104 protein-coding genes, 1 tRNA gene, 2 pseudogenes and 1 CRISPR repeat array (1 of these 108 running past the window's edge) are annotated in these 115343 nt (G+C 55.5%); of the genes and pseudogenes, 30 read left to right on the forward strand and 77 right to left on the reverse strand.

The genetic code is table 11. From position 1 onward, the window contains the following. The first annotated feature begins 230 nt into the window (after positions 1 to 230). Positions 231 to 569, forward strand: coding sequence for a hypothetical protein (locus KQI26_RS05905; protein ID WP_216503678.1), 339 nt, complete (start codon positions 231 to 233; stop codon positions 567 to 569). Between the two features lie 528 nt (positions 570 to 1097). Further along, complete coding sequence (locus tag KQI26_RS05910; RefSeq protein ID WP_216503679.1) at positions 1098 to 2318, forward strand: amidohydrolase family protein; 1221 nt, start codon at positions 1098 to 1100, stop codon at positions 2316 to 2318. A 507-nt stretch (positions 2319 to 2825) separates the two neighbouring features. Here the strand turns inward: KQI26_RS05910 and KQI26_RS05915 are convergent. Beyond that, entirely contained in the window at positions 2826 to 3413 is a 588-nt protein-coding gene (locus KQI26_RS05915; RefSeq protein WP_371744099.1) for a dipicolinate synthase subunit B, read from the reverse strand. A gap of 301 nt (positions 3414 to 3714) precedes the next feature. Here KQI26_RS05915 and KQI26_RS05920 point away from each other — a divergent pair, with 301 nt between their 5' ends. Further along, entirely contained in the window at positions 3715 to 4752 is a 1038-nt protein-coding gene (locus KQI26_RS05920; RefSeq protein ID WP_216503681.1) for an AbrB family transcriptional regulator, read from the forward strand. Positions 4753 to 5290: 538 nt separating this feature from the next. On the opposite strand, the gene KQI26_RS05925 is transcribed toward KQI26_RS05920, so the two are convergent. The 12 genes from KQI26_RS05925 to KQI26_RS05980 all read right to left on the reverse strand — a co-directional run bounded on the left by KQI26_RS05925 (position 5291) and on the right by KQI26_RS05980 (position 19228). After that, complete coding sequence (locus KQI26_RS05925; RefSeq protein ID WP_216503682.1) at positions 5291 to 6124, reverse strand: hypothetical protein; 834 nt, start codon at positions 6122 to 6124, stop codon at positions 5291 to 5293. A gap of 16 nt (positions 6125 to 6140) precedes the next feature. Then, a complete protein-coding gene (locus tag KQI26_RS05930) occupies positions 6141 to 6404 on the reverse strand; it encodes a hypothetical protein (RefSeq protein ID WP_216503683.1) in 264 nt (87 codons plus the stop codon). Positions 6405 to 6562: 158 nt separating this feature from the next. Beyond that, positions 6563 to 10264: a phosphoribosylformylglycinamidine synthase gene (locus KQI26_RS05935; RefSeq protein ID WP_216503684.1), complete on the reverse strand. Its 3702-nt coding sequence runs from the start codon at positions 10262 to 10264 to the stop codon at positions 6563 to 6565. Between the two features lie 2 nt (positions 10265 to 10266). Next, positions 10267 to 11550, reverse strand: coding sequence for a phosphoribosylamine--glycine ligase (gene purD, locus KQI26_RS05940; protein ID WP_216503685.1), 1284 nt, complete (start codon positions 11548 to 11550; stop codon positions 10267 to 10269). Positions 11551 to 11572: 22 nt separating this feature from the next. Further along, positions 11573 to 12751 carry a phosphoribosylaminoimidazolecarboxamide formyltransferase gene (locus tag KQI26_RS05945; RefSeq protein ID WP_216503686.1) on the reverse strand — a complete coding sequence of 393 codons (1179 nt, stop codon included), beginning with the start codon at positions 12749 to 12751 and terminating at the stop codon, positions 11573 to 11575. A gap of 20 nt (positions 12752 to 12771) precedes the next feature. Next, positions 12772 to 13482, reverse strand: coding sequence for an IMP cyclohydrolase (locus tag KQI26_RS05950; protein ID WP_216503687.1), 711 nt, complete (start codon positions 13480 to 13482; stop codon positions 12772 to 12774). Next, positions 13479 to 14087, reverse strand: a complete 609-nt coding sequence (purN, locus tag KQI26_RS05955; RefSeq protein ID WP_216503688.1) for a phosphoribosylglycinamide formyltransferase — start codon at positions 14085 to 14087, stop codon at positions 13479 to 13481. Before purN ends, KQI26_RS05950 begins: the two co-directional genes overlap by 4 nt. After that, complete coding sequence (purM, locus tag KQI26_RS05960) at positions 14081 to 15112, reverse strand: phosphoribosylformylglycinamidine cyclo-ligase (protein WP_216503689.1); 1032 nt, start codon at positions 15110 to 15112, stop codon at positions 14081 to 14083. The genes purN and purM overlap by 7 nt, the downstream gene beginning before the upstream one ends. 11 nt (positions 15113 to 15123) lie before the next feature. Continuing rightward, complete coding sequence (purF, locus tag KQI26_RS05965; RefSeq protein ID WP_216503690.1) at positions 15124 to 16551, reverse strand: amidophosphoribosyltransferase; 1428 nt, start codon at positions 16549 to 16551, stop codon at positions 15124 to 15126. A 29-nt stretch (positions 16552 to 16580) separates the two neighbouring features. Next, on the reverse strand, positions 16581 to 17291 hold the full coding sequence (purC, locus tag KQI26_RS05970; protein WP_216503691.1) for a phosphoribosylaminoimidazolesuccinocarboxamide synthase: 711 nt from the start codon (positions 17289 to 17291) through the stop codon (positions 16581 to 16583). 38 nt (positions 17292 to 17329) lie between these two features. Further along, positions 17330 to 17830: a 5-(carboxyamino)imidazole ribonucleotide mutase gene (gene purE, locus KQI26_RS05975; RefSeq protein ID WP_216503692.1), complete on the reverse strand. Its 501-nt coding sequence runs from the start codon at positions 17828 to 17830 to the stop codon at positions 17330 to 17332. 270 nt (positions 17831 to 18100) lie between these two features. Beyond that, complete coding sequence (locus KQI26_RS05980; protein WP_216503693.1) at positions 18101 to 19228, reverse strand: recombinase family protein; 1128 nt, start codon at positions 19226 to 19228, stop codon at positions 18101 to 18103. A gap of 399 nt (positions 19229 to 19627) precedes the next feature. Between KQI26_RS05980 and KQI26_RS05985 the strand changes: the two genes are divergently transcribed. Then, positions 19628 to 20062, forward strand: a complete 435-nt coding sequence (locus KQI26_RS05985; protein ID WP_216503694.1) for a hypothetical protein — start codon at positions 19628 to 19630, stop codon at positions 20060 to 20062. Between the two features lie 131 nt (positions 20063 to 20193). Further along, positions 20194 to 21123, forward strand: coding sequence for a hypothetical protein (locus KQI26_RS05990; protein WP_216503695.1), 930 nt, complete (start codon positions 20194 to 20196; stop codon positions 21121 to 21123). Between the two features lie 211 nt (positions 21124 to 21334). On the opposite strand, the gene KQI26_RS05995 is transcribed toward KQI26_RS05990, so the two are convergent. The 9 genes from KQI26_RS05995 to KQI26_RS06035 form a co-directional block, all read right to left on the reverse strand. After that, complete coding sequence (locus KQI26_RS05995) at positions 21335 to 22249, reverse strand: GTP-binding protein (protein ID WP_216503696.1); 915 nt, start codon at positions 22247 to 22249, stop codon at positions 21335 to 21337. A gap of 673 nt (positions 22250 to 22922) precedes the next feature. Beyond that, on the reverse strand, positions 22923 to 23780 hold the full coding sequence (locus tag KQI26_RS06000; RefSeq protein WP_216503697.1) for a DUF4438 domain-containing protein: 858 nt from the start codon (positions 23778 to 23780) through the stop codon (positions 22923 to 22925). A gap of 45 nt (positions 23781 to 23825) precedes the next feature. After that, positions 23826 to 24584: a dipicolinate synthase subunit DpsA gene (locus KQI26_RS06005; protein WP_216503698.1), complete on the reverse strand. Its 759-nt coding sequence runs from the start codon at positions 24582 to 24584 to the stop codon at positions 23826 to 23828. A 274-nt stretch (positions 24585 to 24858) separates the two neighbouring features. Next, positions 24859 to 25416 carry a chromate transporter gene (locus KQI26_RS06010; RefSeq protein WP_216503699.1) on the reverse strand — a complete coding sequence of 186 codons (558 nt, stop codon included), beginning with the start codon at positions 25414 to 25416 and terminating at the stop codon, positions 24859 to 24861. After that, positions 25413 to 25994: a chromate transporter gene (locus tag KQI26_RS06015; protein WP_216503700.1), complete on the reverse strand. Its 582-nt coding sequence runs from the start codon at positions 25992 to 25994 to the stop codon at positions 25413 to 25415. Before KQI26_RS06015 ends, KQI26_RS06010 begins: the two co-directional genes overlap by 4 nt. A gap of 448 nt (positions 25995 to 26442) precedes the next feature. Then, a complete protein-coding gene (locus KQI26_RS06020) occupies positions 26443 to 27123 on the reverse strand; it encodes a cell wall hydrolase (RefSeq protein WP_216503701.1) in 681 nt (226 codons plus the stop codon). Between the two features lie 222 nt (positions 27124 to 27345). Continuing rightward, the gene (locus tag KQI26_RS06025) at positions 27346 to 28692 is read right to left on the reverse strand and encodes a penicillin-binding transpeptidase domain-containing protein (RefSeq protein WP_216503702.1); all 1347 of its coding nucleotides are present in this window, start codon (positions 28690 to 28692) and stop codon (positions 27346 to 27348) included. After that, positions 28679 to 30442 (reverse strand): FtsW/RodA/SpoVE family cell cycle protein, encoded by a 1764-nt coding sequence (locus tag KQI26_RS06030; protein WP_216503703.1) that lies wholly within the window; start codon positions 30440 to 30442, stop codon positions 28679 to 28681. The genes KQI26_RS06025 and KQI26_RS06030 overlap by 14 nt, the downstream gene beginning before the upstream one ends. A 171-nt stretch (positions 30443 to 30613) precedes the next feature. Then, positions 30614 to 31294: a YitT family protein gene (locus KQI26_RS06035; RefSeq protein WP_216503704.1), complete on the reverse strand. Its 681-nt coding sequence runs from the start codon at positions 31292 to 31294 to the stop codon at positions 30614 to 30616. A gap of 773 nt (positions 31295 to 32067) precedes the next feature. Between KQI26_RS06035 and KQI26_RS06040 the strand changes: the two genes are divergently transcribed. After that, a complete protein-coding gene (locus KQI26_RS06040) occupies positions 32068 to 32598 on the forward strand; it encodes a hypothetical protein (RefSeq protein WP_216503705.1) in 531 nt (176 codons plus the stop codon). Between the two features lie 134 nt (positions 32599 to 32732). On the opposite strand, the gene KQI26_RS06045 is transcribed toward KQI26_RS06040, so the two are convergent. The 4 genes from KQI26_RS06045 to KQI26_RS06060 form a co-directional block, all read right to left on the reverse strand. Beyond that, on the reverse strand, positions 32733 to 33677 hold the full coding sequence (locus KQI26_RS06045) for an AEC family transporter (RefSeq protein WP_216503706.1): 945 nt from the start codon (positions 33675 to 33677) through the stop codon (positions 32733 to 32735). Positions 33678 to 34245: 568 nt separating this feature from the next. Continuing rightward, positions 34246 to 35073 (reverse strand): MetQ/NlpA family ABC transporter substrate-binding protein, encoded by an 828-nt coding sequence (locus tag KQI26_RS06050; RefSeq protein WP_216503707.1) that lies wholly within the window; start codon positions 35071 to 35073, stop codon positions 34246 to 34248. 72 nt (positions 35074 to 35145) lie between these two features. Next, on the reverse strand, positions 35146 to 35823 hold the full coding sequence (locus KQI26_RS06055) for a methionine ABC transporter permease (RefSeq protein ID WP_216503708.1): 678 nt from the start codon (positions 35821 to 35823) through the stop codon (positions 35146 to 35148). Beyond that, on the reverse strand, positions 35823 to 36554 hold the full coding sequence (locus KQI26_RS06060; RefSeq protein ID WP_216503709.1) for a methionine ABC transporter ATP-binding protein: 732 nt from the start codon (positions 36552 to 36554) through the stop codon (positions 35823 to 35825). The genes KQI26_RS06055 and KQI26_RS06060 overlap by 1 nt, the downstream gene beginning before the upstream one ends. Before the next feature lie 580 nt (positions 36555 to 37134). On the opposite strand from KQI26_RS06060, the gene rpsF reads away from it, so the two are divergent. Genes rpsF through rpsR form a run of 3 tightly spaced genes read left to right on the forward strand, consistent with a single transcriptional unit; the run spans position 37135 to position 38151 of the window. Then, a complete protein-coding gene (gene rpsF / locus KQI26_RS06065; RefSeq protein ID WP_204751998.1) occupies positions 37135 to 37428 on the forward strand; it encodes a 30S ribosomal protein S6 in 294 nt (97 codons plus the stop codon). 25 nt (positions 37429 to 37453) lie between these two features. Next, positions 37454 to 37873 (forward strand): single-stranded DNA-binding protein, encoded by a 420-nt coding sequence (locus KQI26_RS06070; protein WP_216503710.1) that lies wholly within the window; start codon positions 37454 to 37456, stop codon positions 37871 to 37873. 29 nt (positions 37874 to 37902) lie between these two features. Next, positions 37903 to 38151, forward strand: a complete 249-nt coding sequence (rpsR, locus tag KQI26_RS06075; RefSeq protein ID WP_216503711.1) for a 30S ribosomal protein S18 — start codon at positions 37903 to 37905, stop codon at positions 38149 to 38151. A 579-nt stretch (positions 38152 to 38730) separates the two neighbouring features. Here the strand turns inward: rpsR and KQI26_RS06080 are convergent. After that, positions 38731 to 39636 carry an alpha/beta fold hydrolase gene (locus tag KQI26_RS06080; protein WP_216503712.1) on the reverse strand — a complete coding sequence of 302 codons (906 nt, stop codon included), beginning with the start codon at positions 39634 to 39636 and terminating at the stop codon, positions 38731 to 38733. 313 nt (positions 39637 to 39949) lie between these two features. On the opposite strand from KQI26_RS06080, the gene KQI26_RS06085 reads away from it, so the two are divergent. From KQI26_RS06085 to KQI26_RS06105, 5 genes are all read left to right on the forward strand, one after another. Next, positions 39950 to 40987: an NADH:flavin oxidoreductase gene (locus tag KQI26_RS06085; RefSeq protein WP_216503713.1), complete on the forward strand. Its 1038-nt coding sequence runs from the start codon at positions 39950 to 39952 to the stop codon at positions 40985 to 40987. A gap of 103 nt (positions 40988 to 41090) precedes the next feature. Continuing rightward, complete coding sequence (locus KQI26_RS06090) at positions 41091 to 41996, forward strand: GDSL-type esterase/lipase family protein (RefSeq protein WP_216503714.1); 906 nt, start codon at positions 41091 to 41093, stop codon at positions 41994 to 41996. Positions 41997 to 42000: 4 nt separating this feature from the next. After that, a complete protein-coding gene (locus KQI26_RS06095; RefSeq protein ID WP_216503715.1) occupies positions 42001 to 42489 on the forward strand; it encodes a DUF4358 domain-containing protein in 489 nt (162 codons plus the stop codon). A 28-nt stretch (positions 42490 to 42517) separates the two neighbouring features. Continuing rightward, positions 42518 to 43030, forward strand: coding sequence for an RNA polymerase sigma factor (locus tag KQI26_RS06100; RefSeq protein ID WP_216503716.1), 513 nt, complete (start codon positions 42518 to 42520; stop codon positions 43028 to 43030). After that, positions 43017 to 43883, forward strand: coding sequence for a DUF3298 and DUF4163 domain-containing protein (locus tag KQI26_RS06105; RefSeq protein ID WP_216503717.1), 867 nt, complete (start codon positions 43017 to 43019; stop codon positions 43881 to 43883). Before KQI26_RS06100 ends, KQI26_RS06105 begins: the two co-directional genes overlap by 14 nt. A 557-nt stretch (positions 43884 to 44440) precedes the next feature. Here the strand turns inward: KQI26_RS06105 and KQI26_RS06110 are convergent. The 3 genes from KQI26_RS06110 to KQI26_RS06120 form a co-directional block, all read right to left on the reverse strand. After that, a complete protein-coding gene (locus tag KQI26_RS06110) occupies positions 44441 to 44893 on the reverse strand; it encodes an 8-oxo-dGTP diphosphatase (RefSeq protein WP_216503718.1) in 453 nt (150 codons plus the stop codon). A gap of 63 nt (positions 44894 to 44956) precedes the next feature. After that, entirely contained in the window at positions 44957 to 46084 is a 1128-nt protein-coding gene (alr, locus tag KQI26_RS06115) for an alanine racemase (protein WP_216503719.1), read from the reverse strand. 415 nt (positions 46085 to 46499) lie between these two features. Then, entirely contained in the window at positions 46500 to 47048 is a 549-nt protein-coding gene (locus tag KQI26_RS06120) for a helix-turn-helix domain-containing protein (protein WP_118747401.1), read from the reverse strand. 122 nt (positions 47049 to 47170) lie between these two features. Here KQI26_RS06120 and KQI26_RS06125 point away from each other — a divergent pair, with 122 nt between their 5' ends. Then, entirely contained in the window at positions 47171 to 47536 is a 366-nt protein-coding gene (locus KQI26_RS06125) for a GNAT family N-acetyltransferase (protein WP_371744095.1), read from the forward strand. On the opposite strand, the gene KQI26_RS06130 is transcribed toward KQI26_RS06125, so the two are convergent. The 16 genes from KQI26_RS06130 to miaB form a co-directional block, all read right to left on the reverse strand. Beyond that, complete coding sequence (locus tag KQI26_RS06130) at positions 47533 to 49296, reverse strand: trypsin-like peptidase domain-containing protein (RefSeq protein WP_216503720.1); 1764 nt, start codon at positions 49294 to 49296, stop codon at positions 47533 to 47535. The two genes, KQI26_RS06125 and KQI26_RS06130, sit on opposite strands and share 4 nt — an antisense overlap. Positions 49297 to 49407: 111 nt before the next feature. Beyond that, complete coding sequence (locus KQI26_RS06135; RefSeq protein ID WP_216503721.1) at positions 49408 to 50295, reverse strand: HAD family hydrolase; 888 nt, start codon at positions 50293 to 50295, stop codon at positions 49408 to 49410. Between the two features lie 27 nt (positions 50296 to 50322). Then, a complete protein-coding gene (locus tag KQI26_RS06140) occupies positions 50323 to 51249 on the reverse strand; it encodes an RluA family pseudouridine synthase (RefSeq protein WP_216503779.1) in 927 nt (308 codons plus the stop codon). After that, entirely contained in the window at positions 51249 to 51713 is a 465-nt protein-coding gene (gene lspA, locus KQI26_RS06145; RefSeq protein ID WP_118747405.1) for a signal peptidase II, read from the reverse strand. The genes KQI26_RS06140 and lspA overlap by 1 nt, the downstream gene beginning before the upstream one ends. A gap of 187 nt (positions 51714 to 51900) precedes the next feature. Beyond that, the gene (locus KQI26_RS06150) at positions 51901 to 52608 is read right to left on the reverse strand and encodes a class II aldolase/adducin family protein (protein ID WP_216503722.1); all 708 of its coding nucleotides are present in this window, start codon (positions 52606 to 52608) and stop codon (positions 51901 to 51903) included. Positions 52609 to 53034: 426 nt separating this feature from the next. Continuing rightward, positions 53035 to 55851, reverse strand: coding sequence for an isoleucine--tRNA ligase (ileS, locus tag KQI26_RS06155; protein WP_216503723.1), 2817 nt, complete (start codon positions 55849 to 55851; stop codon positions 53035 to 53037). A gap of 54 nt (positions 55852 to 55905) precedes the next feature. Next, positions 55906 to 56718: a DivIVA domain-containing protein gene (locus tag KQI26_RS06160; protein ID WP_216503724.1), complete on the reverse strand. Its 813-nt coding sequence runs from the start codon at positions 56716 to 56718 to the stop codon at positions 55906 to 55908. A 123-nt stretch (positions 56719 to 56841) separates the two neighbouring features. After that, complete coding sequence (locus KQI26_RS06165) at positions 56842 to 57108, reverse strand: YggT family protein (RefSeq protein WP_118747409.1); 267 nt, start codon at positions 57106 to 57108, stop codon at positions 56842 to 56844. Between the two features lie 13 nt (positions 57109 to 57121). Next, positions 57122 to 57577 (reverse strand): cell division protein SepF, encoded by a 456-nt coding sequence (locus tag KQI26_RS06170; protein ID WP_216503725.1) that lies wholly within the window; start codon positions 57575 to 57577, stop codon positions 57122 to 57124. Then, positions 57574 to 58296 carry a YggS family pyridoxal phosphate-dependent enzyme gene (locus KQI26_RS06175; protein ID WP_216503726.1) on the reverse strand — a complete coding sequence of 241 codons (723 nt, stop codon included), beginning with the start codon at positions 58294 to 58296 and terminating at the stop codon, positions 57574 to 57576. The genes KQI26_RS06170 and KQI26_RS06175 overlap by 4 nt, the downstream gene beginning before the upstream one ends. A gap of 1 nt (position 58297) precedes the next feature. Next, positions 58298 to 59509, reverse strand: coding sequence for an HlyD family efflux transporter periplasmic adaptor subunit (locus KQI26_RS06180; protein ID WP_216503727.1), 1212 nt, complete (start codon positions 59507 to 59509; stop codon positions 58298 to 58300). A gap of 56 nt (positions 59510 to 59565) precedes the next feature. Next, positions 59566 to 59802 (reverse strand): RNA chaperone Hfq, encoded by a 237-nt coding sequence (gene hfq / locus KQI26_RS06185; protein WP_118747412.1) that lies wholly within the window; start codon positions 59800 to 59802, stop codon positions 59566 to 59568. A 58-nt stretch (positions 59803 to 59860) separates the two neighbouring features. Next, positions 59861 to 60790, reverse strand: coding sequence for a tRNA (adenosine(37)-N6)-dimethylallyltransferase MiaA (gene miaA, locus KQI26_RS06190; protein WP_216503728.1), 930 nt, complete (start codon positions 60788 to 60790; stop codon positions 59861 to 59863). Positions 60791 to 60793: 3 nt separating this feature from the next. Next, the gene (mutL, locus tag KQI26_RS06195; RefSeq protein WP_216503729.1) at positions 60794 to 62800 is read right to left on the reverse strand and encodes a DNA mismatch repair endonuclease MutL; all 2007 of its coding nucleotides are present in this window, start codon (positions 62798 to 62800) and stop codon (positions 60794 to 60796) included. Positions 62801 to 62804: 4 nt separating this feature from the next. Beyond that, on the reverse strand, positions 62805 to 65459 hold the full coding sequence (mutS, locus tag KQI26_RS06200) for a DNA mismatch repair protein MutS (RefSeq protein WP_253292707.1): 2655 nt from the start codon (positions 65457 to 65459) through the stop codon (positions 62805 to 62807). A 17-nt stretch (positions 65460 to 65476) separates the two neighbouring features. Then, positions 65477 to 66901: a tRNA (N6-isopentenyl adenosine(37)-C2)-methylthiotransferase MiaB gene (gene miaB / locus KQI26_RS06205; protein WP_216503730.1), complete on the reverse strand. Its 1425-nt coding sequence runs from the start codon at positions 66899 to 66901 to the stop codon at positions 65477 to 65479. A gap of 138 nt (positions 66902 to 67039) precedes the next feature. Between miaB and KQI26_RS06210 the strand changes: the two genes are divergently transcribed. Beyond that, positions 67040 to 67648, forward strand: a complete 609-nt coding sequence (locus tag KQI26_RS06210) for a hypothetical protein (RefSeq protein ID WP_216503731.1) — start codon at positions 67040 to 67042, stop codon at positions 67646 to 67648. 78 nt (positions 67649 to 67726) lie between these two features. On the opposite strand, the gene KQI26_RS06215 is transcribed toward KQI26_RS06210, so the two are convergent. The 4 genes from KQI26_RS06215 to KQI26_RS06230 all read right to left on the reverse strand — a co-directional run bounded on the left by KQI26_RS06215 (position 67727) and on the right by KQI26_RS06230 (position 71116). Beyond that, complete coding sequence (locus KQI26_RS06215; RefSeq protein ID WP_216503732.1) at positions 67727 to 69481, reverse strand: DUF262 domain-containing protein; 1755 nt, start codon at positions 69479 to 69481, stop codon at positions 67727 to 67729. Between the two features lie 156 nt (positions 69482 to 69637). Continuing rightward, positions 69638 to 70042: a cell division protein SepF gene (locus tag KQI26_RS06220; RefSeq protein WP_253292709.1), complete on the reverse strand. Its 405-nt coding sequence runs from the start codon at positions 70040 to 70042 to the stop codon at positions 69638 to 69640. 159 nt (positions 70043 to 70201) lie between these two features. Then, positions 70202 to 70753: a DUF2284 domain-containing protein gene (locus tag KQI26_RS06225; RefSeq protein ID WP_216503734.1), complete on the reverse strand. Its 552-nt coding sequence runs from the start codon at positions 70751 to 70753 to the stop codon at positions 70202 to 70204. Further along, complete coding sequence (locus tag KQI26_RS06230) at positions 70754 to 71116, reverse strand: cysteine-rich small domain-containing protein (protein WP_371744096.1); 363 nt, start codon at positions 71114 to 71116, stop codon at positions 70754 to 70756. A gap of 129 nt (positions 71117 to 71245) precedes the next feature. Between KQI26_RS06230 and KQI26_RS06235 the strand changes: the two genes are divergently transcribed. Continuing rightward, positions 71246 to 72040 (forward strand): protein-ADP-ribose hydrolase, encoded by a 795-nt coding sequence (locus KQI26_RS06235; RefSeq protein ID WP_216503735.1) that lies wholly within the window; start codon positions 71246 to 71248, stop codon positions 72038 to 72040. A 235-nt stretch (positions 72041 to 72275) separates the two neighbouring features. After that, positions 72276 to 72363 (forward strand) — tRNA-Ser (locus KQI26_RS06240). 89 nt (positions 72364 to 72452) lie between these two features. Here the strand turns inward: KQI26_RS06240 and xerC are convergent. The 6 genes from xerC to KQI26_RS06270 form a co-directional block, all read right to left on the reverse strand. Next, positions 72453 to 73664 (reverse strand): tyrosine recombinase XerC, encoded by a 1212-nt coding sequence (xerC, locus tag KQI26_RS06245; protein ID WP_177632249.1) that lies wholly within the window; start codon positions 73662 to 73664, stop codon positions 72453 to 72455. Positions 73665 to 73786: 122 nt separating this feature from the next. Further along, a complete protein-coding gene (locus tag KQI26_RS06250) occupies positions 73787 to 74698 on the reverse strand; it encodes a ParB/RepB/Spo0J family partition protein (RefSeq protein WP_216503736.1) in 912 nt (303 codons plus the stop codon). 200 nt (positions 74699 to 74898) lie between these two features. Beyond that, positions 74899 to 75159, reverse strand: coding sequence for a hypothetical protein (locus KQI26_RS06255; RefSeq protein WP_216503737.1), 261 nt, complete (start codon positions 75157 to 75159; stop codon positions 74899 to 74901). Positions 75160 to 75216: 57 nt separating this feature from the next. Continuing rightward, positions 75217 to 76233, reverse strand: coding sequence for an AAA family ATPase (locus KQI26_RS06260; protein ID WP_216503738.1), 1017 nt, complete (start codon positions 76231 to 76233; stop codon positions 75217 to 75219). 114 nt (positions 76234 to 76347) lie between these two features. Further along, on the reverse strand, positions 76348 to 76707 hold the full coding sequence (locus tag KQI26_RS06265; RefSeq protein WP_216503739.1) for a cysteine-rich VLP domain-containing protein: 360 nt from the start codon (positions 76705 to 76707) through the stop codon (positions 76348 to 76350). Continuing rightward, positions 76700 to 76927 (reverse strand): helix-turn-helix domain-containing protein, encoded by a 228-nt coding sequence (locus KQI26_RS06270; protein ID WP_216503740.1) that lies wholly within the window; start codon positions 76925 to 76927, stop codon positions 76700 to 76702. The genes KQI26_RS06265 and KQI26_RS06270 overlap by 8 nt, the downstream gene beginning before the upstream one ends. 1006 nt (positions 76928 to 77933) lie before the next feature. Here KQI26_RS06270 and KQI26_RS06275 point away from each other — a divergent pair. The 8 genes from KQI26_RS06275 to KQI26_RS06310 all read left to right on the forward strand — a co-directional run bounded on the left by KQI26_RS06275 (position 77934) and on the right by KQI26_RS06310 (position 85292). Beyond that, positions 77934 to 78122: a helix-turn-helix domain-containing protein gene (locus KQI26_RS06275; protein ID WP_177465015.1), complete on the forward strand. Its 189-nt coding sequence runs from the start codon at positions 77934 to 77936 to the stop codon at positions 78120 to 78122. 18 nt (positions 78123 to 78140) lie between these two features. Further along, complete coding sequence (gene fic, locus KQI26_RS06280) at positions 78141 to 78755, forward strand: protein adenylyltransferase Fic (protein ID WP_216503741.1); 615 nt, start codon at positions 78141 to 78143, stop codon at positions 78753 to 78755. A 9-nt stretch (positions 78756 to 78764) separates the two neighbouring features. Further along, a complete protein-coding gene (locus tag KQI26_RS06285; protein WP_216503742.1) occupies positions 78765 to 79847 on the forward strand; it encodes a Fic family protein in 1083 nt (360 codons plus the stop codon). A 93-nt stretch (positions 79848 to 79940) separates the two neighbouring features. After that, positions 79941 to 80963, forward strand: coding sequence for an HAD family hydrolase (locus KQI26_RS06290; RefSeq protein WP_216503743.1), 1023 nt, complete (start codon positions 79941 to 79943; stop codon positions 80961 to 80963). Positions 80964 to 81074: 111 nt separating this feature from the next. Further along, entirely contained in the window at positions 81075 to 82580 is a 1506-nt protein-coding gene (locus tag KQI26_RS06295; protein ID WP_216503744.1) for a class I SAM-dependent DNA methyltransferase, read from the forward strand. Next, positions 82570 to 83652, forward strand: coding sequence for a restriction endonuclease subunit S (locus KQI26_RS06300; RefSeq protein WP_216503745.1), 1083 nt, complete (start codon positions 82570 to 82572; stop codon positions 83650 to 83652). The genes KQI26_RS06295 and KQI26_RS06300 overlap by 11 nt, the downstream gene beginning before the upstream one ends. A gap of 109 nt (positions 83653 to 83761) precedes the next feature. After that, positions 83762 to 84745: a site-specific tyrosine recombinase/integron integrase gene (gene xerA / locus KQI26_RS06305; protein WP_216503746.1), complete on the forward strand. Its 984-nt coding sequence runs from the start codon at positions 83762 to 83764 to the stop codon at positions 84743 to 84745. Between the two features lie 13 nt (positions 84746 to 84758). Next, positions 84759 to 85292, forward strand: coding sequence for a restriction endonuclease subunit S (locus tag KQI26_RS06310; RefSeq protein ID WP_371744097.1), 534 nt, complete (start codon positions 84759 to 84761; stop codon positions 85290 to 85292). Here KQI26_RS06310 and KQI26_RS06315 read toward each other — a convergent pair. After that, entirely contained in the window at positions 85289 to 85855 is a 567-nt protein-coding gene (locus KQI26_RS06315) for a restriction endonuclease subunit S (protein WP_216503782.1), read from the reverse strand. The two genes, KQI26_RS06310 and KQI26_RS06315, sit on opposite strands and share 4 nt — an antisense overlap. Before the next feature lie 167 nt (positions 85856 to 86022). Between KQI26_RS06315 and KQI26_RS06320 the strand changes: the two genes are divergently transcribed. The 3 genes from KQI26_RS06320 to KQI26_RS06330 are packed head-to-tail and all read left to right on the forward strand — an operon-like array spanning position 86023 to position 91441. Further along, positions 86023 to 87294: an FRG domain-containing protein gene (locus KQI26_RS06320; RefSeq protein ID WP_216503748.1), complete on the forward strand. Its 1272-nt coding sequence runs from the start codon at positions 86023 to 86025 to the stop codon at positions 87292 to 87294. Between the two features lie 2 nt (positions 87295 to 87296). Beyond that, a complete protein-coding gene (locus KQI26_RS06325; RefSeq protein ID WP_216503749.1) occupies positions 87297 to 90359 on the forward strand; it encodes a type I restriction endonuclease subunit R in 3063 nt (1020 codons plus the stop codon). 2 nt (positions 90360 to 90361) lie between these two features. After that, positions 90362 to 91441 (forward strand): hypothetical protein, encoded by a 1080-nt coding sequence (locus tag KQI26_RS06330; protein ID WP_216503750.1) that lies wholly within the window; start codon positions 90362 to 90364, stop codon positions 91439 to 91441. A gap of 169 nt (positions 91442 to 91610) precedes the next feature. On the opposite strand, the gene KQI26_RS06335 is transcribed toward KQI26_RS06330, so the two are convergent. The 3 genes and pseudogenes from KQI26_RS06335 to KQI26_RS06345 form a co-directional block, all read right to left on the reverse strand. Next, entirely contained in the window at positions 91611 to 91982 is a 372-nt protein-coding gene (locus KQI26_RS06335) for a TnpV protein (RefSeq protein WP_216503751.1), read from the reverse strand. A gap of 121 nt (positions 91983 to 92103) precedes the next feature. Beyond that, positions 92104 to 92670: a helix-turn-helix domain-containing protein gene (locus KQI26_RS06340; RefSeq protein ID WP_216503752.1), complete on the reverse strand. Its 567-nt coding sequence runs from the start codon at positions 92668 to 92670 to the stop codon at positions 92104 to 92106. 477 nt (positions 92671 to 93147) lie between these two features. Next, positions 93148 to 93333 (reverse strand): annotated as a pseudogene (locus KQI26_RS06345) (tyrosine-type recombinase/integrase); the annotation flags it as partial. Between KQI26_RS06345 and KQI26_RS06350 the strand changes: the two are divergent. Further along, positions 93316 to 93600 (forward strand): annotated as a pseudogene (locus KQI26_RS06350) (hypothetical protein); the annotation flags it as partial. The pseudogenes KQI26_RS06345 and KQI26_RS06350 overlap by 18 nt on opposite strands. Positions 93601 to 93841: 241 nt before the next feature. Here the strand turns inward: KQI26_RS06350 and KQI26_RS06355 are convergent. The 17 genes from KQI26_RS06355 to KQI26_RS15710 form a co-directional block, all read right to left on the reverse strand. Beyond that, positions 93842 to 94339 carry an endonuclease NucS domain-containing protein gene (locus KQI26_RS06355; protein ID WP_216503753.1) on the reverse strand — a complete coding sequence of 166 codons (498 nt, stop codon included), beginning with the start codon at positions 94337 to 94339 and terminating at the stop codon, positions 93842 to 93844. Between the two features lie 22 nt (positions 94340 to 94361). Then, positions 94362 to 96629 (reverse strand): DEAD/DEAH box helicase, encoded by a 2268-nt coding sequence (locus KQI26_RS06360; protein WP_216503754.1) that lies wholly within the window; start codon positions 96627 to 96629, stop codon positions 94362 to 94364. 157 nt (positions 96630 to 96786) lie between these two features. After that, on the reverse strand, positions 96787 to 97074 hold the full coding sequence (locus KQI26_RS06365) for a nucleoside triphosphate pyrophosphohydrolase (RefSeq protein ID WP_216503755.1): 288 nt from the start codon (positions 97072 to 97074) through the stop codon (positions 96787 to 96789). 4 nt (positions 97075 to 97078) lie between these two features. Further along, positions 97079 to 99076 carry a phospholipase D family protein gene (locus KQI26_RS06370; protein WP_216503756.1) on the reverse strand — a complete coding sequence of 666 codons (1998 nt, stop codon included), beginning with the start codon at positions 99074 to 99076 and terminating at the stop codon, positions 97079 to 97081. A 115-nt stretch (positions 99077 to 99191) separates the two neighbouring features. Beyond that, positions 99192 to 101567, reverse strand: coding sequence for a DUF3427 domain-containing protein (locus tag KQI26_RS06375; protein WP_216503784.1), 2376 nt, complete (start codon positions 101565 to 101567; stop codon positions 99192 to 99194). A 701-nt stretch (positions 101568 to 102268) separates the two neighbouring features. Further along, positions 102269 to 103216 carry a hypothetical protein gene (locus KQI26_RS06380; RefSeq protein WP_216503757.1) on the reverse strand — a complete coding sequence of 316 codons (948 nt, stop codon included), beginning with the start codon at positions 103214 to 103216 and terminating at the stop codon, positions 102269 to 102271. Then, entirely contained in the window at positions 103206 to 103937 is a 732-nt protein-coding gene (locus KQI26_RS06385) for a hypothetical protein (RefSeq protein WP_216503758.1), read from the reverse strand. Before KQI26_RS06385 ends, KQI26_RS06380 begins: the two co-directional genes overlap by 11 nt. 143 nt (positions 103938 to 104080) lie before the next feature. After that, a CRISPR array of direct repeats spans positions 104081 to 104926; the repeat unit is 33 nt; unit sequence ATTTCAATCCACGCTCCCCGTGGGGGGAGCGAC. A 163-nt stretch (positions 104927 to 105089) separates the two neighbouring features. Continuing rightward, positions 105090 to 105380, reverse strand: a complete 291-nt coding sequence (gene cas2, locus KQI26_RS06390; RefSeq protein ID WP_216503759.1) for a CRISPR-associated endonuclease Cas2 — start codon at positions 105378 to 105380, stop codon at positions 105090 to 105092. A gap of 7 nt (positions 105381 to 105387) precedes the next feature. Beyond that, positions 105388 to 106419, reverse strand: coding sequence for a type I-C CRISPR-associated endonuclease Cas1c (cas1c, locus tag KQI26_RS06395; RefSeq protein ID WP_216503760.1), 1032 nt, complete (start codon positions 106417 to 106419; stop codon positions 105388 to 105390). Then, a complete protein-coding gene (gene cas4 / locus KQI26_RS06400; protein WP_216503761.1) occupies positions 106416 to 107078 on the reverse strand; it encodes a CRISPR-associated protein Cas4 in 663 nt (220 codons plus the stop codon). Before cas4 ends, cas1c begins: the two co-directional genes overlap by 4 nt. Continuing rightward, a complete protein-coding gene (gene cas7c / locus KQI26_RS06405) occupies positions 107075 to 107971 on the reverse strand; it encodes a type I-C CRISPR-associated protein Cas7/Csd2 (RefSeq protein WP_216503762.1) in 897 nt (298 codons plus the stop codon). Before cas7c ends, cas4 begins: the two co-directional genes overlap by 4 nt. A 1-nt stretch (position 107972) precedes the next feature. Further along, entirely contained in the window at positions 107973 to 109706 is a 1734-nt protein-coding gene (cas8c, locus tag KQI26_RS06410) for a type I-C CRISPR-associated protein Cas8c/Csd1 (RefSeq protein ID WP_216503763.1), read from the reverse strand. Then, complete coding sequence (gene cas5c / locus KQI26_RS06415; protein WP_216503764.1) at positions 109703 to 110365, reverse strand: type I-C CRISPR-associated protein Cas5c; 663 nt, start codon at positions 110363 to 110365, stop codon at positions 109703 to 109705. Before cas5c ends, cas8c begins: the two co-directional genes overlap by 4 nt. A 111-nt stretch (positions 110366 to 110476) precedes the next feature. After that, positions 110477 to 112612: a CRISPR-associated helicase Cas3' gene (gene cas3 / locus KQI26_RS06420; protein WP_216503765.1), complete on the reverse strand. Its 2136-nt coding sequence runs from the start codon at positions 112610 to 112612 to the stop codon at positions 110477 to 110479. Positions 112613 to 113411: 799 nt separating this feature from the next. Then, positions 113412 to 113945 (reverse strand): GNAT family acetyltransferase, encoded by a 534-nt coding sequence (locus KQI26_RS06425; RefSeq protein WP_216503766.1) that lies wholly within the window; start codon positions 113943 to 113945, stop codon positions 113412 to 113414. Next, entirely contained in the window at positions 113942 to 115060 is a 1119-nt protein-coding gene (locus KQI26_RS06430; RefSeq protein WP_216503767.1) for an ATP/GTP-binding protein, read from the reverse strand. Before KQI26_RS06430 ends, KQI26_RS06425 begins: the two co-directional genes overlap by 4 nt. Before the next feature lie 189 nt (positions 115061 to 115249). Next, a protein-coding gene (locus KQI26_RS15710; protein WP_371744098.1) for a PD-(D/E)XK nuclease domain-containing protein crosses the window boundary here: on the reverse strand, positions 115250 to 115343 show its final stretch. Its footprint extends 638 nt past the window's final position; the window shows 94 of its 732 coding nt (coding positions 639-732); its start codon lies beyond the right edge, outside the window — the gene reads right to left on this strand; it ends in the stop codon at positions 115250 to 115252.

Genomic DNA, 115343 nt, shown 5'->3' on the forward strand with positions numbered 1-115343 from the left:
CCCTACCCCTATCAATCCGCAAAAAGCCGCGACCTGTGCGTGGCTTTTTGCACTTCTCAAGGGGCAAGTGTGCGCCAAAGGCGTGCATACAGCCCCTTGCAAAAACTCGAAAAAGTGGCCTAAGCCACTTTTTCGACACGCTCCAGACTGCGCTCTGTTATCCGCACCTCTTGTTGCGTTTTCTCCAGAACCTGGTATACTGTATTCATATAGAGAAAGGAGGTTTTCCCATGAAAGAAAAATTCCAGAACTTCCGGCAAAAACTCAGCGATGCCCCTTGGTTCCGCTTTCTCATGGACAAGATCAACACCCCTATGCTGTACGGCCTCCTCCTTTTCTGCGCACCGGTGGTCCCCTATACCCTTTCGGAATGGACTCTTTCCGACGCCCTTTGGTGGCGGGTGTGGCTTTGGGCCGGGATCGTCGTTTATGTGCTGCTCACTCTTTTCACCGGCCTGCGGGCGTTGGATGTCTATGACCTGGAAAACAATCGGAGCCACGCCCTTTATTTCCTGCTCCTCCTCTGCGTCCCGCCAGTGATCCTCCTCTACCGCATACTCCCCAAATAAGGCGGAGTGCCTCCGCTGTCATACTGCGCTCCCGCGCTGGGCAACAGAACCAGGGCCGGTTGTGTCCCGGGCAGCAAAGAAGGCGCCCTTGTGCAAAGGGAGCTGTCGGCGAACGCCGACTGAGGGATTGACGGCGAGCCTCCGCTCCCAAGCGGTGCTCCCGGTCCGGTGTCCGGACGGCCAAGCGGTGCTCCCGGTCCCGTGTCGGGACGGCCAAGCGGTGCTCCCGGTCCCGTGTCGGGACGGCCAAGCGGTGCTCCCGCACCCGATCACAGCACCCAGCTGAATCATTTGCCTGGCTTTGCAATCCCCCCTGCATGGCCCTGCCATGCTGTCCCCCCTTTGCACAAGGGGGGCTGCGGGGCTCCCGCGCTGGGCAACAGAACCAGGGCCGGTTGTTTCCCGGGCAGCAAAGAGAGTTTTGGCTCCCCAGACACTGGGGTTTTCAAAGCGCGTTCAATATGTTATACTATTTTTCAGTGGGGAAATACCCCGAAAAAAAACTAGATGCATTGGAGGATGAACGCCATGAAACGGGCTATCAAATGCGGCAAGCTCTTTGATTCTCAGAACGGCAAGGTTCTGGAGGACAAAGTAGTCATTATCGAGGACAAGACCATTTATGATGTGATCGACCTGCGGGAGTTTGCCCAGGAGCCGGATATGGAAGTGATCGACCTTTCGGACAAATTCGTCACCCCCGGCCTCACCGACCTCCATGTCCACAGCGGCATGAACGGCGAAGGCAATGACCGGATGGATCTGCTCCATCACACCCCCGCTGAGCTGACCCTCTATTCCCTGAAGAATGTACAGCAGGATCTGTATGCCGGCTTCACCACTCTGCGTGACTGCGGCAGCCAGGCTTTTGTCAGCGTGGCCCTGCGTGACGCCATCAACAAAGGCGATTTTGAAGGCCCCCGGATGTTTGTCTCCGGCTACGCCCTGGGCTCCACCGGCGGCCATGCCGACAGCCACTATGCCCCCGGCGTCACCTGCACCGCCGAAGAGCATCCCATCATCGACGGCCCCGACTCCGCCCGGAAGGCCGCCCGTTTCAACCTGAAGAATGGCGCTGATTTCCTGAAATTCATGTCCACCGGCGGCGTGATGAGCAAGGGCACCACTCTGGGCGCCCAGCAGCTGTGCGACGATGAGATCGCCGCCATCATCGAGATCGCCAATCTGTATGGTGTCCACACCGCCACCCATGCCCACGGCACAAACGGCATCAAGGCCGCTGTCCGGGCCGGCGTCACCACCGTGGAGCACGGCATGATCCTGGATGAGGAAGCCATCGAGCTGATGCTGGAACACGGCACTTACCTTACCCCCACCATCATTGCCGCCGAGCGCATCTGCGTCAAGGGCCCGGAGATGGGTCTGACCCCCTGGATGGTGGAAAAGGCCAACCAGGCCCTGTCCCATCACGAATGGGGCTTCCGTCAGTGCCTGGAAAAGGGCGTGCCCATCACCTTCGGCACCGACTCCGCCACTCCCTATAACTACCACGGCAAGCAGGGCTATGAGTTCGAGCTGCTGCAGCGTTTCGGCATGGACCCCCACAAGGCTCTGGTGGCCGCTACCATGACAAACGCCAAGGTGCTGGGCGTGGACAAGACCCAGGGCAGCGTGGAAAAGGGTAAGGTCGCCGATCTGTGCGCCTGGTCCTGCGATCCCATGGAGGATGTCAAGACCATGCAGAACTGCCTCTTTGTCATGAAGGAAGGCGTCGTCGTCAAACACTAGTCCCGTGTCGGGACGGCCATACTCTCCCAGGCCGTATGCGTTGCTTGCTCCTGTGCTCCGGGTGTGATAAACCATCACCCGGAAAAGACCAAAATGCAATCCTGGCCAAGTGCATAACAAAAAAGCCGCCCTTTCGGGCGGCTTTTTTATATAGGATAGGCCGGTTGAACACATCCAAGGAAACACAACCGGCCCAAAATAATATTTTAGGCTTTTCTGCGGCACTTGGCGCCTATCGAGCCCCGCCGGGAGGCTGGAAAAAGGTCGGGGAAGTCCGGTGTCCGGACGGCCATACTCTCTTTGCCCTTCTTCATACAACCTGCCGGGTGCGGGAGCACAATACGACCGCCCAGGCACTGGGCCCGGACGGCCATACTCTCTTTGCCCTTCTCCATACAACCTGCCGGGTGCGGGAGCACAATACGACCGCCCAGGCACTGGGCCCGAAATAACACGCCGCCAGTGCTGCAAAAATCCCCGGAAACCGGGGATTTTGTGCAGCAGCCTTCACCGCAGTGAAGGCTCTGGCGAAATGATAGGTTGTATCTGCTCCCCTTCCAGGGCCTTTTCCAGGGTATCGGGGATACGCTCCAGCAGGGCCACCATGCTTCGGGGCTTTTTCACCGGATCGTCCTGGGCAAAGGGCACGAAAAACACATCCCGGCGGCAGAGCAGCTCCCCGATGTTCCGGGAAGCGGCCCCCAGAGCATCGTTGGTGGACACCGCCAGCACCAAGGGCCTGCCGCCTCTCAGATGGGCCTTGGCCGCCATGAGCACCGGGGTATCGGTGATGCCCAGGGCCAGTTTGGCCAGGGTGTTGCCGGTGCAGGGGGCGATGACCATGATGTCAAACATCTTTTTGGGCCCGATGGGCTCGGCCTGTACCACCGTGGTGATGCTCCCCCTCTGGCAGATGCCCTCCACCGCCGCCCGGAACTCGGACGCCTTGAAAAACCGGGTATCCCACTCCCGGGCCGCCGGAGACAGCACCGGATAGACCTGATTCTCTTTGGCCAGCTCCTCCATCACCGGCAAAATCCGATGGAAAGTGCAAAAGGAGCCGGTGATCCCAAAGCCGATGTTCTTGTTTTTCATCATCCAATTTCCTCCTCCCAAATGGTGTGCAATGTATCCCGGATGGCCCGGGCGGCGCTGAGGGGTGCGTATTTTCCCGGCAGGCCGGGGGCTTTCCGACAGAGTACCCCCTGTTTCTCCAGGGCGGAAAAATCAGCCCCCCCTGGGTTTTTCGCCCAGGGAAACGCCCTCGTAAAATTTGTGTAAATTGCTATGATTTCCTGCTATTTTGCCAAATTCGCCGGGATGGAGCCCCCTTTCCCCGGCCCTGTGCTATACTGATAACAGAAACGATCTCACCGGGAAAAGAGGAAGATGCCCTATGCCAACCTTTCTGCTCACCGTGGCCGTGGCCGCCCTGGGCGGCTTCATCGGCCGCAAGCTGCGCCTGCCCGCCGGTACCATCATCGGCGCCATGACCGCCGTGCTCATCATGAACATTCTGTGGGACTGCTCCAATGTGCCCGCTCCCTTCCGGCCCTATATCCGCATCATGGCCGGAGTCTATATCGGCACCCGCATGAGCGCCAAGGATGTGCTCAGCCTGCGCTCCATCCTCCCTGCCACCATCATGATGGTGTTCGGATTGATTTTCCTCAATCTGTGCGTGGGCATCGGCATCAGCGCCGTCAGCCAGCTGGACCCCAAAACCGCCCTTCTGTCCGCGGCCCCGGGGGGCATCCAGGAAATGACCCTGGTGGCCGATGATCTGGGGGCCGATGCAGGCCAGGTGGCCATCTTGCAGACGGTGCGGGTGATCTTCGTCATTGCCTTCATGCCGGCCTTGCTCAAGCGGGCGGCCAGCCATGGCTCCCGCCGGGAGGTGACCCCGGCGGACCCTTCTGCCCTGCCCAAGGAGAGCTATTCCAAAAAGCAATACCTGGCTCTGGCGGTGGCCGGGCTCATCGGCGGACTGCTGCTCCATGCTCTGGACATTCCCTCCGGGGCCATGATCGGGGCCATGCTGGGGGCCATGGTGCTCACCTTTTCCGGCCACCGGGTCGTTTTGCCCAAGAATTTCCGCAATGTGACCCAGACTTTCAGCGGAGCCATCATCGGCTCGGGCATGGGTATGGCGGAGGTGCAGGGACTGAAACAGGTGGCCCTGCCTGCGGTCATATTGGTGCTGGCCCTGGCCTGCATCAACCTGATCGTGGGGTTCTCGGTGTCCCGGTTCGGCAAGCTGGGCCTGACCACTTCCCTGTTTGCCTCGGCCCCTGGCGGTGTCAGCGATATGTCCATCATTGCCGCCGAGCTGGGAGCCGATCCGGCCAAGGTGGCCGCCATGCAGACTCTGCGCATGATCGTGGTGGTGGCATTGTTCCCCACCCTCACCGACCTGGTGGCCCAACTCCTCTAGTGGCGAGCCGCCACGGCCATACTCTCCCTAGCTTGATGCGTTGTAACCCTCGGTGCTCCGGGTGCCCGGCGGGGGCCAGAGTGCAATCCTGGCAAAGCACACAACAAAAAGGCTTTCCTTCCGGGAGGTCTTTTTTGCTTTATTCCTGGTTCGATCACCCAGCGCGGAAGCGCAATATGGCCGTCCGGACACCGGACCAGCGGCACGAAAAGCGCTCGCATCTCCCCTGCAAGGGGGATGGAGGGGGTTTCTTGTCCCTTTAGCTTTCTTCATATCCTTCTCCTTGGGAGTATCGGGGGCGTTGGCTTTTTTCATAACCCACTGGGTTTTCTGCTTTATCAAGAGCGCCGTTCCTTTGTTCCCGCCCAAGTGCCCGGTGGCCTCACTTCCCTCAGCCCCTTGAGCGTCCTCCAGGCCCGGCACCCCTGACAGCAAACAGACTTTCCCAGCCCTATCATACCCTACCCCTTCCGTGTTCTTCGTACCTTTCCACCCACGCAAAGCACGCAAAAAAGACCTCCCGAATGGGAGGCCTTTTTCAACGGTTCTTATACCAGATAAAATGGTCGAATTTGCGTTTTCGATTTGGAGTCGTGATCCCCAGTTCATCCAACTTTCTCGTAATATAGTCGTTATATTTCTCATACGCAAAGCCATTCTGCCATTTCTGAATCTGATTTTGGGTGATATCAGCAAAATACCGTGGGAGAGATTTTTTCACAACGGTATCCAAAATGGAGTAATCATCCCTGCCATACTGATAGAAATTGTGATAGCAGCAATATTTCGAAGCAAAGGAAAACAGATTGATTCTCTCATTGCTTCGGGCGATGTCATTGACCACCTGGGGATCGCCTTGGGCGATGCGTGCATCGATGTCCGGGATGGCCGCAATGATGCGGGAAAGCTCATCCATGCTAATCCGGCTTTTATACTGGGATAGATGGGTGGAGTTTGTGATGTCGATCAATCCGATCTTCATGGCCACGATATCCGGGTCCCGATTTTCCGGAAATCGTTGCAGACACCGGCAGACCAACTGATTTTCCGGGCCATAGTTGCCGGTTTCCTCCACCAGCCGGGACACCTCATCAATGGTTTCATTGCAGATAATATCCTTGGAAACATCCCGATACTTCTTCTCTTTTCCTTCCGACTTGCTCAAAACGGTGGGGGCCGGTGCACCGCTGAGAAAATACCTGGCTGGATAACTCCCCGCTCGTCCCACTGCACCGCTCTTTACCAACCCCATCAGCGCTGTGTATATATGATAGCGATGCATTGTATCCCCATACATCGCCTCGGCCAACTCCCCTTGTGTCATGCTCTTCCCATCTCGGAGCAATGACAGGATTTTTTCTTTCTGCCCCATTTGCCCTCGCACCCTTTCATTTCCTGTATTCTTGTTTTTCATTATACAACACATCTACTCCACAAAAAAGACCTCCCTTTCGGGAGGCCTGGCGTTTCGAAAAAGTGCCTGAAGTCACTTTTTCGAGTTTTTGCAAGGGGCGGCGTGCACGCCTCTGGCGCACACTGGCCCCTTGAGTGGTGCAAAAATCCAGGCACAGGTCCTGGCTTTTTGCAAATTCATAGACGGCAAGCTGTCGCAGCCGTATTGCGCTGCCGCACCGGGCAATCAAAGCAAGCATAAAGCAAAAAAGACCTCCCTTTCGGGAGGCCTTTTTATGTTATGCACTGGGCCAGGACTGCACCCTGGCCCCTGCCGGGTGATGGTTTATCACACCCGGAGCAGGAAGGCCAGCAGCGCATGGTGCCGGAGACAGGAACGGCCAGCGGCGGCTCGCCGCTACAAAGAATAATACTTCACAGCGCCTTCGAACAGCTTCTGATACTTGTGGCCGGGCACATTCTTATAGAGATTGTCGCCGAAACGCTCGGTGTGGCCCATCTTGCCCAGCACCCGTCCGTCGGGAGAGGTGATGGCCTCGATGGCGCAGAAGGAACCGTTGGGGTTATAAGCCACATCCATGGTGGGCTTATTGTCCAGATCCACATACTGGGTGGCGATCTGACCGTTTGCGGCCAGAGTATCCAGCAGGCTCTGGGGAGCCACCAGCCGGCCTTCGCCGTGGGAAATGGCGATGGTGTGCACATCCCCCACCTCACTGAGCATCAGCCAGGGGGACAGGTTGGAGCAAACGGCGGTGCGCACCAGACCGGACTGGTGGCGGCCGATCACATTGTAGGTCAGGGTGGCATCCTCGGCTGTGGTGCGGCGGATCTCGCCATAGGGCACCAGCCCCAGCTTGATCAGGGCCTGGAAGCCGTTGCAGATGCCGATCATCAGGCCGTCCCGCTCCTTTAGCAGCTTGTGCACCCCTTCGGTCACCTGGGGATTGCGGAAGAAGGCGGTGATGAACTTGGCGGAGCCTTCCGGCTCGTCGCCGCCGGAGAAGCCGCCGGGAATGGCGATGATCTGGCTCTGCTCCATGGCCTTCACCATCCGCTCCACCGACTGGGTCAGCTGGGAGGCAGTCAGGTTGCGCAGCACCAGGATCTCCGCCTCGGCCCCGGCCTTCTGGAAGGCCCGGGCGGTGTCATATTCGCAGTTGGTGCCGGGGAACACCGGGATGAGCACCCGGGGTTTCGCCGCCTTCACAGCCGGAGCCTTGCGTTTTTCCGTCTCGAAGCGGAAGGCGGGCACACTTCCCTCTTCCTTTGTCTTTTCGGGGAACACCGGCTCCAGAGTGGCCTTCCAGGCCTCTTCCAGAGCGGACAGCGGTGCTTCTTCCCCGGAGGGCAAAGCGATGCTGGCCTTCATCTGGGTGTGGCCCACCAGAGCGCCCACCATGGGGGCCTCTTCGCTGAGCTCCAGCACAAAAGCGCCCCGGCGGGTGTCGAACACGCCCTCAAAGTTTTTGTCAAAGGCAAAGCCCAGGCCGTTGCCGAAGGCCATCACGGCCACAGCAGCGCCCACGCCGCCGAAGGAGGGCACATAGGCACTTTGCACCAGGCCCTTGCGGATCAGGTCTTCCACCTGCTCCAGGGTATGGCGCAGGTCGTTTTCTTCAAACAGCCCCTCCTTGTTCTGAGGAACCCCCAGCAGCACCACACGGCTTCCCGGCTGCTTGAACTCGGGAGAGATCACCCGGTCGGTGCAGGCGGGAGCAATGGCAAAGCTCACCAGGGTGGGGGGCACATCGATCTTATCAAAGGAGCCGGACATACTGTCCTTGCCGCCGATGGCGCCGGCTTCCAGCTGCTTCTGGGCCAGCAGAGCGCCCAGCAAAGCGGCCATGGGCTTGCCCCAGCGGGAGGGGTCCTGGCCCATCTTCTCAAAATACTCCTGGAAAGTCAGGTAGCAATCCTTATAGGAAGCGCCGGCCGCAGACAGCTTGCACACCGATTCCACCACAGCCTGATAAGCGCCGCGATAGGGGCTCTTTTCGCTGAGGAAGGGATCGAAGCCATAGGCCATCACCGAGCAGGTCTTGGTCTCCTTGCCCAGTACCGGCAGCTTGGCCGCCATTACCTGGGTGGGGGTCATCTGCCGTTTGCCGCCAAAGGGCATGAGCACGGTGTTTGCGCCGATGGTGCTGTCAAACCGCTGCACCAGGCCCTTCTGGGAGCACACATTCAGCTGACCCAGCACCTTTTTGTAGTTTTCGGCGGTAGGCTCTGTGGTTTCCTCTTTCCCCTCTTCCGGCGCTTCGATCACCACATTGATGTGCTTTTCGGCGCCATTGGACGAAAGAAACTCCCGGGACAGGTCTACAATGGTCTTGCCCTGCCAGTGCATCCGCAGACGGGGCTCCTGGGTGACCACGGCCACCACAGTGGCTTCCAGGTTTTCCTTCCCGGCCTCTTCCAGGAAGCGGCCCTCGTCCTCCTTGGCGATGACCACCGCCATACGCTCCTGGCTTTCGGAAATGGCAAGCTCGGTGCCGTCCAGGCCCTCGTACTTCTTGGGCACCTTGTCCAGATCCACATCCAGGCCGTCGGCCAGCTCGCCGATGGCTACCGACACGCCGCCTGCGCCAAAGTCATTGCACCGCTTGATCATGGCGGTGACTTCCTTGTTGCGGAACAGACGCTGGATCTTCCGCTCTTCGGGGGCGTTGCCCTTCTGCACCTCGGCCCCGCAGGTTTCCAGGGACTCCGCGGTGTGGGCCTTGGAGGAACCGGTGGCGCCGCCGCAGCCGTCACGGCCGGTGCGGCCGCCCAGCAGGACGATCACATCCCCGGGAGCCGGACGCTCACGCCGGATGTTCTCCGCGGGAGCCGCGCCCACCACAGCGCCGATCTCCATACGCTTTGCCACATAGCCGGGGTGGTAGAATTCATGGACCAGGCCGGTGGCCAGACCGATCTGGTTGCCATAGGAGCTGTAACCGGCCGCCGCCGTCTGGACGATCTTCCGCTGGGGCAGCTTGCCGGGCAGGGTCTCCTCCATGGGCTTGAGGGGATCGGCTGCACCGGTGACACGCATGGCCTGGTACACATAGCTGCGGCCAGACAGGGGGTCACGGATGGCGCCGCCGATGCAGGTAGCGGCCCCGCCGAAAGGCTCGATCTCGGTGGGATGGTTGTGGGTCTCGTTTTTGAACATGAGCACCCAGTCTTCGCTAACCTCCTCCGTCTCCACCTTCACGCGGATGGAGCAGGCGTTGATCTCTTCGGACTCGTCGATCTCCGGCAGCTTGCCCATCTTTTTCAGGTACTTGGCGCCGATGGTGGCAAGGTCCATCAAAGTGACCGGCTTTTTGCTCCGGTTCTGGTAGACGATCTCCCGCAGGCCCTCATACATGCCGTAGCTCTCTTTTGCTCCCGCATCACGGATCTCCACATCGTCGATGATGGTGGAGAAAGTGGTATGACGGCAGTGATCGGACCAATAGGTGTCGATCATGCGGATCTCGGTGATGGTGGGCTCTCTTCCCTCTGTGCGGAAATGATCCCGGCAGAAGCGGATGTCCCCCAGGTCCATGGCCAGGCCGTATTTCTTTATAAACTCTTTCAGCTCTTCGTCTTCCAGCTTGGTGAAGCCTTCCATGGTCTCCACCATCTGGGGGGCCGGGTACTGCACCTGCAAGGTATCAAAGGCATCCAGTGCGGCCTTGCGGCTCTCCACCGGGTTGATGAGGTACTTCTCCACCTTTTCCAGCTCTTCCTGGGAGATCTGCCCTTCCAGAGCATAGAGACGGGCGGTGCGCACGGTGGGCCGTTCGCCCTGGGAGACGAACTGGATGCACTGGGCGCAGGAGTCGGCCCGCTGGTCATACTGACCGGGCAGATATTCTGTTGCCAGCACGGGGCCACAAAGCTCCGGCAGGGCATCGAAAGCGGTGTCCACCTGGGGCTCGGAAAAGACGGTGTCGATGCACTGATCGAACAGCTCTCTCGCGATGCCCTCCACATCGTAGCGGTTGAAGAGCCGCAGGCCCGTGAGGCCCCGGAGGCCTTGCAGCCCTTGCAGCTCCTCCAGCACATGGCGGGCTTCCTGGTCAAAGCCCGGCTTTTTTTCCACATAGATCCGATAAACGGCCATGGTTATTCCCCCCTCATGGAAAGCGCCCGCCGGCCGATATCCCGGCGGTAATGCATGTTGTCAAAATGGATCTTCCCGGCGGCTTCATAGGCCTTCTCCATGGCTCCGGGCAGATCATTTGCCAAAGCGGTGACGCCCAGCACCCGGCCTCCGGCGGTCAGCAGTTTGCCGTCCTCCATTTTGGTGCCGGCGTGATAGACCGACACATCCTCCATCTGCTCTGCATCCCCGATGCCGGAGATGGGCAGGCCGGTGTAATAATTCTTGGGATAGCCCCCGGAAGCCAGAATGACGCAGCAGGCGGCCTTGTCCAGAAATTCCACCTTCTGCTCACTGAGCTTCCCTTCCATCACCGCCTGGAAAATGGTGAGCAGGTCGGTTTTGAGCAGGGGCAGCACCACCTGGGTTTCGGGATCGCCGAAACGGCAGTTGTACTCGATGACCTTGGGGCCGTCCTCCGTGAGCATCAAGCCGAAATACAGGCAGCCCTGGAAGGGTCTCCCCTCCTGCTTCATGGCCCGGATGGTGGGCAGGAAGATTTCCTCCATACATCTTTCGGCCACTTCTTTGGTGTAATAGGGGTTGGGGGCCACGGCGCCCATACCGCCGGTGTTGGGGCCCTCGTCCCCGTCATAGGCCCGCTTGTGGTCCATGGAAGTGACCATGGGCCGGAGAGTTTCCCCGTCGGTGAAGGAGAGGACGGAAACTTCCGGCCCCTGCAAAAATTCCTCCACGATCACATGGTCGCCGCTTTTGCCGAAGATCTTCTCGTTCATGATGGCTTCCACGGCTTCTTTGGCCGCTTGGGGGTTCTGGGCGATGATGACGCCCTTGCCCAGGGCCAGACCGTCGGCCTTGATGACCACCGGGTATTTGTTCTTTTGGGTGATATATTCCATGGCCTTTTCCGCCTGGTCAAACACCTGGTAGTCCGCTGTGGGGATATGGTATTTCTGCATCAGGTTTTTGGCAAAGACCTTGCTGCTTTCGATCTCCGCCGCCTGAGCGGTGGGGCCGAAGGTGGGAATGCCCATCTCCCGCAGCTTGTCCGCCAGTCCCAGGGCCAGAGGATCGTCCGGAATGACCGCCGCAAAGTCCACCTTGTGGCTTTTGGCGAATTCCAGCACGCCCTCCACATCGGTGGCCTTGATGGGGACGCACTGGGCATCCTCACCGATGCCGCCGTTGCCCGGCAGAGCATAGATCTTCTTCACCTGTTTGTTTTCCCGGAGCTTTTTGATGATGGCGTGCTCCCGTCCGCCGCCGCCGATCACCAGAAGGTTCATAGTGTCGCACTCCCCTTTTCTATCAATGATGGAACAGCCGCAGGCCGGTGAAGGCCATGACCATGCCGTATTTGTCCGCCGTTTCGATCACATGATCGTCCCGGATGGAGCCGCCCGGCTCCACGATGTAGGAAACGCCGCTCTTTCTGGCCCGCTCCACATTGTCCCCGAAGGGGAAGAAGGCATCGGAGCCCACGGTGACGCCGGATTGAGTTGCGATCCAGGCTTTCTTTTCCTCTGCTGTCAAGGGCTCGGGCTTACTCTTGAAGGTCTGCTGCCATACGCCCTCCCGGAGGATGTCCTCGTATTCATCGGAGAGATAAATGTCGATGGCGTTGTCCCGGTCGGGGCGGCGGATCTTGTCCACGAACTGCAAGGCCAGAGTCTTGGGATGCTGGCGGAGATACCAGTTGTCGGCCTTCTGCCCGGCCAGGCGGGTGCAGTGGATGCGGCTCTGCTGTCCGGCGCCCACGCCGATGGCCTGGCCGTTCTTCACGAAGCATACAGAGTTGGACTGGGTGTATTTCAGTGTGATCAGAGCCACGATCATATCGATCTTGGCGCTCTCCGGCAGCTCGCGGTTTTTGGTGACGATGTTCCGGAGCATTTCTTCGTTGATGATGAGATCGTTTCTCCCCTGCTCAAAGGTGATGCCGAACACATCCTTGTGCTCGATTTTCTGGGGCACATAGTCGGGGTCGATCTCCACCACATTGTATTTGCCGCCCTTTTTCTGGCTGAGGATCTCCAGGGCCTCGGGGGTATAGCCCGGGGCGATGACGCCGTCGGAGACCTCCTGCTTGATGTAGCGGGCGGTGTCGGCGTCGCAGATATCGCTGAGGGCCGCCCAGTCCCCATAGGAACAGAGCCGGTCGGCGCCCCGGGCCCGGATATAGGCGCAGGCGATGGGGCTGAGCTCTTTTTCCATGGGCACAAAATAGATCTTCCGGTCGGTGCGGCTCAGGGGCAGGCCCACGGCGGCGCCTGCCGGGGACACATGCTTGAAGGAAGCGGCCGAGGGCAGGCCGGTGGCCATTTTCAGCTCCCGCACCAGCTGCCAGGAATTAAAGGCATCCAGGAAATTGATATAGCCCGGCTTTCCGCAAAGCACCTTGATGGGCAGTTCCCCGCCGCCCTGCCGATAAATGCGGGAGGGCTTCTGGTTGGGGTTGCAGCCGTATTTCAGTTCCAGCTCGTTCATAGGGTTCGGACTCCTTTTGTTTATTGGTGTTTGTTGATGATGCGCTCGTTATATTCCCCTGTTTCCAGGCAGGTGTAGCGCACATAGAGGGAGATTTTGTTCTGTTCGTTCAGGCTCTCCCACAGTTTGTCGGTGAAAGCATCCATGTCGTCCAGCATTTCCACCCGCTCCGGCTCACCCTGGAAGGTGGGGATGGGGTTTCCGTCCCGCACATAGGTGTGGAGAAAGAAGCCCAGGCCGGGCACATTGGGATATTCAAAGGTCTGGCGCACGCAGCCCGAGCCATTTTCGTCCACGCTTTTCAGGATGGACATTTTGCAGCTGCCGTCGGGGCTTAAAAGGCCGGAGATCCGGGGGGTCCAGTTGGGGCCGTCCGGCTCAAATTCCCGGGTGCGCAGGGCCTGCTCCATGGGCAGTCCTTTTTCCAGGAATTCCCGAATGGTGTCGGTCTGATCGCCGTTTGTCACAATCAGGCCACGGCCCATCTGACGCACCGGATGATAGATAATCAGGCTGGGGTCTTCCAGCTTGGAAGGGTCGTGAGCCTCTGTGCGGATGCCGTCGGGTTCCTTGCGGAACACCCGGTTGCGGCTGTTTGCGCTGCGGCCCATGATGAAGTAGGCGGCCACCGAGTGCTTCCCGTCGGGGGTGACACCCAGCACAATGCCCCGGCCGGGATAGGTATTGTCTTTCAGCTTGTCAAAGAGGGACTCTTTGGCGTAAATATTCATTGGTGTTTCTCCTTTTCGATTTTCTGGCAGAGCATGGACACGGCCTTGGGCAAAAGCACCCATTCGGCCTGCTCCATCACCCGCTTCTGCAAACTTTCGGGGGTGTCGCTTTCCAGCACCTCCACCGCCTTTTGCAGCAGGATGGGGCCGCCGTCGGTCACTTCGTTCACCAGATGCACCGTGGCCCCGGTGACCTTCACCCCTCTCTCAAGGGCGGCTTCGTGGACATGGAGACCATAAAAGCCGTCGCCGCAGAAGGCCGGGATCAGGGAGGGGTGCACATTGACGATGCGCCCCTCGTAGCCTTTCAGCATCTTCTCCCCCAGCACGCAGAGGAAGCCGGCCAGCACCACCAGCTCCACCCCGGCCTCCTGCAAGGCCGTGAGCAGCGCTGCGTCATAGTCCGCCGGATTTTCATAGTCCCGGCGGGGCAGGGCCAGGGCGGGAACCCCCGCCATTCTGGCCCGTTCCAGAGCATAGGCTTTTTTCCGGCTGGCGATCACCAGAGTGATCTCCCCGTCCGGAATTTCTCCCCGCTTCTGGGCATCCAGCAGGGCCTGCAGATTGGTGCCGCCGCCGGAAACCAGCACACCGATCTTTACCACAGGATCACGCCCTCGCCGCTCTCCACCACTTCGCCCAGCACATAGGCCTCCTGATCGGCGCCCTTCAGCACCCGGATGGCTTCGTCCGCCTTGTCGGAAGGCAGGATGCAGCACATCCCCACGCCCATGTTGTAGGTGTTGAACATATCGTGCTCGGGCACATTCCCTTCTTTTGCGATCAGGTCAAAGATGGGCAGCACACGCACATTCTTCTTTTCGATCTTGGCGCTCAGGCCCTGGGGCAGAGCACGGGGGATATTCTCATAGAAGCCGCCGCCTGTGATGTGGCACACAGAGTGCACCGGCACTTTGTCCATCAGCCGGAGCACCGGTTTCACATACAGGTTTGTGGGGGTGAGCAGGGTCTCAAAGAGGTTCGCTCCCAGCTCGGGGGAATAGAAGTCCCCCTTCCCTTCCAGGTCGAAGACCCGGCGGATCAGGGAAAATCCGTTACTATGGATACCGCTGGAAGGCAGGGCGATGATGGCGTCCCCCGCCTGTACACTGCTTTGGTCCAGGATCTTCTCCTTGTCCACCACGCCCACGGTAAAGCCCGCCAGGTCGTAATCGTCGTCAGGCATAACGCCGGGGTGCTCGGCGGTCTCGCCGCCGATGAGGGCGCAGCCCGAACGGACGCAGCCCTCGGCCACGCCGGAAACGATGGACGCGATCTTCTCCGGCACATTCTTGCCGCAGGCGATGTAATCCAGGAAAAACAGGGGTTTGGCGCCGGCGCAGACGATGTCGTTGACGCACATGGCCACGCAGTCGATGCCGATGGTGTCGTGCCTTCCCATCAGCTGGGCCAGGCGGATCTTGGTGCCCACGCCGTCGGTGCCGGAAACCAGCACCGGCTCTTTCATGCCGCTTACATCCAGGCCGAACAGGCCGCCGAAGCCGCCCAGGCCGGAAAGCACGCCGGGGATCATGGTCCGGCGGGTGTGCTCCTTCATCAGCTCCACTGCTTTGTATCCCGCCGTCACATCCACGCCGGCGGCCTTGTAGCTGTCGCTAAAACTCTTCATGTTCCGTCCTCTCAATCGTTGTTTTCGCTGATCTTCCGGTCAAACTTGGAGACCTTGCCAGCGTTTTCCACATTCAGGGGATATTCACCGCTGAAACAGCCGGTGCAGAACTGGCAGTCGGAATGCTCCGCCACCTTGACGATGTTCTGGAGGCTGAGGAAGCCCAGGGAATCCACCCCGATCTTCCGGCCGATCTCGGGGATGGTCATGTTATTGGCGATCAGCCGCTCCGGCGAGTCGATGTCGGTGCCGAAGTAGCAGGGATAGCGGAAGGGCGGGGAGGAGATCCGCATATGCACCTCTTTGGCCCCGGCCTCCCGCAGCATCCGCACGATGCGGGCGGAGGTAGTGCCCCGGACGATGGAGTCGTCCACCAGCACGAGGCGCTTGCCCCGGACGATGTCGGCGATGGCGTTGAGCTTGATGCGCACGGCGTTTTCCCGCTGCTTCTGGGTGTTGAGGATAAAGGTACGGCCGATGTACTTGTTTTTGATCAGGCCGATGCCATAGGGGATGCCGGAGGCGTTGGCATAACCCAGGGCGGCGTCGTTGCCGCTGTCGGGCACACCCATCACCAGGTCGGCTTCCACCGGATGTTCTTTTGCCAGAAATTCGCCCATCTTCTGCCGGGCCAGATGGACGCTGGTGCCTTCGATCACCGAGTCGGGCCGGGCAAAATAGACAAACTCAAAGACGCACAGATGGCTCTTTTTGCCGCAGTGCTTTTCGATGCTGCGCAGGCCGTTTTCGTCGATGATGACGATCTCGCCGGGCTTCACATCCCGGACGAAATGGGCGCCCATGCTGTCCAGAGCGGCGGTTTCGGAAGCCAGCACATAGCTGTTTTCGCATTTGCCGATGCTCAAAGGCCGCATGCCCAGGGGGTCCCGCACGCCGATGAGCTTTTTGGGGGACATGACCAGCATGGAATAGGTGCCATACAGCTTGTCCATGGCGTTGCAGATGGCCTCTTCGATGGAAGAGGCGGTCAGCCGCTCACGGGTGATCATGTGGGCGATCAGTTCTGCATCGCTGGTGGAATGGAAAATGGCGCCCTGGAGCTCCAGCTTCTGCCGCAGCTCATAGGCGTTGAGAACCACGCCGTTGTTGGCAATGGCCATCTGGCCTTTCACATGGCGGATGGTCATGGGCTGGGCATTTTCCCGCTTGTCGCTTTCGGCGGTGCCATAGAGGCAGTGGCCAATGGCCATTTTACCGCTGCCCAGCTTTTCCAGCACCTGGGGCTTGAACACATCGGTGACCAGACCCAGATCCCGGTAGCTGCGGATGACGCCGTCGTCATTGACGGCGATGCCGCAGCTTTCCTGGCCCCGGTGCTGCAAGGCATACAGGGCCAGATAAGTGGATGTGACCACATCCAGGTTGTCGTTATCGTAAATACCAAAAACGCCACATTCCTCGTGGAGCTTTTCCTGCATAAAACTTTCCTCCTCCGTTCGTTTCCTGCTTATTCGCCCATCAGGCGCTTCATCACTTCCTGGTAGGCGTCTTCCACGCCGCCCAGATCCCGGCGGAAGCGGTCCTTGTCCAGCTTTTCATGGGTCTTTTCGTCCCACAGGCGGCAGGTGTCGGGGCTGATCTCGTCGGCCAGGACGATGGTGCCGTCACTGAGACGGCCGAACTCCAGTTTAAAGTCCACCAGATCGATGCCGATCTCCTTCATGAAGCCCTTCAGCAGGTCGTTGACCTTAAAGGCATACTTCTTGATGGTCTCGATCTCTTCGCGGGTGGCCAGCTTCAGGGCCAGAGCATGGTAGGAGTTGATCAGGGGATCGCCCAGCTCGTCGTTTTTGTAGGAAAACTCGATGGTGGGAGCGTCAAAGACGATGCCCTCGTTGACACCATACCGCTTGGCAAAGGAACCGGCGGAAATGTTGCGGATGATGACTTCCAGGGGCACAATGCTCACCTTTTTCACCACGGTATCGGTGCCGGAGAGCTCTTCCACATAGTGGGTGGGGACCCCTTCCTTTTCCAGGCGGCGCATCAGATGATTGCTCATCCGGTTGTTGATGACGCCTTTGCCGTGGATGGTACCCTTCTTTTCGCCGTTGAAGGCGGTGGCGTCGTCCTTATAAGAGACGATCAGCTTTTCGGGGTCGTCTGTTGCAAAAACCTTCTTGGCCTTTCCTTCGTAGAGCTGCTCGCGCTTTTCCATGATAAACTTCCTCCTCGTATCCTGTGTATCCGATATCATTAGCCCTGGAGCTTTTCCTGGAGCTTTTTGTCTTTTTCGATGACCTTCTGCCGCATCTGCTCCTTCTTTTCCTGGAGTTTTGCGAAAAGGCTTTCATCGGCGATGGCCAGCATCTGAGCGGCCAGCAGTCCGGCGTTTTCCGCCCCATCGATGGCCACGGTGGCCACCGGCACGCCGGAAGGCATCTGCACGGTGGAGAGCAGAGAATCCAGGCCATCCATGGTGGAGCTCTTCATGGGGATGCCGATGACGGGCAGGGGTGTATGCCCGGCCAGCACACCGGCCAGATGGGCGGCCTTGCCGGCGGCGGCGATGATGACGCCGAAGCCCTTGCCGGCGGCTTCCCGGGCGAAGGTGCAGGCCTCTTCCGGGGTACGGTGGGCGCTCATCACATGGGCCTCAAAGGGGATGCCCAGGTCTTTCAGCGTGCGGATGGTTTTTTCCACCACAGGCAGGTCACTGTCGCTGCCCATGATAATTGCTGCTTTATTTTTTTCCATGGGAAAACTTCCTTTCTCCGAAGGTGGATTTTTGAAAAGAAAAAAGCCGCGGCGAAAACTCCACAGCTTTTCATCCCTGCACCCGGGAAAATATGGGCGCACAAGGCCCCTGGATTTCGCCCATCAGAATGGCAAAACACTTTTTCATAGCAGCCTGCACCCTCTCTCCCGATTGCAATAACTACCTCTATTTTACTTTCTTTTTGCCATAAGTTCAACAGGAATTTCGCAAAAGGGGCCTTTTTTGTGGAAAGGGACAATTTCTCGCCCTCAAACGGGCCGATTCCCCCCATAGTCCCCCAAAAGCGCCGCCCCATCTTCCCCGATGATGGCCCCAGGGCATGGGAATGGCCGCTGAAAATCCTCCTGTGCTCCGGCCCGGCGCAAAGCCGCCCGGGTCTCTTCCATGGCCTTGTCCCAGGGGATCAAAGGCAGGGTGCACTCCCCTTTTTTCCGTCCCCGGCAAATGAGATAGCGGCGCTTGCCGTCTCCGGTGATGCCCATGGGGCTGCCGCATCTGGCGCAGCGGAGGAAGGAAGCCAGGGGGTCTTTTTGCCGCCTGCTCCCTTCCATTTTTTCCTGCACCCGGGCAAAGTCCTCCTCCCCCACCAGAGGGGGGCAGGCCCCGGGGCAGATCACCCAGCCCTCCTTGGGCACCGTCCGGCTTTTTTCCACCTTGCAGCTGATCTTCCGGCTGCGGTTCTGGGTCAGGTCGCCCTTGTAGGTGGGGTTTGTGAGGATGCGCCGCACCATGGCGCCGCTCCACTCCCCCTTCCCCGTGGGAGAAGGGCAGCCGGCCTGCCCCAGCTTCCGGGCGATCGTGGGGCAGCTGTCTCCATCCAGACACCAGGCGAAAATTCTTTGCACCCACTCCCCCTGCTGTGGGTCGATGATCAGCCTGCCCTCGTGCTTTTCATAGCCATAGGGGGCCCGGGCGCCGATAAAGACCCCGGCCCGCTTCCGGGCGTCCAGGGCGGCCCGCACCTTCCGGGAGATGTCTCGGGCGTACAGGTCGTTGACCACCGCCCGGAAGGGGGTCAGGTCGTCCTGGCCCGCTCCGGTGTCGATGTTGTCACCCAGGGCGATGTACCGCACTCCTTTTTCCGGGAAGTACCGTTCCAGGTAGTGGCCGGTGAGGATGTAGTCCCGCCCCAGCCGGGACAGGTCTTTGGTGAGAACGGTATCCAGCAGGCCTTTTTCGATGTCCCCCAGCATTTGCTCAAAGCCGGGGCGGTGGAAGGATAGCCCGGAATAGCCGTCATCGATGTATTCCGAAACCACTGTCAGATGATGGGTGCGGCAGTAGTCCCGCAGAAGCAGACGCTGGCTTTCGATGCTCCCGCTCTCCCCTTCTCCGTCCTCCCGGCTCAGCCGCAGATACAGCCCCACACGCTCCATAGATATCCCCTCCTGTCACATATCTATGCACCAGCGTGACGCTGGACCCAAAACTCGCTGAAGGCTTTATGCACTGCTCTGCCTCGGTGCTCCGGGTGTGATAAACCATCACCCGGTAGGGGCTGCTTTGCAATCCTGGCCCAGCGCCGCAGAAAGGGATGGTTGTGCGCAATCCGGCGAAGAGAGGCGGGAAATTGAAAAATATTGCCATTAAAAATATTGACAATATGAATTACCTACAATATAATAGTTTTATCATAGTACATTGATAATGGAAACACATGGGATGTATCCACTTACTATGATGTCAAACATCCGGATTATAATGATTTATCTAAGCTTATGCAAACCGGATTCAATAACTTTGTAGCATCTACACTTCAATAAATAGGTGAACGAATGGACATCCGGATTCTGAATATGATCATGCTATCCGTTTTCCCATTTCTGCTGGGCGCAGCCATGCGATATGGAGTACGGAAACGGGAGAATGTATCCCAGCCGCTGGCTTACATCGTCCTGCTCTTGGTCTTTGTGAGCAATCTAAGAAGCTATGGGCTCGTTCAGACCATTCTGTTCACCATCATCGTGGCCGCCCTCCTGGCCCTGGGCGCAGCGATAGAGTATGCAATATACAACCAGATCAAACCATTGCATATGACGGTTTACTGCATCCTTGTGGTGATCGTTGGGAGTATGGTAAGAGCCTATCCCCTTTTTTCGGGAAACCATCTGTCCTCTCAGGAGTTTACAATCTATATGATCCTGGCTCTCTTCCTGATCCTGGGCGCTTTGGCCATGGACCTGATCCTTCGCATCCGAAAGAAAGACTAGCAGCGGCAGCGTGACGCCGGCGGCGAGCCGCCGCTCCCATACTGCGCTCCCGCGCTAGGCAACAGAACGCAGGCCGGTTGTTTTCAATCCGGCGAAGAGAGGCGGGAAATTGATGAGAAAGCGTGAAAAATATGAAACACAGACAAACCGTTTTTGCTTTACTGGTTACCATGCTGTTCTCCCTTTTCACGACGGTCTATGCACAGGAGCCTGTAATGCAGTTTTACAGCAAAACAATAACGGAAGAGCTGGAAAAGGCAAATCCCGGCGGGGCAAGAGAAATAGAAGAGGAAATAAAAGAACAAATCCAGGCGATTATGGAAATAAACGGCATCCCGGAAACTCCTGCGCTCCGCTCTTTCACCCTGGCCAATACCCAATCCGTCAAAACCGCCGCGGCAGGAAGTGAAAAAGCAGCAAAAGTTCTGGAGCAGTTCGGCAGTGCAGGCGATGTGATGATGAGAAAGATCCATGTCCGCACAGAGGATCTCTTTGCAAGTCGTTTTTTAGAATATAGCTGGAAAGTCCCTGTGATAGAGACAGAGGATGCATACTTGTTTTCGGTTGTGACGATCCATCCCTCCGGTGATACCGTTGTTTCCAGCGGGATAGCGCCGAAAAAAGAAATGAGCGATGTCAGCTATCTCTTTCACAAAGACCTTGTGGCTGATATTTTGGAAAATAGCGGGCTGCATATTGACTACGATACGATCCTCCCTGTGACGATCCCCATGCTATCTACTGATATCATTCTATTTTCAGCAGATGAATTGCGGTATGCAATATCATTTTCGGCCAGGCCCGATTTGTTGGGAATGGAAAATGGGACAGTCTGCCCATACGCTGAGGCGGAAGCCAAAATAAAGGAAGTCATCGAAGAAATGTCCTCCGAGGGAAAAAGTTCTGCAAATCCGACCGGTGGCGGTGTGGGGCAAAGGGCCCGCTCCGAAAACACATCGGATAAAATAAAATTTTCCAGTTATCTTTTTCCTTTCAGTGCAGCGGCTGTTGTCGTTTGCGCAGCATGGTTTTGGGTCGATCATAAAAGACGAGCAGGATAAAGCACCTGATTCTGTGTTGTTTTTCTTTGCCCTGCGGCACACAACCAACCAAACCAGCAAAAAAGCCTCCCTATCCGGGAGGCTTTTTCCATGCTTTTCCGGCAGCGTGACGCTGCACCCATATTTTTCTTTGCTGCCCAACACACAACAGGCCTGAGCGCTATTGCCTAGCGCGGGAGCGCAGTTTGGCTGTGGCGGCTCGCCACCAGCGTCACTCTTCCAAACATTGGACGATGGCTTCCCAATTCAAATCGGTGCCGATAACCACCAGCACACTATCCTGGAGCGGAGCACCAGAGTGAAGATAAACCCGACCGGGGGTATAATCCACCTGATACCAGTTTCCTTCTGCTCCCGGCAGAAAGCCCTTAGCCCGCAGCACATGCCCCATCTCCGGGCCGCTTAGCTTTGCCAGCATATCCTCCCATTCCGCCGCACTCCGGGGCCGATCCGGATGGAGAGTCAGAGATGTAAACAGAGCACCGCTGTGATGGTGGTGATGATGGTCGTGCCCATGTTCCAGGAGCACGGCTCTTTCCCGGGCGGCTTCCAGCAGCATGGTCACATCCAGTTCCTCCCAAGGACACGCAAAAATGGCGGCTTCCGGGTTTTCCTTTGCCAGGGCATCCCCTACGGCCCGGGCCTGCCCCATGGACACCAGATCCAGTTTGCTGCACACCAACACACCAGCATGGCGAATCTGATCCAGGTAAAATTCTCCCATCTGCTCCACATATGCCGTGTGCATCTCGGCGTCTACTACCGTGATAGCTAGGGCCTGAGAAAAGCCCCATTCCTCCGGCAAACGACCGCAGGCACTCAACAGATCGCTCATGCCTGCTACGCCTGAGGGCTCGATCAAAAGACAGTCCGGCTCTTCGCTCTCCACCAATTCCTCTACCGTCTGGCGGAAGGAAGATGCCAGGGAACAGCAAATGCAGCCAGCGGACAAAGTCCGTAGAATCAATCCAGGGCGCCGGAGCAAGAGATCGTCTACGCTGCATTCACCAAATTCATTTTCCAGCAAGGCCAAGCGCTTTCCCGACTCCATAAAGCCCAGGATATGCCGGATCAGGGTGGTCTTTCCGGCCCCTAAAAACCCGGATACCAGAATCATCTCTTTCATATTTCTTCACCAGTCTTTCTTTATATGGCCCCAACGCAAGTATTCTTTGTCGATTTTCCCGTTCCACCAAATCATCAACAGACAATGCAAGGCGTTTTAACCACAACAATTCTTATCGAAAAATAGTATACCGATGCAGAGATCCCCTTGTCCAATTCATTTACATAATAAGAAGCATCTGCATTTATTTAAAATGTTGATAAAATATACCTTCTCATCCTCGTTGGGGTTTTCTTTGTGTCCCCGCACACAACGAACCAAACCAGCAAAAAAGCCTCCCTATTCGGGAGGCTTTTTTTGACTCTGCACCCATATTTTTCTTTGCCCTGCGGTATCGAACCAGCCTTTTCTGTGGCACTTGGCAGCGGCAGGGGCCCCGCCTGGGGCGCGAAAAAGGTCGGGGAAAAAGTCCCGTGTCGGGACAGCCATACTTTCTTTGCCCTGTGGTATCGAACCAGCCTTTTCTGTGGCACTTGGCAGCGGCAGGGGCCCCGCCTGGGGCGCGAAAAAGGTCGGGGAAAAACTTAGTTTTTCCCCGAGCGCTAACGGCGGCGTCACCTACCGATTTGCAAGTTATTTCGGCTTTATGCCGAAATAACACGCCGCCAATGGCGAAAAAAAGCCTCCCTTTTCGGGAGGCTTTTTTTCGGCAATGTTCGCCGCAGCGAACATTTTAGCGCACGAAGTAGTCGTGGAGGTTGGCGTTTTTGTCAATAAACGCTTCGATCAGCGGGGTCTTGCAGGTCATCAAGGTGGTGACGCCAGGGCCGTGACCGGCCAGGATGCAGTCGGAATGCACCACAACGCCGATGGTCATAGCACCGGTCATAAAGTTGCGGCCGAAGCGGGTGTCGGCATCGGTGATGGCCACGATATCGCCGAAACGCAGGTTCTGGAGGCCATATTCCTCGGTGATCTTCTTGTCGTGGAGGGTGATGTCATAGTCACCATAATAGGAAGTGGAAGCGCCCAGGCCGCTGCCCATGATGCAAGCGGGAACGATCTTGGCCACGCCCACTTTCAGCTTGCCGTCCTTCTCTTCAATGTTCATCTTTTCCAGCAGCTCGGGGCTCATGTTCCGCAGCAGGATGTCGGGATAATCGATGAGCTTCATGCCCTGGCCCTGGCTGCGCACATCGATCTTATCGCCGATGGTCATCTTCTCCATGGTCTCCTGGTCGAAGTAGCACAGCAGATGCTCGCAGCCGCCGTGCTTGCCGGTGACAAAGCCACGGGCGCCCTTGGCGTCGCCGCTCATGACAATGGCGGTGTTGCCGATGCAGGACAGGCCCTGGAGAGCGGCGTTATAGTCGTCGTTTTCATTGCGGGCGGTGACGCCGGGCTCCAGATGGTCGGCGGCCCAGCCCACGCACCGGTCGCCGATCTTGGCGTTGAGGGTGATGCCGCCGGTGGCCGGCAGAGTGAACGGCTCGCCGTCGATGGTATGGCGATAGGCCTGGGCCCCCTTGGAGTGGCGCACCTGGCCCTGAACCAGCAGCATGGGCAAATCTTCACGGTTTGTTTTCAGCATGACGAAATTTCCCCTTCCTTGATAATAGTAAGGATCTTCTGTCTTTCACTGTACCACATTCCCCCCTGTTTGAAAAGACCCCTGGGCGAAAAATCCAGCCCCCCCTGGATTTCCGGCCAATTCCAGATACAGGCTGTCTTTTTCCAAAAGCCCGGCCTGGCCCTCCCCGATCAGAAGAGCGGGCACGGTGTTGAAAATCACCCCGGCCCCCTTCAGCCCTTCTGTAAGTGTATCCGGGGCAAGCAGCCCCTCCGCCCGGGCCTGGGCTCTGACCTCTGGCCGCCTGGCCCACACCCTGGGCCGGGTGATGCCGGACAGCGCCCGGCACAGCGCCTTGCCGCACCGGCCATAGCCCAGCACCAGGCACCGGGTATCCCCCAGGCTTTCCTGGTGGTGACCCATGGCCAGCTGTAAGGCCCCTTCGGCGGTGATGGCGGCGTTGCGGCACAGGAAGTCCTCCCGTGCGCCGTAGTCCACCAGGCGCAGGCCCTGTTTTTCCGCCAGCTTTTGCAAGCGGGCGCTCACCTGTCCCCCCAGCACCAGAGTGCCCCGGGGTATGGCCTCCAGTATCTGCTCCATGGGCCATTTGTGCTCGTTGCAGAGCGGGGCGTTGAGCAGTCCCTCCCGCTCCACCGGCAGGGGCAGCAGTGCGCACCCGGCTTCCTCCAGCGCCCCTTCCAGCTGTTTCTCCCCTTCCGGCAGGGCAAAGCGTGTGACCGGAAAGCCCTCTTGTTCCAGAAGGCGGCCCAGGAGGATTTGCCGCCCGTCGCCGCCCACCAGGGCACATTTGAATGGTTTCCCCATCCCCTCACATCCTTTCCCCCCATCCTATGCAGCGGAGTGCCTCCGCGGGCATACTTTCTTTGCCAGCGTGACGCTGGACCCAAAACTCGCTGAAGGCCTCATGCGTTGTTTGCCTTTCTGCTCCGGGTGTGATAAACCATCACCCGGAGGGAGCCAAAGTGCACTCCTGGCCGAAAGCATGGAAAAAGCCTCCCTTCCGGGAGGCTTTTCCTTTTCTTCGTTTGGTTGTCTGTCACAAGGCAACGAAAGTTATGGGTCCAGCGTCACGCTGGCATTATACCAAACCGTAGAACAATGCGCCCGCAACGCCGCAGGCCACCATCACATAGATGGGGTTGGGCTTCCATTTTCGCAGCACCACCAAAGCGGCGGCGAAAAGCACCACGGCGAACCAATCCAGGGCGGCAAAGCTGAAAGCGCCGTCACCCCACAGGGCGTTGGCCATCAGGCCATAGCCGGAAGCGGCGATCAGGGCCACAACGCCGGGGCGCAGGCCCTTGACGATGCCCTGCACCATCCGCAGGTTCCGGTATTTAAAGAAGAAGTAGGACAGCAGCAGCACGATGACCAGGGAGGGCAGGATGCAGCCGAAGGTGGCCACCACAGTGCCCAGGATACCGCCCATCCGGATGCCCACAAAGGAGGCCGAGTTGATGGCGATAGGGCCGGGGGTCATCTGGGAAATGGTGATGATATCGGTAAATTCCTGAGCGGTCAGCCAATGATTGACCTTGACCACCTGTTCTTCGATGAGGGGCAGCGCGGCATAACCGCCGCCGAAGCTGAAGGCCCCGACCTGGACAAAAGCCCAGAGAAGCTGAAGCAGGATCATGCGGCCTTGCCTCCCTTCCCCGTCTTTTTATCCTGGACGATCACATTGATGGCGCCCACAACGCCGCAGGCCAGGATGACGAACACCACATTCAGGCTGGTGAACAGGGCCACGACCAACGCCGCGCACATGACGATGATCCAAAGAGCATCCTTGGTTTTGACAACGCCCTTGGCCATGGTGCAGACCACATCCACGATGACGGCGGCCACGCCGATGCCCATACCCTTGAGCACCAGGGACACCACCACATTATCCCGGAAGGCGGTATAGAACTGGGAGATCACCGACAGGATGACCATGGGGGGCAAAACGGTGCCGAAGGTGGTCACCAATGCCCCGGGGATCCCGGCCAGGCGATAGCCGATGATGATGGAGGAATTGACGGCGATAGGACCGGGGGCCGATTGGGCGATGGCGATCAGGTCCAGCATTTCCTCTTCATCGATCCACCCCAAGGTCTCAACGAACTTCTTGCGCATCAGCGGCACGATCACATAGCCGCCGCCGAAGGTGAAGGCGCTGAGGGTGAAGGTGGAGATAAAGAGCGTCCAGAAAAACTTCAGGTCTTTTTTCAAGCGTTCACACCTCTTTCTTTGTTTCCCTGTCTACTATACGCCCCCCTCGCTCATAAGTAAAATAGTATATTCATATCAAAGGCATAACTTCTCCCTTATACAGCGTGGTCCTGTGTCGGGCAGCGTGACGCTGGCGGGGTGTCCCCGCCGCCACACTCTCCCCGGCTGTATGGGTTGCAGGCCTCGATGCTCCGGCTCCGCCGGAAGGGGCTATTGTGCAATCCTGGCGGCGTGGTCCCGTGACGGGACGGCCAAGCAGCGTGACGCTGGACCCATACTTTCTTTGCCTTGGCAGGTTGTGTTTGCTCGGGCAAAGAGAGTATGACCGCCCAGGCACTGGGCCAAAGAAAAGCCTCCCTTGTGCAAAGGGAGCCGCCAGCCCCTTGCAAAAACTCAAAAAAAGCTCTCCTGAAAAGGAGAGCTTTTTCTTTCAACTTCGTTCTGTTGCTCAGCGCGGCAGCGCAGTATGGCTGTCCCGACACGGGACCGCTGCAAAGAAGCGGTGGCCTTCCATTTCAAAGCAGAAAGTCAGGCTGTTTTCAAACCAGGAAGCGGTTTTGGCTGCCGTGTACTGGGGCGCGTAAAAATACAGGGCCCCGCCGGTGGTATCCGGCTCATAGACGGCGGCATATACCGCGTTGATGGTCTCATCGCTGGGGTGCCACTTGGGGTTGTAATAATTCTGAATGGAAATGGGAAACTGTTTGGGGGCGTGGAGCACCTCGCTTACAGTTCCGGGAAACCGGCTGGCCAGCACCCGGTTGACGATCACATTGGCCACGGCGATCTTGTGGGCATAACTGGCCCCGCGGACTTCCCTCTCCACCACATATTCCATCATGGAAACCTCCTGGGGCGTCAGGCTGATCTTGGGGGTGGGCTTGGCCGCCTCCGCCGCCAGGGTCTCCTGGGCCGGTTCCGTCTGGCTCAGCCCCTCGGGGCTCTCCGGCAAAGGCGCCTCGCACCCCTCTGGCTCTTCCTCCAGCACCTCCTGCCGCACCAGCTGGCACAGGCTATGCAAAATGCCGTACAGCTCCTGTCCCGGCGCCGGACTGTTTTCCGCCGCCTGAACAGGCAGGGCCAGCATCCCCATTGTGCAAAGTGCAGCCACCATTTGTTTTTTTCCCATTTGGGCATCCTCCTTTTTTCCGCCGGCTTTTTTGAAAAATCCGGCCTTTCGTTCCTTATAGAGAAGTATGCCCCATTTTATCCGGTTTCTTCCGTCTTTTTTTGCCGTAAACGGGAAAAAGACGAAAAAAGGCGGACGAGCCTTTGGAAAAAACAGCAAAACCCCCTTGAAGCGGCAAAAACCGCTTCAAGGGGGCTGCAAGTGCCTGCGGGGGCCCCCCGCTTACCGTCCCACAGCGGCGGCCAGCACCTGTTTGGCGATGTTTCCCGCCACCCGGCTGCCGCTTCCCCCGTTTTCCACCAGCACGATGAAGGCCAGGGGATTCTCTTCGCTCTGGAGAAAACCGGTGAACCAGGCGTTGGGTTCCTTGTCCCCGCCCACCTGAGCGGTGCCCGACTTGGCGCACAGGCCCAGGCCTTCCAGTTTTCCCTCACCGTAGTTGTTGAGCACATTGTCCCGCATCATGGAAGAAAGGGCGGCGGCGGTGTCCCCGTCGATCAGCTCCCCGGTCTGCTTATTGCCCAAAGCGTCCAGCAGTCCGCCGCCGTCCAGCACCAGCTGAGGCAGCGCGGCCTTGCCGCCGTTGGCCGCCGCGCCCATAAAGGTCATCATGGCGCAGGGGTTCAGAAGGTCCTCGTCCTGGCCGATGCCCGCCCAGGCCAGGCTCCCCTTGTCTTTGCCGTCAAAATCAAAGGAGCCCTTGGCGGTGTCGATGCCGCTCACTGAAATGGAATCCATCAGCCCGGCCTTTTCGGTGACTTTCTCCATGGCATCGGCCCCCAGCTCGGAAGCCAGCTGACCATAGACGCAGTTGCAGGAGACGGTGAAGGCCTCCCCGATGGTCAGATCGCCGTGGGCCTTGGGGCAGGTGATCTTGGCCCCGCCGATGATGATTTCCCCATCGCAATGGAAGGTGCGGTCCATCAGATCGTCCATATTCTGGATGGCGGCGGCGGTGGTCACCGTTTTGAAAATGGAGCCGGGCACCACGCTGGCCGACAGGAACCGGTTGAGATACACCCCTTCATAGGCCGGATCGTCATCGCTGATCTCCGGGGGGTTCTGAGGGTCATAGGTGGGGGTGGACACCATGCAGAGGATCTCCCCGGTTTTGTAGTTATAGACCCCCACGGTGCCCTTGGCCCCGTTCAGCGCTTCATAGGCCGTGGCGCAAAGCTGGGAATCCAGGGTGAGGGTGATGTCGGTCCCTCCGGTGACGCTGACGCCGGTAACCGGGTTATAGCCGCTGAGCTTGCCCGCCAGACGGGTCTGGACGCCGGTGCCGATGCGCCCCTGAGGATCCCCCACGGCGTGGAGAGTGGCCATGCGCACGCTTTTGTCTTCGCTATACTGCCGTTTGCCGTCCTTGGTTTCGGCCAGCACCACGCCGCTGCGGTCCAGCACCGCCCCACGGCTCAGGCCGCCTCCGGCGTACAGATGCTGGTTTGCCGAAAAGGAGGCCCACTGGCTGCCGTGGACGAAAAACCGCACCGAAAAGATGCACAGTCCCAGCACCAGGGCCCCGGACAGAAGCAGGCAAAGGAGGGCCCGTTTTTCAATCTTCTTCATAATGATCAGACCGTTCCTTTCTTTTGCGCTTGGGCTCCAGCTTGATGGCGAAGCTGGCATTCTGACGGGTATCGGCGGCCTTGAGGAAGGCCAGCAGCCCCCAGGAGCTGACCATGCTGGAACCGCCATAGGAGACGAAAGGCAGGGTGACGCCGGTGAGGGGCAGCAGATCCACCGAGCCGAAGATATTGAGAATGCTCTGGAACACCAGCAGGGATGTGGCGGCGCAGGCGGCGATGGTATAGAAGGTAGACCGCCCGGCCTTGGTGCACCGCACGGCGAAAACCGCCAGCGTGACAATGCACGCCACCGACAAAAGGGCGATGATCAGCCCCCATTCTTCGCACAGCATCCCGAACACCAGGTCGGTATTGGCGGCAAAAACCCCTTCCAGCCAGCCCTTTCCGGCGCCCACGCCCACGAGACCCCCGGAAGCGGCGGCGCACATGGTGCGGGTCTGCTGGAAGCCTTTGCCGCTGGCCTGTTCCCACACATGGCCCCACACGGCAAAGCGTTCGGCGATATAGGGCTTGAACCGCAGCACCATCATGCCCGCAAAGGCGGCGCCGCCGGTGATGAGGGACAATGTGGCGAAATCCCCCGAGCGGAGGAAGGCAATGACCAGAAAGGCAATGAAGAAGATGGCGGCGGTGCCGAAGTCCTTCATAATGGCCAGACACCCCAGGCAGAAGCCGGTGAACAGGATGAAGCCATAGAGGTTCCGCTTGGTAAAGAGCTTATCCAATGTGGCGGCCCCGGCATAGACATAGGCCACTTTGATCAGTTCCGAGGGCTGGAAACGGATACCGAAGACCTCCACCCAGTTGCGGGCGCCGTGGCTCACCCCGGCGATGGCCAGGTTGATGACAAAGAGCACCACGGCCCCGGCCCCCATCAGGTAGCGCAGGCGAGATGCCCGCCGCAGATCCCGCAGATACCAGCCCAGGGCCAGAAAGACCACCAGGCCTGCAAGGATCATGAAGAATTCCTTCAGCATTTTGCCGGGGACCGAGGAGGCCGTCACCGCCAGGTTGAGGGTGCACAGGAAAAAGACGATGATCTCCATTTCAAAGCCCACCCGGCGCATGGCCCGCAAGGCGAACACATAGCACCACATGGTGCAGGTCAAACCGAAGAAGGCCAGAGGGATCTGGGGGTTCCACTCCCTTCCCTCGGCCGCGGCGAACTGGATGACGGTGAGGAGCTGGAAGAGGGTGAGGATCACCAACGAGCCCCAGGGAGGCACCGGGCGGCTTTTCTTCCGCCGCTTGGCGATCTCCCGCTGTTTTTCCTCGTGGGGCACCGGCAGGAAGAGCAGTTCCACGCCGCCCAGTTCCAGGGTATCCCCTGGGTGGATGGGGGTTTTGCCCTCCGCCTCTTCCCCGTTGACCAGGGTACCGCCTTTGCTGCCCAGGTCGGTGATGGTCCACTCCCCTTCATCGTCCCGGATCAGGCCGGCGTGGGTGCGGGACACGCTGGGGTAAGAAAGCACCACATCGGAGGAAGGCGCCCGGCCCAGGGTATTTTCCCAGTGGGCGATGGGCAGCTGTTCCCCTTCGGGGGTCTCCAGGTAGCCCCAGGTCTCCGCCGGGTTTTCCACCCGCAGCAGAGAGCGGAGCACATCGATGAGCACCCCCAGGGCCAGAAAGGGCATGACGAAGCGGATGGTATTGGTATACCACAGCCCCGCCTGGGGGATGCTCTCCAGAAAACGAAACAGTGGCTCAAAAAACAAATTGATCTGATCCATAAATATTATCTCCTACCCGGTGTCGGTCCCGTGTCTCCGCACCCAACCTGCGCTGCCGCACTAAGCAATAGAACCAGGGCTGGTTGTGTCCATCTAGGCAAAGAGAGTTTTGGCCGTCCGGACACCGGACCAAAGAAAGTTACGGCCGTCCGGACACCGGACCAAAGAAAGTTACGGCCGTCCGGGCTCCGGACCCTTTTTCGGGATGCACTGACGCAGGGTATCTTTAAAGGTATCGTGGTGTACCGCCTTCACATCAAAATGCACCAGCCGGAAGACCACCTGCATCACAGGCCCGCCCAACAGGGTGAATACCACCGTACCCAGCCCCACCTGGCCGCCCAAGAGGAAGCCCAGCACCAACGCCACCCCTTCCACGGTGGCCCGGCACAGGCCCACCGGTTTTCCGGTGCGGCGGGTGAGGATGACCATCAGGCTGTCACGGGGCCCGGCGCCCATGGCGGCGCTGATGTAGAGCCAGATACCCAGAGCCATCAGCACCATGCCGCAGAAGCCATACAGGAGCCCCGGCAGGAATGCGCCGCTCATTTTGGGGATCAGTCCCGCTTCCAGCACCAGGTCAATGAGCAGGCCGATGACGAAGATATTCAGCAGCGTACCGAAGCCCAGCCGTTCTTTGCAAAGGAAATCCACCACCACGATCAGAAGGCCCACGGCCATGGAGGCCTGGCCATAGGTGAGGGGCGTCTGACGGGAGATGCCGTCGTGGAGGGCATCCCATGGCCCCAAGCCGATGTTGGCCTGTTTCATAAAGACGCTGGCCAGCGCCAGCAGAAAAAACCCCACGAACAGGATGACAAACCGTTTCCCTAAATCCTTCCATCTTCCCATTGTTTTTCCCCGTTTCTCTGTGGTTTACTCCCCCCAGCATACCATATTCCCCGCCTTCCTGCAAGGCGGAGTGCCTCCGCACCCATACTGCGCTGCCGCGCTGAGCAACAGAACCAGGGCCGGTTGTGTACCATAGGGCAAAGAAAAGCCCCCCTTGTGCAAAGGGGGGACAGACCGCCGCAGGCGGTCAGGGGGGATTGGCGGATTGTCTCCGCACCCATACTGCGCTGCCGCGCTGAGCAATAGAACCAGGGCCGGTTGTGTACCATAGGGCAAAGAAAAGCCCCCCTTGTGCAAAGGGGGGACAGACCGCCATAGGCGGTCAGGGGGGATTGGCGGATTGTCTCCGCACCCATACTACTCTGCCGCGCTAAGCAATAGAACCAGGGCTGGTTGTGTACCATAAGGCAAAGAAAAGCCCCCCTTGTGCAAAGGGGGGACAGACCGCCATAGACGGTCAGGGGGGATTGGCGGAGTGCCTCCGCACCCATACTGCGCTGCCGCGCTGAGCAATAGCACCAGGGCTGGTTGTGTACCATAGGGCAAAGAAAAGCCCCCCTTGTGCAAAGGGGGGACAGACCGCCGCAGGCGGTCAGGGGGGATTGGCGGATTGTCTCCGCACCCATACTGCTCTGCGACGCTGGGCAACAGCACCCAGGCCGGTTGTATGAACCAGGGCAAAGAAAGCATGGCCGTCCGGACACCGGACCGCTGCTTGACGGTTTCACTGGGGTGTAGTATACTAAACTCATAAAAAGAAAGGGGGATTCCCTATGAAACGGATGAAACGGAAACGGATCATTTTCGCCCTGCTCACGGTAGTGGTGCTGGGGGCCGTCACCGCCGTTCAGTACCGCTGGTGGCAGCAGGACAGGAGCGTCCCCACGCCGGAGGACGGAGAGTATTATCTGGTCAATGCCTCCTGTTATGAACGGGATGCAGGCAAAGGCGAGCGGCTGGGCAAGATCCCCCTGGCCCCGGAGGACACAGAGGCTGTCACCCAGTTCCTTCAAAGCCTGAAACCCACCTGGGAGGATGGCGATAACCCGGCCGCTGTTCCCTTTGGCCAGTCCGATGGCATCTGGCTGGAAACCGGGGACGGCCGGTACCTGGTCACCCTGTTTTCCCAGGACACCTCCCCCAATCCCCGCTGCCTGATCACCCAGGGTGAAGGGGAAGATGCCCGCCGGTGGATGTGTCAGGCCCCCGATGCCGATACCTTCCGGCAGATGCGGCAGTTGATTAAGGATTACCCCGGCGCTGTCCAGTGGTATTTCGAGTACGGCGAATACATCGAAGCCTAACGCAAGCACAAAAAAGCCGCCCTTTCGGGCGGCTTTTTCTATGCACGCTGCCAGGATTGCACCGTAGTCCCTTCCAGGGCTGGCTCGCCAGCCCTGGACCACTCAGGCCCACAGCGCATCCCAGCCTGGGAGAGTTATGCCAGCGGGGGCACCCCGCCCCAGAGGAATTCGGCGGCGGTGATGAGCAGGGGCATGGTGATGGCCGAGAGCAGCGTGGTCACGGCCACGATCCGGGTGCTGAACAGGTAATCGGTGTCAAACATCTGAGCCATCATGGCGGAGATCACGCCGCTGGGTGCGGCGATGCCGATCACCAGGGCCATGGCCACGGTGCACTCAGCCCCCAGGAAATAGAGCACCGCCATGGACAACAGCGGCGCCACGATCAGCTTCAGGAAGGAAAGGATGTACACCGTCTTGTCTTTCAGGCAGGAGAGCACCTTGGCCTGGGAGAGATAGACCCCCAGCACCAGCATGGCCAGCGGCGTGTTCAGGCTGCCCAGGTAGTTCACCGCCTGGAAGATAGGCCCGGGGAGCTTCCAGGGGGAGCAGAAGAGCAGAATGCCGCCGAAAAGGGCCAGGGTACCGGGATTCATCAGGATGCGGTAGAAATTCACCTGCCGGCTGCCCCGGAGCATACTCACCCCATAGGTCCAGGCCAGGACGGTGGCGGTGACGATGCTGGCCGAGCCCAAAAACACCCCTTGGGAGCCCAGAAGGGCCTGGAGCAAGGGGATGGCCATAAATCCGTTATTGGAAAAGATGACGCACATCCGTGCATCCCGGGCATAGGGCTGCTTGCTTTTGCCATAGAGAATGGTCATCATCCCGATGACCACCACAAAGGTAACAAAGGCAAACCCAAAGGCCTCCAGCAGATCCAGGGCCTCTTTTTGATCGAAAGGGCGCTGGTAGGAGGCGATGAGCACGGCCGGGGTGACGATATTGAGCAGCAAAGTGGAAAGCTGACGGGTGCCGCCATCGTCCAGGATCTTCTTCCTATATAATAGGTGTCCCACAAACATCAAAAGGAACATCACCACGATCTGATTGATGATGGTTGACGCAGTCCCGCCCATCTTCCTTCCTCCCTTTTCCCTCAAAAGCACTAAATTGCTGCCTTTTCATTCTACCCCTTCCCCTCTCCCCCTGTCAAGCAGCGGCGGAGTGCCTCCGCTGTCATACTGCGGCGGAGTGCCTCCGCTGTCATACTGCGCTCCCGCGCTAGGCAATAGAACCAGGGCCAGTTGTATGAACCAGGGCAAAGAGAGTTTTGGCCGTCCGGACACCGGACCGCTCCCGCGCTGGGCAACAGAACCAGGGCCGGTTGTATGAACCAGCGCAAAGAGAGTTTTGGCCGTCCGGACACCGGACCGCTCCCGCGCTGGGCAACAGAACCAGGGTTGGTTGTATGAACCAAGGCAAAGAAGCCTCCCTTGTGCAAAGGGAGGTGGCGGCGAACGCCGCCGGTGGGATTGGCGGAGTGCCTCCGCTGTCGTTCCTGTCTCCGGGTGGCGAGCCGCCACGGCCGTTCCTGTCTCCGGCATCATACATTATTTGGCCTATTGCTCCGGGTGTGATAAACCATCACCCGGAGCACAGGAGCAAACAGCCCATACAGCCTTCAGCGAGTTTTGGCCGCCCGGACTACCGGGCTGCCGGAAACACGGTTTCATAGTTCTCTTCAATATAGGTGCGGATCTCCTCACCCTGGAGCACCTCGATCAGCTTCTCCAGGGCCGGGTTGTCGTCTCCCTCCCGAATGGCCACAATGTTGGCAAAGGTCTGGGCCGCCTGGCTGTCAGCACTTTCGCTCACCAGCAGCTGATCCACCACATCCCCTTCCAGAGCGTAGTTGCCGTTGATCACACCAATGTCCAGATCGGCAAGGCTCCGGGGCAGAATGGCGGCCTCCAGCTCCACCAGCTGCAATTTCAGCGGGTTCTCCTCAATGTCCTGAGCGGTGGCCGTCAGCCCGGCCCCCTCTTTCAGGGTGATCAATCCTTCCTGCTCCAGAAGCTGCAAGGCCCGGGCCTCGTTGGTGGGGTCGGAGGGCACTCCCACCTTGGCCCCCTCGGGCAGGTTCTTCAGATCGTCACATTTCCCGGCGTAAATGCCCATGGCCTCAAAATGCACCGCTCCCAAAGATTCCAGGTGTGTGCCGTTTTCCTCATTGAAATTGTCCAAATAGGGCTTGTGCTGAAAGAAGTTGGCGTCCAGCTCTCCACTCTCCAGCGCCTGGTTGGGCAGGATGTAGTCGGTGAACTCCTGGATCTCCAGTTTGATGCCCTCCTTCTCCAGAATGGGCGCCGCCTGCTGGAGGATCTCCCCGTGGGGCGAGGGGCTGGCCCCCACCTTCAGCACCACCTGATCTCCCTCTTGCTTGTCTTTTTCTCCCTGCTGGGCACAGCCCCCCAGAGCCAGAACACCTGCCACACACAAAGCGGCAACGCGAATCAAATTCTTCTTTTTCATCGTAATTTCCTCCAAAATAGTGCTTATTTTATGATTATTTCGTAATTTCTTGGAAGCAAAGGGGCGGCATCGCTACCGCACCCGCTCCTCCATCCGCCGGGCCACAAGGACGCACACCCCCTGGAGCAGCTGCACAAAGAGGATGAGCAGCACCAGAGTGGCCATCATCACCCCGTATTCATACCGATGATAGCCATAGCGGATGGCGATATCCCCCAGGCCGCCGGCGCCCACGGCCCCGGCCATGGCGGAATAGGCGGTGAGGGTCACGCCGGTGATGGCCAGCCCCCGCACCAGCGCAGGCGCCGCCTCGGGCAAAAGCACCCGCCAGGCGGTTTGCAGGGGCGTGGCTCCCCAGGCCCGGGCGCTTTCCACCAGATTGGGGTCCACCTGGGCCAGAGCACTTTCCACCAGCCGGGCCACAAAGGGAGCCGCTCCCGCCACCAGAGGCACCAGAGCCGCCCGTGGGCCGATGGTGGTCCCCGCCACCAGCCGGGTGAATGGGATCAGGGCCAGCATCAGGATGAGGAAGGGCACCGACCGGCCCACATCGGTGATGGTGCCCAGCAGAGCATAAAGCCTTTTGCGCCTGTGCATTCCGCCGGGGGCGGTGAGGGTCAGCAGTACCCCCAAGGGCAGGCCCAGGGCATAGGAGCAAAGTAAGGCCCCGAAGGTCATCAGGCAGGTCTCCCCCAGCCCTTGCCGCAGCATGGGGGCATATTCATGGAAAAATTCCGCCAACGCTTCCATTACAAAGCCCCCCTTTCCAGCGGTGCAAAGGGCTGGAAAGCACCCTCCAGCACCTGGGCCGTCTGGCCCATCTGGGTCAGCTTCCCCTCCCGCAGCAGGGCGGTATGGGGACAAAGGGCCCGGGCCGCATTCATGTCGTGGGTGATCACCGCCATGGTCACGCCTCCCTCATTGATCTGGCGCAAAAGCTCCAGGATCTCCCCGGCGCTTTGAGGGTCCAGGGCACTGGTGGGCTCATCACAAAGCAGCAGCCGTGGCTTTTGACAGAGGGCCCGGGCGATGGCCGCCCGCTGCCGCTGTCCGCCGGAAAGCTGGGCGGGATAGGCTCCGGCCTTGTGGGCGATGCCCGCCTGCCAAAGACTCTCCTCCACCCGCTGGGCGATTTCCTGCCGGGGCAGCCTCTGCATCTGAAGGGGCAGAGCGGCATTCTGCGCCACAGTGCGGCGGGAGAGCAAACGGCAATCCTGAAAGACGGTGGCGATCTGCTGTCGGGCCCGGCGCTTTTCCCTGGGGGAGCTTTGGGCAAAGCACACCCCATCCAGCACCACCCGTCCCCGGGTGGGCTCTTCCAGCAAGGCCATCAGCCGCAGCAATGTGCTTTTTCCCGCGCCGCTGGGGCCCACGATGCCCCAGCACTCCCCCTCCCCCAGGGTAAAGGACACCCCGCTGAGGGCCTGCACCGGGCCCTCCCCTGATGCATAGGTTTTTTCCACTTGTTCTAGTGTGATCATATTGGTTCCTCCTTTTCTCCTTCCCCGGCGGGTTCACACAGCCGGGGCCTGGAGGGGGAACAAAAAAAGCTCCCGCCCTCCAGGATGAATCGATCCTGTTAAGGGCGAGAGCTAAAAGCTTCCGCGTTACCACCTTCATTCACGCCGGCCTCACGACCAGGCGCCTCTTCGGGTGCAGGCCCAAAAAGGCCGATACCCTATTGCTGTAACGGGCAAACCCGTCGCCGCCTAAGGGAGCATTTCCCCTCGGGGCGCGACTCCGAGACCATCTTCGCCGCCTGCTCCCTTTGCCCGTTTTCAGCTGCCCGGGCTCTCTGTCAAAAGGTCTCAAAGCGGTTACTCTTCTCTTCGCTGTCTTTGCGCTGCTGTGAACTTGTCACCCAGTATACGCCGGGAAAGCCGGGAAAGTAAAGGGTGTTTTTTCATAAACCGAAGGTGATTTTTGAGGGATGTGTTGTGCAAAAGGCCGGAAAGGAAAAATGTGCTTGACTTTTGAGGGCGCAGAGGATAATATTCTAGTGTTATCCTTGTCCGCAGGGAGTGCTGCGGGCCACAAGTCCAAAAGGAGGTGCGATTTATTATGCCGAAGATCACAGGCAAGTACGAGACCGTATTCATCGTGGATGTCAACCTGGGCGAAGAGAACATTGCCGCTATGGTCGAGAAGTTCAAGACTCTCATCGAAAATAACGGCACTGTGACCAATGTCAACGAGTGGGGCAAGCGCCGTCTGGCCTATCCCATCAACGACATGAACGAAGGCTACTATGTTCTCATCGAGTTTGAGAGCAAGCCCGAATTCCCCCACGAGCTGGACCGTATCTACAACATCACCGACGGCATCATGCGTTCGCTGATCGTCGCCCAGAACTAACCCGGGCGAAAGGAGCGTTGTTATCATGCTGAACAAAGCGATCCTGATGGGTCGGCTCACTGCCGATCCGGAACTGCGTCACACCCAGAACAATATCCCGGTCACATCCTTCACCCTTGCGGTGGACCGCACATTCGGTCAGGATAAGCAGACCGATTTCCTGGATATCGTGGCCTGGCGGAACACAGCGGAGTTTGTGTCCAAATGGTTCCACAAAGGGATGCTGGTGGCCGTTTCCGGCCGGATCCAGACCCGTACCTGGGAGGATAAGCAGGGCAGCAAACGCAAATCGGTGGAAGTAGTAGCGGACGAAGCTTTCTTCGCTGAATCCAAGAAGGACAGCGCCCCCCGTTCGGGGAGCGACGCCCCTGTTCCCTTTGATCTGCCCCCTGCAAGCGGCGACTTTGCGGAGCTGGGCCCGGATGACAGCGAACTTCCCTTCTGACCCAATCTTTGAAAAGGAGGACATCCCAAATGACCAATGAAACCAGAAGCGAGCGGCCCATGAGAGAGCGCCGCCGCAGAAAAGTTTGCCAGTTCTGCGTGGACAAAGTAGAGCATATCGACTACAAGGACACTGCCAAACTGCGCAAGTATATCAGCGATCGGGCAAAGATCCTGCCCCGCCGCATGACCGGCACCTGTGCTATGCATCAGCGTCAGCTGACCGAAGCCATCAAGCGTGCCCGTCACCTGGCTCTGCTGCCCTATACTTCTGACTAAGTGAGCCAGAATGTTCGCTGCGGCGAGCATTCTGCACAAAAACCCCCTGGAGGAAACCTCCAGGGGGTTTTTTGGTCCCGTGCCGGGCAGGTTATTTGCAGCCAGGCAAAGAAAATTTTGCCAGCGGCGGCTCGCCGCTTCCCCGGCCTTTTCGCCCCCAGGCGGAGTCCCCACCGGGGCCAAGTGCCACAGAATAGCCATGGCGGTTGTACTTGCTCAGGCAAAGAGAGTTTTGGCAGCGGGGCCACCCCGCTTGCCCAGCTCGGGAGCGCAGTATGGGAGCGGCGGCTCGCCGCTTCCCCGACCTTTTTCGCCCCCCAGGCGGAGTCCCCACCGGGGCCAAATGCCACAGAATAGCCATGGCGGTTGTGTTTGCTCAGGCAAAGATGGCTCCCTTGTGCAAAGGGAGCTGTCGGCGAACGCCGACTGAAGGATTGGCAGCGTGACGCTTCGCCGCCAGGATTGCAGGGCAGCTTTTCCCGGCGTTGGCTCGCCAGCGCCGGAGCAGAAATGCCAACAAAACATACAGCCTGGGAGAGTTTTGGCCGTCCCGACGCGGGACTCACGCTGGCACGGGACTCACGCCGGCAAAAATCGGAGCACATCCTGATAGACCTGCTCCCGGTTGGTTTCATTCAGTACCTCGTGGCGAGCGCCGGGATAGAGCTTGCACTCCACATGATGCAGCCCGGCCCGGCGGTAGTTTTCCTCCACCTGGCGCACACCCTTTCCGTAAGCCCCCACCGGGTCCTTGTCCCCGCTGATGAGCAGCAAGGGCAGATCGGGGGTCTGCCGGAAGGTTTCCCAGCGGTTCGCCCGTGCGATGGCGGAAAACAGATCCCCGAACCCCTTGGTGGTAAAGGTGAAGCCGCAGAGAGGGTCGGTGATGTAATCGGCCACCCGCTCTTCGTCCCGGCTCAGCCAGTCAAAGGGAGTGCGGGGGTTTTCGATCCCCCGGTTGAAATTGCCAAAGGCCAGCCGTTCCACCAGCCGGTTGGGGCTTCCTCCCCCCTTCCGGCACAGCGCCCCCATCAGTCCCGCCCCGGCCTGCTTGCCGCCGGTGCCGCTGAGAATGGCCCCTTGCAGCTCCTTCCCGTACCGGGTCAGATAAAGCCGCAGGGCAAAGGAACCCATGCTGTGACCCAGAAAGAAGGCGGGCATGCCCGGGTACTTGCCCTGCATATAAATAGTCATCAGATGCAGGTCGGTCACCAGCAGGTCAAACCCCTTTTTCGGGGCAAAATACCCCAGTTCTTCTTTGGTGCGGGCGGTTTTCCCGTGGCCCATGTGGTCGCAGCCAAAGGCGATGTACCCATTTTTCGCCAGGAGATCCATAAACTCCCGATAGCGGCCCATGTGCTCGGCCATGCCGTGGGCGATCTGCACCATCCCCCGGGGCCGGTCGGGCACATAGGCCACGCCATAAACCTGCTGCCGCCCTCCTGCCGAGGGAAACCGGTGTTCCAATATTTTATAATTTTCCATATTCTTTTCCTCTCCTGGTAGTTTCTTCTCCTTTTTTTCCATGGGTCAAAAAAATTTTTCTTGTTTTTGGCCCGGGGGCCCCTTCCCCCTTGCTTTGGGGTGTGATATACTGTATAAAATGGTCGTAAAATGTGGATTTTTCTGCCGGCCCGCCTGATGTATTCCGGCGGGTTTGGCAACATTATACCATAGCTGCAAGTCCATACAGACTTGCACGCCGCCAATGCGGCGTAAAATCAGCTTTGCTGATTTTTGCTATGTTGATATTATAGCATATTCATCCAGGGAAAAAACACCGATTAGGAGGATTTTTGTGACATCGCTCTTCACCCCCTTGCATCTGGGGGGACTTTCTCTGAAAAGCAGAGCCGTCCGCTCGGCCACCCAGGACGATCTGGGTACCGCCCAGGGCCAGATGACCCGGCAGGAATTGGCTCTTTATACCCTTTTGGCCCGGCAGAATGTGGGGCTTATTTTCAGCGCCCATTGTTATGTATCCCCGGAGGGCAAGGCCTCTCCCCTGCAAAACGGCCTGGACAGCGAGAAAAACCTGCCCATGCTCCAGAAAATCGCCCAGAGCGTCCATGCAGAAGGTTCCTGCATGGCCATGCAGATCAGCCACGCCGGAGCCAAGGCCCCCGGCGGCAAAGCCCCCTCGGACTTTTCTGCCCAGGAGCTGGAAAATCTGAAACAGGCTTTTGTCCGCAGCGCCCTGATCACCAAGGAAGCGGGGATGGATGGCGTGCAGCTCCATCTGGCCCATGGCTATCTGCTCTCCCAGTTCCTCTCCCCGCTGATGAACAGCCGGAAAGATGAATACGGCAGCAGCAATGAAAACCGCATCCGCTTCCCTCTGGAAGTGCTGCGCGCCCTGCGTGAGGCCTGCGGCAATGACTTCCCCCTTTTCATCAAGGTCAACTGCAATCTGCCCCAGCCGGAACTGGAAAAAGAATATGAGCAAGAGCTTCTGCTTCTGCTGGAAGAGTGCAAAGAACTGGGCGTTGCGGCCGCCGAAATCAGCGGCTGCGATTTCCGCGCCTTCCCCCCTTCCGCCGAACCTTATTATCTGAAGCAGGCCCGCTCGCTGCAAAAAGCCGGCCTGCCCCTGATCCTGGTGGGCGGCATCCGCTCGGGCAATGACGCCCAGGCCTGCCTGGATGCAGGCTTCCCCCTGGTGTCCTTCTGCCGTCCCTTTGTGTGTGAGCCGGAATTTTTGCAGAATGTGCAGCACTCCCCCTCTCACCGCTCCCCCTGCATTGGCTGCGGCCAATGCTTCCGCCAGCTTTCCACCCATGGCCGCCTCTGTCCTCTCCGGGAGGAAGGCGCCGACCGGGCGCTGCTGGCCCTGTAAAAAAATTTCCCACTTTTTTTGGCCGGGGATAAACTTTTTTTCCCCCTGGCCCCGTCTAATCAATCAGAAAGACACAGCCACAACGGTTTTGGAGATAAACGCTATGAAAAAAACACTACGCGCTCGCCGCCGCCGTCGGCGCCGGGCTTTTCTGGCAGCGGTGACGCTGCTGGTGGGCCTGGGCGGCGTGAGCCTTGTTTCCGCCATCGTCCGCCTGCCCGTCCACTCGGTGCCCGATGCTCCGGACACCACCACCGAACCGGAGGATATGTCCCCGGACGGCGAAGAAAACACCAAAGAAACCTCCCCGGAAGAAGGGGAACAAGACAACACCTCCCTGGAGGAAACGCCCAAAGAGGAAAACTCCTCTCCCCCGCCCCAGGCGGCCGCCTATGATTATTCCCAGCCGTTGCCCGAAAGCGCCCCTGGAGCCGAAGGGGCCTTCCAGAACAGCCTGTTCATTGGCAACTCCATCACCGATGGCATCGCCCGCTACGGCATCATTCCCGGGGCCACGGTCTACGCCAAAAACGGCCTGACGGTGACCGACGCCCTCACAGAACCGGTGGTAACTTCCGGCTCGGGCCGCATCACCGTGGAGCAGGCCCTGCAGACCCGGCAGTTTGACCGGATCTATCTGATGTTCGGCATGAATGAACTGGGCTTTAGCAGCGAAGAGCAGTTTGTCACCCGGTACAGCAATCTCATCGACCGGATCTGGGCCTTACAGCCCTCGGCCACCATCTATGTGCAGAGCATTCTGCCGGTGACCGCCGAGCGCTCCCAGAAGGATTCCACCTTCAACAATCCCAAGCTCCAGCATTTCAACGAGCTGATCCGGCAGATGTGTGCCGAAAAACAGGCCTTGTTCCTGGACGCTCACAGCGCCCTTTGCGATGAAAGCGGCGCTCTGCCTGCGGAGTATTCTTCCGACGGCATCCATATCACCAAAGAAGCCTATGGCGTTTGGTTTTCCTATGTGAACACGCATATCTGGGGAGGTAATTAAATCTATGTTCAAGATAAGATCCCGGGCGATCTTCGCCCTTTGCCTGGTGCCCGCCCTGTACCTGGGGGGCTGCCAGAAGAAAGAAGCAGAAGCCAAGAACCCCGATCCCGGGAAGCTTGCCAGCCAGCTTCTGTCGGACACCACCTTCCAGGATAAGCTGGAGGAGACCGACAAGGACGCCGCTCTCACGGTGCTGGGCCTGGAGAGCTATGAGGACAAGGTATCGGACTGCGCCATCTATCTGGGCACCGGGGCCACCGCAGAGGAAGTGGTGGTGCTGAAAGCCAGCGATGAAAAAGGGGCCCAGGAGATCAAAGCCGTTCTGAAGGAAAACCATCTGCCCCGGCTGAAAGAGGACTTTCAGAACTATGTCCCCACCGAAGTGCCCAAGATCGAAGACGCCGCCCTGTATGCCAAGGGGCAGACGGTAGCGCTGTGCGTTTCTTCGGACAGCGACAAAGCCCTGGAGATCATGGAAGAAGCCATGGGCTAGCCCCCCTTCCACCCGGCGAGGGCACACCATGAGAAAGAAGGATCAAGAGCTGCGGGACGAATTCATCCAATTTGTCACCCAGCGTCAACAGGAGTTTTACCGTCTGGCCTTTCGCTATACCCATGACCAGGACGGAGCGATGGATGTGGTGCAGGAGGCCTTGGAAAAGGCCTTACGAGCCTTGCCCTCCCTGCGCCAGCCGGAATATATGAAGACCTGGTTTTATCGGATCCTGGTCAATGAGAGCCTGACCTATCTGCGGAAAAACAAACGGGTGCTTTTGCCTTTGCAGCAGGCCCTGGAGGAACTGCCCGCCCTTCTGCCCCCGGACACGGCCCAGACCATGGATCTTCACGACGCCATCGACCGGCTGGAACCCCAGCTGAAAACGGTGGTCATGCTGCGCTTTTTTTCCGATATGAAGTTTTCTGAGATCGCTCAGGTCACCGATACCAACATCAACACAGTGAAATCCCGGCTCAAGGCGGCCCTAGGCCGCCTGCGCCTGCATCTGGAGGAGAACCCAAATGACACCCCATGAACTGCGAAAACTCCATGAGAGCATCCCTGTGCCGCCGGAGCTGGAAGAGCGGGTGCAAAAGGCCCTGCGGCCCAAACGGCGGCCCATTCGTTTTGTTGCCCGGACGATGACGGCCTGCGCCGCCTGTGCTGCGCTGTTTGCCCTGTCGGTGAATCTGTCTCCGGCCTGGGCGGCCAGTTTGTATGAAGTGACCCTTCTGGGGGATGTGGCCCAGTTCTTCACCTTCCGGGAAAGCCACGAGGTGAACGAAGCCACCGATATCCAGGTGCGGGTGCCTGCCATCCGCGGCACCGGCGAGAGCCAGCTGGACAAGGAGATCAACCAGCGCATTGCCGACAGGATCGACGAGCTGGAAGCGGAGGCCACCCGCATGGCGGAGGAATATCTGGAGGCCTACAACGCCACCAAGCAGCCGGGAGACCCGGATTTCTGGAAGATGAAGGTGGAGATCGACTATGAGATCCACTACACTACGCCGGATGTGGTGTCCTTTGTGCTCAACTCCACCATTACCGGGGCCAACGCCTACACCCAGCAGTATTTCTATAATATTGATCTGAAGACCGGGGAAGATCTCACCCTGGAAGGGCTTTTGGGGCCGGATTACATCGACCTGTGCAACCAGGCGGTGAAGGAAGGCATGGCCAAGAAGATGGCCGAAGACCCGGATGCCATGTATTATTCCCGGGACGATGAGGACGAATTTGACGATGATTACGCCTTCCAGACCATTGAGCCGGACCAGTCCTTCTATCTCAATGAGCAAGGCCAGGTGGTGATCGTATTCCCCAAATACGCCATTGCCCCCGGTTATATGGGAATCCAGGAATTTGTCGTTCCCCAGGCGGGGTAACCCCGCTGTTGTTCCACTTTGCTGGGTGCCCCAGCGTGACGCTGGACCCAAACTGCGCTCCCGCGCTGGCGGCGAGCCGCCGCTCCCATACTGCGCTCCCGCGCCGGGCCGGTTGTACGCAGAAAAGCAAAGAAAGTATGGCCGTCCGGGCCCAGTGCCTGGGCGGCCATATTGCGCTCCCGCGCCGGGCAACAGAACGAAGGCCGGTTGTGTCCACCCAGGCAAAGAGAGTATGGCCGTCCGGACACCGGACCAAAGAGAGTATGGCCGTCCGGACACCGGACCAGCGGGGCGCCCAGCCCTTGAGAAGTGCAAAAAGCCACGCACAGGTCGCGGCTTTTTGCGGATTGATAGGGGGAGGGCGGACGACCCTTTTCGTTATATAGGTTTTTCGACAGTCTGAAAAGGCCTTCCCAAAGGAAGGCCTTTTGTGTTCGGTTTGGTTCGATTACTGGGTGCGGCAGCACCGCTTGGCCGTGGCGGCTCGCCACCGCGGGAGCGCAGTATGGCTGTCCCGACACGGGACCGGCGTCACGCTGGGGAGAGGATGGCCACCGTCACTCCAATTTGCTGCTCACCAGCTTGTCCCCCTGGTAGACCAGCTTGAGGGAAAAGAAGGGCGCATCCTCCCGGAGCAGCCGGAGAAACTCCCTGTCCCCTTCCCACAGGGGCAGGGAGAGCACCTCGTCCTTTTCCACCCACCGCAGTTCCCCTTCATCGCAGGGAATTCGCTCCCCCTCAAAGCCATGGGCCGTGAACAGATGCATATACTCGGTTTCGTACTGATCCGAGACAAAGGTCACAATGCCCCGGAAGCGGTACTGGGTCAGGCGCAGGCCGGTCTCCTCCTGCACCTCCCGCAGCAGGCAGTCCTGGGGGCTTTCCCCTTCCTCGAACTTCCCCCCTACCCCGATCCACTTCCCGGCATTCTCGTCCTGCTTCTTTTTGTTGCGCAGCAGCATCAGGTATTTTCCGTCCTGTTCCACATAGCAAAGGGTGGTATTTTTCATGGCAATGCCCTCCTTCTTTTCAAAAAAACCGCCCCCGACCCACCGGCCGGAGGCTGTCCTTCCTTATCTGCGGTAGACCCGCAGCACAATATTGGGGTCGATGGAAGCCAGCAGACTGTGTACATTCTGCTCCACATGGTCGGCCAGCTGGAACAGCGAAAGCAGCTCTCCCTCGTCCCAGCCCAGCAGGGTGACTTCGTCATAGAGCCGGCAGGGAATGCCGGTAATGTCCACGAAGCACTGATCCATGCACACGCCCAGGTACCGGGTCCTGTGCCCATGCACCAGCACCGGGCCATAGGTCATGGCCAGATTGCGGTTGAGACCGGCGCTGTACCCCACATCCACCGTGGCCACGGTGGTTTTCTTGTCGGCGATAAAGTGGCGGCTATAGCCCACGCTCTCCCCCGGCTCCAGATCCTTGATGTTGGTGATGAAGGCCCGCCAGGTGGCCGGTTCCTCCACCCCCAGGGGATTTTCGTGGTTCTGGATGTTGCTGTAACCCATGTACAGGCTGCCGCAGCGCACATGGGTGCAGTAGCTCTCTTCAAACCAGATGGCGGCGCCGGTGTTGGCGGTGTGGATGTACTGGGGCTGAATGCCCCGGGCCTGCACCTGCTGGAGGCCCTTCTGGAAGAGGGCAAACTGCTCCTTGGCGTATTGGCTCTCCCGCTCTCCGGCGGTGGCATAGTGGGTAAAGACGCCCACCGCTTCCAGGTTCCCCGCCTGAGCGATATGATCCAGCAGTCGTTCCAGATCGGCGCCGGGTTTGACGCCGATGCGTCCCAGGCCGGTTTCGATCTTGATATGTACCTGGCCGGTATGGCCGGCATCCCGGCAGGCCCGGCTGAACAGGTCCACCCCTTCTTTATTGAACACCGTCATCTGGAGGCCGTATTGGGCGGCATAGGGGACGGCATGGGGAGGCAAGGCCCCCAGGATCATCAGATCCACCGGGATTCCGGCCTCACGGATCTGGATGGATTCGGCAATATGGGCATTGGCCAGAAGGGGCATCCCCATATCGTGCATCAGCCTGGCCACTTCCACGGTGCCCAAACCATAGGCGTTGCCCTTGACCACCGGGATCATGCCACGCCCCGGGCCGATGTGACGCTGGATGCGTTCCACATTCCGGCGTATCTTGCCCAAGTCCACCTCCAAATAGGAGTTATAATGCTCTAAATTCAAAAAATCACCTCACAGGGGCCAGAACACCCGCTGCGGCGGGTGTTGCCCCAGGTTTCTTCCCAGCGGCTTTCGCCGCTGGGCCCCTCCTGGGCCATTGGCGGCGTGTTATTTCGGCGCAAGGCCGAAATAACGATCATATCGGAAGCTGACGCCGCCGCTGGCCCTCGGGGAAAAACTAGGTTTTTCCCCGACCTTTTTCGCGCCCCAGGCGGAGTCCCCGCCGGTGCCAAGTGCCCCAGAAACACCCCTTTGCATAAGAGTGCCTTTTGGCCCGGGTGGACACAACCAACCTTTTCTGTGGCACTCCGCCCGGGATTGCAAAGCAGCTCCTCCCGGGTGATGGTTTATCACACCCGGAGCACAGGAGCAAACAGCGCATACAGCCTGGGAGAGTTTTGGCCATCCCGACACGGGATTACCAGGTAAAGGGAACTTCGCCCCAGACGGCCACGCACTCTTCCTCATCCCCGGCATTCTGGAGATAGTGAAGAATGGTACTTTCAAAATAAATACTGTCACCGGGATGGAGCACATACTCCTCCTCCTCGGTGATCACCCGCAGAGTGCCGGAGATGATATACCCGCACTCGGCGCCCTCGTGGGAGGCCAGCACCGGCTTCTGGTCGGGCTGACGGCGGAACACCACCTTGTACATTTCGATCCGCCGGTCGGGATCGGGGGTGAGCAGGGCGTACTCGTTCCCCGCGCCGGACACTGTCCGATGCTCCCCGGCCCGCACCAATGTCACCTTGTTCTTCTGCTTATCCTCCTCAAAGAAGGAGGCCACGCTCTCCCCCAAAGCATTGCACAGCTTCCAGAACACATAAATGGAAGGCACTGTGGTATTCCGCTCGATCTGGCTGATCATGCCGGGGCTGACCCCGGCCTTCTCGGCCAGCATGGCAATGCTCAATCCTTTGTCCTTGCGGCATTTCTTGAATTTCGCGCCAAAATCAATATTCATATCGTCTCCGTCTTCCCTTTGACAAAATTTCTCCTATTGTCCATAATAAAAAGCAGGCTATTCCCTTCTTACTGGGATAAACCATTATCGAAAAAAACATCCGCCGCTATGCCCGCTTCGGGGTGGGGCTATGGGCGGCGGAGCTTTTGGAAACCGGGGAAGTCATCGGCCAATGCGGCCTGGTCCCCCAGACCCTGGACGAGCTGTCCTTTCTGGAGATCGGCTATCTGTTTGAGCGCCGCCGCTGGCGCCAGGGCTATGCCGCCGAAGCGGCCCGGGCCTGCCGGGACTATGGCTTCGATGTTCTTGCGGCCCCGGCGCTGTACAGCATCATCAAGCACGACAACCTGCCTTCCCAGAATGTGGCCCGGCGAGTAGGAATGACCCCCTGGAAAACAGTACACTATGTGGAAAAGCTCCAGGACACAGAGCACACCCTCTTCCGCATCACGCAGGAGCAATGGCCCCGGCCCTGGGGAAAAGGCTAAACGGGCTTGATCTCCCCTTTGAAGGAGCCCTGGTACCAATAGCCTTCCCGCTCCAGCTTGCCGGTGGTGCCGTAATAGCGGCCGTAGCCGTCAAACTTGCTGTTGCGGAACTCGCCCACATATTTCTCGCCGGTGACATAGGTGTAGACGCCTTCTCCCTCGAAGCTGCCATAGGCCAGCTCGCCCACATACTGGTCACCGCTTTTGAAGGTGTAGATGCCCTTGCCGTGCATCTGGCCGCCGGCAAACTGCCCTTCGTATTGGTCGCCGTTGTGGTATTTCAGCACGCCGTCCCCCTGGGCAAATCCGGCATAGAAATCGCCGGTATACAGGCTCTGGTCCTTGCTTTTATAATAGGTACCCTTGCCCCAGGGCATCCCCCGCTGGAAGGTGCCTTCGTAATAGCTGCCGTCGGCCCATTCCGCCCGGCCTTCGCCGTGAGGGGTGGCTCCGCCCAGCACCTCACCGGTGTAGGTGGCCTTCTTCCCCATCAGCGTCACCTGCATATTGGTGACCCGGCTGGTGGCGCCGGCCAGCTTTTCCAGGGTGATGGGATCATTCTTGTCCAGATATTCCTTCACATCGTTGATGGGCACGGCGAAGTTCAGATTCTGACCGCTGAGGGTGCCGGTGGTGATGCCCACGCACCGGCCTCTGCCGTCCAGCAAGGCCCCGCCGCTGCTGCCCGGAGAGATGGGCGCCGTGATCTGGATGTACTCCCGGCCGTCCACCACCCGGTTTGTGGCCGAGACGATGCCATTGGCGATGGTGTTGTCCAGGCCCTGGGGGCTGCCGATGGTGTACACCGTCTGGCCGCTGACCAGGGTGCTGGAATCGCCCAGAGGCAGGGTGGGCAGGCCCTGGGCGCTGATGCTCAGCACAGCCACATCCCGCTTCACATCATAGGCCAGCACATTTTCCACCGAATAGGTCTTGCCGTTGGGGAACTTCACCCGGGCGGAGTACGCATCCCGGATCACATGGTAATTGGTGACCAGTTTGCCGTTTTCCTCCACCGCGAAGGCACTGCCGGTACCGGTGGCCTGGCCTGCCGCGTCATAGACCTCCACATAGCACACCGCCGGGGAGCACTGGTTGAAGATCTGGTTGGCGGTCATTTCGCCCCCTGCGCTCTCCCCTTCCAGCACCGACAGAAGCCGGTCCATGGTGATGTAGGCCTGCTGGCGGGTGTAGAGCCCCGCAGGATCGAACCGGCCGCCCTCCACGCCCTTCATCACGCCGGTGGAAGAGGCGAACTTCACCGCCGTCACCGCGTAAGAGGCGATGCCGTCCCGGTCGGAGAAGGTGAGGGAACCGCCGGAGCCGGTGTATTCCAGCACCTTTGCGGTCTCATAGAGCATCTTGGCCGCCTCCTGGCGGGTGATGCTGCCCTGGGGACGGAAGGTGCCGTCCTCATAACCGTTGACGACGCCCAGGGCACAGGCATTTTCCGCGTAGTCGTCCTGGGTATCGGAAAAGGCATTTTCCTTGGTTTGCAGCTTCCGGTCGGCGATCACCTGACTGACGGGCTTTTCCTCCACCACTTCCACCATGGTCACGGCCAGGCGGCAGAACTCCTGGCGGGTGATGGGGGTCTGGTAGCTGCTTTGCAGATCGCGGGGCACAAGCCCCTGGGAGATGGCGCTTTCCACTTCGGTTTTGGCCCAGTCGGAGGGAGCGTCGGCCCCTGCGGCGGGCAGAGAGAGGGAAGCCGCCAGGGATAACGCTGACAAAAAGACAATAAAACGCTTGTTTTTCATAGGCGCACCTGACTTTCTTTGTGGGTGTTTTCCTTTGTTCATTTTACCACTTTTCACCAGGGAAAACAAACGAACAAAGGGTGAATTTTTCCTTTCAAAAAATGAAAGATTTTACAGATTACCGGGATAAATCCCTTCCAGCACCTGTACGGCGGCGGCCAGGGTGTCGTTATCGCAGTGGGGCAGGATGCGCCCGGCGATCTCCTGGATGGCCGGGGCGGCGTTTTCCGGGGCAAAGGACAAGGCGGCACATTCCATCAGTTCCTTGTCGTTCAGGTTGTCCCCCAGGGTGTACAGATGGCCCTTGTCGATGCCCTTGATGCGGCACACCGTCTGGGCGCCGGTACCCTTGTTGGCCCCCTTGGCCATCACCTCATAAAAATAGGGGGAGGAAAACTGCATGAAATACTCTTCCCCATACTTTTTCTGGGCGTATTCGGCCACCGGTCCCATTTTCTCCGGCTCGCCGGTGAGGTTGAACTTGACCCAGGGCTGGGGGATCTTTTCCAAAGGCCGCTCCACCAGGGGCAGGCGGATGGAAACGAAGTGCTTTTCGGTGATGGGATTGCTCCTGGCCACAAACTCCCCGTCGGCCAGAAAGACCTCAAAGCCCAGGAAGGGAAAGCGCTCCATCATGTCCCGTGCAAAGTCCCAGGCCGTTTTTTCTTCCAGGGGCTTTTCCCACACCGGGGCGTTTTTTTCAAAATCATAGACCACCGAGCCATTGAACAGCACCGCCGGGGCGTTGATCGCAAGCTCCGGCATAAAATATTCCATGGCCCGCTTGGCTCTTCCGGTAGCCACGGAGAAAAGGCCCCCCTGCTCCATAAAATACCGGGCGGCCTCCTGGTTTCCCCGGCTCAGCTGACGCTGGGAATTGAGGAGGGTCCCGTCCATATCGGTGAGGATCATCACCCCGTCAAATCGTCCCATCTTCCCTTCATCGCTCTCCTTGGGCATATACTGGGAGCTGATCATCACCCCATCAAATCGTCCCATGTTCCCTTCCCCTTTCTGGGATTTTTTCTATTCTTCGCTTTCTTTCCGCAGTTTTGCCAGAAAAGCGGCGAAATCCTGGGGCAGCGGACACTCCAGGCGCATTTCCTCCCCGGTGCGGGGATGACGGAAGATCAGCCGCCGGGCGTGGAGGCACTGGCCCTGCAGGCCCGACTTGTCCCCCCGGCTGCCATACACCGGGTCTCCGGCGATGGGATGGCCCAGGGATGCCATATGCACCCGGATCTGATGGGTGCGGCCGGTTTCCAGACGGCAGAGCACATGGGTATAGCCCTGGTACCGCCCCAGCACCCGGTAATGGGTCACGGCCCGCTTGCCATCTGGTACCACCGCCATCTTTTTCCGGTCCTTGGGGCTGCGGCCCAGGGGTTTGTCGATGGTGCCCTCTTCTTCCCGCAGCCGCCCCAGCACCACCGCCTCATATTCCCGGTGGAGGGAGTGGTCGGAAAGCTGCTCCGACAGATTCCGATGGGCGCTGTCGTTTTTGGCCACGATCAAAAGGCCGCTGGTGTCCTTGTCGATGCGGTGGACGATGCCGGGGCGCAATTCCCCGCCGATGCCCGACAGACTGCCGCCGCAGTGGTGGAGCAGGGCGTTGACCAGGGTGCCCTCTTCGTTTCCCGCCGCCGGATGGACCACCATGCCCTTTTTCTTGTTGATGACCACCACATCTTCATCTTCATAGACGATGAAGAGGGGGATGTCCTCGGGCTGGGCCTGAGCCGGTTTGGGCTGGGGCAGGGTCACCTGGAGGATGTCCCCTGCCGCCATTTTGTCCTTTTTGCCCAGGGGTTTGTCCCCTTTGGTCACCATGCCCTCTTCCAGAAGGTGCTGGGCGGCCGAGCGGGACAGCTCCGGCACCATGGCGGCCAGGAACACATCGCACCGGCTCCCAGCCATCGTTTCCGGCACGGTGAGGGTGATGCGCCCGTCCATCATTCCTTCCCTCCCAGGGTTTTGCCCTCCAGGAAGAGGAAATAGATCACCAGCATCACGCCGCCCACGGTGATGAAGATATCGGCCACATTGAAGATGGCGAAGCGGATGAAGCGCACCTCGAACATATCCACCACATAGCCCCGCAGCACCCGGTCGATGCCGTTGCCCAGGGCGCCGCCGATGACGAAGGCCGCGGCGATCTTGCCCCAAAGGCCCACGATGCAGCCTTTTTTCAGCAAAAGGAGCATGAGCAGGATCATCACCACGGTCATGCCCACGAAAAACAGCCGTTTGCCCTCCAGGATGCTGAAGGCTGCGCCCTGGTTTTCCGCATAGGTCAGGCTGAAGATGCCGGGCAGCACATCCCAGGAGCCCCCCGGCCCCAGGGCTTTGACGGCCCACCATTTCACCAGCTGATCTCCGGCCACAATGGCCGCTGCCAAAATACCATATAAAATCATACATTCCTCCGTGCAGTGGCTGCACTCCCATACTATGCGGCTCGAAGTTCCATGCTGTAACAGCCTTTTCTTATGCCGCATTGCTCAGCTTTTTCGTCTTTTACACTCCACCCGGCTGAGCAGCAGTGCAGTGCCTGCACTCCCATGTTGTGGAGCACGAACTGCGGTGCTGTAACAGCCTTCTCTTTCACCGCATGGCCCGGCGTTGCGACATACGCCCGTGGCGGCACTCCGCCGGCCTGCCGTGCATCCTGCGTTTTCCTTTTCTTGGCCTGGCGGCAGGCCGACTTGCCCGTGGCGGCTCGCCACCAGCGGAGGCACTCCGCTTCCGGCCCAGGTGAAGAGCAAAGTGCATGGCACAGGAGAGCTCGGCGGCACAGGCCGCATCCATGGCCTGCCACAGATCCTTGCCCATGGCCACAAGGCCGTGGTTTTTCAGCAGCGCCACCTGGTTGCATTGACCCATGGCGGCCACGGCCCCCTCCCCCACCTCCGGCGTTCCCGCCGTGGCAAAGGGTGCGCACTGCACCGGCCGGGCGCAGTAGCGGCCCAATTCCTGGTGCAAAAGGGGCACTTCTGCCCCCCTGGCCGCCATCATGCAGGCATACAGACTGTGGGTGTGCACCACCGCTCCGATCCAGGGAAAGGCCCGGTACAGCGCAGCATGAAGCCGCCACTCGCTGGATGGGGGCAGCCCTTCCAGCACATTCCCCCGGAGATCCATCACCGTCACATCCTGGGGTCGGATGAGGGCATAGGGCACGCTGCTGGGCTTGATGACCATATATTCCCCCGCCCGGGCGCTCACATTCCCCCCGGTGTGCAGGGTCAACCCCTGGCGCAGCATCTCGTTTCCGTAAAACACTACCTGCTCCCGCAGTTCTTCCAGCATCATTCCTTGTCCCTCCTGCCCAGTGGCCCAGTGGTGCAGTGCCTGCACTCCCATGTTGCGGGGCACGGACTGCAGTGCTGTAACAGCCTTCTCTCATGCCCCACGGCGTAGGTTGTTGCGGTTTCTTCATTGAGCGGAGAGCCTCCGCTCCCGTACTATGCGGCGGCCCAGTGCCTGCACTCCCATGTTGCGGGGCACGGACTGCGGTGCTGCAACAGCCTTTTCTTTCACCGCATGGCCCGGCGCTGCGGCATATGGCCGTGGCGGAGGCACTCCGCCGGGCGCGGCAGCGCAGTTTGGCCGTCCGGACACCGGACACTTGCAAAAATTCGAAAAAGTGGCTTTTGCCACTTTTTCGATACGCGCAGGGCGGCAGCCCATGGGGCCGCCGCCCTTGTTTTTGCTATAATCCAGGCTTTGAAAACCGGATCAAAGACCCATTTTGCTGACCACCTGAGCGCAGCGGGGGCACAGAGTGGGATGGGCTGCATCCTGGCCTACGGCGCCATCGTGCTTCCAGCAGCGCTCGCACTTCTGACCGGCGGCCTCTTCCACCAGCACCCGAACGCCCTCCACCGTTGTTTCGGCGGCGGTGTCATACAGCCCGGCGTCCTCCTTCACCTCCACCTGGGAGACGATGAACAGATCGGCCCACTGATTTTCGAAGGCCTGACGCACTTCTTCCAGAGCAGTATCCTGCACCGGTGTCTTTGTCACCAGAGTGACCTTGGCTTCCAGGCTCTTGCCGATCTTCTTCTGGGCCCGAGCGCTTTCCAGAGCGGCGTTGACGCCGTCCCGCAGGGTCTCCAGGGCGTCCCACTTTGCCATCTCCTCTTCCGGCAGAGCGTACTGCATGAAGGGCTCGTTCATCACATTGAGCACCACATTTCGCTGATCGTCCTCACTTTTGTGAGGCATGGCCTGCCAGATCTCGTCGCAGGTGAAGCACAGGATGGGCGCAAAGAGCTTTGTGATGGTGTCCAGAATCAGATACAGGGCCGTCTGAGCCGAACGGCGAGGCAGGCCGTCCTTCTCTTCGCAGTACAGCCGGTCCTTGATGATGTCCAGATAGAAGCTGGACAGATCCACCACGCAGAAATCGTTGATGGCGTGGGACACCACATGGAACTCATATTCGTCATAGGCCGCCTTGCACCGCTCCATCAGCTGGTTCAGACGGGTGATGGCCCACTTGTCCAGGGGCAGCATCTCCTGGGGAGCTGCCAGGTGATTGGGATCAAAGCCCGCCAGATTTCCCAGGCAATACCGGGCGGTGTTGCGGAACTTCAGATAGTTCTGGCTCAGCTGCTTGAAGATGTTGTCCGAGCAGCGCACATCCACATGGTAATCGGCACTGCCGGCCCACAGACGCAGCAGATCGGCGCCGTATTTCTGGAAGATCTCCGCCGGGTCCACGCCGTTGCCCAGGGATTTGTGCATGGCCTTGCCTTCCCCGTCCACGGTCCAGCCGTGGGTGACGCACTCCTTGAAGGGAGCGCCCTCACCCAGCGCGCCCACAGCGGTGAGCAAGCTGGACTGGAACCAACCGCGGTACTGATCCAGACCCTCCAGGTACATATCCGCAGGCCAGAAGCCCTGGTCCCGCTTCATGGACGCATAGTGGGTGGAGCCGGAATCGAACCAGCCGTCCAGGGTGTCCATTTCCTTCTCAAAGCCGTGGCTCCCCCCGCAGTGGGGGCAGACAAAGCCCTCCGGCAGGATGTCACAGGCTTCCATCTCATACCAGGCGTTGGAGCCTTTCTTTTCGAACAGAGCGCTGACGGCCTCTGTGGTTTCAGGGGTACAGATGGGCTTTCCGCATTCCTTGCAATAGAACACCGGAATGGGCAGGCCCCAGCGGCGCTGACGGGAGATGCACCAGTCGGCCCGCTCACGGATCATGGAGATCATGCGCTCCTTGCCCCAGCCGGGGATCCAGCGCACATTGTCGCAGGCGGCCACGGCCTCGTCCTTGAAGGCCTCCACCGAGCAGAACCACTGAGGAGTGGCTCTAAAGATGATGGGGTTTTTGCACCGCCAGCAGTGGGGGTAGGAGTGAACGATGTCCTCCTGGGCGAAGAGCATGCCGCTCTCCTTCATATCGGCCAGGATGACGGGATTCGATTCTTCGGTCTTCATGCCGGCATATTTTCCGGCGTAATCGGTGTGGCGGCCCTGGTCGTCCACCGGCACCACCATCTCCATGCCATAGCGGCGGCAAGTCTGGTAGTCATCGGCGCCGAAGCCGGGGGCGGTGTGCACGCAGCCGGTACCGGAATCCATGGTGACATAATCGGCCAGCAGCAGCCGGGAAGTCTTGGGCAGGAAGGGATGCTTGGCCAGCATATTCTCAAAGAAGGCACCTTCGTGGCGCTCGATGATCTCATAGGAATCAAAGCCGCCCAGGCCCATCACCTTTTCGACCAGGGCCTCGGCCATCACATAGATCTCCCCGTTGGGAGCCTTCACCAGCACATAGCTCTCCCGGGGATGCATGGCGATGGCCAGGTTGCCCGGCAGGGTCCAGATGGTGGTGGTCCAGATGACGAAATAGAGCTTGTCTTTGTCGATGTGGCTCAGCTTGCCCAGATCGTCCTCCATGGGGAACTTCACATACACCGTGGTACAGGGATCGTCCTGGTATTCGATTTCGGCTTCGGCCAGGGCGGTCTCGTCGTGAGGGCACCAGTACACCGGCTTGAGGCCCTTATAGATATAGCCCTTTTCGTACATCTTGCCGAAGATCTTCACTTCTTCCGCTTCGAATTCCGGGGCCATGGTCTTATAGGGATGGGCCCAGTCTCCCAGCACGCCCATGCGCTGGAAGCCCTTCATCTGCACATCGATGTAGTGCTGGGCAAATTCCTGGCAGGCCGAGCGGAACTGGGGGATGCTCATTTCCTTCCGGTTCAGCTTGTTCTGCTTGATGATGGCCGACTCAATGGGCATACCGTGGTTGTCCCAGCCGGGCACATAGGGGGTGTAATAGCCCCGCATAGCATAGAGTCTTGTGATAAAGTCCTTGATGGATTTGTTCAGGGCGTGGCCCATGTGCAGTCCGCCGTTAGAAAACGGAGGGCCGTCGTGGAGAGCAAAGCGGGGCTTACCCTCGTTTTTTTTCAGCATCTCGCTATAAAGATCCATCTTGTCCCAGTTTTCCAGCATGCCGGGCTCCCGCTTGGGCAGACCGGCCCGCATGGGAAATTCCGTTTGGGGCAGGTTCAGCGTTTCGTTGTAATCGGCCATTGGTACAGTACCTCTCTATATATTTTTTTAATTTTGTTTTGCCGGGGCGATGGCTCAGCCCTTCAGATCCTCATCGGGCTGATAATCCTTGCCGAATTTCAGGTTTTCAAACTTGAAGCGGGCGGTGTCCTCCAAAGAGGCGGCCTCCTGCTTTGGTTCTGTGGGAGCGGGGGCGTCCTGCTGGCCCAGGGAGGCCTGGAGGGCTTCCTCGGCGGCCTGCTGGGCCGCCTGGACCCGCTCAAAGACCCGGGTTTCCAGCATGGGGTCCACCGCATCCTGCTTTTCCGGCTTCTCCCCTTCTTCCGCCGCAGCGGCGGGGGCCGAAGGCACCGTGGGCACGGCGACGGCAGGGGCCGCAGGAGGCACCACGCTGCCTGCTTCGGGGGCGGAATCGGCGATCATCTGGATGGCGGTGATGCTCTTTTGCAAAAGCTCGATCACCGTCTGGGAATAGGCGGCCGAGACCTCCCGGGCCTGACGCAGCCGCTCCTCTTCCTCATGGATGGTCTGCTGCATTCCGGCCACCCGGCCTTCGGCCTCTGCATGGGCGGCTTCCAGGATGTTTTCGGCCTCCCGGCGGGCATTGTCCAGCACCTGCTGGCTTTCGGCCTGGGTCTTCTGGATCAGCTCCCGGGCAGTGACCTGGGCAGAATAGAGGGCCTTGCGCATTTCCTCGTCCACGCTGCGGTATTCCTCGATCTTGTCCACCAGCACCTTCATTTTGTTTTTCAGGTTCATGTTTTCCTTATAAAGGGCGGTATAATCGGGGATGAGCACATCCAGAAACTCATCGATGCCCGCCATATCGTAACCGCCGAACACGGCCTTTTCGAATTTTTTATTATGCAGCTCCTGAGGGGAGATCATATCGGTTTACACCCACCTTTTTTCTCTGTATGGCATTCCGGACGGCGCCGGGGAAAGGCCCAAACACCGCGGCCCCAAGAAGGCCCTGGGCCCTCTTGGGGTGAATGTACTGTTTTCCCCTGATCACAGCATATTTTCCAGCATGATCAGAACCATATAGGCCAGAAGAAAGCTGATGTCCAGGGGGAAGCCCCGCAGCGCAGGGATGCGGCTGAGCAGGGCCCGGAAGGGCATGATGATGGGCTCGGTGAAGAACACCAGGGCCTGGTGCAGCCGTCCGCCCTGGGTCTGGGGGAACCAGCTCATCACAGCCCGCACCAGCATCATCAGCTCCAGCACGGAGATCAGACTCACGGCCACGGAGCGAAAGATATAATAGATATAGGTCAAAAAGCGCCTCCCATCAGATATAAAGGCCGTTGTTTTCCAGCTCGTCGATCAGATCCCCCAGAATGTCCACATTATAGGGGGTGATGATATAGGTGCTGGCGGCCACCTTCTTGATCTTGCCATCCAGGGCGTAGGTGACGCCGCTGAGGAAGTCCACCAGCCGGCGGGCCGGCTCCTTGGCGGTGTCCTCCAGATTGAGCACCACCGTGCGCCGCTGACGAAGGTTGTCGGCGATCTCGGCGGCATTCTCGAATTTTTCCGGCTTGACCAGCACCACCGAAAGCTGGGTGGTGGTATTGATATTGACGACCTTGTTATTCCGGCGGGCGGCCCGTTCGGCCCGGTCGTTGTCGGGCTCGGGGCGGGACGGTGCGGGGGCGGGAGCGGCGAACTCTTCTTCCTCCCGCTCTTCTTCGTCCTCGTCCTCATCCCCTCTGGCCCAATGCTTCAGGTCATCGATAAAACTCATGGCGTTTCCTCCTTATAGATCCGGGGGCCGTAGATTCCGGTGCCGATACGCACCAGGGTCGCGCCCTCCAGGATTGCGTCAACATAATCGTGGGTCATACCCATGGACAGGCAATCCATATGGACATTATCGTATCTTTTGGACTTTATGTCAACGAAAAGTTGGCGCAAAGCGGAAAAATAGGGGCGGTTCTGCCCTTCTTTGGCAGAAATGGGTGGAATTGCCATCAGTCCCCGCACCCGGATATGGGGAAGCTGACAGATATTTTCCAGAAGCCGGGGCAGCTCTTCGGGGAAAACGCCGCTTTTGCTTTCCTCCCGGCCGATGTTCACTTCCAGCAGAATATCCTGGCACAGGCCCTTCTTCCCGGCCTCCTTGGAGATGACCTGCCCCAGCTCCAAAGAATCCACCGAATGGATGAGCCGTGCTCTTCCCACGGTGTACTTCACCTTGTTTTTCTGCAAATGGCCGATCATGTCCACCTGCTTGCCGCCATAGGCCCCGGCGTCGAATTTGTCCACCAGCTCCTGCACCCGGTTTTCTCCAAAGAGATCGATGGGCAAGGCGGCCGACAGCGCCACGATCTCTGCACTCTGGGTTTTGCTGGCCGCCAGAAGGGTGATCTCCTCCGGCGCTCTCCCGGCTTTCCGTGCAGCCTCTTCCATCTGCTGGCGGATCAGATGCACCCGCTCTTCCATCTTCCTGCGCATTTCTTCCATGCTAGCTTACCACCTTTCGATTCTCGATGTCCTTGGCTTTGACCACCATTTTATCGTATCGGGTCAGCTCCCCGTTTTTGCCGGTGTCTTTGGCCACATAGAAGCTGTCGGTTTGGAAGAGGATGGTGATCTTCTTGAACACCACCTGGGCCCCCTCCAGACAGTAGGCGCCCCATTCTCCGTCCTCATTCTGCCGCAGGGCCTCCTTGGGCACCTTCAGCCCGGTGCAGCGGCGCAGGATGATGTCCGCCGGCTGATCCCGGGCCATGAGCAAAGCCGCGTTCATGTACCCGCTTTCGAACACCGCCACCCACTCCCCGCTTTGATCTTGGTGCACATCGTACACCGAGCAGGAAATGTCCTCCGCCAGAAGCTGGGGGAAACGGAGGGTGACTCTGCTCACTTCTTTCAGCCGTTTGGCCTCATCCGCCGTCACCTGGGCGGCAAAGTACCAGCTGTAACCGTCCACCACCTTGCCGATGGCCTCGCTGCCGGCCTCCTTGCGCGCCACCACCTGGGTGATGGCGTCGGCGGACAGGGTTTTCAGGCTTTCGGGGGTGAGGGATTCCTCACAGCCGTCGGTACGGCCCACAAAATACCCGGCGGCCGGAGCGGTCACCGCCGCGCCGCCCTGGAGGGAGGCGTCGATCTGGGCCTTCTGGATCTCCAGCTCCTGGAGAATGGCGGCATAATCGGTGCCCCCCTTCTGGGCCACGCCCCGCTGGACGATCATGGCGTCCAGCTTGGAGGAATATTCCTCCGCCTGGCTCACCAGTCCCTGATCCAGCTTGGCACCCAGCTGAAGCATATTCATTTTGATCAGGGAGTCCAGCTTGACCCCATCGGAACCGTCGGTCATATGGGTGAAGGCGTATTTCACGCTTTCGATCTCCTCCCCCAGAGACTGGGACTGGCGATAGAGGGCCAGCCGGTTTTCATCGGTGAAGAACTGGGCCACGGCCTGGCCCTTGGCCACCTTTTCCCCCTCATCGGCCAGGAAGGCCACCGTGCCCCCCTGCTGGGGGTAAAGGGGCGTCTCCCGGCGGACAAAGATGCCGGTGGCGGAGATCTTGTCCTGAGCGGTGACCTCCAGCGCATCAGCGGTGACGATTTTTTCGGTGAGGTTCTCCATCACCTGATAGCCCATATAGACCACCACCAGCAAAGGCAGCAGCACGGCTCCCAGGGATTTGAAAAAGGTTTTTCGGCTCATATGCTGTCAAAGGGCCTCCTGCCCGGAATATCGGACGCCGCAAGGGGGGAAGGCCGTCAGCTTTCCTGGCTTCCCCACGGTTCCACCTTGGTTTGGGGCACAATGGTGGAAATGGCGTGTTTATAGATGAGATATTGTTTTCCCTCGCTGAGAAGCAGCAGCGTGAAGCCGTCAAAAGAGCTGACCACGCCCCGCTGCTGAAAGCCGTTGACCAGAAAGAGGGTCACCGGCACCCGCTGCACCCGCAGCGCATTCAAAAACTGATCCTGCAAAGCGCTTCTGTTTTCCTGCATTTTCTGTTTCCTCCGTCCATAAGATAAAAAGTTCCCCCTTTTTCGGGGCCATTTCATCTTACAGCCAGGAGAGCGCGAGGTCTGTCGCAATTTGTACCAAAGCGGGAAATTCCTCCGGTTTTTCGTATTCCAGCCACCGCAGGCCTTCCACATGGCTGAAGTAAGTCAGCTGGCGCTTGGCGTAGTTGCGGCTCTTGCGCCGCAGCAGATCGGCGCTTTCTTCCAGGGAGCACTCCCCCCGGAGGAAGCCCAGCATCTCCTTATAGGCGATGGCCTGCAAGGCGGTGCCCTGCAAAAGCCCCTCTTCCCAAAGCTGTCGGGTCTCCTGCAAAAGCCCTTCCTCCAGCATTTTGGTCACCCGGTGGTCGATGCGCTCATACAGGGTGCTCCGCTCTTTGGGCCGCACCCCCAGCCATAGCGCCTCATATTTTGGGGCCGCCAGCCTGCTCTGCTCTTCAAACCAGGACAGGGGCTTTCCCGTCTGGCGGAACACCTCCAAAGCCCGCACCACCCGCTTCTGGTCCTGGGGGTGCAGCTTCCGGCTCTTTTCCGGGTCCGCCCGCATGAGCTCCTGCCAGAGGGCCTGGGGGTCTTTTTCCCACTGCTCCATGAGCTGGCGGCGCAAAAGGGTGTTCTGACCGCCGGGGCCGAAGTCGGTCCCCCGCAGCAGGGCTTCGATGTAAAGGCCGGTACCTCCACACACAATGACCCGCTTGCCCCGCTCCAGGATGTCCTCCACGCACTGGGCGGCCTGTTTGGCATAGAGGGACACCGAGTACTCTTCCCCCGGCCATATCACATCGATCATATGGTGCCGGGCCTGCTGCTGTTCCTCCCATGTGGGTTTGGCGGTGCCGATGTCCAGCCGGCGATAGATCTGCATGGAATCGGCGGAGACGATCTCTCCCCCCAAAGCCTGGGCCAGTTCAATGGCCAGGGCGGTTTTTCCCGCAGCGGTGGGCCCGGCCACCACAATGACTTTTTCCATCTTCTAAAGCACCCTCTTGAACATTTTCTCGATCTCCCGCTTGGTCAAATGAACGATCACCGGCCGCCCATGGGGACAGGAGCGGATGGCCGGATCGCCGATCACCTTTTTGGCAAAGTCCTCCCGCTCCTTGTCGTCGGTAAAGGTTCCCGCCTTGACAGCGGCCTTGCAGGCGATGCTCTCCAGCAATTCTTCATAGAGCTGGGTGCGGTCTTTCCGGTGGCTGAGGATCTTCTCGGCCAGATCGGAGAGCACAAACCCGGCATCCTCTTTTTCCAGATACATGGGCACCTGGCGGAGGATCACCGCACCGTCGCCGAAGTCCTCCACCTCAAAGCCCGCCTTCTCAAGCAGCTCCTTTTCTTCCAGCAGGGCCTCTTTTTCCCTTCCGCACAGGTTCACCGTCTCCGGGGCCAGAAGCACCTGGGGACTGGTGCCCTCGGATGTGCGCTCCAGGCGGTTATAGATCATGCGCTCGTGGGCGGCATGCTTGTCGATGAGCATCATCTCCCCTTCGCCCTCCACCAGAATATAGGTGGAAAACACCTCTCCCACCACCCGGATGGCGTTGGCCTTCTCCAGGTAGGACAGGGGCTTTTCCGGCTCCACCGGCAAAGCGGGGGGCAAAACAGTCTCTGCTTCCCTGCTCCTGGCCGCCTGGGCATCCTCCATGCCCGGGGCGGCCACGCCCCGCACCTCATCGGGCCCATCTCGGAAAAGGATCTTCCGGGCGCCGTTTTCCTCCGGATCCAAAGTGAAGCTGCGGCTTTTCCAGCCGCCGCTTTCCCCCTGGTTTCCCTTGGGGGCAAAGGAGCGGCCGCTCCCCTTTTCTTCCCGCTCATATTCCCTGGCCGGCGGCGCATAGGAGGGGCGGATGGCGGCATGGGAATGATCCATGCGCAGCTGGGGCTGCTCCCTTTCCTCCTGGGGCTGCTGGAACAGGGGTTTCAGACTGGGCCGGTAGGGACGCTTGGGCACGGGCGGCTCTTCCTCTTGCTCCTCGGGCGCCTGGAGCAGCACCCCGTCCCCTTCCAGCGCGCCCCGCACCACCTGATAGATGGCGCTGAACACCTCCCGCTCCCGGGCGAACTTCACTTCCAGCTTGGCCGGGTGCACATTCACATCCACCGCCCCGGCGGGGACTTTCAGGGAAAGGAAACAGGCAGGGAAACGGCCGGAGGTGAGGTGGCCCTGGTAGGCCTGCTCCACGGCGGCCCCCAGCAATCGGGAGCGCACCGGCCGTCCGTTGACGAAGAACTGCTGCATGGACCGGTTGGCCCGGGAGAAGGTGGGCTTTGTCACAAACCCCATCACTTCTGTCTCCCGGGCGCCCCCGCGGAGGGTGAGCAGCTCTTTGGTGAAGGAGCCGCCGTAGATGGCGTAAAGCACCGACATCATGCTGCCGTCTCCCGGGGTATACAGCCCATCTTTTCCGTCCTTGATGAATTTCAGGGTCAGCCCGGGATGGGCCAGCGCCACCTGTTCCGCCGCCTGCTCCACATAGGAGGCCTCGGTGGAGTCCTTTTTGAGGAACTTCATCCGGGCAGGGGTGTTGAAAAACAGATCCTTGATCACAATGGTGGTGCCGTCGGGGCAGCCGGTCTCCTCCTGCTCGATGATCTCCCCCCCTTCCAGGGCCAGATGCAGCCCCAGGGGTGCCGAACGGGTTTTGGTGAACAGATCCACCCGGGACACCGAAGCGATGGCCGCCAGGGCCTCACCCCGGAACCCCAGGGTATGGATGCTTTCCAGATCCCGCTCCCCTTTTATCTTGCTGGTGGCATGGCGGAGGAAAGCAGTGGGAGCATCCTCCGGCTCCATGCCGCCGCCGTTGTCGGTGACCCGGATATAGGTGATGCCGCCCTGGCGGATCTCCACCGTCACAGCATCGGCCCCGGCGTCCAGAGCGTTTTCCAGCAGCTCCTTCACCACCGACGCCGGACGCTCCACCACCTCCCCGGCGGCGATCATATTGGCTACCTGGGGAGCCAGAACGGAAATTTTTCCCATTTTTTCAGCACTCCTTGGCAAGTTTACACAGTTCGTACAGCAGTCCCAGCCCTTCGATGGGGCTGAGGGTGTCCGGCTCCAGCTTCCGCAATTTTTCCAGCACTTCTTCTCCCATGGCGGCCCCCAGGGTCATCTGGCCTTCCGGCGCTTCCGGCTGGGAAGCCTTTTTCCGGCACTCCGCCTTTTGCTGGGGGGCCTGCTCCAGCAGGCTTTCCAGCACCTGCTTGGCCCGCTGGATCACCGAGTCAGGCAGCCCCGCCAGCTTGGCCACCTGGATGCCGTAGCTGTCGTCGGCCCCGCCGGGGACGATCTTCCGCAAAAAGGTGATGTCGTCTCCCCGCTTCTTCACCACCACATTGTAGTTCTTCACGCCGCTCACCTGGCTCTCCAGCTGGGACAGCTCGTGGTAATGGGTGGCAAACAGGGTTTTGGCCCCCAGGGTCTTTTTGCTGGCGGCGTATTCCAGCACCGCCCGGGCGATGGCCATGCCGTCATAGGTGGAGGTGCCCCGGCCGATCTCGTCCAGAATCAGCAGGCTGCGGTGGGTGGCCTTTTGCAATATGTCGGCCACTTCGCTCATCTCCACCATGAAGGTACTCTGGCCTCTCGTCAGATCGTCGGAGGCCCCCACCCGGGTGAACACCTGGTCGCAGATGCCCACATGGGCGCTTTTGGCCGGCACAAAGCTGCCGCACTGGGCCATGACCACGATCAGGGCCACCTGGCGCATATAGGTGGATTTGCCCGCCATGTTGGGGCCGGTGATGATGGACACCCGGTCGTCCCCTTCGTCCATATAGGTGTCGTTGGGCACGAACAGCTGATCCTCCAGCATCTTCTCCACCACCGGATGCCGCCCTTCCCGGATGTCCAGCACCCCGGAATAGTCCACCTCCGGCATCACATAGCCGTTTTTCTCGGCGGCCAGGGCAAAGGAGCACAGAGCGTCCAGCCGGGCGATGGCCCGGGCGGTGCGCTGGATGCGGTGGGCCTGCATAGCCACCTTGTCCCGCACCTTGCAAAACAGCTGGTATTCCAGGGCGGTGAGCTGTTCCCCGGCAGAGAGCATCTGGCTTTCCAGCTCTTTCAGCTCGGGGGTGATGAACCGCTCGCTGCCGGTGAGGGTCTGGCGGCGGGTGTAATCCTCGGGGGCCTTGTCGGCATAGGATTTGCTGATCTCGATATAGTAGCCAAAGACCTTATTGTAGCTCACTTTCAGCTTGGGGATGCCGGTGCGCTCCCGCTCCCGCTGCTCGATGGCAGCCAGGGTGCCCTTGCCCCCCTTGAGCAGATCCCGCAGCTGGTCGATTTTTTCGTCAAAGCCCTCCCGCAGCAGGTTCCCCTCCCGCAAAGAGAAGGGCGGCTCTGTGGAGATGGCCCGGTCGATGAGGTCGGCCACATCTTCCAGGCAGTCGATCTCCTCCCACAGCTCTTTCAGGTACTGGCTGCCGCCAAAGCCCTCCAGGTTTTCCTTCACCTGGGGAATGGCGCAGGCCGTCTGCCACAAAGAGCGGAGATCCCGGCAGTTGGCGCTGCCATAGACCACCCGGCTGATGAGCCGCTCCAGGTCAAAGACCCCCCGCAGCCCTTCCAGCACCCCGTCCCGCCGGGGACGGTCCCCCAGAAGGGCCTGGACGGCATTCTGCCGCAGGGCGATCTGGGCGGCGTTCACCAAGGGTTTTTCCAGCCACTGGCGGAGCAGCCGCCCGCCCATGGCGGTGCGGGTGTGATCCAGCACCCACAGAAGTGAGCCTTTCTTTTCCCCAGAGCGCATCACCTGGCAAAGCTCCAGATTTCGCCGGGCCGCCGGGTCCAGGCCCATGAACTGGGCCTTGGTGTAGACCTCCAGCCGGTTGATCTGGCGCAGGTCGTTTTTCTGGGTCTGATGCAGGTAGGAAAGCAGTCCCCCCACCGCGCCAATGAGCATGGGCCGGCCCTGGATGTCCTCCTGCAGCTGGGGAGTGTCCTCAAAATGCTTTCCCATCCACTGCCGCCCGGCCTCTTCGGTGAAATCCGCTTCTTTCCCCCGCTCGATCTGGCAGGAAAGGCGCTTTGTCAGGAAGGCCAGCACCTCTTCCTGCTCCATGGCCTTGGGGGACAGCACCGCTTCACTGGGCTCAAAGCGGGCCAGCTCGCTGATGACGGCGCCGGCAAGCCCCTTGCCGAACATCTCGATGGCCTGGGTCTGGCCGGTGGAAATGTCGCAGAAACAAAGCCCGGCCCCGTAGGTGTCGTCCCACTGGATGGCGCAGATGAAGTTGTTCCGCTTCTCATCCAGCATGGTGCTTTCCAGCAAGGTGCCCGAGGTGATCTTCCGGATCACATCCCGCTTTACCAACCCTTTGGCGGTGGCCGGGTCCTCCATCTGCTCGCAGATGGCCACCTTGTAGCCCTTCTGGATCAACCGGGCGATATAGCTTTCGGCGCTGTGGAAGGGCACGCCGCACATGGGCGCCCGCTCGGGAAGGCCGCAGTCCCGGCCAGTAAGGGTGAGCTCCAGCTCCCGGGAGGCCACCTTGGCGTCCTCGAAGAACATCTCATAAAAATCCCCCAGCCGGTAAAACAGGACGGCGTCGGGGTTCTGCTCTTTCACCGCCATGTATTGCTGCATCATGGGGGTGAGCTTCTGTTTCTCCCCCGCCTGCTTCTCTTTTGCCATGTGTCCTCCCCTTTTCCTCAGTCCTGGATCTCCCCGAAGAGGGACCAGGTGGTGTGCTTTGTCACTTTGGCCTGGACGAACTGGCCGATCCGCCCCTCCCCGGCCCCTTTCAGGCGCAGCAGCTTCTGGCCCTGGGTGCGGGCGGTGAGGGGATACTCCTCATCCTGCCCCACGCCGTCCACCAGCACGGTCATGGTCTGCCCCACAAGCAGGGCATTCTGCTCGTTTGCGATCCGGTTCTGCACCTCCAGCAGCTGCTGGAAGCGGCGCTTTTTCTCCTCCATCGTCACTTTGTCGTCGATTTTGGCGGCCACTGTCCCTTCCCGCTTGGAATAGATGAAGGTGAACAGATTGTCAAACCGAACCTTTTCGATCAGGCTCAGGGTTTCTTCAAATTCCTCCTGGGTCTCATTGGGGAAGCCCACGATCACATCGCTGCTCAGCGTCATATCGGGCATATACTTCCGGGCCAGGTCGATGAGCTCCAGGTATTGCTCCCGGTTATAGGACCGGTTCATCTCCCGGAGCACCCGGCTGCTGCCCGACTGGAAGGGCAGGTGCAAGTGCTTGGCCGCCTTGGGATTTCCGGCCATCACCTGGAAGAGCTTTTCCGAAGCGTCCTTGGGATGGCTGGTCATGAACCGGATGAGAAACTCCCCTTCCTCCTGGCACAGACGGTCCAGCAGATCGGCAAAATCCCAGCCGGCCTGGGTGTTTTTGCCGTAGGAATTCACATTCTGCCCCAGAAGGGTGATGTCCCGGGCGCCCGCGGCCAGAAGGGAGCGGAACTCGGCGATGATCTGCTCCGGCTCCCGGCTGCGCTCCCGTCCCCGCACATAGGGGACGATGCAATAGGAGCAGAAGTTGTCGCAGCCGTACATAATGGGCAGCCAGGCCTTCACCGACCGGTCCCGGTTGGGCTCTACCCCTTCCAGGATCACCCCGGAAGCATCCCCGGAGATGTCAAAGACCCGCTTGCCCCCTTCCAGCCTGCGCCACAGAAGCTGGGGGAATTTATAGAGCACATGGGTGCCGAAGAGCAAGTCCACCACAGGGAAGCTCTTTTTGATCTTTTCGGCCACCCGCTCCTGCTGGGCCATGCAGCCGCACACCGCCACGATGAGATCGGGATTGCGGCGCTTCTGATGCACCAAGGCCCCCACATTGCCATAGACCCGCATTTCGGCATGTTCCCGCACGGCGCAGGTGTTGAACAGCACCAGGTCGGCCTCTTCCGGCTCATGGGTGAAGGTAAAGCCCATCTGGGCCATCATGCCCCGGAGTATTTCGCTGTCCGATTCATTCTGCTGGCAGCCGTAGGTGTCGGTGCAGGCCACGGGCGCCCGCCCCAGCTTTTCCTGATAATATTGATGGATGCGCTGGCTGTACTCCTGCTGGCGCAAAAGTTCCTCCTGGGATACTGTCACCGGTGTTTTTCCCATGTTGTCCTCCCCTTGTTTTTTCGTCAATGCTAATAAAAAAGTATAACACCTTTCCCCTTTTTTCGCAACGGCAGCGGGGAAAAAAGGGGCATACTCCCTATGAACGCCCCATACACTGACAGCAAGGGGGGAAGGACTGTGACCGAAAAAACAAAAAACCGGCTGTATCTGGCGGTGTGCATTGCCTGCCTGCTCACCTGCCTGCTGCTCATCGGCAGCATCTTCTGGGAGGGCCGCACCCGGCCTGGCGATGCCCAGCCTGTGCCTACAGAGCCGGAGAGCGCCCAGGGGGCCGGAACAGGAGGAGAACAGATGCTCATCACCGAGGAATATGCCAAAGAGCTTTTGCAGCAGCGTCTGCCGGAGGGCCTGCCTCTGGAAGGGCTGAATGTGCGCATCAGCCGGGAGGGGCTGGTGGCGGTGGAAGGCCAGACGGCCCGGGACGGACTGCGGGATTATCTGAAAGCCCAGGGGGTGGACCTGGGGCTGCAGGGGGAACTGATGCTTTCCCTTCTGCCCCAGAAGATCTCCATCATGGCGGCCTTTTCCTGCCAAAGTAGGGAAAACGGACAGATGACGGTGACTCCGGCGGCCCTGGAGCTTTCGGGCCGGGAGATCGACCCCAGCCTGCTGCCTTCGGAGTGGACGGGGCAGCTGTCCCGCCTGCTTTCGGGGCTTTTGTCCGAGGCCGGCGGGCCTTATAGCTCCCTTTCCTTCCGGGACGGAGCCTTTGTGCTCATCCCCTAGCTTGTGAAAAAAGCGGCCTTAAGCCACTTTTTTTGAAACAAATCCCCCGGAGGAAATCTCCGGGGGATTTGGCATATGCTACCCAATGTTCCAGATCATTTCGCTTAGCTGGTACAGCATCTCCTGCCGCTCCTCAATGGCCTGTTTGTTCCACTGGGGCCAGGCCCGCAGCAACCGGTTGGTACGGTTGATGGCTGTATCCTGTCCCTGATCCACCAGACCGGGCAGAGAAGATGTGATATAAAACTTGGACTGTTTGTAGGATGCCGCCTTGCTTTCATACAGATCGTTGTGAATGGATTTGTTGATGCTGTTTTCCAGCAAAGTCAGGTTGCCCAGCCGGTGCAGATAGATGGGAAACTCCTCCTCGTCCACACCATAGGCACCCTTATTTTCACAGGTCTGGGGCATGATGTGCTCGATCTCCACCGCCGTCTGGGTGTAGACCGTCAGATCCTCTGCCGTGGTCTTGCCCAGCCGCAGCCCGTCCACATAGGCGGTGATTTTTCCCAGGATAAACTTGATGCGGTATTGCTGCATACTGTTCAGTCCCAGGCGGAGGAAATTGGAATGGTTGTCCTGCTTCCAGTCCCGCACCTCCGGCAGAACGGTCTCCTGCACAAATTCATCCAGCTGTTGGGGCGTGACGATGTGCCGCAGGCTCCGGCACCACTGGGCAAAGATGTGCTCGGTCACATTGGTGGCCACCCGGTTGATGACCCCGTAATAGATCACCGATTCCACCACCGCTTTCCACTGGGCAAAAGCCTCCTCCTCCATGTTGGAAGCCGCCAGCATCAGCATCAGATGGAGCTTATAGGATTTGCCCGCCAGCAGAGGGATGTTTTTCAGATGCACATTTCCCCGGGAAAGATCATCGGGCATCCTGCATTTCACATACAGGTCCACCTGTTCCATCATTTTCTGCACAAAGGCAAAGGGCGCTTCCCGGTAACGGCACTGGTCGTTGTTGCGGGTGAGCCAGCTGTAAATCTGATCCTCGCGGAGAACGCCATCCTTCTCCTTGGATGTGTCGTAATTGGCCATGATAAAATACCGGAGGAAGCGGAGGGGTTTTTCGTCGATCTTCTCCAGCGCCCGGGTGATGTATTTCCAGTTCATGTTCAGCTCTTTGAATTTGCTCCGCTCCACCTGACGGAACACCATGTTTTTCAGCAGATCCATGGGGTCCAGGCCCTTGCCCCGCTGGTTGATGGTTTCAAAGATCTTCAGCGCATCGGTGATGTCGTAGGTCTCGATGCGCACAAAGCTGGTTTTGTTCAGCAGAAACACCACAAACTTTTTCAGATCGGCGATTTCCGGAAACTGTTCCCCCAGGAATTTCTGGGCCGTCTGAAAGGCGTTGAACAGCCGCTCGCCCGATTGGGTCAGATGGCCGGGCTTTTCCTGCCCTTTTTCGATCAGCTCCAGGCAGTTTCCCGCATCCTCATATTGCAGCTGAAGATGGTATAAATTGATCACATCCCCATCGTTGTTCATGGTGGCGCTGTAAATCAGGTTTTCCAGCACGCTGGTCTGCTGCCCCTGGGCCATGTAAATCTGTTTGATGGCGCACAGAAGGATGAAAAAAGTGGTCAGGCGCTGCTGCCCATCGATCAGCTCAAACTGCCCGCCGGAATCGCAGGTGACAATGGTCCCCAGAAAATAAGGTTTCCTGTTGTCCTCCTGGTAAGCGTCCAGCAAATCGGCCAGCAGCTGCTCCACCTGTTCATCCTGCCACACATATTCCCGCTGGTAATCCGGCACGATATAGTGGTCCTTGAATGCCGAAATAATGGAATGGTCGTTGTATTTGATATGGGTATCTGCCATCTTCCCCACCCTTTTCCTCTTTGATTCATCGGTCTCTTTATTGTTATACAAGGCTTTCCCCTTTTTTGCAAGCCCCTGCCTGGGCTCTTTGCTCCCTGTCTGCAAAAAAGAGCCATTCTGCTTTGCAGGCAGAATGGCTCTTTCCTTGATTTGTTTTTAGAAATACCGCTGCTCCTGGGTCTCATCGGTGAGCTCCACGCTATAGGGAGCCACCAGATAAGCGCCTGTGGCGATCTGGGCGATGTGCCCGTCTCTGGCATAGGCGGCGCCGCTGATGAAATCGATCATGCGGCGGGTGACCTCCACAGTGGCGGCCTGCACATTGAGCACCACCGTGCGGCCGGCCTTCAGCTCGTCCACCACCAGGCTGGCATCTTCAAAGCGATTGGTGCGGATGGATGTAATCTGGAAAGCAGCCGCCGGAGCAGGCATGGCCATCTCCTCCGTCCGGGCACGCTCCGCCTTCCGGGGCGCCAGAGCCCGGTTCTCCTCCACTTCGTATTCGTACTCGTCCTCGTAATCCTCGTCGTCATAGCCCATAAAGGACCGGACCTTATCCATCAGCGCCACAGCAGACCCTCCGTTTTATCTTCGGCCAAAGGCTTGGCCATAAGTTTTTCATCTTTATATGAGATTATAGCCTATTTTCCCTGGTTTGACAAGGATATTTTGTCGACTTTTCCCTGCAAAAACCCACTTTTTTCGCCCAAAATTTCCCTTTCAGGACAAAAACAGACCGCAGAGCAGCACCTGATAGGGCGGCAGCCCCTCCTGGGAAAAGAAAATGGGAAGGCACAGAACTTCCCTGGCCAGGTCCACCACCGAAAAGCCCAGGCTCTCCAGAGAAAGGCGCATTTTCTCCGGAAAACGGCAGGGTTTTCCCTCCGGCCGGGCGCAATGGGCGCACAGACGGCAGCCCCCATGGGTCAGCCCCAGGCTGCCCGGATGGCTTTGTTCCAGCCGGAGCATTTCCTCATGGGCGGCTTTGCCATACTGGGCGGCGCAGCTTTCCATGAAAGCGCCGGCTTTTTCCGGCGAGGCAACTTCCCGGCGCAGCTCCGGGGAAAAATGAAGCACATGACAAAAAAGCCGAATTTTGGAAAATTGCTCCAGATCCGGCAGGGCGCCTTCCTCATAAGGCGGGCAGGACCACAAGGCTCCATACCGGGGACAGGCCCGGCAGAAGCCCCAGTATTTTTCCCGGTCGTAAAAATCCATCAGCCGGGAAAGGGGGATTTCCCCCTCCCGCTTTTCCACTGTGACGCCGGCCATTTACTTTTCGCTTTCCGGGGCCTTGGACTTTTCCTCTGCGGCCTTCTGCTTTTGCAGCAGCTCGACCAGCTCCCCGAAGCGGCCCACGATGTAGCCGTAGTTGTCCTTTTTATGAGGGATCATGCACTGGCTGCAATCCTTGATGCCCCCATAGGTATACTGGAAATTGCCGCCGCACTTGTCCCCCAGGGCATAGAGGGGGCAATAGCAGAACAGGCAGTTGAAGTTCTCCTTGTCCTCGGTTTGGTGGCAGGGAAAAAACTCGCATTTTTCGTGGCGGAAAAAGGAGTACTGGCTCCCTCTCCACATTTCATTGCCCTCATACAGATCGGGGATTTCGTCCAGAATGTTCTTCTCGTCCATGGTGCACCTCCGGCTGTTTTTCTTCATTATTTATATATTATACTGCCCCCTGAAAACCCCGTCAACAAAAATCCCCCATTTGCAAAGGGGAAGGGATTGTGATACCATCAGAAAAAAGGAGGGGTTTTCATGGATCAGCAGCAAAGGCGGGAATTTTTGCTTCGTTTTCTCTTGGGGGAAAACAAGCGGTATGAGGGCAAATCCATCCCCCCTTCCCCCGAAGGCCAGCGGAAACTGCTGCGGGCCCTGATGAATCTGCGCCCGCCCAAACCGGTGCCGGAAGAAGTTCTGGCGGTCCAGGATGATTATCTCAAAGAGCGGCTTTCGGAGCGGGGCGTGGCCTCCTTGTCCGCCCTTCTTCCCTCTCCCCTGTTTCCCCGGGCTGCGCTCTGGCGTGGGGACATCACCACCCTGCCGATGTCCGCCATCGTCAACGCCGCAAACTCTGCCCTTCTGGGCTGCTTTGCCCCGGGCCACCACTGCATCGACAACGCCATCCATACCTATGCCGGGATGCAGCTACGGCTCTATTGCCATGAATACATGGAAAAACAAGGCTATCCCCAGCCCACCGGCGTGGGGGTGCTCACTCCGGCCTTCAATCTGCCCTGTGAGGGGGTCATCCATGTGGTGGGGCCCATCGTCCACGGCACCCTCACCCAGAAGGACAGGCAGGCACTAAAGCAAAGCTATCTGTCCTGTCTGGGCATCGCCCAGCGGGAGCAGATGGAATCGCTGGCCTTCTGCTGCATTTCCACCGGGGCCTTCCACTTTCCGCCGGAGGAGGCCGCCGCCATCGCGGTGCATACGGTGCTGGATTTTCTCAAAGACTCGCCCTATCCGAAAAAGGTGGTGTTCAACACCTTCACCCAGGCGGACGACGCACTCTACCGCACCTTGCTGCATCTGCCCTCTGCCCCTTGACAAACGGGGATTTTTCCGGTATGCTGTTAAAGCACCATGCAGCGGTATCGAAGTGGTCATAACGGGGCTGACTCGAAATTTCGGCAGGGCCTGTGATTTTCGTCCCCCCGCTTCTCCTTGATGTTCCTCAACACAGAAAATCTCAAAATCGAATATTTTTTGCCGTCTCTCCTGTTTTCTCTCCAACGAATTTTTGAGCAAATTTTTGGAAAGAAAACCGGACGAAAATAGACACGGAGAGTTGTCCGAGTGGTCGAAGGTGCAGCACTCGAAATGCTGTAGACCGAAAGGTCTCTAGGGTTCGAATCCCTAACTCTCCGCCACAAAAAGCCTGTAATCACGCCGATTACAGGCTTTTTTATTTTTGCCCAAAGGATAAGCCTGCACGATCTTCGGTTTTCAAGGGAGAAAATCAGCTGTTCTCCCCGGCACTGATCGAACTCCAGCGGCTGCTGAAGTCGCCGCCCTCCGGCAGAGCAAGCCCTGTCTCCATCGCCTGCGCCGAAGTGATCTTGGACTTGTAATCCAAGTGGGCGTAGATGTTCGCCGTGGTGGTAAAGTCGCTGTGCCCCAACCACTCCTGAATGTGTTTGAGGGGGACGCCGTTGGCCAGCAGCAAGCTGGCACAGCTGTGACGCAGATCGTGAAAGCGCATCCGGCGCAAACCGTGACTCTCCAGAAATTTCGGAAATGCGTTGGTCAGGTATTCCACCCGCATCCGCTCGCCCAACTCATCCACGAATACAAAGCCATCGTATTCATAGTTGTAGCAGTTGCCGCAGACCTGCTTGTTCAGCTCCTGCGCCTCTTTCACCTGCATAAAGTATTCCCGAAAGCTGCCGATGAGCGGCAGTGTGCGCAGGCTGGACTTGGTCTTGGCGGATTGCTGCTCAAACTCCTGATACTTGCCGTCGATGATCGTTGAGGTCACGGTGCGCTTTACGGAAATGGTGCCCTGCTCAAAGTCGATGGCATCCCATTTCAAGCCCACCACCTCGCCACGGCGAAGTCCGTAAAAGGCAGCCACCAGCACCGGCAGCTCCAGCTTGGTTCCCCGAAGGGCTTCAAACATCTTCTGCATCTCGTCCGCCGAGAGAAAGACCGGCTGAAAGCTGTTCTTTCTGGGCCGGTCCACCTTGTCCGCCACATTCTGGATCAGCATATCGGTCTTGACTGCATATTTCAGTGCCGAGTGAATGACGGCGTGATAATGGATAACGGTATTGGGCGTGACCCGCCTGAGCATTTCGGAATAAAACATCTGCAAATGTCGGGCTTCCAGTTCCCGCAGTGTCAATTTCTTCTTGCGAAAATAAGGGACGATGGTGCTTTTCAGCAGTCCTTGATAGGCACCGTAGGTTGCGTGGGCCAGCCTTCCCTTGGCGATCTCCAGCCATTCCAGCAGATAGTCGGCGAACAGCATATCACTGCTCAGGTCGCCCGCCTCTTTGGGCGGTTCAAACTCCGCCCGGAGCCTTGCCAGTTCCGCCTCGGCCTTGCGCTTATTTCCCTTTTCGGAAAGTCCCAGCGAGATCCATTTCGTTTTTCGCTGCCCTCCGGCGTTTTTGTAGTTCAGCACGGCATAATACTTGCCGTTTTTCAAAGTCAGATGTCCTGCTACCATTTTGTTTTCCTCCTGTCTTTCTATTTGCAGAACAGAACTCCAAACCGACAGCATCAGTATACCACCGGTTTGGGGTTCTCTCTATTCTGCGAATTGTTTTATCGTAGCCGTATCGGTACGAATCAGCGGGCATCCCGGTTCCGTTCTCTCTGCCGCTTCAGCAATTCAAGCCCCTTGATGATGTCCCGGCGCATCTGTTCCTCGGTGTAGCCGGAGGGGAAGTATTTCCGCAGCTCCTCCCGCTTGAATTTGAGCTGCTCCTGCTGGTTTGGTTTCGTCTCCGCCAGCACGGCGTAGACTATCTGGTCATCCAGTAAGCCCTCCTGCGCCAGCTTTTTCAGGCGGATGCTCTGGGCGTGGGATGGGGCGCAGTCGTTCAGCGCCATCGCGTCCAGCATCGCCCGCTGCTGATACGAGTCTAAGTAGGAAAGCTCCACTGCCGGATTAAAGGCGATCTTGCCGTCATCCACCATCGAAAGCAGTTCTGGGATCAGGTAGGTCAGGCGGATATATCTTCGCACTTGGTCTTTACTCTCACCTGCATCGTCTGCCACTTTTTCTACGCTAAGCAACTTCTCTGCAACTTGCACAGAAGCGATGCCCTGATGCTTGATGGCATCCAGCTTCATCTTGTAGGCAAACGCCTTTTCGCTGGGCAGGATGGTCTCACGCTGCAAGTTGGCATCCACCATTGCGATCACCGCTTCATCGTCGGACAGCTCCCGGACGATGACAGGCATCGTCTCGACGTCCAGCACCTGACACGCCGCCAGCCGCCGGTGGCCAGAGATCAATTCATAGCCACCGTCCGGCAGCGGTCTTGCCAGCGCCGGGGTGATGGCCCCCACCTTGCGGATGCTCTCGATCATCCGCTGCATCTCCTCGTTGTTCTGCACCTTGAAGGGGTGACCCTTGAACGGGTGCAGCTCGGCCAGCGGAATATTCCGCACCCGCTCCAGCTTGGCATCGTCCCGCTCCGCCTGCGTGGAGAACAGATCGTCCATCGTGGGTAAAGTAAAATCCGATTTTCTCATTGTGTTGTCCTCACTTTCATAGTTTTTTCTTTCGGGGTTTTAGGGCACGCCCTAACGAGTGTTCTTGCGCTCCGGCCCTGCCGGGAGTAAAAACGCACTGCTCGCTCGGATGACGCAGGCATCGGCGGCAGGGGCACTGTTTGGCTCCGACAGGAGTAAAAACAGTCTGCTCGCTTAGACTGCACAGGCGTAATTCTCGCTTACTTTAATTCATTCAAAATTGCTTCCAGTCTGCTCAGAATTTCCTCTTTCTGAAGCTGTGGAAGCTCCGCTTTCAGACCGTTCAGCATCCGAAACAGACGGTAATCCCGCTCCGTGATGGCCGCTCTGACCTCTTTCCCAAGCCCCAGCCGCCGCAGATATTCCGACAGCGACAGAGAACAGAACCGGGCATTTTCCAGTAGTTTCTGCTTCTCCTGCTCGGTCACACGGACATTGATTCCGTAGTTTTTGCTGCGCATTTGTTCACCCCCTTTCTTCGGTTTGTGACGGCAATGACGGTTGTGACGGGGATTTCCTTATATAGCGATCCCGGCGTCATTTGCGTCATCGCCGTCACGGCGCAGAAATTTGATGAGTCGGCTTTTTCCCGTTCGCTTGGTGCGATACTCGATGCCCAGCGGCTCCAGCACCTCATAGGCGAACTGGCCGAGATACTTTGTGACCATATTGGCCGTGACCTCCTGCTCTTTCATTTCGGTCAGCAGCTCCGTGGCCGTGCCTACCCATTCGGTACGGCACTCCATAAAGTCCACCACCCGAAACAGAAATTTCGGCAGTTCCGCCTTATGAATGTCCTCGCTGTTCTTGCGCTCCACCAGCTCCCAGACAAGGTCGTTAAACTGCAAGGTCAGTTCCTGATATTCCACATCCCGCCCGCTGACCAGCAGCGTAGCGGCGTTTCCGCTGCGCTTACGGCGCAGGATGAAGTTGGTGTCCGCAGCGCCGATGATGCCGGTGGAACCGCTGACATCGTTAAAGGGGTCGTCGCTGTCTTGCAGCTTTCGCAGGTGATGCACCAGCAAAACGGCGATGTTGAAGCCGTCGGCAATGCGCTTGATGGAGGAAATGTCATCGTAATCGTTGCCGTACATTCCTGCTTTTCCGGCGCTGCCTTTGGAGTCCCGCACCTTTTGCAGCGTGTCAATGATGACCAGCTTGGTGGCGGGATGCTCGGTCAGGAAATCCGTGATCTGCTCCTCCAGCCCGCCGCCGATCAGCCCGGAGGTCACGGCAAAATACAGGTTGTCCGGGGCGCTGTCGGTAAGATTGTAGAGCCGGTCTTTGATGCGGCGCTGGGTGTCCTCAAGGCTCAGATAGAGCACATCGCATTGCAGTGTAGGCAGCCCCCAAATAGAGTTTCCCTGCGCCACTTGCAGCCCCAGCCACAGCATCAGCCAGCTTTTGCCGATCTTGCTGGCGCCGCTGATGACATTGACACCCTGCGAAATAAGGCCGTCTACGATGAACATCGTCTTGCTCATCGGCGTGGACAGCAGGGTCTCTGCGTCCACAGTTTTCAATTTGTTGTCCATAGAATTCTCCTTTGTAGAATGTTAAAAGTGGATTTTGGCGGGGGCGGATGGAAACGGCCACCCGCCCCCGCTTTGCTATCCCAAAAGCCTTGGAAATCAAGGCTTTCCCGGTGCCTAATGTTCGACGCTGCGCCGCCGCCTGGCCGAGTCCGCCTTCTGCTTGCGCCGGATGGAGCGCCCGCATTCCGGGCAGTATTTCTGCCGGTTGCTGCCGGGTGCAAAGGGCTTTCCGCACCGTTCGCAGAGCCGTGTGCGCTGCCGGTAAATGTCGGCGTAAAGTGCCTTGTTGGTGGGCAGAACCGCCCGCCGGAAATACTTGCACAGCAGCGAATAGGAAATCGTCTGCACGCACACGCAGCCCTCGCCGTCGTCCAGCGGCAGGCAGTTGCCGCCATCATAGTTGGCGCACAGCCTCCGGATCAACCGGTTGCAGCGTGCCCTTTGGGCGGGCGTCAGGCGCTTGATCTCATCCAACCTTTTTCACCTCTTTCTCCATCACATAGTTGATGACGCTGATTTTCGGGATCTTCAGCGTCGTGCCGATCTTCACGGCGTGGATGTACCCATAGTCGATCAGCTTGTAGGCCAGCTTGCGGCTGATGCCCAGCATCTCCCGAAGCTCTTTAACGGTCACAATGTCCGGATATTCCGGGAACATCATCCGATAAAGCTCTCTGAGCTCTCCTTTCTTCATAGGTTTGAACCTCCTTTGTCTGTTCTGAAGCCGCATTTCTGCGGCGGTTTTTGTTTGCTGCCGCTCATCCGCATCGTTCCTGCCCCGGAGTCTCACCACGGCGTATCGCTTCTTTGATGCGCTCGTTCCTTTTTTGGGAAGTCGTGGCGTCACTTGCCGGAAGCATATCCTTTGGAGGCGGCGATTCAATTTTCAAGGTGCACAGGGAGACAGTCCCCTCAATAGGTAGGCAGCGAGAAGGGGTGTTTTTTAACCCCCTCACTAATCAACTGGGAAAATTTTTTTGATTTGTACGAAGGAATTTTGAAAAATTTCTTTGAAATCCTCTCCACTAACCAACTGGGAAATTTTTTCGGATTTGAACGAAAAAACTTTTGAGAATTTTTCTGCGTCCCCCTCTACTACTTAATTGGGAATTTTTCCGGCAAAAATAAAAAGAATTTTGAAGAAAATTTTTAAGCGCCCCTCCCACTAATCAACTGGGAACTTTTCTGGCAAATAACAAATAGGATTTTGAAGGAAATTTTTCAGGGCCTTCCTACTAACCAATTGGGAACTTTTTCGAGATTTTGGCAAAGTAATTTGAAAAGTCCCCTCAATTTTTCAAAAGGACCCTTCTACTTACTCTGAATAAGGGGTGCCGTTTGGCAGGGTACTTTTCAGATTTCCCCACAAAAATATTTCTCCCTTCACTTACTCTGAATAAGGGGGGCCTTTTGTGGGGGTGTTTTCGAGAAAATTCTCAAAAATTTTTCCGTCCTCACTTATTCTCAAAATTGCAAGACCATTTGTGGGAGCGTTTCCGAAAAAAGAGATATGTAGCAAAAAAAGGTTTCTCCGCTCAAATCAGTAAACTGAGCGGGGAAACCTTTCACTTTTAATTATAAGATTTTCTTCTGAATCCCTCGTAAATCCGTAATAATCCTTGATAAATCGGCATCGCCGTGATATACTTAAATTGTATAATTATAGCTATCGGAAACCGCCTGAAAGTGAGGACATTTTAATGGAACCGACCATCGAACGCTGGTACTCAATGAAAGAGATTTGCGAATACCTCGGCGTCAGCCGTGATACGGTACTCGCCTGGATAGAGAAAAGAAATATGCCCGCTGCAAAAATAGGCCGCCTTTGGAAATTCAAGGTCAGCGAAGTGGACGCCTGGATGAAGTCCGGCGTGGCGGCGGATAAGTAATTATTTTGGAGGTGCATTATGGCACTGGAAAATAAATTGGGGCTGACAAGCTCCGCCGATCTTGCCCGTGAAGAAGAACGCATCAGCAAGAAAAAGGCGGTAGAACTGTTCGAAAACGGTGTGCTGGACACCCTGCCGGCGGGCAAATTCTCGACTTTGCAGGCGATTCACAAATATCTGTTTGAAGATATTTACGACTTTGCCGGAAAGCTGCGCACGGTGAATCTGGCAAAGGGTAATTTCCGCTTTGCGCCGCTGATCTATCTGGAGGCGGCACTGTCCAACATCGACAGGATGCCGCAGTCCACTTTTGACGAGATCATCGAAAAATATGTGGAAATGAATATTGCCCACCCCTTTCGGGAGGGCAATGGGCGCAGCACCCGCATCTGGCTTGACCACATCCTGAAAACAGAAATCGGTAAGGTCATGGACTGGAGCAAGGTGGATAAAGAGGATTATCTCCTTGCAATGGAGCGCAGCCCCATCAAGGATGTGGAGATCAAGGTGCTTCTGAAAGCGGCGCTGACCGACGAGATAAACAGCCGGGAAGTCTATTTGAGTGGCATCGACCAAAGCTATTATTACGAGGGGTACACGACATTCAAAGCGGAAGATTTGAGCAAGGAATGAGGTGCAGATATGCCGGATCAGAATTGGCAATTTGAACTGGAAGAATATATCAAGCAGGGCGAACCGGACAGAGCCGAAAAAAGCGAAGCTTGGCAAACTGCTATCGGCTTGCAGGCGGTTGACGGGCTGAAAACCTCTGAATATTTGCTGGATACCGCAAAGGATCACATCGAGGGTAAAATCACTATCGATGAAGCCCAGCAGCGCATTCATAGCTATTATGAGCAGCGCACCACCCGCACCGAAATAGAGAACGAAACCAAAGAAGCGGACATTGTCTCTGCAAGGATCGCAAAGTTGTTGGGCGAAAAAGCCTTCCAATTCTCGCCTGCCGAGTGGCTCTCCATCCACCGCAGACTGTTTGATGGCGTGTTCAGTCACGCCGGGCAGATTCGTCAGTACAACATCACCAAGAAAGAGTGGGTGTTGAACGGCGGCACCGTAATCTATGCGGACTGGAACAGTATCAAGGATACGCTGGATTACGATTTTGCCACTGAAAAACAGTTCTCCTATGAGGGCCTGTCCGTAGATGCGGCGGTGAAGCACCTGGCGAAATTCACCTCCGACATTTGGCAGATCCATCCCTTCGGTGAAGGAAACACCCGTGCCACCGCCGTCTTTATGATCAAATATATGAAAACTTTCGGCTTCCGTGTAAACAACGACGCCTTTGAAAAGAATTCGTGGTACTTCCGCAACGCCTTGGTCCGAGCAAACTACACGAATCTGCAAAAGGGCGTTCACGCCACCACAAAATTCTTGGAAATGTTTTTCAGCAATCTTCTTTTAGGCACGGATTACGAGCTGAAGAATCGTTATATGCACATTGATTATGTGGAGGAAAGCCATCCCCAAAGTATCAATTCCAAAGTTCCAAAGTATCAATTTGATACTTTGGACTGCTCACTGGAAGAACTGGCGGTTTTGGAACTGGTCGCACAAAACCCGGCAATCAAGCAGCGAGAGCTTGTAAACGCAACGGGACGGTCAATCGCAACTGTAAAGCGAATTATGAAGTCACTGCAAGATAAAAACTATATCCGCAGAGAGAGCGGCAAGCGATACGGCAAATGGGAAGTGCTAGTTTGACCGGAAACGACCCTTGGTAAGCCTACATTAAAAACCCAGTTACAACTATAATAACAACGGGACATACAACATTTAAAAGGAGGCATTTGCAAAATGAGCGAAAGCACGGAATTGTACGAAAAAATGAATGATGAAATCAGAGCCAAGAAACCTAAAATGGCTATTTGCTATGATTTCGACAAGACCTTATCACCCGATGATATGCAAACATTTACGCTCATTCCATCTTTTGGAATAGATAAAAGCGAGTTTTGGCAGTCCTCCAATAAACTTGCAAAAGATAATCTAATGGACACGAATTTGGCGTGGATGCACGAATTGATAAGATATTCTGAGTTCAAACGGAAGTCTCTTAAGCGTGAGTACTTCAGAAAAATCGGTGCGGATGTAGAGCTTTATAAAGGCGTCAAAACTTGGTTCAAGCGAATGAATGAATATGCCGAAAAGAAAGGAATTGAACTGGAACATTATATTATTTCTTCAGGACTTAAAGAAATAATCGAGGGAAGCGAAATCGCTCAGTACTTTAAACGAATATATGCCTCCACATATCTTTATTCCGCAGATGGCGTCGCAAAATGGCCAGCACAAGCGATCAATTACACGAATAAGACTCAATTTATATTCCGTATTGCGAAAGGCTTTCTTGAAGAATACGATGAAAGAGTTAATGACAGCATGCCTGATGAATTGTTGAGAATTCCCTATGAAAATATAGTTTACATAGGCGATAGCGCAACCGATATTCCTTGCATGCGATTAGTAAAAAGCAAGGGCGGCTATTCTATCGGTGTTTTTGATCCCCAAAAAGATAACAGAGGAAAAGTTTACCAGTTGTTTAGTGATGGGCGTATAAACTTTTATGCGCCTGCTGATTATTCTGCAAACAGCGAAATTTCCAAATTTATGAAACAAATTATCAATGAAATATCCGCAAAAGAATCAATAAAAACAGAGCTCAGAATTCTAAAGCAACCCGCAGAAGCTTTCAAAATAAAGAAAAGCATTGAAGATATTGCAAGAGCGTATCCTGTCAAAATGTCTGCGAAAGAAAAGCGTGAATTTGAACAAATGACAAGCACTTTAGAATCATTGATTCCAGGAAATATTGATTAGCATTTTTAATGGTGCATGGCTGGAAGGTTATAAGCAAAGATTTAATTTCTCCCACACTAGAATTCATCGGAATGATAAGCTGATATAGCAAGAAGAAAGGGACATATTTATATGGCTAACGGAAACAACGCCACAATCGGCTTTGAAAAACAAATCTGGGACGCTGCGTGTGTCCTTTGGGGGCACATCCCCGCAGCAGAATACCGAAAAGTGATCGTAGGACTTATTTTCCTGCGTTATATATCCAATGCTTTTGAAAAGCGTTATCAGGAGCTTGTTGCTGAGGGCGACGGTTTCGAGGATGATCGTGATGCATACGCCGAAGATAACATTTTCTTCGTACCGGAGGATGCCCGGTGGAGTAAAATTGCTTCTGCCGCTCATACTCCTGAAATTGGCGCACTCATAGACAATGCAATGCGGGCTATTGAAGCAGAGAACAAAAGCCTGAAAAATGTGCTGCCTAAAAACTATGCAAGCCCAGATTTGGACAAGCGTGTTTTGGGCGATGTGGTTGACCTGTTCACCAATATGGATATGAGCGATACCAAAGAAAACAAGGATCTGCTTGGTAAAACATATCAGTATTGCATTCAGCAGTTTGCTGCATACGAAGGTGTTAAGGGCGGCGAGTTCTACACGCCGGAAAGTATCGTTAAAACGATTGTTGCAATTCTAAAGCCTTACGAAAATTGCCGTGTGTACGATCCCTGCTGTGGTTCTGGCGGTATGTTCGTTCAGTCAGCCGATTTCATAGAAGCACATCGAGGAAACCGGGGGAAGATCTCAGTCTATGGGCAAGAGTCAAACGCCGATACTTGGAAAATGGCGAAGATGAATATGGCGATCCGTGGTATCGACGCCAACTTCGGACCGTATCAGGCAGACACTTTCTTTAATGACCTCCACCCCACGCTGAAAGCAGATTTCATTATGGCAAATCCACCGTTTAATCTCTCCAACTGGGGACAGGAAAAGCTGAAGGACGATGTGCGTTGGCAGTTTGGTACGCCCCCCGCCGGTAACGCCAACTATGCGTGGATTCAACATATGATCCACCACCTCGCCCCCAACGGCAAGATAGGTCTTGTTCTTGCAAATGGTGCGCTGTCCACTCAAACCAGCGGTGAGGGGGAAATCAGAAAACGCATCATTCAGGCTGACCTTGTGGAGGGAATTGTAGCTCTGCCGACACAGCTTTTTTATAGCGTGACCATTCCCGTCACCCTCTGGTTTATCAGCAAGAATAAAAAGCAAAAGGGCAAGACGCTTTTTATTGACGCCCGAAAGATGGGACATATGGTTGATAAAAAGCACAGAGATTTCACCGACGAGGACATTCAAAAATTAGCAGATACCTTCGAAGCATTCCAAGAAGGGACATTGGAAGATGTAAAGGGCTTCTGTGCTGTGGCAGGCCTTCAGGCGATCGAAAAGCAGGACTTTATCCTGACTCCGGGCCGATATGTGGGCATCGAAGAAGTTGAGGATGACGGCGAACCCTTCGAGGAGAAGATGACCCGTTTGACTTCTGAACTTTCGGAGATGTTCAAAAAGTCCCACGAGCTGGAGGATGAAATCCGCAAGAAACTGGGGGCAATTGGGTATGAAATATAATCTATCAGATGTCTGTTCACGACTTAGCAGTGGAAAAAACATCAAAGCCAGCGAAATTAGTTCAGAAGGGGAATATCCCGTGTTTGGCGGAAATGGTCAAAGAGGTTTTACTAACCATTTTAACTTTGACGGTGAGTGCGCAATTATCGGCCGCCAAGGCGCATTCTGCGGGAATGTTCGGTACTTTTCGGGCAAGGCGTATATGACGGAACACGCCGTTGTGGTTTGCGCAAATGATAAAAGCAATATTCGTTATTTAGCTTATCTGCTTTCAAGAATGCAATTAGGCCGCCTGTCTGGGCAATCGGCACAACCCGGTCTGTCGGTGAAAGTGCTAGCCCAACAAGAAATAGAACTTCCGTCTATTGAATATCAAAATAAAATTGCAAGTATTTTGGACAGTATCGAGGCAAAAATCTTTCTAAACACAGCGATAAATGATAATTTAGCGGATATAATTCAGTCTGTTTATCAAAATCGCTTCAGTTCTACAAGATCAGATGTTACGGCAGGGGTATTAGCAGACATTTGCAGTTATTCAAAGGATAAAGTTCCCGTTTTAGATTTGAATAACAGCAATTACTATTCTACAGAAAATATGCAGTCTGATAAAAAAGGTGCCGTTGATGCAGCGACTTTGCCTACTATTGCGCAGACCACGAAGTGCAGAAAAGGCGATGTACTCATCTCTAATATTCGCCCATATTTTAAGAAAATCGTATACTGCCAATTTGACTGCGGATGCTCTACCGATGTTCTTTGCTTCTGCCCCAAGGAGTCAGCGTTATCAGCGTTTCTGTTCAGCACTTTATATGCTGACCATTTCTTCGACTTTATGGCTGCTGGCGCTAAGGGAACAAAGATGCCTCGTGGCGATAAACAGCAGATTATGACCTATCCAATTTATTTGCCTTCGGCTGATGAATTGGCGAAGTTTAATAGTATTGCTATACCAGCATTAACCCAAATGGAATGCTCGCGCCTTGAAAACACACGACTTACAGCACTCCGGGATGCTCTTTTGCCCAAACTGATGTCTGGCGAGTTGGATGTATCTGCCATCGAGCTTTAAGCCGCTAAATTATCATTTACCTACTCATCAATAGCCCTTGCGAGTGGCGGGGGTGAAAACGAGGATACACCACTCCATAGTTGTTCTCAATAAAAAGGAGAGTTCAACTATGAAGCAAAAAATAATCGCTGCTGTTGTGCAAGGTATGCTCCCATATCTGAACAACGCGCAAACCGAAAAGCTACAAGAGGTTTTGCTGCACGCCCTGTGGGATTATGACATTAGCCTTTCCGATGGCAAAGCCGAGAAGCAAGAGCAAGATCTTTTAGCTCTTTTCCTTGCCGCCAAGCGCATTGAAGGTTGTTCTGAAAAGTCGCTGAAATACTACCAGGCCACCACACAGGCAATGCTTGACGGTATCGGGAAGCCAATCAAAGAGATCGTAACAGAGGATATTCGCCAGTACCTGACGAATTACCAAAGGGAACGCCATTCCAGCCGAGTAACCATAGATAACATTCGGCGCATCCTTTCGTCGTTTTTCTCTTGGTTGGAAGATGAGGATTATATTCTTAAAAGTCCCGTTCGCCGGATACATAAAGTCAAGACAGTGTCAAACATCAAGGAAACCTACTCAGACGAAACCCTTGAGCTGATGCGGGATAGCTGTTCTGAAATGCGTGATTTGGCAATGATCGACCTGCTTGCTTCAACCGGAATGCGTGTCGGAGAAATGGTGCTTCTGAACCGTGATGATGTGGATTTTACAGAGCGGGAGTGTGTGGTGTTCGGTAAAGGAGACAAAGAGCGAATGGTCTACTTTGACGCCCGAACGAAGCTGCACCTGCAAGACTATTTGGAAAGCCGCAGCGATGATAATCCGGCACTGATCGTTTCTCTGAAAGCACCTTTCAACCGCCTATCCATAGGCGGTGTCGAAACAAGATTGCGGGAATTGGGCAGGCAGTTGGGCGTACACAAAGTGCATCCGCACAAATTCCGTCGAACGCTGGCGACGATGGCAATAGACAAGGGTATGCCCATTGAGCAGCTTCAACAGTTGCTGGGGCACAAGCGGATTGATACGACTTTGCAATACGCAATGGTCAAGCAGAGCAATGTAAAACTGGCACACAGAAAATATATTGGATAGGATGGTGAATGAAGTGGCCGAATGGTTCGAAAAAAGGTTAGACGAGATTGCCGAATTCAATCCTCGTGAGTTACTTAAAAAAGGAAGTATATCAAAAAAGATTTCAATGGATAAATTGCAGCCATTTTGTAGAGATGTGCCCGGATTTGAATTAGAACCATATTCTGGTGGCACAAAATTTCGCAACGGAGACACTATAATGGCTCGCATCACACCGTGTCTCGAAAATGGTAAAACCGCAAAAATTAGCGTACTTGAAACTGGTGAGGTCGGATTTGGTTCCACCGAGTACATTGTGTTCAGAGCAAAAGGCGGATGTGATCCTGACTTTCTTTACTACCTTGTTACCAGTCCCATAGTAAGGGAACCTGCAATCAAATCTATGGTTGGCTCATCGGGCAGGCAAAGGGTCCAGACGGATGTTCTTCAAAAGCTGTTAGTCAAAGTTCCAGACTTAGAAGCGCAGAAAGCCATATCCGAAATTCTGAAATCTTTGGATGATAAGATCAATGCAAATAGAAAAATAAATGATAATTTAGCGGCTTAAAGCTCGATGGCAGATACATCCAACTCGCCAGACATCAGTTTAGGCAACAAAATATCTCTCAGTGAAGTTAATCGAGCATTCTCATCTCGTAAATTTCGTATCTGAGAAAAGATTGGCTGAATGAGTTCGTCAAAAGAAGAAAGCGCAGTGCTTGAAGGAATAATTGCCGGGACTTTCTTTAAGTTTTGCTGACTGACTTTCTGCTGAACAGCGCCTGTTACTATGGACTTTATATTGGTCAAGCCGAAAAACAGGTAGAGTTCTTCGACAGAAAATCCTTCTTTACCAGTGATTATGTGTGCGTGATTGTTTACCCAAAACCGGCCATAAACATATTGCAGAATTGGGAAGCCCAGATTATCAACAACAGTTCCATCCTCACCAAGCAGTAGATAAATCCCGTCAAACAAGTAGTTGTCGACATAGTCCATAAGCGAAGTTGCCCCATAGTATGGGTATAATTTCGCCATTTTGCTCCTTTCGGTGCCTGAAAGCGGAACTCGTTTGGAGTCGTGGAGTTGGATAATATCACCAACGGTTCCGATTCTCCATCCATCAGGCAGTGTGCCATCGCTTGAAAATGGAGAAAAATCTAAGAACCAGTCTTTATAGAGCGCTTTTGCTTGCTGCTCTAAATTATCATTTACCTATCCCATACACAAAAACAACTCATTCATTGAGAATACAATGGCACATACTATAGTTGCTGCGCTAAAGAGGAGGTAACACATTGGCTTATAAAGAACTAGAAGTTGGCGAGCTGACCGAGATTGATTCTGTCAGTTCATTTATCAGCGCTGTAAAAGCACTGAAGGAATCTGATGACGGTACCTCCACTGAGCTATATTTTCGCGGGCAAGATGCAGAATTCTGGGATATTGAGCCGAGCATATTTAGAAACAATATGCTTAGTATAGAGCACCGGCTTATGCAGATTCCTTTGCAAAAAATCCCGGCAGAATTCAAAGAATTTCATACGACTTTTGACATTATGACAAAGTATCAACACTATGGTATGTGTACAAGACTGCTGGATCTGACCACAAACCCGCTGGTAGCGCTGTACTTTGCTTGTAAATGTCACGGCGAGGAATCTTATATTGACGATGACGGTGAGGAAAAACACGAGCCATACGGAGTGATTTACTACACCCGAAACTACTATCCCTCTTTGCCAACGGATCTTGAAGTTCAAATCGTCTCCGCATTAGCAAATTACGATCTTTCAAAAGAAAACACGGTTGCGAATGTCCTTGCCAGATTAAAGCGGGATCATATAATCGACGAAGAAACAAGGAAAAAGTGGTCCACGCAAAACGGGTTTCAAGAGTTTGCAAAGATTGTTCAGGAAAACTATATGGTCACTCCTACATATACGAATGAGCGATTAAGAAAGCAAAGCGGTGTATTCCTCTTAGCCAGTCTCTTTTCTGTTTCAGGCGTCGCTGATATAGCAAAATCAGTTATATCCAAATCGAGGGGCGATCTGCGGAATGCATTTGAAAAAGAATTCTTCTTCATTCGTGGTGAAAATAAGGAAGAAATCCTGAAAGAGCTTGACCTGTACAACATTAACGAAGCAACCCTGTTTCCTGAATTGGAGCACCAGCTCAGTTATATCAAATATATAAATAGCGGAAATGTACAAGCAGTTGCCGATTTTGAGAAGTATGACACACATGCAAAAGCAGATAGTACGCCTCAAAATCTTGACGATGAATCCTTGAACACCTATATTCTCTCTAATCTGTCTAATCTTTTGAGTGGTATAGCCAAGCCAGAAGAAATTGAAGATCTAAAAGGAATCATTCAAAGCAATTTCGCTGTTGATTGGTATAAACGAGATGCAATCATAAGCAAGCTTCGAATGTCTATCTCAGGTTATTATTTTGTAAAGCTCAAGGATAAAAAAGAAGCAAAAGAAAAAGCTGTACAGATTACCACTTGCCTGAGACAAGCAGTAAATGATTATACTGCAACCAATATAAAAGGTGGGGAGTAAATATGCCGGGATATAACACAGAAGCTGATTATGAAAACGCTATAATCGAGCTTTTCAAAAACGATTTGGGCTATGAGTATGTTTATGGCCCAGATGTGGAACGGGACTTTAAGAGCCCGCTCTATGATACTGTATTGGAGGAGTCTTTGTATCGTCTGAACAAGGGCTTACCTGCTGACGCCATTAACGACGCTTTATTCAAGCTGCGCAACTTTGAAAATGGCGAGCTTGCGCAGAAGAACGCCGAATTTATGGAGTACCTGCAAAGCGGCATTCCGGTCCGCTACTTAGAAAAAGGCGAGGAGCGTTCCGGCATTGTGTATCTCGCTGACTATTCCCACCCCGAAAACAACTCCTTTATCGTTGCCAATCAATGGACCTTCATTGAGAACAGCAACAAGCGTCCGGATATTATTCTCTTTCTTAACGGCTTGCCTGTTGTTCTTGTTGAACTAAAATCCCCCTCCCGTGAGGAAACAGACGCTTCTGAGGCCTATCGGCAGCTTCGGAATTATATGCAGGAAATTCCGTCGATGTTCATTTACAACGCCATCTGTGTGATGAGCGATCAATCTACTTCCAAGGCAGGAACGATCACCTCAGGTGAAGATCGTTTTATGGAGTGGAAAACAAAAGACGGCAGTTATGAAAATACCCAGTATGCACAGTTTGACACCTTCTTTGAAGGGTTGTTCCAAAAAGATCGCTTGTTGGATATTATCAAGAACTTTATCTGCTTTTCAAACGAGGGTATCAAGAGCTACAAAATTCTTGCCGGATACCATCAATATTTTGCAGTAAGAAAGGCCGTCGAATCTACCAAGCACGCAACCGTGACCGACGGCAAGGGCGGTGTTTTTTGGCATACACAGGGCAGCGGAAAGTCGTTATCTATGGTTTTTTATGCGCATCTACTGCAAGATGCCTTGGACAGTCCCACGATCGTTGTGCTTACCGACCGCAACGACCTTGACGATCAGCTTTACGGCCAGTTTGCCAAATGCAAAAAATTTCTGCGGCAGGAACCTATCCACGCAGAAAGTAGAGAGCATTTGAAGTCGCTGCTTGCCGGCAGACAGGCAAACGGGATTATCTTTACTACAATGCAGAAGTTTGAGGAATCCCACGAGCCGCTTTCTGAGCGCCGCAATATTGTCGTGATGGCAGATGAAGCACATCGTGGGCAGTACGGACTTGCGGAAAAAATCAAAATCACAACAAACGAGGATGGCGAAGAAGTCGCCAAGCGTGTTGTTGGCACGGCTCGCATTATCCGCAACAGCTTGCCCAATGCTACATACATCGGCTTTACCGGCACGCCGATTTCTTCCAAAGATCGCAGCACCCGTGAGGTGTTCGGCGATTACATTGACATCTACGATATGACGCAGGCTGTCGAGGATGGTGCAACACGCCCGGTCTACTATGAAAGCCGTGTTATCAAACTGCATTTGGATGAAGCCACCTTGCGCCTCATTGATGCTGAATATGATATTATGGCCAATAACGCCGATCCGCAGGTTATCGAGCAGAGCAAAAAACAACTTGGCCAGATGGAGGCTGTCCTGGGCAACGACCAGACGATCAATTCGTTAGTCTGCGACATTCTTGACCACTACGAAAATAACCGTGCGAACCTGCTCACGGGTAAAGCGATGATTGTTGCATATTCTCGTGCCATTGCTATGAAGATATACAACCGCATTCTCGAACTGCGTCCGGCTTGGACGGAAAAAGTCGCCGTTGTAATGACCGAGAGCAACAAAGACCCGGAAGAATGGCGTAAAATCATTGGAAACAAGCACCACAAAGACGAACTGGCACAGAAATTCAAGGATAATGACAGTCCCCTGAAAATTGCTATTGTCGTAGATATGTGGCTGACGGGCTTTGATGTACCATCCCTTGCAACAATGTATGTCTACAAACCGATGCAGGGCTACAACCTGATGCAGGCCATTGCCCGTGTCAATCGAGTCTTCCGTGATAAGGAAGGCGGTCTTGTCGTCGACTATGTAGGTATCGCTTCCGCCTTGAAGCAGGCAATGAACGACTATACGGTACGGGATAAAAAGAACTATGGCGATACCGATGTCGCAAAGGTTGCATATCCCAAGTTCCTCGAAAAGCTCTCTATATGCCAAGATCTGTTCCATCACTACGACTACTCAAAGTTTATGTCCGGCACGGATCTTGAGCGGGCAAAAACAATCAGCGGCGCTGTGAACTTCATAATGGGTCGGGAGTTGGAGAAGGAACGGGATACTTTCCTCAAAGAGGCACTGATGCTTCACCAAGCACTGTCACTCTGTTCTTCCTTGGTAGATGAGCCGATGCGCTTCGAAGCAGCCTTCTTCGAGTCTGTCCGTGTCCTTGTCATTCGGCTGACTAATCAGGGCGGTGGGCAAAAGATTTCTCTCCCGGAGATGAATGCCAGGATCAATGAGCTTTTGAAGCAGAGCATCAAGAGTGACGGCGTCATCAATCTGTTTTCTGATGTTAACTCCGAATTTTCTCTGTTTGATCCGAAGTTCCTTGAAGAAATCTCCAAGATGAAGGAAAAGAATCTCGCCGTAGAATTGCTGAAAAAATTGATCGCCGAGCAGGTTCAGATTTACCGCAGGACAAATGTGGTCAAATCCGAAAAATTCAGCGAGATTATGCAGCGGGCGATGAACGCCTATCTGAACGGTATGCTGACAAATGAGCAGGTCATTGATGAGATGATGAAGCTTGCCAAGCAGATCGCCGCTGCGCACAACGAAGGCAAAGAACTTGGCCTCACGGCGGATGAGTTAGCATTCTACGATGCGCTGACAAAGCCACAGGCAATCAAAGATTTTTATGAAAATGATGAATTGATCGCCATTACCAAGGAACTTGCTGAAACCCTTCGCAAGAACCGCACGATTGACTGGAACAGGCGTGAACAGGCAAGGGCAAGAATGCGCATGCTGATTAAACGCCTTTTGAAAAAACATAAGTATCCGCCCGAAGGGATGGACGATGCTGTTCAAACTGTTATGACGCAGTGCGAGCTTTGGACGGATAATATGGAGGAGTGAGTATGGACACACAGAAGCTTTCTATAGCAATTCAGGCGTTTATAAAAAAGCAATCCACCAATGCGGCATATTATGAAGAAAACTGGAATGAACGGAAAGAACGAAAAGCATATTACCAATCCTTCACCAAAGATAAGCTCTTGGCAATGACTGAAGAAGATTTTCTTGAGTATATTAGCAAACTTTGGGCAGTGCTGATGTGGGGAAACAAAAAATATGTTGTCGATAAGCTGATTGAAGATAATGGCTTTTCTACGCTTAAAAAGCAGTTAGCCGACCTGTTGTACGGATCTGCCTCTGTAGAGAAGCGGTGGGATATTTTTCTGAAATCTGTAAAAGGTATGGGACCTGCTACAATCAGTGAACTGCTTTCCTATATGAATCCGCAGGAGTACATCGTATTCAACAAGACAACCATTCTTTGTTACGGTTACTTGGGGATTCCGAATATGCCCAAGTACAACTACCAATACACCGGAAAGAAATATACTGAAGTGTGTGCGGTTGCAAAGGAAATTGCATCCAGTCTGAAAAAAGCAGGCGCTGCTGATTCGGACTTGCTGGCTGTTGACTATTTCCTGTGGGATGAAATTCTCCCTCTCGCAGAAAAGGATGTCCCCACCACAGATGCAATTTCTATTTCTCAGGAGCCCGTTTCTGCCAGAGATTCAAGATCGCTTCACGATGAAATCAAAGACAAGCTGGTGGACATAGGAAAGCTGCTTGGCTTTGACAGCCGCTCTGAAGTAAAGATTGCGACAGGCGCAGTTGTGGATGCTGTCTGGGAAGCTAAAATCGGCAATATGGGGAAAGCAATTTATGTTTTTGAGGTACAGTCTAAAGGTTCCATCGATAGCCTTATTCTAAATCTGAAAAAGGCACAGAGCAATGCAGCGGTTCAAGCTGTTGTCGCCGTTGCAGATGAAGAACAGCTTGCGAAGATCATTCAGGAAAGTGCCGGTGTGATTGATGAAAAATCTCTGCGAACTTGGGACTCCGAAGATGTTTTGGCAGTTTATGATGCGCTAGTGCGGGCACACGAATCAATCAACAAACTGGCGCTTGTACCGGAAAGCTTCTGACCTCTTGCTCTGATAAAGTTCGGAACAATATCAAATTTAGTTTGATATAGTTCCGATAAAACAATGACATTGTTCCGGAAATTTTTGATATTGTTCCGAACATTGTTCTTTTTCGTTCGGTCAGAGCTGTATATAAAATAAGCGGAGGTCATCGACCTCCGCTGGTTCGTTACCCATATACAATCTCCTGCATCACGACCTCGTTTGCCCGATGTCGGATGCCGTTCATCTTTCGCACCCACGCCATCGGGTCATCGGCTTTCAAGGCCTCCGTCACGCCCTCGGTGTCTGCGTATTGTTCTACCAGCCGAAGAAAGAGTTCCTGCGCTTGCTCCTCGATGTCTGCAAGGTGCCCGTCCAGCGTCCCGGCGGTCAGCAGGTTATAATACAGCACCCGGTGATGTTCCTTCAGATAGGCTCGCCGCCGCTGGCCGTAAATGCCGATAGGGCGTTCTTCTTCGGGCGGTAAGCAAACATTGGGTAGGCAATAGTCGCCCTGCCTTGTGTAAGTGCCGCCCAACTGCTCAAATAGCGATTCCATATGTGATCCTCCCACTCAAAATTTCCCCGGCAGGTCTGCAATGCAAAATGCACCCGTCTTTCGGTTACAGTCTACCTAAACCGAAAGACAGGTGCGAGTGTGCGAATTTCAGAATCGCACATTATTTCTTCATCTTCCTGCTGAATTCATTCAGCGTCTGAATATGCCAGAGGCTTTTGCGGGTGATGGAGCGGAAGGTCAGGGAGCAGAAGAAGTCCACGAGAAAGATTTTCGGGATACAGAACTTCAGCCCCTTCTGGAAGGCTTTCAGTGACCCACGGCTGCACCAGTTGTGGACGGTGGTCAGGGTGTAGCCGGTCAGGGCCACCACATCCTTTACTGTGACCACATCCGGGTATTTGCGCAGCAGCTTTTCATAGTAGCCGTGCATCTGCCGCAGCGTGTCCTCCGGCAGCTCCTTGGAGAGCCTCGCCACATAGTGGGTGCCGTACCATCCCTTCGGCGCAGAATAGAGTTCTGGAAAAATCGCCCGCTTCTCCAGATAGGCTTTCACATCCTCTTTGCGAATTTTATAGCACCGTGTCTTTTTGCCGGAGCACTCGCAGGGCACCTTGCCGCTTTTGAGCAGGTGCAGCGCCGTGGACTTGCTGATGTGGCATATTCGGAAGAATTGCTCCTTGTTCATCACCTCGGGAACGCTGTCCCAGTTGACGGGAAATACATCCATTTGTAACACCTCAAAAATAAGTTTTCGTCGGTTGGAAGCTCTATCCTGCGGTGTATGGCCGTCTCCCGGTTTTTCTCTCCTATCTTCCCGCATTTCTCTCCAAAATCGGGAAAAATGCCGATTTGAACCCACTTCCAAAAAAGCCCGTCCCGCAAGGCTTTCTGAGCGAAAAAGCCTGATTTCAAGCGGCTTTCGGCGGGTACGGGGCTTACAGAAACGACCCCAAAACGGGCACCCCCGTCACAGTTGCATAAAAGACTCGAAATCAGTTTGGGAGCAATCCCACGTGGGTTCGAATCCCACCCGCTGCGCCAGAAAGCCATTCGCTTTTGCGAGTGGCTTTTTTCATGCCCTTTTGCAGGAAAAGTGGCATTTCCCCGGACAAAAAGTTTCGAAATTCGGCCCACTATTTTTTGTCTTTTTTCTTGTTTTTCTTCCTTTCATTCCCTTATTTTTTTATGGAGTTCTCCCCCAGTTCTACCCTTTCTCTACTTCCAGCTGAAAATTTCTTTCCATGGCATGCGCCGAAGTGAGTTTGGAAGAATAGTCGAGATGGGCATAAATATTGGCGGTCGTGCTGAAATCCGAGTGACCGAGCCATTCCTGGATTTGCTTCAGCGGAACACCGCTGTTGAGCAGAAGACTGGCGCAGCAGTGGTGGAGGACTTCTACGACGAGAATGTGGTGTTCCTGCGCTTCTGCTTTGAAAAGGAACTGCTGAAAAAGAACCCTCTGGACCGGCAGGGCCGTATCCTGCGGATGGTCTATCTCAATCAGGACCTGACAAATATCGGTAAGAATTCGTTTCCTGAGTTGCTGGACAAGTTCCTTACTTTTTTTGATCGAAAAGGAAAAACCAGCCTGGAAACCATGCTGAATCGGTGGTACACCGCGCTGGAGAAGGAATCCCGCAGCCGGACAGCGGGATAAGGAGGACAATATGCCAGTACGCCGTTCTCCTTGAGGGTGCTCAGTACAGTGTCTTTGTCTTTCAGTTATATGAAAAATACATACGCGCTTCCGCCGCATCAATGCATGGAGTTGCATCTGGTAAAATCGTGGAAGCTATTGCAAAGTTGGCCGACGAACTACACGAAAAAGAGTCGCTGTTCCAAAGCAGAGATCCTTTCATCTGTGGAAGGCATCGATTCGTTTTTTCTCAATTAAAATCTTACCTCCTCATCATCAAACAGCAGAGTTGCCGATATGGACAGATTCCATATCGGCAACTCTTTTTATCCTTGATGAAGTTTTCTTTCGCTTTCAGCCCATTCAACTCCTGTTTTCCGTACTTCTTTTGATAGGCTTCATTGATCGTAACCTTGCCGCCGGAAAACTGCAAGTACTGCTCTGCCAGTTTTTCCAATGTCAGCTCCGCCATACAGGAAGCATAGTCTATGGCCTGCGCCGTAACCTCCCGCGGTGTCAGATCTTTCTTCAGTTCTACCACAACCAGATCGCCATCGTGGTCCATGCACAACAGGTCGATATACTTCCCTGCCGCCGTACGCACTTGTTGTCCGATCAATAGCCAGTCCGGATTCAAAATTTCAATATGTTCTGCAAGCAGATCTTCCAGTTCTTTTTCATTGACCAGTTCTGCCGGCTGAAGTTGGACTTTGTCGTCCAACGACCAGATTACTTGGGAAATTGCCAAGATCGTCACCATCCATTCTTATCATAATTTTGTTTTATTTATTCAAACGCTGAAAATACCTCTCCAGCTTCTCATCACAGATCCGCTCCATTTCCTGCTTTTCCTCCCGGGTCAGTTTCTTCCAGACAGACTCGTCCACCTGAATCACGCCCAGGGTTTTGGTGTGGTGGAGCATCTGCATATCTTCAAACCGCTTGAAGGGGTTGGACAGGATATTCCTCTGGGCCTGGGTGTCGGTGTAGCCGCCCTTGGCGTAGATGCTGTTGGCCTTCTCTACCACCAGCCCAGCTGCCCGACGGGCCTCGTAGAACTCCCGGAAGCAGGTCACGATATCACTGAGCTTCACCCGACCCTTATCATCAGCAAACAGCAGCACCGCCTTGAGAAGAACCGGTTTATAGGAGTAACTCATGTCCATCTGCCGCACCATATCCAGAAACAGGTCCTTACGATTGGAGTCGTCGATCAGCGTCCAGCCATATTGCTGGGCATATTTTTGAAGTGTCTCCTCTTTGAAATACTTGAAGGTCCTGTGCTCGCTCATGGGTACCACCAGATCGGGAACCAGCAGGCCCTCCCTGACATATCGCTCGAGGGTCTCTGTCTGCACATCCACCCGGCGGACAAACTCCATCTGTGAGATCATATCGGCGGCTTCCTCCTGCCAGTTGAAGATATCTACCAGTTCGTAGTCCAGGGCATCCACCGGCCAGTCGGTGAGGGCTTCCGGGCGCTCGCCCCGGTCGTAGAGGCCCTGCTCGGCTGTTTTCTGCTTCTTGGTTCCCAACACCAGGGCGCCGGGTTTGTACTCCTTCAGTCGGAACAAACGGTGCATAGAATAAGGCATATTGTACTGGCTGGCGTTATCTACAAAGTCAAACACCATCAGGCTCTCCTTGCCCGGGGCCAGCCGCATACCTCGTCCCAGCTGCTGGGTATAGAGCACCTTGGACATGGTGGGCCGGGCCATAAACAGCACCTCGGTGGCCGGGCAGTCCCAGCCCTCATTGAGCAGGTCACAGGCGCACAGCACTTTGGTTTCGCCCTTTTCAAACCGGGCTAGTACCTCCCGGCGGTCACTGGCCTTGATCTCACCGGACACCGCCTCGGCGGCCACACCCGCATCATTGAGCCGTCCGGCGATCTCCTGGGCGTGTTTAACGGAGGCGCAGAAGATGACGGTCCGCTTGTTCTTCACATACTGGAGCCAGGTGTCCACGATGAGTTGGTTGCGCTCCGGCACATAAATCTTGCTCTCCAGGTCCCGGATGTTGTACTGGACGCTGTTGAACCGCACTTTGGTCAGATCGATGTTGGTATGGATGCGAATGCACCGCACCGGCACCAGCTCGCCAATCTCTACGGCGGTCTGGATATCCAGTTTATGGGCGGTATTTTTGAAAATGTCCAGAATATTCTTGTCATCGGCCCTCTCCGGTGTGGCCGTCAGCCCCAAAGTAAATTCCGGTGTAAAATAGGACAGGACCTTCTGATATGTATCAGCAGAGGCGTGGTGGGCCTCGTCCACAATGATGTAGCCGAAATCGTCCGGTTTGAACCGCTCCAGATTCAGAGCAACACTCTGAATGCTTCCGCAGACCACGAAAGCGTCGCTCTGCTTCACATTCTCCACATAGCGTCCTACTGTGGCCCTGGGCCACAGCTCCCGGAAGGTCTTGGTGGCCTGATCCACCAGCTCCACTGTGTGGGCAAGGAACAGCGTCCGTTTGCCGAACCGTTTGGCGTCCATGACGGCGGTCACCGTTTTGCCGGTGCCGGTGGCGTGGTAGAGCAGGGCGATGGTCTCAAAATTGCAGCGCATCTCTTCCAGAGCTGCCAGAGCCTGCTTCTGGTGCTCCTTCAGTTCCAGCTGAGAGCCATCCAGGGACTTGCCCCGCTGAGTGGGGAGATAGTCCTCAATTTCCTTGAAGCTGGGATGTTGGCCCAGGAATACCCTCAGTTCATCTTTCACGGTTTCCGGCTGCTGCTGTATCTGCCGCACCGCCCAGCGGTATACATCCCAGCCCAGGCAGATCATGCTGTTCTGCTTGAGCAGGTCGTCGTAGAACTTGTTCCGGGAGACCAACTTGGGATTGTGGGAAGCCTCGTCATCGATCTCAATGGCCACCTTCCGTCCGCCGTTTTCAATCAGAAAGTCAGCAAACCGGCTGTTCTGGTAGATGTCGGAGAAAGGGTACTGGGAGTATAGATAGCCGGCTTTCTCAGCGCCAAAGGTATCAGAAAACAGTTCAATGAACAGATCCTCGGCACTGCTGCCAGAGACAGAGCGGTAGGTTTGCATGGGTATCACCTCGGTTCACAAATGAAGATTGATGGCTAAGCCTTCAACATATCCATTGGGATAGTGAAACTGCTTTTGTACAAAGTCGAATGTCGGATTCAAGTCGTGAATAATTGCGTGATGGTTAGGACATACGATCATAATATTATTGGCGTTGTTATGAAAACTGTCCACCGCCCCGCTTGGCCGCTTTGTCTGCCCGCACCTGCTCCAGCTCTTCCAATGTCCAGCCACGGGCTTTTACAACAGCCTGCATAACCTCCAAAAGGTCAGCCAGTTCCTCAAGGGACTTACTCTCCTGATACTCAGCCAGCTCTTCATTTAATTTCCGATCCAAAAGGGATATGTAGTCCTCATCAGAGAGTGTTTCACAGATGCAGCTTTTCCCGTCTGCTTCGATAATCTCCGGGATACGATCGCGCACCAGCTTGTGGTATTGTCTCATCTCCTCACCTCTTCTGGAGACGATCAAGCCAGGACTTTTTAAAGGGAATATCAAAAAATGACCTCGCTTCATCCAGATTCATTACAACCCACTCCCTCGATTTATGGGGTTCCAGGGTCTCGGGAAGCTCTTTTAAGATACGGTCCGCTTCCCAAGGCGCTCCTGCATTATAGCGAATCTCATTATTTCGTTCCGAAAGCTCAAAAGAAGAACGGCTGGTGTTCCATGCATTGCGGATGGTTTTGATAGCATAGCTGCCGGTTACCTTTTCACTGAAATAGTCCTCCAGGGTAAGCTGACGTATGTAGTTGGGCCAGGGTGCTTCCGCATATTCCCGGAAAATTTCCTCCAGAACACGGGATGATTCAGCCAAGATATCTGGAGCACTTTCGGACTCGTCGCTTTTCATTTCTTCCAGCAACTCTGAAACAATCCCCAGCATTCGCCGCAGATATTCCCGATACAACGCCGTTCCAACTTCTTTCTGCACAGTACGCACCACGCTGCTGCGCATAACCTCCGTGTTCGTAAGTCCAGCTTGCACACGGCAAATTACCGTGCGGCGAATCACCTCCGGTGCCACCGCTTTCACATCTTCATTGGCACTGATAACCACTGCCGGGTAGTGCAGAAGTTTGTCCGCAACACCAAAATCGTCATTTTTGATGGTTTCGATCGCGTGTTGATTAAATCGAGTATTGGTCAAGTCATCCACAATAATTGGTGCGCCTTTTACAGTACGCTTTAACCCTTCAATGCTGGAGCGGGTAAATTCAGGCGCAGAAATTTTTGTTTTTTGGCCGATCATCATTTTCAGCAGGGTTTCCAGAAAGCTGGTCTTTCCTGCTTTACTCTGGCCATATACCAAGCCAAACACTGGATAAGGAAGCAAATTTTGATTGTAGCACACCGCCATATCCCGCATGCAAGCCATAAAAGGAGAACAGAAAAACCAGTTAGCAAACTCAAAGTACCTCCGCTGCATTCCCGTCACATTACCATGAAATTTCTCATAACCGTCCATGTATTTTAGAAAAAGAGAAACATCTTTCTGGATTTCTGCGGCGGATGGATGCAAATCCAGGTTGACACCGTTGAGTCGTACCATCATCTCGTCAGGAAATACTTCCAACTGCGGATACTCGCTTTGTAGTTCCTTTTCCTGAGTCTGAGCCGCCACAACCTGGCGGCGGATGGATTTGATTTTATCCGGCGAAAGTATTAGCTTTCCTTTTTTATCCGGCTTTGGTACGGAGGAAGCAAATTTTCCAGCCAGATTTTTTACATCCAGGACAAACCGGACTTCCTCCTTGGCTTCCTCCGCTGGTTGCAGTACCAGTGCCTTCTTTACCTTGACAGTTCTCGCAATGGGAAGTTCCTCCAAATTGGTCCCATCATCGGCAAAGAGCAGTGTCTCCTTTGCAATCTGGTCGGTGCAGTCTTCCCGAAGCTGGCAGTAACAGTCCCAGTACCAATCATAGGCTGCATCACCGTCCACATAGCAGATATTCTCCCGCTGATATCCTCCAAATGCCGAACGGGACAGGTTGGCAGACCCCATAATCACCCGTTTACGCCCATCCTGAGAAGATAATAAATAGAGCTTCTCATGAGATAGCACACTGCGAGCCACGAAAAATCGCAAGCTGCCATTCCCGATCCGGGAAACCAGATCCAGTTTCATTTTGCTGGCGGTGTCCCGCATGCGTTCGACCATTTTGCACTGATAGGCCATAACCTCTTGCAGAGAGTGGGAAATCACCTCGTCGCAGCCGAACAGAATCTCTGCTTGCTCAAAGAGGTCAATCAGCTGATAGACAAAGTCGATGCCGGAGGAATATGTAATCGCATGCAGCGTATCAAATCCAGAAAACAATTCTTGCCAAGTGCAGGACTCCGCCCCGTCGAATATCATTTTGACAACATCAAGAGATGCCGATGGCTGAATGTTAATTTGCTGCTGTCCGCTTTCCGTCATATCAAATAAGGATAAGTTTTCCATTGTTTTCCCTCCAAAAAACCATTTATCCATGCAGAGTTATGGATCAAAATTGTGATGCTTCTTCTCGCAGGGCAGTATTTTCAAAAAGATCTGCAGCACTCTTCATAGCTTTTACTTACCCCACCACCAACTTATTTGTCTTCTTCAGGAACTTGGCAGGAATTGGCTGCTCCAGCCTCCAGGTAACATTCATAGGACGAGAGCCTTCATGTTTGACATAATAGACCGGACCTAAAAATACAAATGGCTGCGCTCCATAGATGTCAGACTTCTGCTCCCGGACAAACAAGAGCGCATGGCCACTCCCCTTTTTCTTTGAGATATACCGCTTGCCAGTGGGCGATGTCTCCGAAGTTGTGCTCTGGCTTTGCCAATGAAATAGCCATTCATTGATGGAGTAATCATGATAGGCCGTTGTTGGCGAATAGTATTTATCGGCTTTGTTGAGAGTAGTAAAGAAAATATCCGTATTCTTTTCCCTCAGGTGCTTGACTCCTTCGGACACGGAATAGTCTTCAACGAAGTCCAATGCCGCAAGAATTTGTGCACGGGTATAGGAACAGTGAACATCCAAAGGACAAGGAAAATCCAGATTCACTGGTTTCCCTACCACAGAAATCCTATCCAGACATACAGTGAGCAGCTCCATTGTTTCTTGATACAAAGCTTCATTTTCCCGGAAAGCACAAATACCCTCCAGATAATTCCCAAAACCAAGCTTTTCCGGCGGCCGTCCCCACACTGTGGAATAGAACATTTTAAGCATAAGTTGCTCCAGTTCCGGCAACTCTTCCCACTGTAATTTCTCTGCTTGCGGAAGTTGTTTCAGCAGATAACGAATCAGACGCTGAGAATCCAGTGTACTCAGCCGAAGGAGGATTTTAAATGCAGCATCATGCAATGGATCGTCTGAGAATTCTTTTAAACCAACCTTTGCACACAAATCATAGAAGGTGGTTTTCTTCCCATAAATAGCCCGGGTATCCAAGTGATAGTGGTCCAGGAAGCTCACCAATGTCAAAGGTTTCCCGGTATCTTCCTCAAAAGTAGAAATTCGGTCCAGCAAGCCAGATTTACGCTCAATCGAACTTTTGATATTGTCCAGGACATACTGAGCAGCCTTCTTCTCCAGCTGTATATAGCAACCCTTGGGTACCGAAACAAATCCATCCTTGATCTCCCGGGTCACGCTGCGGGTGGTATTGCTCAGCAAGGCCGCAAACTTGTCCTCAAAGTTATACCGCTTGTTGGCCTGGCCGATAAAGTCCAACACTGTCAGACATTCTTTCCCTTCCGCAAGCCGCAGACCACGGCCCAGCTGCTGAAGAAAAATCGTCAGGGACTCCGTGGGGCGCAGAAACAGTACCGTATTGACCTCCGGGATGTCCACGCCCTCATTATAGATGTCCACCACAAAGATGAAGCGAATCTCTCCATTCACCAGCCTCGCTTTGGCAGTTTTCCTCTCCTCCTCAGAGGATTTTCCAGTCAGGAAGATGGAGGGAATACCGTGGCTGTCGAAATAACGGCTCATGAATTCTGCGTGATCGACAGAGACACAAAAACCCAGGCCTCTGACTTCGTCAATATCCGTCACATATTTCAAAAGCGAAGACACTGCCATATCGGCACGACGATTGGCTATCGCACCGCTCAGCGTGTAAATATTGGACAACTCTCCCTTGTCATAGCCGCCGGCACTCCACTTTAGAGTATTCAGATCCACCGTATCGGTCACACCGAAATACTGAAATGGACACAGCAGCTTGCGGTCAATGGCCTCCGGCAGTCGAATTTCCGCAGCAATCCGATTGTTGAAGTACGGCAAAATACTTTTACCATCCATACGCTCCGGAGTAGCTGTCAACCCCAACAGAATTTGAGGCTGGTAGTAAACCAGAAGCTTTTGATAAGTAGGGGCCGCAGCATGGTGGAACTCGTCCACAATAATGCAGTCATAAAAATCCGAGGCGGTCTTGGAAGCAAAATCCTGGGAGTGAAAGGTCTGAATAGAGAGAAACAGGTGATCGATACGGTCGGCAGAGACAATTTCTTTCTTGAGCTCCGTGTACATCTGGGGCTCATGGATGGCTCCCGTAAACAGACTGCTCTGGGCAATAGAAGTCTCTGGCCGGCTCAGATCAGCAGCCGTTTTGCCCACCGCCAACCGTGGGTCCTGCTCCCGCAAAAGCGCAAGAAGCTGCTCCGCCCGCTGATCAACGCCCAGCACAGCAAAGTCAGTTTCCCCGGTTATGTTCTGGATGAGATCCACAATCTGATTGACCAAACCGATCTGTTTGGAAAGGTCCCCACCATTATCCACCACATTATCCAGGCCCTTCTGCACCACATCTGCCAGATACTGCGCCAACACCTTGGAGGCTTCCGCCTTGTCAATAGGTGCAACTGATTTGCGGGCGTCAGGAACCTCCGAAAGCTCATGTTTCAGGGCGGTATTGATGATTTGTTCATAAAGGCCAGGAGATAACATAAAATCCACTCTTCCCATCTTTGCTTCGTAGATGTATTATATATTCAGTATACCTGGAATTCCAAAATCCGGCAAGGACTGATTGCAAAATATCAATCAGGATATCCATCTCAGATCATATCCTTGATGAAGTTTTCTTTCGCTTTCAGCCCATTCAATTCCTGTTTTCCTTTGCTTCCACAAACCACTTGTTTCCTTCCTGAAACAGATAGGGCTCCTTTCCACAGATCAGCACAGTGTATCGTATTCCACCACCGCCCACCTTTTGAGAGGCGGCGCGGCATTTATAGATGATCCGATCAATAGGAAAAACCAGGCCGTTTTCCCACCGAATGTACCGTGGATACACACATCCTTTTTGATCCACATCCACATTCACAGATACATAAGTTTTCTGGCATCCTGTACTTTTCCATAAGCAGCCTCTGTTCCTGAAGCCAAGAAATCCTATAAGCCTTCTGTTGGTGCACCAAATACTCCTGTGTCACAAAAGATGTGGCCCGGTTTTCCCCTACTGATAAGGACTTGCTTTACAAGCTATTCTGTAAAAACGCAGAGCTTCTCTTTGAAGGTATTTTTGCTATATATTTTCTTTACACTCCCCGGCTGCGACTTTCACTAAAACCACCAAAGCAAAAGGGCTTGCCGCCCGCAATATACAGGCAGCAAGCCCTTTTCGTTGCCAACACAGCTGCTGTGTGCTATTTCAACAGCTGCTCCACCTGCTCCGGTGTGCAGCAGGATGCGTGAGCCAGCTGATTGCGGCAGGTGTGCAAAAACCGGATCCTCTTCCGATCCTCTTCACTGGGGATGTAAAGCGTATAAAAGCCATCCTCCATTTTCGCTCCCATCAAATAGCTTAATGTTCCCAGTTCCACATCCATGGGCTCTTGAAGAATCTGGTTATACTGGGTGATCCCGCCACTTGCCAGCACTTCCCGAATCTGCCTTTCATACCGCCCGATCAGTTCCACCCGTTCCAGTTCGATCATAGGAAACAACACCTGCACCTGAGCGGACCACAAACGATGCTCCAGCAGGGCCATATCTCCATTTCTGTAATGCCACAGGACATGGTTGGAGCCATTTTCTCCCCGGCGCATGAAATCGGGCATCTGATCGATCTGCCTGATGCCCTCCAGCGGCGATTCCACCCGAAAATCCAGGCTTTGCAGCATTGTCTGGGAAATTTCTGCATCAACGCCGCAGATGGCTGCCGTACAGACTGCAATATATTTTTTCCACCCATCGGAGTATTGTTTCTGGTTTCCCAATACAAAGCTATTGAACAGCTGCACATCATAATTGCTGACACAATCGGAAAAATTGATCACTCGCAACAGATTTGTTTCCGTCACAGAGGTGTTCTCATTTACTTCCAGCACAAAAAGCCCCTGGGCTGCCGATCTCTGGGAAAAACCGCGGCAAAACCGGATCCACTCTCCTGCGACATCCGGATCGATCCCCTTGATCCAGACGATCCGGTTTTTGATAATATCTTTTGCCGATATGTAATCCTGTACCGTCACCTTGGATTTTTCACGATAGCCCCGGCTGATGGTAGGCGTAGCAAAGCGATCCAGAATAAACCGGCCGGGCTGCATCTGCCGGGCGTTTTCGTTCCGAAGATCGATCAGTTCAATGACCACATCGCTGCAATCGGAACGCTCGGAAATCGCCGATTGTCTCCTCGCTGATTTGGGCCAGCATCTGGGAGGCCGCATCCTGATAGGGCTTTAGTGCCATAGCATACATATCCAATGTGGATTGAACCGCTGCAAACCGGGTAAGGATTGCTTCCGCCTCTTTCATCTGCTGCCGAAGCACACGGCCCCTGCTGTTTTCTGCAGCTTGGACATACAAATCCACGCTTTTGCCCATTTCGGGCAGCTCCTGGGGTGTGGTCAATTCTTTAGCCGCTCCATAAATCCCCTGGTATTGGGTACGAAGAAATGTCACATCATCACAAAGAGCAGACATATCACTTACGGAAGGAACCCGACCATCGGAAACAGTTACCAACAAATCTGTCAGCTGTTCTTTTACAACACTTGCCTTTTGATGAAACAGATGAAGTTGGTGCTGAATTTCTTGAATATTCATAAGCTCCCCTTTCCACAACTGCATATTGATACCAAAAATCATGAAGTTTTTTTCATTATATATCTCGACAAAATTTTTATCAATAATTTCTAGTTGTTTAACTATTTTCTTTGTCAGGATGCGATTGCAGCAGATGATGCAAGGGCCTGACAGTCTGATTTGGATGGGCTGGATGGAAAAACCGCCATCTTCAAAGAAATGAACCTGGATGAGGCACAACAGCAAAGGAATGGAACAGGCAGATCGAAGGTCGTAAGGCATAAGCATGAACGAGAAATGCTGTAATACCTACCTTCTTCCTCATCCTGTTGCGGAAAATGCTCAGAAAATTGCCCTTCTCCGTTTTGGAGAAGGGCAATTGGGGTAAATAGGCTCATTCCTATTGCAGTGATTCTTTATTCAACCTACCCATTTCAATCCACGCTCCCCGTGGGGGGAGCGACCGTCGACGCCGGCAAGGCGACGATCATGGCTAATCTATTTCAATCCACGCTCCCCGTGGGGGGAGCGACTCCAGGCTCATGCCGGATTCCATGCGCATTTTATTATTTCAATCCACGCTCCCCGTGGGGGGAGCGACTTGGCTGCGCTCGTCAATATGAATAGACTACTGGATTTCAATCCACGCTCCCCGTGGGGGGAGCGACAAACAGCCCGGTGTAATCCTGGCTCTTCCCTCCGATTTCAATCCACGCTCCCCGTGGGGGGAGCGACCGATGATCCACTGGGCCGTCTGGGCGTTGTCGTATTTCAATCCACGCTCCCCGTGGGGGGAGCGACCCCCATCATGCCACCCCCTTGCAGAGGTGTGTGGATTTCAATCCACGCTCCCCGTGGGGGGAGCGACTTGGAAGCTCTCAGCTGAGTAAAAAAAACATGGATTTCAATCCACGCTCCCCGTGGGGGGAGCGACCTGATCTATATTTTGTCCTGCGCCTTCGGCCAATTTATTTCAATCCACGCTCCCCGTGGGGGGAGCGACTTTTCCGCTGTCGCGCACACATCCAGCGCAAAATATTTCAATCCACGCTCCCCGTGGGGGGAGCGACCCTGCCCCAGGATGAGGCGGGGCTGCATACCAAAGTATTTCAATCCACGCTCCCCGTGGGGGGAGCGACGCAGGGCAGGAGATCGACCTGGACCAGGCCATGCGGATTTCAATCCACGCTCCCCGTGGGGGGAGCGACGTGATCATCGGACATCTTCCCATCACGATGCCCTTTATTTCAATCCACGCTCCCCGTGGGGGGAGCGACAGCAGATTTGCACAACAGCACCTCTGCAAATTGATAGAACTTAAATAAATTTTAGCTTATCCAAGAGTAAGATTTCAAGTGGAATCTTTATCATTCCCCGGCAAAGGGTCTCATTCTGGTGCGAACCTCCCAGGCCATGCGTGATCGCTTCCTCTTCGCACCATTATAAAATCAATGGTTCTTCCGGCTGATAGGAAGGTTTGCATCCGAAATGCTCTGCCTTGTTTTCATATCGTTTCCCCAGGTAATAAAAACGCAAACTATCCTTCTCCGGGTCCATAATGGATAAAAGTTTAGCCTGAAGCAGTTTACACTGGGCTGTGTCCAGCAGACACTCAAACACTGAGCACTGGACCCGCTGGCCATAGTTGACACATTGCCTGGCGATCTGCCGCAATCGTCTGCGCCCTGCGGCATCTTCTGTGTTGACATCATATGTGATCAATACCAGCATAACATCCTCACTTCCATAAAAATGGCGGATATGCCTCCAAATCGCCTCGCAGAAACCGGGCCAGAAGCAATGCCTGCAAATAGGGCACCAGGCCCCATGGCACCTTCTCTCCCAAAAATGGATGGGTCAAGCTGTCTTTCTTTCGCTCCTGCCACCGCTGGAGAAAGGTTCGCCTTCCACTCTCGCTGAGCAGCACACCGCCATTTTCCCGATAAACAAAATCGGTTTTCTGAAAGATCCGGTTGTTGATACAGGTCAACACGAACCGGTCCGCCATACAAGGACGAAATTCCTCCATCAGATCCAGAGCCAGGGAGCTGCGGCCCGGCCGATCCCGGTGGAGAAAGCCCACATAAGAGTCCAGGCCCACACTTTCCAGAGCCCCTGCGCAGTCATGAGACAGTAAACTGTAAGCAAAGGAGAGCAGAGCGTTCACCGGATCCAGCGGCGGCCGGCGGCTGCGTGTCTCAAAATGGAACACCGACCGGTCCCCCAGGATCATCTGATCGAATACGCCAAAATAAGCAGCTGCACTGGCTCCTTCCATCCCCCGCAGGCTGTCCAGATCGGTCTCCTGCAGCAACTGGGACAGCATGGTCTTCAGCTGACCGGATACCTCTCCCAGCCGCTGATCATCCACCCGAAGCCCATGATCACGACGGGTACGCTCAATGCTCCAGCGGGCATTGTGGACCTTTCCGAACACCATGGCCCGTGCGATGCCGCAGCTTTGTACCGGGTCGTCTGCCATGCGGTATTGTGTGCGGCGCAGCAATACATTTCCATTGGCTTCACCGGTGACTCGAGCCAGAAATTTTCCTCCAGGTGTGCAAAAGGACAAGGAGATTCCCCGCTGGGCACAAGCCCCCATCAAAGCGAGAGAAGCGCCGGGATAGGCAAAGGTGAGGATGGCAGTCAATGTGTGGAGAGGATAACGGGCCACCGCCTCCTTTTCCCGGCTGGCCACCACATTTTCTCCATCCAGGGAAAGATAGATGTCCTCCGAAGTCACAAACAATGTATTGAGCAGATGTCTCACGGCTCCACCTCCATGGCCTGACGCAGATAAGCATTCACATCGTTTTCCTTCATCAGGGCCGGCAGACAAAGCTCCTTCAAGGAACAGGCATTGCAGGATCTGGAACGCCGGACCTTGGGCGTGTATCCCCGACGGTAAAGCTGATGCATCTCCTCCAGCATTGCCTTTACCTGCTCCCGCAATTCCCTGGAAAAGGACACCGATGTTCGCCGCCGGGTCTCGCTGTAGAAAATAGCTCCTTCCGAAACCGTACAGCAGAGCATTTCCTCCAGGCACATGGCCTGGGCGCACAGCTGCAGCTCGTCGGCCCGATGAGGCTTGGGCGAGCCCCGCTTGTACTCAACCGGAAAAGGAACCCACAGCCCCTCTTCTCCCCGAAGGGAGATGCCGCCGGGATCTGCACGAAACTCCACCACATCGCATTTTCCGGAGATCCCCAAAGCAGCGGATGCCACAGACAATCCCCGCAGGATCAGTATATCCCCCCGGCGTTCCCGGGCCTGTTCATCGTGAGCCCGGCGATGGAGCAGATCTCCCTCCACTGTGCGCAGATTTTCCCTCCACTGCTGCTCAATATGAATGAGTGCCCACTGCCTTCGGCAAAAGGCAAAATGCTGCAGGCCGGACAGCTGGAGGAAGTCCTCCTCCCGATAGATCACCCCATGCGCTGACAGGTGATGCCGTCAGGCAGCGAATCTTCGTCCACCGAAACGGTGTAATCCTGATAGGAACGGGCAGGCGCCGTATTATCCGGGTCCTTCCGGCCGACTTTCACTGCATCAAAGAGCTTCCAGGCCGGGGCGCAGCCCAACTCGCTGTCATGCTTGAAAACAATCAGCTCCCGCACGGCCATTTTACCCCGGGCTGCGGAGTGGTCATGCTCAAACATATTGAGGATGGCCTCCCACAGCAGAGACAGGTCCTCTTCCGAAAAACCGGTGGTTTTGCGGGCCAGATTGGCGGAAATATAACCTTCACAGCGGTAGAGGCCATAGGGAACGATGTACTTCCGGCCCATTTCTGTTCCCTTCTTTTCAGCATCCGCTTCGGTGGTAATGGCCACACGAGTGATAGTGACCTCCTGCGGCACCACCGGCTCTATGCTGCGGGCAAACCCCAGCTGCACCGGCCCCCGCACCTGACCGCAGTTCAAGGCGGCCTTGACAAAGGTGGTCATCACGGCGCCGAAAGTGCGAATATCATAAAAATTCTTACACATCCAGTCCCGGATCTTCCGGTCCAGATCGGGGTCGGCCTTCTTTTTTTCCTTCACATTTTTCTCTGTGATATCCAGTTCGGCATAAGCCTCTCCGTCACTGCGGTTCAAAGGCACCCCGTCCTTCACATAGATGCGCCAGCCGGTGGCCTCTTCCTTCACCGTCTCCACATAGTTGCGGATCTTCCGCTTGAGACACACATCCGTCACGATGCCCAGACCAGTTTCCGGGTCCACCCGGGGCATATTGCCGGCGTCGGGATCGCCATTGGGATTGCCGTTTTCCACATCGAAAAGAATGACAAATTCATAGCGGTTCTTAATGGGCTCAGACATATTACTTTTCCTCCTTTTTTTCAAAACGGCTCTGGGTCTGGTGGTAATAGCCCAGCTGGAAAGAACCCTGCTGGGGCAGATTCAGGCGGGAAGGATATCTTTCTCCCAGTTTGGAAAGCAAGCCTGTGATCTGCTTATCGTAATAAGTGCGCAGGCCGCCATCCAGCTTTTTCAGATGCTTCTGGGCCAGATTCACCAGCACCGGAAACACTACGGCCGGAGTGGCCGAAGCGGAATTGAAATACTTGTCCTTGATGGTGGTATTGATGCCGGGGTTGGCGCTGGACTGAACGGCTTCCAGCACGGAAAACAGCCGCCCCAGGTTGTAAGGAACATTGGTGCTGTCCGGATTGAGTGACACAGTCAAAACCTCCTTTGGTACATCGGGATGTGTATTTTTCAGATAATATGCTTTGAGAATGGCCGCCCGGCCTCGGGTCACACTGTGTTCTGCCCGGATGCGCAGGGCCACACCATTGAGCAAGGTGGCCGGATAACGGGTATCGGTGAGAACAGAGCGAAGCACCTCGCCAGCCATGTTGGGGGCCGGGGTCTTGTCCCGGCTGTTCTGATTGACCGTCTCGTCCAGCAGTTTCCACATGGGAATGGTGTCAAATTTGTCATAGGCGGGCTTTACAATTTCCAGCCGCTGCTGGTGAGCCTGGGCGTTGCGGAGAAAGGCTCCGAAGCTGTTGCGCAGGAAAAAGCGTACCGAAAGGCGGGCTGCATTGGGAGAAAGCCCCAAAATGTAGAAATCCATATCCGGGTCCAGCCGCGCTCCATCCAGTTCCACCGCATTTCCACTGCACAGACCTTTCAGTGCGCTTTGCAGATCCGACAATGTATAGGCCGGCTCCTGTCCGAAGAACATCCAGCCCATCGTATTCTGATAGACATCTCCGCCGCATCTGGCCCAGCAGACCACAGTGGTATCCCCCATCCGGTAGACATGCTCCCGGTCCGAGAGAAGGTGGTTCAAGGCGGTGGTATAGGCAAAAGCGGCGTATTTGCTGGTGGGAGCATTGTAATTCTGCTCTTTTCCATAGGAGCAAAATGCCGGAGCGTTGAAGGATACCAAAGCAGCTCCACTGGACTGAGCCCCATACACATTTTTCACAGAAGGATGGGTGCTCTCCACCGTTCCATGTTCTCCTGTGACCAGGCAAATCATCTGCAGCCCATCCCCTTCGGCCCGATAGTGACCGTCCCATGCCCGCCGGACCAGCGCATCCTCATGGACAAAGGCGCCGTCATGCCGGAACACCAGATTGCCTCCCGCCATAAGCTCCTCCCAGCAGTCGGCCAGTGCGGGATGACCGGCGGCCTGTTCCGGTTGCCATGTGCGGAAAAAGGCCAGCACCGCTTGGGCAGCCGGGCTGTCTACCCCATCCAGCAGCTCCTCATGAAGAGCCTTGCACGCCTGGAAACATTCCAGGGTCCGCTGGGGCTTTCCCTTGTTGTCTGCGCCCAACAGATAGCTTGCGTTGTCACAAAGAAAATTGGGAACGATCCCCACGGTGCGTTTCACCGGCGCAGGCAGCCTCATGATCTGAGGGCGTAGCACGGTCTTTTTCCCTTTCTTCTGCTCTGTCTGCAGGGAAACCACCTGTTCCAGCGCTCCCTCCGGGCCGATGCACAAAGCATAGGAAACTTTGGCCTCTCCCCAGCCAAGGGGGGAGATCTGACCGCTGTTTTCCAGCGTGCGGTAATATTCCGTCAGCGCCTGCAAGATCATCGCCGCACCTCCTCGCTATCCCAGGGCGGAACCTCCAGTACACCATCCCGGAGGATCCCCCGGAAAAAGAGGGGAGTGATATTCTCCGGATCGGTATAATCCATGTCATAGAGCATCCACCCCAGGTCCCGCTCTCCCTTCAGTTCCTCCGGGACATCCGGGACACCTTCCCACGGGCGGAACTGAGCGGAAAACTCCCGGCAGCCGAAGTAGGGCTGATGATAGAACTGTCCTTTCCTGATCCGCCGTTTGACGATGTCCTGGAATTTTCCCGGGTTGTCCCCCGGCGCCGCCTGCTCCGTCATTTCGAAATGGGCCTCGATCACATACCGCACATCCCGCAGCAGCAAGGCAGCCCGCTGCTGGATATCATCCGAAGTGCTGAGATACAGCTCTCCTTTCCCACGCTCCATCACCGTACGAGCAGTGCGGGCGGGAATGGTGGATTTCACCTCATTGCGCCGCAGATTGGTAAAGCGGATGGGAGCACAGACATGAATACGATCAATAGACCAATGTATTCCCGGGTGCCAATAAATGGCCTCGATCAATCCCCGGGCAGCCGAAGGGATCATCACATCATAGCTGACCCGCTCCACCTTCATCTCCGGCCGGGTAAACAGGGCATAATTCCCCCAGACTTCCAGCTTGATAGGCATACGCGTCACTCCTTTCTGATTTTCGTTCTGGTCTGATTTCAATCTATCACGCAGCTATACGCAAGTCGATATATCTTTTCTAATTCAGTGTTTACGCTTCCCCACGGTCTTTTAAATAAACAATCCCTTCCCGCTGTCAGCCTCCAGAGATAGGCCGGTGTCCTCCCGGTACAGATCCGGGTTTCGCAGAATGGCTGCGCCGTTTTCCAGAACCTCCAGATCCCCCGCTGCCTCCAATGCAGCAAAGTGCTTTTCATAAACAGATACCCCATACTGTCCCAACATCCGCAGCAGCTTTCGCCCTCCCTCACCGGCGCGCAGCCGTTCCAGCAGCTCTGCGCCTTCTTTCCACGGGATATACACCGTCCGGGTGGGGCTGTCGATGAGATGAAACTTCCGGTCCACCACGCGGAAGGGGAAAAACTGGGATTGGATAAGGGACAGGATTCCTTCTTTATCCTGGGCCTCTCTCCCCTTCAGATCCAGTAATTCAGAAAAATAATCGTGGATGGCCTCCTGAGAGGTCATATCGTCATGGCGGGACATGGCCGCCTTCCCTGCGCCAATGGCCGCAGAAAAAAGCGGCGATGTTTTCCCCTCCCCCTCAAAGATGTAAACCACACTCTCCTCCAAGGGTCGCCGACCTTCCCGGTTGCACCGTCCGGCGGCCTGCAAAACAGAATCCAGCCCAGCCTGCTCCCGGAACACTGTGGGGAAGTCCACATCCACACCGGCCTCAATGAGAGAAGTGGACACCACCCGGCAGCAAAGCCCCTCTTTTAGACGGCGCCTGATCTCCCTGAGCTGCTCCTTCCGATGCCGGGGACACATCAGCGTGGACAGATGGAAGCTGCCTTCTCCATCCAGCCGTTCGAATACCTCCTGGGTCGCCTTTCTGGTATTGGCAATGCACAGGACCTGGCTGTGGGTGTTGAGCTGTGCAGCCAGCTCATCCCAGGTCAAAGAGCCCACCTTCTGAAACCGCACCCGGCGGAACACCTCCCATTGGCAGGTATCCGGCGGGCACAGCTCCCGCATGGGAAGCTGGGGGAGAAATTCCTGGAATATCTTTTCCAGGGCCGGCTGTGTGGCTGTACAGAAAACAGCGGAGACACCGTAATGATCCACCAACTGGGAAATAGCCCAAATGCAGGGCCGCAGATAAGGAACAGGCAGCATTTGGCCCTCGTCAAGGATCACCACGCTGTCCGCGATGTTGTGGAGCTTGCGACACTGAGAAGAGCGGCAGGCATACAGCGATTCAAAAAACTGCACCGCCGTTGTCACCACTACCGGAATATCCCAGTTTTCCGTGGCCTTGGCCAGGCGGATGGTATGGGGATTGGCTTCCTCCATATCATAGAGCACATTGGAATGGTGCTCCAATACATTCTCCTCCCCCAGGATCTCCCGGAACACTTCTGCCGTCTGTTCAATGATGGAGGTATAGGGGATGACATAGATCACCCGACGCAGACCGTGCTTTTTTGCGTGAGACAAAGCAAAGGCAAGGGAGGCCACGGTTTTTCCTCCACCTGTTGGCACAGTGAGGGAAAACAGTCCCGGCGCCTGTGCCTCTCCTTCTTCCATGCACCGCTTCAGGATCTTGCAACGCTGGGCATTCAGCTCTCCGCGGGGTGGAAACCAGCCTGATATGTACTCCTGAAGACTGTCCCACAGTTGCTTTATGGTGGTTGTGCTATTTTCTCTTCCCTGCCCCTCCATAAAGGCCTCGGTATCCAGAAAATCGGCATCCACCAGACAGGAATAGAGCATCCGGAGAAAAAACATCAGCTCCGGCCCCGATTGTTTCCGGAGAAAATCCGGAACGCCTGCATGGGGCCAGGTCACCTCCTGCTCCCAGGCCCCATAGGGTTCCAGACTTCCGGCCCTTTTGATGCGCCCCCACAAAGTGGCCTGATCCCCACTATCCGTCTGGCTTCCGCCATCAGGAAGGCCACCGTGGTGCCCGGCCACGGCGAAGGAAGCGAGAATCTGCCTGCGCCGCCAGCATTCCACCGCTCCGGCTGTGGAGTGATCCACCTGCATGGGGGCCCCATGCAAATGTTTCTGGAATGCCTGGGAATACTTTCCGATGTCATGGGTCATTCCGGCAAGGAAGGCCTGTTCATCACCGCCAAACGGCCTGGCAAAGCTTTGGGCCAAAGCAGCTGTACCGCGCAAATGCTCCAAAACAGACTGTGTCTCCCCCTGGTCTGAAATGTGAGCCAGATAAGAAGATTTCATCTTTCTCCCCCTTTGTTTTGTATCCATATTTTGATTATTGCAGAAGAAGAGTACAATAAAACGGACTATCTATTCCAATTTCTTCACCCGGCCGCGTATTTGGGATTATTTTATACGCCCAGAGAAACTGTAGATATATGCAAACAGCTTGAATCCAGTATATCATGTGCCATTCTCAGATACAATATTTCCCTTTTTAGCACAAAGGGGAGAGGTACATCATGTACCTCTCCCCCCTTCTCATGCCTTCATAGATGGTCAGGTGTTCCGCAAATCACCAGGCGCCCCGCACAGTCACAGAATAGGAATTTGCCCCTTTTAAAGCGAGGCGCTTTGCCCGTAACAACCATTAGAACATTCATCCAACCTCCATAACCATAATTTAATTCTTGGTATATAGCCAAAACCGCCGGCTTATGGCATATTGAATCCCACTCAATTTTTCGTCATTTTTGTCCGGGGACATCAAATCTATAAAGCCTGTATTGTGCTTATTTCTTATCTCTTTGTCCGCCCCAACAATTGCTCGGCCACCGCTTTCACCGAAGCCACCATCTTATCCCCATCCCACAGGTAGCTTCCCACAGGCCTTTGCACCGCAAAATCGGTGTGATGCGGGGTTCTTGGTCAATTCTACGATCAGAGAACAGGTGTTCCCAAGCTCCACTCAGCGGCCCCGAGTCATCCGATTGACATCGGAGATCCACACCTCCAGCTAAAAATGCTGATGGACAAAGACCATCACTAGTTTCGTGCCCTTTTCCTACAATACCTGGATGTGTCTTACACAAATCAGCTTCTATTTCAGCAGATCCGCCAGATAACCCTCGTCCCTCTCATGTTTTCCTTTCAGCTGTTTATATCGTTTTATCGCATCCACCAGCAGATCAATCCGGTCTCCGTAATAGTTGCGGTAAAAATCCGTGCTGTTGTCGTAACGAGTCCTATGATACACTATATGTTCTTTGCTAAAGATTTTGGGACTCTTTTTGGACTTCTCCTTTTCGAAGTCAGCATCCAAACCTTCCGAGATAATAAGCAGCATCTCCAGCTCCGGTTTTGTGCAGTACTTCTTCACATCCTTAATTTTGCCTTTGTATTCTTTGGGGATCTTCAGTTGGTCACTTAATTTGTCGCCGATTCTCAAAACATGGACATCCCCATGATACAGATTGAGTGCAGCTTTTACAGCAGAACTTTTTCCGATCTGCCTTGCATGATAGGGAACCAAGTTCAGCAAATCATCTTCTGTAAATATCAGCTTATCATGTTCCAACAGCATTTTTATGATCGCAAGTTCATTTGGTCCTTCACACATAATCAGATATTTCATCTCATTAGCTCCTTTTTCAAGGCCATGAGATCTTCATAATTCACGGAAGTATGAAAAACATCGTTGTAAAACTGTCGGCTTTTCAAAAGCTCTGCTCTGATGTTATAGGTTTCATACATATTCTCCAGATGAATTTTGCGGTCCGATTTGGCGATCCAAATGTTATCCTGGCGATTAAACAAGTCCAGAACTTCACAATAATGGGTTGTGAATATCAGTGTAGCCGATTTCTTATTCACCGTCTTATCCTTGAATAGGCTGATCATATTTTCCACCAAAGTTTTGTGAAAATGATTTTCCACTTCATCGATCAGCAGATCAAACCCATTTTCCAGCGCCGCAACCACAAAAATATAGAGCAGAACGCCCTTCGTTGTACCACTGGAAAGCATATAGACCAATTCAGAATCAGAGAGTTCTTTGACACGGTCCTGATAGACGAGCTTATAATTCTTTTCATCCATCATCTCCAAGCTCTGAATTTTGTCATCGAAAATCTTAATGACCTTGGCCAGAACTTCTTTCGATATTTCATAGGTCTTCATCGCTTTGAACACCAGGCGATATGTGTCTGCACCCTCACCCTCGCAATTGAAGTAAACTGCGCGGTTGGCCTTCTTTTTGAGCACAAAGAACACAATGGATGTGTCTTCCGGAAGTTCTCCCAAATCCTTGATCTCTTCAAATCCTTCGTCAGAATAAATTTTATTCACATTGGATTTGTAGTACTTTTTTCGATAGATGTGCTGCTCTGTAAAATTGGCCTTGCTTCCCAAATTCGGATCTGCTTTCAAAATGGTATTGTATTTATAAATGCAGCCCTCATGATAGAACATGATTTCCAATTTTACATTATCATAATCATAGTGTTTATTTTCCAAACGGAATTCACTGAGAATGGAATAACCGCATTCCATCAGCTCAATTGCAGAAGTTTTGCCGGATGCATTTTTTCCAACAAAGGCTATCGTATTAAACACATACAGTTCTTCTGCAATTTCCTGCAGCTCGTATTCTTTATCTTCACTGGTTTTCTTGGATTTTGCCACAAGATCGATTGTAAAATCATCGCAGCAATTTTTATAGTTTGATGCACGAATCCTCAACAGTTTCATCCAACACTTCCTCCTTTGCTTCCATCTTTATTTATTATAGCACAGAAACCGATTTAAACAACATTTTTGTTTAAATTTATTTCGAAGTTTCGTTTCCGCTGGATATACTATATTTTTACCTTCAAAAAAGATTATATGGGCTTCTTTGGAATTCATACACCAAAAGATACTCAATGCAGATTGCTTCTTTCAAACAGAAAAGCACACGGGCAAAACCGTGTGCTTTTTCTTCTTATTGATCTGCTGCAAGGCCGTCTCGGACAGCTTTTTCAGCTGCTCGTCG

The organism is Intestinimonas sp. MSJ-38, from assembly GCF_018917925.1.
GTDB lineage: Bacteria > Bacillota > Clostridia > Oscillospirales > Butyricicoccaceae > Pseudobutyricicoccus.

Bases quoted from the DNA above. Each gene is read 5' to 3' on its own strand.
- KQI26_RS05905 (WP_216503678.1), top strand. From the start codon at position 231: ATGAAAGAAAAATTCCAGAACTTCCGGCAAAAACTCAGCGATGCCCCT.
- KQI26_RS05910 (WP_216503679.1), top strand. From the start codon at position 1,098: ATGAAACGGGCTATCAAATGCGGCAAGCTCTTTGATTCTCAGAACGGC.
- KQI26_RS05915 (WP_371744099.1), bottom strand. From the start codon at position 3,413: ATGAAAAACAAGAACATCGGCTTTGGGATCACCGGCTCCTTTTGCACT.
- KQI26_RS05920 (WP_216503681.1), top strand. From the start codon at position 3,715: ATGCCAACCTTTCTGCTCACCGTGGCCGTGGCCGCCCTGGGCGGCTTC.
- KQI26_RS05925 (WP_216503682.1), bottom strand. From the start codon at position 6,124: ATGGGGCAGAAAGAAAAAATCCTGTCATTGCTCCGAGATGGGAAGAGC.
- KQI26_RS05930 (WP_216503683.1), bottom strand. From the start codon at position 6,404: ATGCTTGCTTTGATTGCCCGGTGCGGCAGCGCAATACGGCTGCGACAG.
- KQI26_RS05935 (WP_216503684.1), bottom strand. From the start codon at position 10,264: ATGGCCGTTTATCGGATCTATGTGGAAAAAAAGCCGGGCTTTGACCAG.
- purD (WP_216503685.1), bottom strand. From the start codon at position 11,550: ATGAACCTTCTGGTGATCGGCGGCGGCGGACGGGAGCACGCCATCATC.
- KQI26_RS05945 (WP_216503686.1), bottom strand. From the start codon at position 12,751: ATGAACGAGCTGGAACTGAAATACGGCTGCAACCCCAACCAGAAGCCC.
- KQI26_RS05950 (WP_216503687.1), bottom strand. From the start codon at position 13,482: ATGAATATTTACGCCAAAGAGTCCCTCTTTGACAAGCTGAAAGACAAT.
- purM (WP_216503689.1), bottom strand. From the start codon at position 15,112: ATGAAGAGTTTTAGCGACAGCTACAAGGCCGCCGGCGTGGATGTGACG.
- purF (WP_216503690.1), bottom strand. From the start codon at position 16,551: ATGCAGGAAAAGCTCCACGAGGAATGTGGCGTTTTTGGTATTTACGAT.
- purC (WP_216503691.1), bottom strand. From the start codon at position 17,291: ATGGAAAAGCGCGAGCAGCTCTACGAAGGAAAGGCCAAGAAGGTTTTT.
- purE (WP_216503692.1), bottom strand. From the start codon at position 17,830: ATGGAAAAAAATAAAGCAGCAATTATCATGGGCAGCGACAGTGACCTG.
- KQI26_RS05980 (WP_216503693.1), bottom strand. From the start codon at position 19,228: ATGGAGCGTGTGGGGCTGTATCTGCGGCTGAGCCGGGAGGACGGAGAA.
- KQI26_RS05985 (WP_216503694.1), top strand. From the start codon at position 19,628: ATGGACATCCGGATTCTGAATATGATCATGCTATCCGTTTTCCCATTT.
- KQI26_RS05990 (WP_216503695.1), top strand. From the start codon at position 20,194: ATGAAACACAGACAAACCGTTTTTGCTTTACTGGTTACCATGCTGTTC.
- KQI26_RS05995 (WP_216503696.1), bottom strand. From the start codon at position 22,249: ATGAAAGAGATGATTCTGGTATCCGGGTTTTTAGGGGCCGGAAAGACC.
- KQI26_RS06000 (WP_216503697.1), bottom strand. From the start codon at position 23,780: ATGCTGAAAACAAACCGTGAAGATTTGCCCATGCTGCTGGTTCAGGGC.
- KQI26_RS06005 (WP_216503698.1), bottom strand. From the start codon at position 24,584: ATGGGGAAACCATTCAAATGTGCCCTGGTGGGCGGCGACGGGCGGCAA.
- KQI26_RS06010 (WP_216503699.1), bottom strand. From the start codon at position 25,416: ATGATCCTGCTTCAGCTTCTCTGGGCTTTTGTCCAGGTCGGGGCCTTC.
- KQI26_RS06020 (WP_216503701.1), bottom strand. From the start codon at position 27,123: ATGGGAAAAAAACAAATGGTGGCTGCACTTTGCACAATGGGGATGCTG.
- KQI26_RS06025 (WP_216503702.1), bottom strand. From the start codon at position 28,692: ATGAAGAAGATTGAAAAACGGGCCCTCCTTTGCCTGCTTCTGTCCGGG.
- KQI26_RS06030 (WP_216503703.1), bottom strand. From the start codon at position 30,442: ATGGATCAGATCAATTTGTTTTTTGAGCCACTGTTTCGTTTTCTGGAG.
- KQI26_RS06035 (WP_216503704.1), bottom strand. From the start codon at position 31,294: ATGGGAAGATGGAAGGATTTAGGGAAACGGTTTGTCATCCTGTTCGTG.
- KQI26_RS06040 (WP_216503705.1), top strand. From the start codon at position 32,068: ATGAAACGGATGAAACGGAAACGGATCATTTTCGCCCTGCTCACGGTA.
- KQI26_RS06045 (WP_216503706.1), bottom strand. From the start codon at position 33,677: ATGGGCGGGACTGCGTCAACCATCATCAATCAGATCGTGGTGATGTTC.
- KQI26_RS06050 (WP_216503707.1), bottom strand. From the start codon at position 35,073: ATGAAAAAGAAGAATTTGATTCGCGTTGCCGCTTTGTGTGTGGCAGGT.
- KQI26_RS06055 (WP_216503708.1), bottom strand. From the start codon at position 35,823: ATGGAAGCGTTGGCGGAATTTTTCCATGAATATGCCCCCATGCTGCGG.
- KQI26_RS06060 (WP_216503709.1), bottom strand. From the start codon at position 36,554: ATGATCACACTAGAACAAGTGGAAAAAACCTATGCATCAGGGGAGGGC.
- rpsF (WP_204751998.1), top strand. From the start codon at position 37,135: ATGCCGAAGATCACAGGCAAGTACGAGACCGTATTCATCGTGGATGTC.
- KQI26_RS06070 (WP_216503710.1), top strand. From the start codon at position 37,454: ATGCTGAACAAAGCGATCCTGATGGGTCGGCTCACTGCCGATCCGGAA.
- rpsR (WP_216503711.1), top strand. From the start codon at position 37,903: ATGACCAATGAAACCAGAAGCGAGCGGCCCATGAGAGAGCGCCGCCGC.
- KQI26_RS06080 (WP_216503712.1), bottom strand. From the start codon at position 39,636: ATGGAAAATTATAAAATATTGGAACACCGGTTTCCCTCGGCAGGAGGG.
- KQI26_RS06090 (WP_216503714.1), top strand. From the start codon at position 41,091: ATGAAAAAAACACTACGCGCTCGCCGCCGCCGTCGGCGCCGGGCTTTT.
- KQI26_RS06095 (WP_216503715.1), top strand. From the start codon at position 42,001: ATGTTCAAGATAAGATCCCGGGCGATCTTCGCCCTTTGCCTGGTGCCC.
- KQI26_RS06100 (WP_216503716.1), top strand. From the start codon at position 42,518: ATGAGAAAGAAGGATCAAGAGCTGCGGGACGAATTCATCCAATTTGTC.
- KQI26_RS06105 (WP_216503717.1), top strand. From the start codon at position 43,017: ATGACACCCCATGAACTGCGAAAACTCCATGAGAGCATCCCTGTGCCG.
- KQI26_RS06110 (WP_216503718.1), bottom strand. From the start codon at position 44,893: ATGAAAAATACCACCCTTTGCTATGTGGAACAGGACGGAAAATACCTG.
- KQI26_RS06120 (WP_118747401.1), bottom strand. From the start codon at position 47,048: ATGAATATTGATTTTGGCGCGAAATTCAAGAAATGCCGCAAGGACAAA.
- KQI26_RS06130 (WP_216503720.1), bottom strand. From the start codon at position 49,296: ATGAAAAACAAGCGTTTTATTGTCTTTTTGTCAGCGTTATCCCTGGCG.
- KQI26_RS06135 (WP_216503721.1), bottom strand. From the start codon at position 50,295: ATGGGACGATTTGATGGGGTGATGATCAGCTCCCAGTATATGCCCAAG.
- KQI26_RS06140 (WP_216503779.1), bottom strand. From the start codon at position 51,249: ATGGACGGGCGCATCACCCTCACCGTGCCGGAAACGATGGCTGGGAGC.
- lspA (WP_118747405.1), bottom strand. From the start codon at position 51,713: ATGATTTTATATGGTATTTTGGCAGCGGCCATTGTGGCCGGAGATCAG.
- KQI26_RS06150 (WP_216503722.1), bottom strand. From the start codon at position 52,608: ATGATGCTGGAAGAACTGCGGGAGCAGGTAGTGTTTTACGGAAACGAG.
- ileS (WP_216503723.1), bottom strand. From the start codon at position 55,851: ATGGCCGATTACAACGAAACGCTGAACCTGCCCCAAACGGAATTTCCC.
- KQI26_RS06160 (WP_216503724.1), bottom strand. From the start codon at position 56,718: ATGATCTCCCCTCAGGAGCTGCATAATAAAAAATTCGAAAAGGCCGTG.
- KQI26_RS06170 (WP_216503725.1), bottom strand. From the start codon at position 57,577: ATGAGTTTTATCGATGACCTGAAGCATTGGGCCAGAGGGGATGAGGAC.
- KQI26_RS06175 (WP_216503726.1), bottom strand. From the start codon at position 58,296: ATGGAAGAAATGCGCAGGAAGATGGAAGAGCGGGTGCATCTGATCCGC.
- KQI26_RS06180 (WP_216503727.1), bottom strand. From the start codon at position 59,509: ATGAGCCGAAAAACCTTTTTCAAATCCCTGGGAGCCGTGCTGCTGCCT.
- hfq (WP_118747412.1), bottom strand. From the start codon at position 59,802: ATGCAGGAAAACAGAAGCGCTTTGCAGGATCAGTTTTTGAATGCGCTG.
- miaA (WP_216503728.1), bottom strand. From the start codon at position 60,790: ATGGAAAAAGTCATTGTGGTGGCCGGGCCCACCGCTGCGGGAAAAACC.
- mutL (WP_216503729.1), bottom strand. From the start codon at position 62,800: ATGGGAAAAATTTCCGTTCTGGCTCCCCAGGTAGCCAATATGATCGCC.
- mutS (WP_253292707.1), bottom strand. From the start codon at position 65,459: ATGGCAAAAGAGAAGCAGGCGGGGGAGAAACAGAAGCTCACCCCCATG.
- miaB (WP_216503730.1), bottom strand. From the start codon at position 66,901: ATGGGAAAAACACCGGTGACAGTATCCCAGGAGGAACTTTTGCGCCAG.
- KQI26_RS06215 (WP_216503732.1), bottom strand. From the start codon at position 69,481: ATGGCAGATACCCATATCAAATACAACGACCATTCCATTATTTCGGCA.
- KQI26_RS06220 (WP_253292709.1), bottom strand. From the start codon at position 70,042: ATGGATAAGGTCCGGTCCTTTATGGGCTATGACGACGAGGATTACGAG.
- KQI26_RS06225 (WP_216503734.1), bottom strand. From the start codon at position 70,753: ATGGCCGGCGTCACAGTGGAAAAGCGGGAGGGGGAAATCCCCCTTTCC.
- KQI26_RS06230 (WP_371744096.1), bottom strand. From the start codon at position 71,116: ATGGACGAGAAGAACATTCTGGACGAAATCCCCGATCTGTATGAGGGC.
- KQI26_RS06235 (WP_216503735.1), top strand. From the start codon at position 71,246: ATGGATCAGCAGCAAAGGCGGGAATTTTTGCTTCGTTTTCTCTTGGGG.
- xerC (WP_177632249.1), bottom strand. From the start codon at position 73,664: ATGGTAGCAGGACATCTGACTTTGAAAAACGGCAAGTATTATGCCGTG.
- KQI26_RS06250 (WP_216503736.1), bottom strand. From the start codon at position 74,698: ATGAGAAAATCGGATTTTACTTTACCCACGATGGACGATCTGTTCTCC.
- KQI26_RS06255 (WP_216503737.1), bottom strand. From the start codon at position 75,159: ATGCGCAGCAAAAACTACGGAATCAATGTCCGTGTGACCGAGCAGGAG.
- KQI26_RS06260 (WP_216503738.1), bottom strand. From the start codon at position 76,233: ATGGACAACAAATTGAAAACTGTGGACGCAGAGACCCTGCTGTCCACG.
- KQI26_RS06270 (WP_216503740.1), bottom strand. From the start codon at position 76,927: ATGAAGAAAGGAGAGCTCAGAGAGCTTTATCGGATGATGTTCCCGGAA.
- KQI26_RS06275 (WP_177465015.1), top strand. From the start codon at position 77,934: ATGGAACCGACCATCGAACGCTGGTACTCAATGAAAGAGATTTGCGAA.
- fic (WP_216503741.1), top strand. From the start codon at position 78,141: ATGGCACTGGAAAATAAATTGGGGCTGACAAGCTCCGCCGATCTTGCC.
- KQI26_RS06285 (WP_216503742.1), top strand. From the start codon at position 78,765: ATGCCGGATCAGAATTGGCAATTTGAACTGGAAGAATATATCAAGCAG.
- KQI26_RS06290 (WP_216503743.1), top strand. From the start codon at position 79,941: ATGAGCGAAAGCACGGAATTGTACGAAAAAATGAATGATGAAATCAGA.
- KQI26_RS06295 (WP_216503744.1), top strand. From the start codon at position 81,075: ATGGCTAACGGAAACAACGCCACAATCGGCTTTGAAAAACAAATCTGG.
- KQI26_RS06300 (WP_216503745.1), top strand. From the start codon at position 82,570: ATGAAATATAATCTATCAGATGTCTGTTCACGACTTAGCAGTGGAAAA.
- xerA (WP_216503746.1), top strand. From the start codon at position 83,762: ATGAAGCAAAAAATAATCGCTGCTGTTGTGCAAGGTATGCTCCCATAT.
- KQI26_RS06325 (WP_216503749.1), top strand. From the start codon at position 87,297: ATGCCGGGATATAACACAGAAGCTGATTATGAAAACGCTATAATCGAG.
- KQI26_RS06330 (WP_216503750.1), top strand. From the start codon at position 90,362: ATGGACACACAGAAGCTTTCTATAGCAATTCAGGCGTTTATAAAAAAG.
- KQI26_RS06335 (WP_216503751.1), bottom strand. From the start codon at position 91,982: ATGGAATCGCTATTTGAGCAGTTGGGCGGCACTTACACAAGGCAGGGC.
- KQI26_RS06340 (WP_216503752.1), bottom strand. From the start codon at position 92,670: ATGGATGTATTTCCCGTCAACTGGGACAGCGTTCCCGAGGTGATGAAC.
- KQI26_RS06355 (WP_216503753.1), bottom strand. From the start codon at position 94,339: ATGGTGACGATCTTGGCAATTTCCCAAGTAATCTGGTCGTTGGACGAC.
- KQI26_RS06360 (WP_216503754.1), bottom strand. From the start codon at position 96,629: ATGCAAACCTACCGCTCTGTCTCTGGCAGCAGTGCCGAGGATCTGTTC.
- KQI26_RS06365 (WP_216503755.1), bottom strand. From the start codon at position 97,074: ATGAGACAATACCACAAGCTGGTGCGCGATCGTATCCCGGAGATTATC.
- KQI26_RS06370 (WP_216503756.1), bottom strand. From the start codon at position 99,076: ATGGAAAACTTATCCTTATTTGATATGACGGAAAGCGGACAGCAGCAA.
- KQI26_RS06375 (WP_216503784.1), bottom strand. From the start codon at position 101,567: ATGTTATCTCCTGGCCTTTATGAACAAATCATCAATACCGCCCTGAAA.
- KQI26_RS06385 (WP_216503758.1), bottom strand. From the start codon at position 103,937: ATGCTTATGCCTTACGACCTTCGATCTGCCTGTTCCATTCCTTTGCTG.
- cas2 (WP_216503759.1), bottom strand. From the start codon at position 105,380: ATGCTGGTATTGATCACATATGATGTCAACACAGAAGATGCCGCAGGG.
- cas7c (WP_216503762.1), bottom strand. From the start codon at position 107,971: ATGTCTGAGCCCATTAAGAACCGCTATGAATTTGTCATTCTTTTCGAT.
- cas8c (WP_216503763.1), bottom strand. From the start codon at position 109,706: ATGATCTTGCAGGCGCTGACGGAATATTACCGCACGCTGGAAAACAGC.
- cas5c (WP_216503764.1), bottom strand. From the start codon at position 110,365: ATGCCTATCAAGCTGGAAGTCTGGGGGAATTATGCCCTGTTTACCCGG.
- cas3 (WP_216503765.1), bottom strand. From the start codon at position 112,612: ATGAAATCTTCTTATCTGGCTCACATTTCAGACCAGGGGGAGACACAG.
- KQI26_RS06425 (WP_216503766.1), bottom strand. From the start codon at position 113,945: ATGAAATATCTGATTATGTGTGAAGGACCAAATGAACTTGCGATCATA.
- KQI26_RS06430 (WP_216503767.1), bottom strand. From the start codon at position 115,060: ATGAAACTGTTGAGGATTCGTGCATCAAACTATAAAAATTGCTGCGAT.